Below are 111,914 nucleotides of genomic sequence, written 5' to 3'. Positions count from 1 at the left end.
GGTCGGCCGGCGGGCCGGGCGGCGGACGGGGTCAGCGCGCGACGGGAGCGGTCTCGGTGATCCGGTCGCGGATCACGAAGCCGAGGCCGGGTCGCTGCTCGACCTGCACCCGGCCCTCGGCGATGGTGACCGGCCCGGGCGGGTCGATGGCGCCGATCGCGACGAAGCCCGCGTCCTCGACGTCCTCGACCTCGGTGACCTGCGCGAGGGTGAGGGCGAGCTGCCCGGAGAGGTCGGGGAGCAGGTGCGGCGCGAGCGTCAGCTGGGCGTCGTCGACGAGCGCGGCGATCGCGAGGAAGGGGGTGATGCCGCCGACGCGGACCACGTTCGGCTGCAGGACGTCGGCGACGCCACGGTCGACGAGGTCGCGGAACCGGTGGATCGTGTGCACGTTCTCGCCCAGAGCGATCGGGATGTCGGTCGCCTGACGCAGCCGTTCGTATCCCGCGGTGTCGTCGGAGCGCAGCGGCTCCTCGATCCAGGCCGGGTCGACGACACCGAGCCGTTCCAGGGACGAGACCGCTTGGTCGACGTCCCAGCGCTGATTCGCGTCGATCATGAGCCGGCGGTCCGGTCCGAGCAGTTCGCGCACCATCGTCACCCGGTCGACGTCCTCGGCGAGGTCGGGCTTGCCGACCTTGATCTTGACGGCGTCGTAGCCCGCCGCGATCCACCGTTCGACCTGCGCGGCGAGCGAGGCGGCGTCGAGGTGGAGGTTCACCCCGCTGCCGTACGCCCGGACCGTGTCGCGTCGACGGCCGAGGAGGTCGGAGAGCCCGAGCCCGGCCCGTCGTCCACGGAGGTCCCAGAGCGCGGTGTCGAGCCCGGCAAGCGCGATCGTCGTGATCCCGCCGCCACCGGCCTCGTGCAGATGCGCCCACAACCGGGGCCACAGCGCTTCGGGGTCGGTCGTCGATCCGACGGCGGCGGCGGAGATGTCGTCGTCGAGCAACGCCCGGACGGCCGTGGCTCCGATGGTCGGCGTCCACGTGAAGCCCGACCCGGTCGCCCCCTCGTCGTCGACGACGTCCACGCGGATGAGATGCAGCCACGGGGCTTCGGGCACCCAGGGGCGCGGCATGGCGAACCGGCCGAGCGAGGTGGTGATGGAGGCGATCCGGGTCATCGTCAGCGCCCTGCGGCCAGCGTCGCGTGCTCGGCGACGAGGTCGGCACCGGTTGCGAGGAGTGCCTCCAGGCGGTCGGTCTGCTCGGGGGTCGGATCGACGAAGGGCGACCGCACGGAACCGACCGGCAGGCCGCCGAGCCGGACGCCGGCCTTGATGAGCGACACGGCGAAGCCGGGGGTCTCGTCGCGGAGGGCGACCAGCGGCCGGTAGAACTCGCGGAGCAGGCGCTCGCGCAGCGGTTCGTCGTGCTCGGTGTACGCGCGGTAGAACAGCGTCGCGAGCTCGGGCAGCATGGCGAAGACGGCCGAGGAGTAGAGCGGGATGCCGATGCCGCGGTAGGCGGCCTGCGTGAGCTCGGCGGTGAGGAGGCCGTTGAAGAAGGCGAAGTCATCGCGTCCCTCCTCGTGCACCGCCAGCACGATGTCCTGGGCGGCCGCGACGTCGCCGACGCCGTCCTTGAAACCGACGACCTGCGGGTTGCGGGCGAGGTGGCGCATCGTCGCCGTCGTGTACCGGGCGTTGTTCCGGTGGTAGACGATCGCCGGGAGGCTCGTCGCCGAGAGGACGTCCTCGACGTACGCCTGCAGACCGGCCGCCGGCCCGGAGACGAGGTATGGCGGCATGAGCAGGATCGCGTCGGCTCCCGCCTCTTCGGCCGCCACCGCGAGTTCCTTGGCGGTCGCCACGCCTCCTCCGGCGCCACCGATGACCGGGACGGCGCCGTCGACGACCTCGACGGTCCGTCGGACGACGCGGGCGGCCTCCGACGGCGACATCGCGTGCAGCTCGCCGGTGCCGCAGGCGGGGAACACCCCACCGGGCCGGTGTTCGAGTCGCGACTCGAGGTGGGTGCCGAGGAGCCCCAGGTCGACCTCGCCCGCGGCGTCGAAGGGGGTGATCGGGAAGTACAGGACGCCGTCGAAGGCGAGTGGTGCTGGCATGGTGGAGGTCCTCGTCATCGTGGGGCTGGGGCTGGAACAGGAGTGGTGGCCGGCTGGCCGGTGTCGGCGGCGAGCAGATCGGTGAGCCGGGCAGCCTCGGCGGGGCTGAGTGCGGATCGCCAGTCGTGCTCCGGGCGCCACCCGAGGTGGGCGGTGGCCTTCGCGCTGCTGAAGGCGGCGGCTCGGTCGACGAGTCCGTCGGCGAATCCGGCGGTGCTCGGGACCTGCGCGGGCAGCAGGGTGGACAGGGGTGCGAGGGCCAGGGCGTCGTCGGCGCCGACGAAGTACACCTCGCCGGAGTGTCGGGCTTCGGCACGATCGATCCAGGCGGCGACGAACCGGCCGGCGTCACGCGCGTCCACGTAGTTGTAGAGGGAGACGGCCGCGAGCGCGGGATCGGCGAGCCGGTCGGCGATGGTGTGCCCCTGCTGCGTCGGCGCGCCCTCCCATTCCTCCGGGGAGACGACGAAGCACGGCCGGAACGCACCGGTCACGACGGCGTCGCCGTGGGCTCGGGCCAGCATCGCGACCGTCGACTCGATCGCGACCTTCGACAGTGCGTAGGCGTTCCACGGGGCGACCCGGTGCTCCTCGGTGATGGGGAGCGCCTCGGGCGTCCACCCGTGCGGGGCGCCGTAGCCGATGACGGTCGGGCTGCTCGCGGCCAGCAGCCTGGTGGCTCCGGCGGCGATCCCGGCGGTGAGGGCGGTGAAGGCGAGCGTCTGGTTGGTCGCCAGGATGACGTGCTCCGGCGCGCTGAACGGCACCGCGATCGCCGCCAGGTGCACCACGGCTTCGGGCCGCAGGGTGGCGAAGAGCTCGTGGGTCGCATCGTGGTCGAGGAGGTCGGCGGTCCGGCCCTCGACGCCGGGGAGTCCGGGGTCGGTCCGATCGACGGAGACGACCTCGTGGCCTGCTTCGGCGAGGGTGCTCGCGACGCTCCGCCCGAGTCGTCCTGCGCCGCCGGTGACGATGATGCGCATCGGTGTCCTCTCTGACCACGTCCGGGTCGACCAGGTCGACCGCACCAACCGGGAAACCGGTTTCTCGGAGTCAGCCTATAGGATGATTGAGGACGGCACCACCCGTGACGAGTTGAACGAGGACGTATGAGCAACCGGTTCCCCAGTGCTGGCCCGACACCGACGATCTCCGACGTCGCCGAGCAGGCGGGCGTCTCGAAGGCCACCGTGTCCCGTGTGCTCAACGGCAAGGCGACCGTCGACGCGGCGATCGCCGACCGCGTCCTCGCCGCGGTGGACGCCCTCGGCTACCGGCCGAGCATGCTGGCCCGGAGTCTGTCCCTCGGCCGCACGAACACGATCGGTGTCGTCGTGCCCGACCTCGAGAACCCGATGTTCCAGGAGATCCTGCGCGGGGTCACCCGGGCCGCGGCGGCCGACGGCTACCGCGTCCTCGTGACCGACACCGAGGAGGACCCGACCGACGAGGCGGCGGCGGCCCGCGAGGCCCGCCGTCGCTGCGACGCGATCGTCCTCTGCTCACCCCGTCTGGCCGAGCCGGAGCTTCGAGCGCTGCTCGCCGAACTCCACCCGGTCGTGCTCGTCAACCGCGAGCTCGCCGACTCGCCCGTGCCGTCGGTGTCCATCGACTACGCCAGCGGCATGGAGCAGGTGCTCGCCGAGCTGCACGCGCTCGGGCACCGGCGCATCCTGTACCTCGCGGGTCCCACCGCGAGTCAGGGCGATCGCCTCCGACGGGTCGGCATCGCCCGCGCGTGCTCGGACCACGACGACCTCTCCGTCGACATCGTGACGGCCGGATCAGCGCTGGTGGACGGCGCGACGGTCGTCGACACGGTGGTGCAGCACGATGCGACCGCCGTCGTCGCCTTCAACGACCTCGTCGCCCTCGGGCTCGTCTCGGCGCTCCGCGGTGCCGGTGTGTCCGTCCCCTCGGCGCTCAGTGTGGTCGGCTTCGACGACATCCCGTTCGCGGCGTTCGCGGTGCCGGCGCTCAGTACGGTGTCCGTCCCGCGACGCGAGCTCGGTGCCGAGGCGTGGACCAGACTGCGCGACACCATCGGCGGCGCAGAGGGTGGACACCCGCTCGTCTTCCGACCCCGGTTCGTCGCCCGGGAGAGCGCCGCCGCCCGCCCGGCCGCGAGTCCGCCCGTCTGGCGTGGAACCGACCACCCCATTTCACCGGAGCTGACCGCCCGGCTCGGCGACCGCGAGGTCCTCGTCCTCCACGACGGCAGCGGCCTCGAACCGACAGACGCCCCGCGACCGTTCGCACACCCCGTCACGTCGCTCGGCGGGACCGTCGTCACGGAATCCGCTCCCGAGGACCACCCCCACCATGTCGGACTCTCGATGGCCGTCGCCGACGTCGACGGCGTCTCCTACTGGGGCGGTCGCACCTACGTCGCCGGGCAGGGGTCGACGATGCTCGACAACCACGGTGTCCAGCGCGTCACCGAGACCGAGGTGGACGCCGGTGTGCTGCGTCAGTCGCTCGACTGGATCGGACGCGACGGGACGACGCAGCTGAGGGAGTCGCGCCGCACGGTCGTCGAGGAGTTCGCCGTGCCTGGCGTCGGGAGCGGGAGGTCGGCGCTCCGCGTCGCCGTCTCCAGTGTCTTCCGGACGACGGGATCGACGGTGACGATCGGATCGCCGGCCACCAACGGCCGCGAAGGTGCCGGCTACGGCGGATGGTTCTGGCGGTTGCCCGCGGACGCCCACCGGTCCGTCCTCAGCGCTGACGGACCGGGGGAGTCGACCGCGCACGGCTCGCGTGCGGCCTGGGTCGCCTTCGTCCTCGACGCCGACGGGAGCGCTGACACACAGACGGACGACACCACCGAGCCCGCCCCGACGCCGCCTCGACGCCCCACCACGGTCCTGTTCCGACAGCCCGCAGCGAACGCCTTCCCCTGGTTCGTCCGTGCGGCCGAGTACCCGGGTATCGGGGTCTCGCTCGCCGCCACCAGCCGCACCACCATCACCGCCGACACCCCGCTCATCACCGGTCTGGAGGCGGTCGTCGTCGACGGCGCTCTGGACGCGCAGCAGGCGGACGCCATCCACCGCGCGCTCCTCACCGCCGAGGAACGCAGCACCGAACCGCGCAGTATTGAACCGCGCAGCACAGGGAGTGACGCATGACCAGCACCGACCACGCCACCGCCACCACCGCCCCGACCGTCGTGGTCGTCGGGATCCACGGCCATGGCGCCAGTCACGTGGCGGCAGCCAGGGCGCTCGCCGCGACCGGCGCGATCCGCCTCGTCGGACTCGTCGACCGGACCTTCACCGAGGAGGACCGCGCTGCCGGGGACGCGCCGCTCCGCGACTCGCTCGAGGAGTGCTTCGCCGCCGGGCGGGTGGACGTGGTCATCCTCTCGACCCCGATCCACACGCACCTGGACCTCGCCGTCGCCGCTCTCGAGCACGGCGCCGACGTCCTGCTCGAGAAGCCGCCGGTCACCTCGAACGACGAACTCGACCGGCTGCAGGCCACCGCCGCCCGGACCGGCGGGCTCGTCCAGGTCGGGTTCCAGAGCCTCGGATCGCACGCAATCGGTGAGATCGCCGACGTCGTCGCCGGCGCGGAGATCGGGGCCGTGAGAGCACTCGAGGCGAGGGGCACCTGGGTCCGCACCGTCGGGTACTGGACGCGTGCCGCCTGGTCTGGCAGGCGCACGCTCGACGGCACACCCGTCGTGGACGGCGTCGTCACCAACCCCTTCGCGCACGCGGTCCAGACCATGCTCCGGCTCGGCGGCACGACCGACCGCGCGGCGATCGCCACCATCGACCTCGACCAGTACCGGGCGAACGACATCGAGGCCGATGACACCTCGGTCGTCCGCATCACCCCACAGCGCGGTCCGATCATGACCGCGGCGCTCACCCTGTGCGCACAGGAGACGACCGACCCGGTGGTCACGGTCCACGGAGAGCTCGGCTCGATCCGGTTCCACTACACACGCGACGAGGTCGAGCTGGTCGTCGACGGCGTCACCCTGCGACGCTGGACGACGGGCCGGACCGACCTGCTCCCCGACCTCCTCCGCGCGCGCGAGGCGGTCCGGGCTGGTGAGGATGCCGCACTCGTCAGCTCCCTGGCCGACGCGTCCGCCTTCACCGCCGTCCTCGACGCGGTCCGGTCGGCCCCAGCGCCACACCGCATCCCCGCTGATCTCGTCGAGTGGCTCGGGGCGGGCGACGAGCGCCGCCCCGTCATTCCGAGGATCGAGGAGCTCGTCGCGGAAGCGGCCGCCTCCGGCAGCACCTTCGCCGAGCTCGGGACCGATTGGGCCCGGCGATGAACCACGAGCGGCCCGGTCCGGACGAGGACGACCGCCGTCGCAAACACGCCCGACTCGTGTCGCTCCTGGAGGCCCGCGGAGCAGGCACGATCGTGCTGCGGTCCGCCGCAGCGGTCAGCTGGTACCTCGACGGCTCGCGCGTCCACGTGAGCCTCGCGGCCGACCCGATCGTCGCGGTCGTGGTCTCGCCGGGCGACGCGTGGCTCGTCGCGACCTCCAACGAGGTAGACCGGCTGCAGGCCGAGGAGCTGCCCGACATCCGCGTTCGGACGGTGCCGTGGCACACGCCGATCGACGCGGTGCTGCCGAGTGGGGACGGGGTGCTGCAGGAGGCGGACGTCGCCGCCGAGCTGCGCGCCGCACGTGCGTCGCTCCTCCCGGCCGAACTCGCGCGCTTCCGTTCGCTCGGGCGGGAGACGACGTCGGCGCTCGAGACGCTCGTCGACGAGCTCGACCCCGCCCGGACGGAACGCGCGGTCGCTGCGGACCTCGCCGGGCGCCTCGTCGCAGCCGGTATCGACCCGCTCGTCCTCCTCGTCGCCGGGGAGGGCAGACTCGCCCACCGGCACCCGCTGCCGACCGAGGGGCGACTCGGTTCCCGGGCGATGCTCGTCGCCTGCGGCCGCCGCGACGGGCTCATCGTGAACCTCACGCGGTGGTTCGACGAGGGCGGCACCCCGGCGGAGCCGTTCGCCACGGACATGCAGCGCATCCGCGCCGTCGAACGCGCCTATCTCGACGCCACCGTGCCGGGTGCCTCGCTCGCCGACATCCTCCGCACGGGGAGTGCGGCGTACGCCGAGCAGGGCTTCGACGCCGACGAGTGGATGAGGCACCATCAGGGCGGTGCGGCCGGCTACGCGGGACGCGATCCGCGCGCCACGCCTGAGGCGACCGACGTCGTCCAGCTCTGGCAAGCCTTCGCCTGGAACCCGACCGCCCCCGGCGTGAAGGTCGAGGACACCGTCGTGGTCACGCCGGACGGTGTCGAGGTGCTGACGACGAGCACGGCCTCGACCCACCCGACCCCGTCCGCCGTGGGAGGCTGAAGACATGACCCGGCACATCGTGATCGCACCGGACTCGTTCAAGGGCACGGCGACCGCCGCGGAGGTCGCCGAGGCGATCGCCGACGGGTGGCGGACCATTCGGCCCGACGATCTCCTGCACTCGCTCCCCATGGCCGACGGCGGCGAGGGCACGCTCGACGCCTTCGCGGCCGCCGTGCCCGGGGCGCGTCGGCACCCGATCACGGTCACCGGCCCGGTCGGCGGCCCGGTGGACGCCGAGTGGCTCGAGCTGCCCGACGGTTCGGCGGTCGTGGAGCTCGCGCAGACGAGCGGGCTGACCCTGCTCGACCCCCTGCAGCCGTTCGCGGCGCACACCGTCGGCTTCGGTGAGGCCATCGCGGCCGCCCTGGACCACGGTGCGCGACGCCTCCTGCTCGCGATCGGCGGAAGCTCCAGCACGGACGGTGGAGCCGGGCTGCTCACCGCGCTCGGAGCGCGGCTGGTGGACGCCGACGGTGGACCGGTGGCGCCCGGCAACGCCGGACTCTCGACGCTCCGCGACATCGACACCGCCGGACTCCGCGCGCTGCCGCCGGACGGCGCGGTCATCCTCAGCGACGTGACCAACCCGCTGCTCGGCGACCGCGGTGCCGCTGCGGTCTTCGGCCCGCAGAAGGGCGCGACCACCGCCGACGTCGCGGTCCTCGACACCAACCTGGCCCGGTTCGTGAGCCGCGCTGCGGAGGTTTTCGGGACGGACCGTGCGGAACGCGCCGCGGCCGAACCCGGTGCCGGTGCCGCGGGCGGTGCGGGCTACGGCCTCCTGCTGTGGGGCGCCACCGCCACTTCGGGCGCGCGCGGTGTCGGCGAGGCGATCGCCCTCCCGGAAGCGGCCGCGACGGCGTCGATCGTGATCACGGGCGAGGGCCGCTTCGACGACCAGACGGCCGACGGCAAGGTCGCCTCCTGGGTCGCCGGGCTCGCGGCGGACCGGACCATGCTCGTCGCCGGGGCGATCCAGGCGCCCACCGAGGGGATCTTCCTCGCGGCGGCATCGCTCACGGCGCTGGCCGGCGGTGTCGAGGCGGCGATGGCCGAACCGCTCGTCCACCTGCGTGCGGCAGGGGCGGCACTGGCCACCCAGTACCGCCCCTGATCACCTCACCTGGCGGTGACGTACGTCATGCGGTGACGTCGATGAGGATCTTCCCGACCGTGTCGTCTTCGACGGCGGCGTGGGCCGCAGCCGTCTCGGCGAGGGGGAACACCGTCAGCGCCAGACCGTGGTCTTCGCCGACGTCGAGCGCGCCGTCCTCGATCGCGGCGGTGATGTCCTCGGCTGCGGCGTGGAGCGCGGCGTCGCCGACCGTGTAGAGCAGCATGAACTGCAGCCGCGTGTTGAGCCCCATGTGCGGACGGATGTCGAGCGTGATCGAGTCACCGCCGTTGTTGGCGTAGCTGACGACCGTGCCGCGCGGGGCGAGGACCGCCTGGTCGAGGGGGAGGTTCTGCGCGATCGCGACCTCCACGACGAGGTCGACGCCCTCGGGTGCCACCTCGCGGATCGCCGCGGCGGTGTCGTCCTCGCGGTAGTTCACGACGTGGTGTGCTCCCGCGGCGGTCGCGAGGCGGGCCTTCTCGTCGCTGCTGATGGTGCTGATCACCGTCGCGCCCGCCCAGCGCGCGAGCTGGATCGCGGCGTTGCCGACGGCCCCGGCGCCGCCCTGGACGAGGACCGTCCGGCCGTCGAGGGCTCCGGGGGCGAGCCGGGTCGGGCCGTCCTGCGCGACGGTGAGGGCGCGGTGCGCGGTCATCGCGGGGACGCCGAGGCTGGCGCCGAGTTCGAATGACGCGGCGTCGGGCAGGGGGACCACACGGGAGACGGGCTGCACCGTGAACTCCTGGGCCGTGCCCAGCGGGCTCTCGTGCGCGGCGAGGAACACCCAGACGCGGTCGCCGACGGCGAAGGTGGTCGTGGTCGCCGCGTCGCCGACGGCCGGGCCGACCGCGTCGATCAGGCCGGCACCGTCGAGGTTCGGGACGACCTCGGGGAAGGGCATGCCACCCGAGGGGCCGCCGCCGCGCCTGGTCTTCCAGTCGGTCGGGTTGACGCCGGAGAACGCGAGCTTGACGCGGACCTCGCCGGGGCCGGGCTCGGGGAGCTCGCGCTCGACGAGGTGGAGGACGGACGGGTCACCGTTGGTGGAGTAGACGATCGATCGCATACCGGGGCCAACGTCTCCGCCCCGCGGAAGATTCCGCGGAGGCACTTCGACAGGCTCAGTGACCGGGAGGGGTCGGCTCAGTGACCGGGAGGGTTCGGCCCACCGACCGGGGAGGGGATACCCGTTCCCTGAGCTTGTCGAAGGGCCCCCGGGGTGACGTTGCGTCTCGGGAGGCTTCTGCGTGTGGCACTTCGACAGGCTCAGTGACCGGAGGATGTTCGCTCAGTGACCGGAGGATGTTCGCTCAGTGACCGGGTGGTGCTCGGTGACCGGGGAGGGGATACCCGTTCCCTGAGCTTGTCGAAGGGCCACCGGGTGGCGTTGCGGTTCGGGGGTTTTGGTGTGTGGCACTTCGACAGGCTCAGTGACCGGCGACCGGTGCCGCCTCAGGCTCGGGCGGCGTACTGCTCCCGCGCGATCCCGGACGCGTCCGCAGCGAGAGCGTCCGCATGGTCGGTGCCGTCGCCGGCCCCCACTGCAGCCCACGGCGGGCGAGTGCCGCTGAGCGCCCAGGCCGCCTGGACGGCTGCGCCGTCCGCCACATACTCCCCGGGTGCCGGCACGACGACCGGCACGCCGAAGACCTCGCGAGCGATCGCCTGCACCGCCGGGTTCTGCGCCGCACCACCGATGAGGAGGACCCGTTCCGCCGTGACGCCCTGCGCGAGCACCGCGTCGAGGCCGTCGGCGAGTCCGCAGAGCAGCCCCTCGATCGCCGCCCGGGCGAGGCCCTCGCGCGTCGTCGACTCCAGGGTCATGCCGAAGAGGGTCGCCGTCGCGTCCGGCCGGTTCGGGGTGCGCTCGCCCTCGAAGTACGGCTGGAGCACGAGACCCCGTGCCCCGGCCGGGGCCTCGAGCGCGAGTCGACCGAGTTCCGTGTGGTCGACGCCGAGCAGCGCGGCCACCGCGTCGAGGATCCGGGCGGCGTTGAGCGTCGCGATGAGCGGGAGGAACGCGCCGTCGGCCGAGGCGAACCCGGCGACGGTGCCCGAGCTGTCGCGGACCACGGCCGGCGTCACGGCGAACACCGTCCCGCTCGTGCCGATCGACACGACGACATCGCCGGCCGTCGCCCCGAGCCCGAGGGCGGCTCCCGCGTTGTCGCCGGCACCCGCCCCGATGACGGTGTCCGGCCCGATGAGGCCGCCGTCGACACCGGTCCCGGCGGACTCCTCCGGCGCGAGCACGCGCGGGAGGATCGCATCGTGGCCGAGCGCCGCCACGAGCAGCTCGCGGTCGTACTCGCCGTCGGCGGGGGACCAGTACCCGGTACCGGAGGCGTCGGAGCGGTCGGTCGTCAGTTCGGCGAGGTCCGCGCCCAGTGGGCTCTCGTCGGCCGGACCGAAGCCGCGCAGACGCCAGCTCAGCCAGTCGTGGGGGAGCGCGACGGCGGCGACCTCGGCGGCGTTCGCGGGTTCGGCGTCGCGCAGCCAGCGCAGCTTCGTGATCGTGAAGGAGGCGACGGGGACGCACCCGGTCCGCTGGGCGAGCTCCGCAGCGCCGAACTCGGCGATGAGGTCCGTCGCGGCCTGCGCGCTCCGGGTGTCGTTCCAGAGGAGTGCCGGACGGATGACGCGTCCGTCGACGTCGAGCGCGACCATGCCGTGCTGCTGGGCCGCGACCGACACCGCGGCGACATCGGCCAACCCGCCGGCGGCGGCGGCCGCCTCCTGCAACGCCTGCCACCACGCGGTCGGGTCGACCTCGGTGCCGGCGGGATGCGCCGCGCGTCCTTCGCGGACGAGCGCTCCGGTCTCGGCGTCGCGGATGACGACCTTGCAGCTCTGGGTGGACGAATCGATGCCGGCGACGAGCGTCATCGCTCTCCCTGTTCTCGGTGGTGGGCGGTCGGGTGACCGCCGGGTCTGCTGTGGGGTGGAACGCGGAACGGCGTTCCGCCCCCGATCCTCTCGGATCAGGAGACGGAACGCCAGGTTCGCGGGTGTCGGCTAGCGCGCGCCCATGAGGTGGTCGACGGCCAGCTGCTGCAGGCGGACGAACCCGAAGCCCTTGCCGCCGAAGTAGGCGTCGGCGTCGAAGTCCTCGTACGACGAGCGGTCGGCGAGCAGCTGCTCGACGGTCTCGCCAGGGTTGAGCGTCGGCTCGCGCAGCTCGGGCACGCGGGCGGCGGCCAGCGCTTCCTGCACCTCGGGGTCGGCGCGGAACGCCTCGGCGCGCTCCTTGAGCAGCAGGTACATGCGCATGTTGGCGGCTGCGGAGTCCCACACGCCCGTGATGTCCTCGGTGCGGCTCGGCTTGTAGTCGAAGTGACGCGGGCCGTCGTACGCGGGGCCGCCGTTCACGCCACCGTGCTCGAGGAGGTCGACGAGCGAGAACGCGTTCTGCAGGTCGCCGTGACCGAAGACGAGGTCCTGGTCGTACTTGATGCCCCGCTGGCCGTTGAGGTCGATGTGGTAGAGCTTGCCCTGGTAGAGCGCCTGGGCGATACCGGCGGTGAAGTTGAGGCCCGCCATCTGCTCGTGGCCGACCTCGGGGTTGATGCCGACGAGCTCCGGGCGCTCGAGGGTCTCGATGAACGCCATCGCGTGGCCGAGCGTCGGGAGCAGGATGTCGCCGCGGGGCTCGTTGGGCTTCGGCTCGATCGCGAAGCGGATGTCGTAGCCCTTGTCGGTGACGTAGTCGCCGAGGAAGTTGACGGCCTCGCGGTAGCGCTCGAGCGCCGCCTGCACGTCCTTCGCGGAGTCGTACTCGGCGCCCTCGCGGCCGCCCCACATGACGAAGGTCTTGGCGCCCAGCTCGGCGGCGAGGTCGAGGTTGCGGAGCACCTTGCGGAGGGCGAAGCGTCGGACGGCGCGGTCGTTCGAGGTGAAGCCGCCGTCCTTGAAGACGGGCGCGCTGAACAGGTTGGTGGTCACCATCGGCACGATGACGCCGGTGTCGGCGAGCGCCTGCTTGAGGCGGTCGATCTGCTTCTGGCGTTCGGCGTCGGTCGAGCCGAAGGCGAAGAGGTCGTCGTCGTGGAAGGTGAGGCCGTAGGCGCCGAGGTCGTTCAGGCGGGTGACGGCCTCGACCACGTCGAGGTCGGGGCGGGTGGGGCCACCGAACGGGTCGGTCCCGTTGTAGCCGATCGTCCAGAGGCCGAAGGAGAACCGGTCGGCTTTGGTGGGGGTGAGGCTCATGCGTGCAAGTCCTTCAACGTCGTTGGTGAGCGGATGATTTGTTGTTAACAACAACTTATAGTCGAGACTAGCAGATCGTCGGCCTCGCGTCACCGGTCGGGTGTCGCGAAATATTTCGTTAGCATGGGCAGAACTTCTCGCTGCAGAGACGGCCGTCCGGCCCGACGGAGAGGGATCGGAGGACTCGGATGAGCGACGACCTCGCGGTGCAGGCCGCCGGATCCGGCGGCGTCGGCGGGCGGGCCACCCTGTCGCGCATCGCCAGAGAGGCCTCCGTGTCGGTCTCGACCGCCTCGAAGGTGCTCAACGGGCGACCGGGGGTGTCGCCGGACACCCGGGAGATCGTCGAGCGACTGCTGGACCGCCACGGCTACAGTCGCCGCGGTGCCGAGCTCGCGCAGGGCTCGCTCATCGAGCTCGTCTTCGAATACATCGACAGCTCCTGGTCGCTCGAGATCATCCGCGGTGTCGAGAAGGTCGCGCGCCAGCACGGCATGAGCGTCACCCTCACCGAGACGGGCGCCCGGCGTTCGACCGGCGAGGGCTGGGTCGAGAGCATCATCTCGCGGAAGCCGGTCGGGGTCATCCTCGTTTTCTCGGACATCGACCCGGCGTACCGGCGCCAGCTCCACACGCGCAACATCCCGGTCGTCGTGGTCGACCCGGCGGGGGATCCTGGCCCGGAGGTCGCCGCCATCGGCTCCACGAACTGGTCCGGTGGGATGGCCGCGACGCGCCACCTCATCGAGCTCGGGCACCGCAGGATCGGCCTGATCTCGGGCCCGCAGGACCTCATGTGCTCGCGGGCGCGGGTCTCGGGCTACCGGTCCGCGCTCGAGGAGGCCGGGATCCCGCTCGACGAGACGATCCTGCGCCGCGGGGAGTTCATCCCGGAGGCCGGACGCGTCCTGGCGCTCGAACTGCTGCAGCTCGAGGACCGGCCGACCGCGATCTTCGCCGGCAACGACATGCAGGCGTTCGGTGTCTACGAGGCGGCGCGCTCGCTCGGGATATCGATCCCGGAGCAGCTGTCGGTCGTCGGGTACGACGACGTCCCGCCGGCCAAGTGGGTCGGCCCGGCCCTCACGACCATCCGGCAGCCGCTCATCGAGATGGCTGAGGAGGCCACCCGCCTGGTGCTGAAACTCCGGTCCGAGACGGTCGACAACATCCGCCTCGACCTCGCCACCTCCCTCGTCGTCCGGGGTTCGACCGCAGCCCCGCCCACCCCGTAGCCCGCGAACTGTCACTCGCCGCTCGTCCCGGCGGCCGGGACTGTGTCGGAGTGACAGTTCGCGGGCAGCGGTGGGGATGGGCGGGTGCGAAAAGTTTCCAATGCTGGATGGGGAAGTTGCGGGCAGACAGGCGGCGGGGCTAGCTTCAGGGCACCGCAGCGAAGCGATCCGGAACCCCGGGGCCGCAGCTGCGCGAGCAGCTCGGGAGCGTTGCACATGGCGGGAAGCGGACGGCCGGAACTCCGGGTCGCGATGATCGGATACGGCTTCATGGGAGCCGCGCACTCGCAGGCCTGGCGCACCGCACCGCGCTTCTTCGACCTCGACGCGGAACCGGTCATGGCCACGATCGTCGGCCGCAATCCCGAGGCACTCGAAGCGGCCCGCGTGAAGTTCGGCTGGGAGTCGGCCTCGACCGACTGGCGGAGCGTCATCGCCGACCCGTCCATCGACATCGTCGACGTCTGCACGCCCGGCTCATCGCACGTCGAGATCGCGATCGCCGCCCTCGAAGCCGGCAAGCACGTCCTCTGCGAGAAGCCGCTCGCCAACAGCGTCGAGGAGGCGGAGCTGATGGTCGCCGCGGCTGAGGCGGCGAGGGCTCGCGGCGTCCGCTCCATGGTCGGCTTCAGCTACCGTCGCGTGCCCGCCATCGGGTACGCCCGCCAGCTCATCGCGGAGGGCGCGCTCGGCGACGTCCGTCAGATCCGCGCCCTCTACCTCCAGGACTGGCTGAGTGATGCCGAGGGGCCGATGACCTGGCGCCTCGACAAGGACCAGGCCGGCTCCGGCTCGCTCGGCGACATCGGCGCGCACGCCATCGACCTCGTGCAGCACCTGACCGGTGCCCGACTCGACGCCGTCAGCGGGACGCTCGCCACCTTCGTCACCGAGCGACCACTCCTCGGCGAGACCGTCGGCCTGAGCGGGACCGCCTCGGAGGAACGCGGCGCGGTCACCGTCGACGACGCCGCCTGGTTCACCGCGAAGCTCACGGGCGGACTCGCGGACGGCGCGATCGGTGCCTTCGAGGCCACCCGCTACGCGACCGGCCGGAAGAACGCGCTCCGCATCGAGCTGAGCGGCTCGCGCGGAGCCATCGCCTTCGACCTCGAGCGGATGAACGAGCTCGAGGTCTACGACGCCACCGCTCCCGCCGGCAAGCAGGGCTTCACGCGCATCGTCGTCACCGAGCCGGAGCACCCGTACATGGCCGCCTGGTGGCCGACCGGCCACGGTATCGGCTACGAGCACCCGTTCTCGCACCAGGTGCGGGACCTCGTCCAGGCCATCACCGGCGGCACCGATCCCGAGCCGTCCTTCGCCGACGGTCTGCAGGTCCAGCGGGTCCTGCGCGCCGTCGAGTCGAGCGCCGCGAACGGCAGCGCCTGGACGCCCACCGACTGATCCGTCCCCATCGCACCATCAGCAGCAGCACCCACCAAGGAGAGAACGCAATGACGCTTCGTACTTCATCCCGCCGTCGGACCCGACTGGCCGCAGTCGCCCTCGGCGTCTCAGCCCTCATGCTCGGCGCGACCGCCTGCTCCAGCGGCGGTGGCGCGCCGAGTGGCAGCGCCACCCTCTGGGGCCTCACCGGCACCGACGAGGACACCGTCCTCGGCCCGTCGCTCAAGGAGTGGAACGGCGCCAACGCCGATGGCCAGATCGCCGCGACCTACTTCCAGAACGACGCCTACAAGACCAAGATCCGCACCGCAGTCGGCGCAGGCAGCGCTCCGACCATCATCTACAGCTGGGCCGGCGGAACCCTGAACTCCTACGTGGACGCGGGCAAGGTCGCCGACATCACCTCGGAGACCGCGGACGCCAAGGGCAAGTTCCTCGAGTCCGTCTGGAACCAGGGCGTCATCGACGACAAGGTCTACGCGGTGCCGATGAACGCCACCACGCCGATCATGTTCTATTACAACAAGGACGTCCTGAAGGCCGCCGGCGTCGAGGTCCCGACGAACTTCGACGAGATCGTCGACGCCATCCCCAAGCTCAAGGCCGCAGGCGTGGCCCCGTTCTCACTCGCCGGTGCCTCCAAGTGGCCGTCGCTCATGTGGGAGGAGTACCTCGTCGACCGCGTCGCCGGACCCGAGGCCTTCAACAAGATCATGGCCGGTGAAGCCGACGCGTGGAGCGATCCCGGCATCATCGAGGCGAACGAGAAGATCCAGGAGCTCGTGAAGGCCGGCGCGTTCGTCGACGGCTACGCCTCGGTCACGGCCGACAGCAACGCCGACGTGGCCCTGCTCTACACGGGCAAGGCCGCGATGATGCTCCAGGGCGCCTGGGTCATGACGACTTTCAAGCAGCAAGCGGCCGAGTTCGCCGAGAAGGGTCTCGGCTACACGACCTTCCCCGCCGTCACCGGTGGCAAGGGCGACCCGTCGAACATCGTCGGCAACCCGTCCGGGTACTTCTCCATCTCCGCCTCGGCGACGAAGGAGCAGAAGGCCAGCGCGCTGAAGTACCTCACCGAGGGTGTGTTCGACAAGGGCTACATCGACCGCATGGTGAAGGCCGGCCAGGTGCCGCCCATCACCGACATCGACGCGGAGATCGCGGATGCCGGCGGCGACTTCGGCACGACCGTCTACGACCTCACGAAGAACGCCAAGAACTTCCAGATGTCGTGGGACCAGGCGCTCCCGCCCGCACAGGCGACCGCGCTGCTGACGAACCTCGACCAGCTGTTCAACCTGCAGATCACCCCGCAGGAGTTCTCCGACAACATGAACAAGACGATCGGACAGTGATCTCCCGATGACCGTCACCCGTCCATTGAACGGGGCCCGAGGGGCCGGTGCGGCAGCGATGCGCCGCCGCACCGGCCCCAGCGGCTGGATGGTCGCGCCGGCGCTGGGGTTCTTCCTCGTCTTCGCGATCATCCCGCTCATCGTCGCCCTGTACCTGAGCTTCACCCGCTGGGACGCGATCACCGACCCCGCGTGGGTCGGCCTCGACAACTGGGCTTCCGTCCTCGTCGACCCGGTCGCGATCGACGCCCTCGTCTTGACCCTCAAGGTCATCGTGATCTCCTGGATCGTCCAGACCCCGATCAGCCTGCTGCTCGGGACCTGGACCGCCGGCAAGCAGCGCAACCGGGCCGTCCTCGGCGCGATCTTCTTCCTGCCGCTGCTGCTGTCGTCGGCGGCGACGGCCATCGCGTTCAAGGCGATCCTCGACCCGAACTTCGGCCTGTCGGCGTCACTCGGCATCCCGTTCCTCAAGCAGGACTGGCTCGGCAACCAGCAGCTCGTGCTCTTCGTCGTGATCTTCATCATCGCGTGGCAGTTCGTGCCCTTCCACACGCTCCTGTTCCAGGGCGGCGTGCGGCAGATCCCGGCGTCACTCTACGAGGCGGCCGAGATCGACGGGGCCGGGACGGTCAAGCAGTTCTTCCACATCACGCTCCCGCAGCTGCGGTACACGCTCGTGACGTCGTCCACGCTCATGATCATCGGTTCGCTCACCTACTTCGACGTGATCTTCGTGCTCACCGGCGGCGTTCCGAGCGCCGGTACCCGCATCCTCCCGATCCTCATGTACGTGACGGGCTTCTCCGCGAGTCAGTTCGGGCAGGCGAGCGTCATGGCGATCATCCTGGCCGTCATCGGTCTCGCCATCGCCCTGCTGCTCACCAAGCTGAGCGGCTTCGCCAAGATGGACAGCCAGCAGGAGGGCCTCTGATGTCAGCGACGAACCCACTCACGAAGCCCGGCGCGCTCCCGACGGGCAGCCTCGACACGGTCAGCGTCTCGACCGCCGGGTCCAAGCGCGGACGCCCCGGCGAGCACGAGACGCGAGGCAAGCGCCCCCGCGGTGCCCGCCGCAAACCGAACATCCTCGGCGGGATCGGCGCCTGGATCTGGCTGCTCATCATCGTGCTGCCGATCTACTACATCGTCATCACGAGCGTGCGCCCGCAGGCCGGGTTCTTCTCGAGCAACCAGCTCATCCCGCCCACCGACCCGACCCTCGACGGCTACGCCCTCGTGCTGCAGAGCGACTTCTTCCTCTACCTCGGTAACAGCGTCATCATCACCGTCGCGAGCGTCGCCGTCACCGTGTTCGTCTGCCTCATGGCGTCGTACGCGATCGTGCGCACCAACTCCCGGTTCACGCGGGGAGCGTTCTCGTTCTTCCTGCTCGGCCTCGCGATCCCGCTGCAGGCGACGATCATCCCGCTGTTCTACATGCTCAGCAAGGCGGGGCTCTACGACACCCTCCTGGCGCTGATCCTGCCGTCGATCGGCTTCGCGGTGCCCGTCACCGTGCTCATCCTGTCGAACTTCATCCGCGACATCCCCAAGGAGCTGTTCGAGTCGATGACCGTGGACGGGGCGTCGAGCTGGCGGACCCTCGTCTCCCTCGTCCTCCCGCTCGCCCGGCCGGCGATCGTCACCGTCGCGCTCTACAACGCGCTCAACGTGTGGAACGGCTTCCTGTTCCCACTCGTGCTCACGCAGTCGCCGAGCAACCGGGTGCTGCCGTTGTCGCTGTGGACGTTCCAAGGGTCGTTCAGCGTGAACGTGCCGGCCGTGCTCGCCGCCGTGGTGCTGTCGACCCTGCCGATCTTCATCCTGTACCTGTTCGGCCGACGCCAGCTGATCAGCGGCATGACCGCCGGCTTCAGCAAGTAGTGCCGGTCGCGACCCGACCGGACACCCGACCATCCCCTGAGAGGAACACATGACTGACAAGCAGGCGCTCGTGGTGCGAGGCGGCTGGGACGGGCACATGCCCGTCGAGACGACCGCGGCCTTCATCCCCTTCCTGGAGGCGAACGGGTTCACCGTCCGCGTCGAGGACGGGACCACCGTCTACACGGACACCGACTACCTCGACACGGTCGACCTCATCGTGCAGATCAACACGATGAACACCATCGAGCCGGAGGAGTTCGCCGGCCTGCAACGCGCCGTCCTGAACGGGACGGGCATGGCCGGTTGGCACGGCGGGATCGCGGACTCCTACCGCAACAACGCCGACTACCTCCACATGATCGGTGGCCAGTTCGCGCACCACGCCGGCAAGGACCCGGCCGAGCGGACGGGGGAGCAGTCCGACAACTACATCCCCTACACCGTCCACATCACCGAGTACGGCCGGACGCACCCCATCACCGAGGGCATCGAGGACTTCGACCTCGTCACCGAGCAGTACTGGGTGCTGAGCGACGAGTACAACGACGTCCTCGCGACGACGACGCAGGAGGTACGGCCCTGGGACGCATGGAACCGTCCCGTCACGGCGCCTGCCATCTGGACGCGGCAGTGGGGGAAGGGTCGGATCTTCGTGTCCGCTCCAGGTCACCGCATCGAGATCGTCGAGGACCCGAACGTCCGCACCATCATCGAAAGGGGCCTGCTGTGGGCAGCACGCTGAACGGGATCGTCGAAGACGGGTGCCAGAACGCCGGCCGCACCATCATCGAAAGGGGCCTGCTGTGGGCAGCACGCTGAACGGAGTGTCCGAGACCACCGGAGGGTCCGTCCTCCGGGTCGGCGTCATCGGCGTCGGCAACATCTCGAAGCAGTACTTCGCCGAGTTCCCGAAGCTGCCGAACCTCGAGCTCGTCGTCGTCGCGGACCTCGACCTCGCCCGCGCCGCTGAGGTCGCCGCCGAACAGGGCGTGCGGTCGTCGAGCGTCGACGAGCTGCTCGCCGACCCCGAGGTCGACGTCGTCCTGAACCTGACCATCCCGGCCGCGCACGCCGAGGTTGCGCTCCGAGCCCTCGAGGCCGGCAAGCACGTCTACGGGGAGAAGCCGCTCGCGCTGTCGACCGCCGAGGCGCGACCGGTGCTCGAGCTCGCGGCGGCGAAGGGCCTCCGCGTCGGCAGCGCGCCGGACACCGTCCTCGGGTCGGGCGTCCAGACGGCGCTCGCCGTGCTCGACGGCGGCGCCATCGGTCGGCCGATCGCCGCGGCGGTCGCCTGGAGCGCCCCGGGACACGAGCTGTGGCACCCGGCCCCCGCGTTCTACTATCAGCCCGGTGGCGGGCCGCTCCTCGACATGGGACCGTACTACCTGACGAGCCTCGTGTCGTTCTTCGGTCCCGTCGTGCGGGTGTCGGGGGCGGTCGCGCGGTCGGATCGCGAGCGCTCTGTGGCGACGGGCGCGCTGGCCGGGACGCCGATCCCGGTGCACGAGGAGGTCGACACGCACGTCACCGCGATCCTCGAGCACGCGAACGGGGTGGTCTCGACCGTGACGGTCTCGTTCGAGGTGTGGGCGAGCCGCGTGCCGCTCTTCGAGGTCTACGGTACGGGCGGGACGGTCGCCGTGCCCGACCCGAACCGGTTCTCGGACCCGGTGGAGATCGCGACGGCCGACGACCGCACCTGGCGTGCCGTCCCCGACAGCGCAGGCTTCGTCGACGCCGGGCGCGGGGTGGGCCTGTCGGACCTGGCCGAGGCGATCGAGCAGGACCGACCGCATCGGGCCTCGGGCGACCTCGCGTTCCACGTGTTGGAGATCATGGAGGCGATCATCGTCGCCGGTCGTGAGCACCGCGTCGTGGAGCTGACCAGTACCGTCCCCCGCCCTGCACCGGTGCTGCAGCCCGCGACCGTCGCCTGAGTTCCTCCCCTGCCCGCGAACTGTCACTCGGCGCTGGTCCGGGCGGCTGGAACTGTGCCGAAGTGACAGTTCGCGGGCAGGGGTGGGACCGGTCGGTGTGCGAGGATGGGCTGATCCGAGCACACATTTGGGGGAATGATGTCGTTCACACGAGCACACCGACGTCCGGTCGTCACCGTCCTGGCGATCGCAGCAGCACTGGCGTTGGCCGGATGCTCGGGCGGCGCTGGGGCATCGACGCCCGCACCGACCGAGACCGCGACCACGACGGCCACGCCGACACCGTCGCCGACGCCGACGCCCACCGGTCCCGACCTCGCCGATCCCGCGTCCTGGATCGTGTCGTTCACCGGGCTCGGCCCGATCGAGGTCGGCGCGCCGATCGAAGGCACGGCGTCGTTCATGACCGCCTTCACCGTCGCGACGCAGGAGGCCTGCCCGTGGGTGACCGCCTACGCCGCCGATGGGCTGCCCTCGGTCTGGCTCCCCGATCCGCAGAGCACCGGGGTCGTGAACCAGATCGTCCTGCAGGCGTGGGGCGGGCCCGCGTCTGCGGCGGTCGCAGCCTCGCCGACGACCGCTGAGGGCGTGGGCGTCGGATCGACCCTCGAGGAACTCCGGGCCGCCTACCCGGCGCTCACCGAGCAGCAGGGCAAGTACGCCGTCTTCTACGCCGTCACCGACGACGCCGGACACTGGATCAACTTCTCCGTGACCGACGACCTCGTCGACGGCATCGTCGTCCGCGACGAAGCGAAGATCGACAGCGAGTACTGCGGCTGATCCGCCTCAGCGGGCGACCGGGACGACCCGGACGTCCCTGAGCCCACCGTCTTCAACCCGAGCGGTCATCATCGTGCACTCCGGTTGACGACGGCGGTCCGTCGGCGACCCGGGGTTGAGCAGACGCAGACCGGCGGGGGAGACCGAGTCCCACGGGATGTGGCTGTGCCCGAAGACCAGGACGTCGGTGTCGGGGAAGGCCTCGTCGGCACGTCGCTCGCGACCGGTCGCCGCCCCCGTCTCATGGACGACGGCGAACCGCAGCCCGTCGAGCTCGAAGCGCGCGACCTCGGGAAGACGCGCGCGGAGGCCGGGGCCGTCGTTGTTGCCGAAGACGCCGACGAGGCGGGCGGCGCGCGCATCGAGGGCGTCGAGGGTCGCCTCGTCGACCCAGTCACCCGCGTGGACGACGACGTCCGCTGCGTCGACGGCGGCCCAGACCGCGTCAGGCAGGACCTTCGCCCGCTTCGGCAGGTGGGTGTCGGCGAGCAGGAGCAGCGAGGTCGGCATGTTCCCACGGAAGCGGATCGCGCCGACGCCGTCAACCGGGTGGTGCTCCCGCGCCGGTCGACCGGCTCGGCGGCCGGGCCGCGGACCGCTGTTCACGGACACTCCCGCAGGAGGGGCGACTAGGGTGATCCCATGCCCGCAACCGACCTTCGTTTCTCCGGGAGGATCGCCGGCTACGGCACCACGGGCGGCGTCCGCATCGTCCTCGGGCTCTGGTCGACGTCCCCGTTCGGCTCCTTCGCCGACGCGATGATCGAGGACTCCCGCGGCAAACGCCTGCTGCTCGCGCCGACGCAGGAGATCGCCGACTTCATCTCCACCACGTACACCTTCGACGACGTCGAGATCGGCACCGTCGGCTGGACGCGCCTGCCGACGGGGCTCCGCTTCGTGGGCGGTCCGCTCGACACGACCCTCCGCATCGGCGGGAGCCCGCCGCCCGGTCGTGCGCTCCGGGTCGTCCCCAAACCCGTGGCCGTGAACCCCGTCTGGCTGCAGACCATCGACCCCCTCGCCCGCGTGCTCCAACCCGGCGCCCGGACGGCGGGCTCCGCCGGCAACGGTCGACGCGAGTACTACGGCGTGACCGGCGCTCGCCGCATCACCGCCGCCACCGCGAGCTGGTCCGGTGCTGACCTCGGCGCCCTTGCTCGACTCGACCCGCCCGTGCGTTTCGGCTTCGGCTCCGCGCCGGCCGACCCGCACCTCGTCGACATCGTCACCACGGTCCGCCAGCCGGCGTGAGCGGCGTCGCGGTCGCGCGGCTCACCCGCTAGCCGGTGCCGGCGTCGTGGCAGGAGGAGATCCGCTCGGTGGCAGGACGTTCCTCAGCCGGACGTCCTGCTGCGGTGCCGATCTCCTGCTGCCGTGCCGCTGGGTGTTCAGCCTCGGCGGACCATCCAGACGTCGACCTCGTCCTCGTTTTCGAGCGTGAAGCCGTGGCGCTCGTAGAGGCGGCGGGCCGGGCTGCCCTGCAGCACGTTGAGACGGAACGGGCGCGGATCGCCGTCATCGGACAGGAGCCGTGAGAGCACCGCGGTGCCGAGGCCAGCGCCCTGGTGCTCGGGCGCCAGATAGAAGTGCTCCACCCACCGCTCGCCGGCTTCCGGACGGAGGGCGACCAGCCCGGCCGTGACGCCGTCGACCTCGATCACCGAGGTGTGCTCCGGGCGATATCCGTCGAGGAAGCGACGGCGGACGCGGGTCTCGTCGTAGCGACCGAGGCGCTCGAGGTCGGGCCGCATGACGACGGCGCGCAGCTCGGCCATCCAGGTCGAGTCGTCGATGGTGGCGGGGCGGAGTGTCCAGGCGGCGGGCATCCGTCCAGTCAACCATCCACGGCCGGTGGCGGGTGAACCGGCGCGTGCCCGGATAGGGAACACTGGAGGGATCGAGCAGAGGGTGTGCGTGTGAGCGAGTCGACAGCGGTCGGGGCGGGTCCGGCGGGCGGATCCGGCATGGGGAGCGGACTCGACTCGGTGCGCCGTCGCAACCTCGGGCGGATCGTCGAGCTCGTGCACCAGGGCGGGGTGCAGTCGCGGTCGGCGCTCACGAGGACGACCGGCCTCAACCGGTCCACGGTCGCCGCGCTCGTCACGGAACTCGCCTCGATCGGCATCGTCACGGAGTCGGTCCCGGTGGGCGGGCAGGGTGTCGGCCGGCCGTCGCCACTCGTCTCGGCTGGCCCGCGAGCCGTCGCCTTCGCGGCGAACCCGGAACTCGACGCGATCACGGTGGCGGCCGTGCGACTCGGCGGCGAGGTCCTCGAGCGCGTGCGTCGCGAGGTCGACACGACACCGACGGCGGCCGAGGCGACGGCGATCATCGCGGAGTTGGTCGAGGAACTCGCCGATCGACTGCCCGACGAAGCGCGCGGTGGCGGCGGGATCGGGCTCGCGATCCCCGGTCTCGTCCGGGACGCCGACGGGGTCGTCCGGCTCGCACCGCACCTCGGGTGGGTGGACGAGCCCTTGGTCGAACGGCTGCGTGCCGCGACCGGTCGAGCGGTGTTCGCGGCCAACGACGCGAGTCTCGGCGCTCGGGCGGAGCGGACCTTCGGGGCGGGCCGCGGTATCGACGACCTCGTCTACCTGAACGGTGGCGCGAGCGGTATCGGTGGTGGCATCATCGCCGGTGGCCGACCCGTCGGTGGAGCGCGCGGGTACGCGGGGGAGTTCGGTCACACCTCGGCGACGGCCGCCGGCAACGCGCTCGAAGACGCCGTGCGACGCAGCGAGCTGCTGCACGTCGCCGGCCTCGCCGCCGGGGACGACGCGGTCCTCGAAGCGGCGCTCGCCGAGGGCATCGCGGCCGATCCGGCTGGGGCGATGCGGGAGGAGGTCGTCCGGCAGGCCAGGACGCTCGGGCGGGCGCTCGCCGGGACGGTGAACATCCTCGACCCCGAACTCGTCGTCCTCGGTGGGCATCTCGGGATCGTGCTCGAACTGGCATCGGAGGAGTTGCACGACGCGGTCCGTGAGCGGGCGCTCGTCCCGCCGTTCGAGGACGTCGCGATCGTGCGTGCGGCACTCGGCCAGGACCTCCTGCTCATCGGTGCCGCGGAACTCGCCTTCGATCGACTCATCGCGGACCCCGCCGCCTGGTGATCGTCGCCTCGGGTGCTGTCGGCTTGGTCGTCAGCGCACCGCGCTGGCGTGAGACGTGGTCACCCGGCGTCGGCGCGGTGCGCTGACGCGAGATCGCCCGAATCGGCGTGGGCGCGGGGCATGGACGTGAGCGCGGGTCTCCAGAGGGGCGCGCTCACGCGTGTGACCCGCGCTCGCGTCAGCGCACCGCGCTGGCGCCACCACCACACACCGCCACGAGGGGTCAGAAGGCCGGGCGACCCGTCGACTTCCGCACGATCAGCTCCGGCTCGATCGTTCCGCGGTATCCGACGGCGTCGACCTCGAGGTTGCCGAGCAACCGCGCGACACAACGACGCCCCAGCTCGTCGAAGTCCTGCCGCACCGTCGTGAGCGGCGGCCAGAAGTGCGGTGCCTCCGGGATGTCGTCGAACCCCACGATCGAGACGTCCCGGGGCACGTCGTACCCCTCGTCGCGGATCGCATGGATGAGGCCGAGCGCCATCTGGTCGTTCGACGAGAAGATCGCCGTGAAGTCGCGCACCCGCATGAGTTCGATCCCGGCGCGATAGCCGAAGTCGGCGGTCCAGTCACCGAGGATCGGCGCGGTCGTCGGCACGTCCTGCGCACTCATCTCGGCGAGGAACCCGTGCATGCGCGCCTCAGCCTCGATCCAGTCCTGCGGGCCGGCGAGGTGGTAGATGTTCCGATGCCCGAGCTCGATGAGGTGCCGCGTCGCCAAGCGTCCACCGGCGACCTGGTCGACACCGATCGAGTGGTCGTCGAGGTCGCCGCCGGACTGCACCGCGATGAACGGCACCCGCACCTGCAACTCCTCGATCGCCCGGAACACCCGGACCTGCGGTGCGATGACCACGATGCCGTCGACCGACTGTGCAAGCAGATGCTCGACGGCGGCGACGATCGACGCGTCCGAGACGTCGGGCAGGTTCGCCGTGCTCACGAGGTACCCGGCGTCCTTGCTCGCGTTCTCGATGGCCTGGATCATGCTCGCCGGACCGTACTGCGACCGCTGGCTCGCAAGCACGCCGATGGTCCGTGACCGACTCGTCACGAGCGCCCTGGCAGCCCGGTTCGGACGGTAGTTGACCTCGTCCATGACGGCGAGGACCCGGTCGCGGGTGGAGTCGCGGATGCTCGGGTGGTTGTTGAGCACTCGTGAGACCGTCTGGTGGGAGACCCCGGCCAGGCGCGCGACATCACGGATATTGGGGGCTCGCCCCCGTTCGGCGTCGTCGCTCACGGATTCCTCGGACCTCGATGTGCACGGTCACATTTCGTGCTGCACCCATTATGCACACGCCTCAGGCCCCCGGCGGATCGGGTCCCCCAGGGCGCGTGGAGCCACAGAGGGGTCCGCGACGGTACCGTTGGGGGATGGATACCGAAAGCGTCGCCCGCGTCATCGAAGCCACCGACTTCTCGGGCGTCGTGCTCGTCAAGCGCGGTGACGAGACGCTCTTCGAGGCCGCCCGAGGCCTCGCCTCGCGGGAGCGCGACGAGCCCATCACGCTCGAAACCCGCTTCGACACGGCGTCCATCACGAAGCTCTTCACCGCCGCCGCCGTGCTCCAGCAGGTCGACGCCGGACACATCGACCTCGACGAGTCGATCCACGAGTACGTCGACCTCGACGGCACCACCATCCGCCGCGACGTCCAGCTGCTCCACCTGCTCACCCACACCTCGGGCATCGCCGACGACGCCGACGAGACCGCCGGCGAGAGCTACGACGACCTCTGGGCCGAGCGCCCGGCCTCGTCGATCCGCGAGACCGCCGACCTCCTGCCGCTCTTCGCTGACAAGGAGCCGCTCGCAGCCCCTGGCGAGGAGGCGAACTACGTCAACGCGGGCTACGTCCTGCTCGGGCTCGCGCTCGAGGGCGTGACGGGGTTGCCCTACCGCCAGCTCATCGAGCAGCAGGTGTTCGCGCTACTCGGCATGGACCACTCGGGCTTCGTCGACCGCCGGACGGGCGAGCCCGGCCTGGCCGAGGGCGGCGACGTCGACGACGACGGCGTCTGGCACTCGAACGCCGACGCCTTCCCGCCGCTCGGCGGCCCGGACGCCGGTGCACAGTCCACTGCGGCCGACCTCATCACCTTCCTGCGCGCCGCCCGCGACGCGAAGATCCTCACCGCCGAGCTGACCGAGGAGTTCACCTCTCCGCAGATCGAGGTCGACGAGGAGATCTCCTACGGCTTCGGCTTCGAGTTCGACGTCGACGAGGACGGCCAGGTGCGATCGATGTACCTCGACGGTGTCAACCCCGGCGCGAGCGGCATCGTGCGCACCTACTTCGGCCCGACCGCCGCCGACGCCATCGACGTCGTCGTGCTGTCGAACTCCGAGGACGGTGCGTGGGACGTCATCCGCGCGATCGACGCCGAACTCTAGGCGTCCACTGGGATCGCCCGGGCACGTCCCCGGGTTCCGGCCACGCCGATCGAGGCGTACCCGCGCCCCCGGCGCGTGCCCGCACGGGCCCACTGAGAGCGCGACCATGCCCCGACGGTCGCCGGTTATGAAAATGAGACCCATCCCGACTTGACATCAGGTGGAGGTCTGGGGCTATCGTGTGACACACAATGTGAACGGTCACATTCGGAGTGACGAGGAAGTCGACGTGGGAACGAAGCGCAATGGAGCGAGCAGGTCGGCGATGAGCCGCCTCCCGATCCACGGCACCGATCGATCCGACCACAGCTCCCTCTCGGCCCGGCTCTCCGCCGGCCACCTCTCCCTGCACCCTCGCCGGCACCACGACGAGGCGTCCGCACCCGCACCCGCGAACGCCACGTAGCCGACGAGCGGCCTCGATGAGCTGGACACATCGAAGCCGACAGACCTGCGCATGACAATGACGTCCAAGCAACTCCCTAGGGAAGGAACCACACAGTGAAGAAGAGAATGCTCCTCGCCACGCTGGCCGCAGGCACGATGGTCGTGTCGCTCGCCGGCTGCTCCGGCGGCGCAAGCGGCGGATCGGGCGGCGGCGAAGGCGACGGCAAGCTCGTCGGCGTCGCGATGCCCACCAAGAGCTCCGAGCGCTGGATCCAGGACGGCAACGCCGTCAAGGAGCAGCTGGAGAAGGAGGGCTTCAAGGTCGACCTGCAGTACGCCGAGGACGACATCCCCACCCAGGTCTCGCAGATCGAGAACATGATCACCAAGGGCGCCTCCGTCCTGATCATCGCCTCGATCGACGGCACCACGCTCACGAGCGTGCTCCAGGAGGCCAAGGACGGCGACATCCCCGTCATCGCCTACGACCGCCTGATCCGCGACAGCGAGAACGTCGACTACTACGCGTCGTTCGACAACTACAAGGTCGGCGTGCAGCAGGCCAACTCGGTCCTCAACGGCCTCGGCCTCGTCGACCTCGAGGGCAAGCCCACCGAGGGCGCACCCGCCGGTCCGTTCAACATCGAGATGTTCGCCGGCTCGCCCGACGACAACAACGCCACGTTCTTCTGGGACGGCGCTCAGGACACCCTGAAGCCGTTCATCGACGCGGGCACCCTCAAGGTCGCCAGCGGCCAGACCTCCTTCGAGCAGGCTGCAACGCTCCGTTGGGACGGTGAGACCGCGCAGAAGCGTATGGAGAACATCCTCACGTCGACCTACTCCGACGGCAGCAAGGTCAACGCGGTCCTGTCGCCCTACGACGGCATCTCGCGAGGCATCATCTCGGCGCTGACCGACGCCGGCTACTCGGTGGGCGACGGCTGGCCCGTCATCTCCGGCCAGGACGCCGAGCTCGACTCGGTCAAGGCCATCGAGTCCGGCGAGCAGTACGCGACCATCTTCAAGGACACCCGCCAGCTGGCGAGCGAAGCCGTCAAGATGGCCGTCGCCGTGCTGAACGGTGAGAAGCCCGAGGTCAACAACACCGAGGACTACGACAACGGCAAGAAGGTCGTCCCGTCCTTCCTCCTCGAGTCGCAGATCGTCGTCAAGGACAACATCCAGGAGGTCCTCGTGGACTCCGGTTACTGGACCGAAGACGAGATCAAGGGCTAGTCAGTCCTGCAACACCCCTTTCGACAGGCTCAGGGAACGGAATCACTTCCGATCCCTGAGCCTGTCGGAGGGCCCGGTTCAACGACGATCACCTGTAAGGAGACACGGTGTCAGGCGAGACCACGAGCATCCTCGAGATGCGCAACATCATCAAGACCTTCCCCGGCGTCAAGGCCCTCTCGAACGTCACGCTCGATGTGCAGCGCGGTACCGTGCACGCCATCTGCGGTGAGAACGGCGCCGGCAAGTCGACGCTCATGAAGGTGTTGTCCGGCGTCTACCCGTTCGGCACCTACGAGGGCGACATCGTCTTCGAGGGCGAGACGATGGAGTTCAAGGACATCCGCGACTCGGAGTCCAAGGGCATCGTCATCATCCACCAGGAGCTGGCCCTCAGCCCCTACCTCTCCATCGCGGAGAACATCTTCCTCAACAACGAGCTGAAGGGGCCGCTCGGCCTCATCGACTGGAACCGCACCAACCAGGAGGCGGCAGCACTGCTCGCCCGGGTCGGCCTGCGGGAGAACCCGACGACCAAGATCCTCGAGATCGGCGTCGGCAAGCAGCAGCTCGTCGAGATCGCGAAGGCCCTCTCGAAGCGCGTGAAGCTCCTCATCCTCGACGAGCCGACCGCCGCACTGAACGACGAGGACTCCGACCACCTGCTCGACCTGATCCTGCACCTCAAGGAGCAGGGCATCACGTCGATCATCATCAGCCACAAGCTCAACGAGATCAAGAAGGTCGCCGACACCGTCACGGTCATCCGCGACGGCAAGACCATCGAGACGATCGTGAAGAACGACGTCACCGAAGAGCGCATCATCAAGGACATGGTCGGCCGCGACCTCGAGCACCGCTACCCGGACCACACGCCGAACATCGGCGAGGAGATCCTGCGCGTCGAGGACTGGACCGCCCACCACCCGCAGGACCCGACCCGCGTGATGGTGGACGCCGTCAACCTCAACGTCCGCGCCGGTGAGATCGTCGGCATCGCCGGCCTCATGGGCGCCGGGCGCACCGAGTTCGCGATGAGCCTGTTCGGTCAGTCGTACGGTAGCCGCATCAGCGGCAAGGTCTTCAAGAACGGCACCGAGATCCGCACCCGCACGGTGTCGGAGGCGATCGACAACGGCCTCGCGTACGCCACGGAGGACCGCAAGTACTACGGCCTCAACCTCATCGAGGACATCAAGCGGAACATCTCGATGGCCTCGCTGAAGAAGCTCGAACGCGGCGGACTCGTCAACGACAACGAGGAGTACAAGGTCGCCGAGGAGTACCGGAAGAGCATGAACATCAAGGCTCCGAACGTGCTCGCGAAGACCGGGAAGCTCTCGGGCGGCAACCAGCAGAAGGTCGTCCTCTCGAAGTGGATCTACTCCGACCCCGACGTCCTCATCCTCGATGAGCCCACCCGCGGTATCGACGTCGGTGCGAAGTACGAGATCTACACGATCATCAACCGCCTCGCCGCCGAGGGGAAGGGCGTCATCGTCATCTCCTCCGAGCTCCCCGAGCTCATCGGCATCTGCGACCGCATCTACGCCCTCAGTGAGGGCCGCATCACCGGCGAACTGCCGATCGAGGAAGCGAACCCCGAAGCGCTCCTCAAACTCATGACCATGGAGAAGCCCCGCTGACGCGGGCGCGGACGGATCGAAGGAGAACCGCAATGTCCGATCTGGACACCAAACCCACCGTCCCGGCAGGCGACGGCACCGCCGCCGGCGGCCTCGTCAACCCGGCCACCAACCGCTTCACGAGCTGGCTGACCCACATCCTCAGCGACCTCGGCAAGAACGGCATCTTCATCGCCCTCCTGCTCGTCGTCGTGTTCTTCGCCGTCATCACCGACGGCATCCTGCTGCGGCCGCAGAACATCTCCAACCTGATCGTGCAGAACGGGTACATCCTCGTCCTCGCGATCGGCATGGTGATGGTCATCATCGCCGGCCACATCGACCTGTCGGTCGGTTCCGTCGCTGCCTTCGTCGGTGCGGTCTCCGGTGTGTTCGCCGTGCAGATGCAGATGCCGTGGTGGATCGCGATCATCCTGTCGCTCGCCATCGGCGCGCTCGTCGGTGTCTGGCAGGGCTTCTGGATCGCCTACGTCGGGATCCCGGCGTTCATCGTGACGCTGGCCGGCATGCTCATCTTCCGCGGCCTCGCGCTCGTGGTGCTCGGCAACGCCAACATCGGTTCCTTCCCGGCGGAGTACCGCGCGCTCGGCAACGGCTTCCTGAACGACGTGTTCGGCGACTTCCCGATCGACCCGCTGACGCTCGGCATCGGCGTCATCGCCGTCGTCGGCCTCGTCGTGCAGCAGGTCCGCACGCGCCTCGGCCGTCAGAAGTACGGCCAGGACACCGAGCCGTTCCCGTGGTTCGTCGCCAAGCTCGTGCTCATCATCGCGGGCATCGGCTTCTTCGTGTACGCCCTCGCCGCGTACAAGGGCATCCCGGTCACGCTCATCGTGCTGGCCGTCCTCGTGCTCGTCTACGGCATCGTCATGAACCGCTCGGTCTTCGGCCGCCACATCTACGCGATCGGTGGCAACCGTCACGCCGCGGAGCTGTCCGGCATCAAGACCCGCAAGGTCGACTTCTTCCTGTTCGTCAACATGGGCTTCCTCGCGGCGCTCGCCGGCCTCATCTTCACGGCCCGCCTGAACCTCGCCGGTCCGAAGGCCGGTGACGGCTTCGAACTCGAGGCGATCTCCGCGGCCTTCATCGGTGGAGCCGCGGTGCAGGGTGGCGTCGGTACCATCGGCGGCGCGATCATCGGTGGTCTCATCATCGGTGTGCTGAACAACGGTATGTCGATCATCGGCCTCGGCATCGAGTGGCAGCAGGCCGTCAAGGGCCTCGTGCTGCTGCTGGCCGTCGCGTTCGACGTCTACAACAAGCGCCGCAGCGGCGGACGCTGATCCCGAGGTCCGCGACCGCGGAACCCGGATCGATCCGACGCATGGACATCCACCACGGAGGCGAGAGCACCGGCGACCTGGCCGGTGCCCTCGCCTCCGTGCGTGGTGGCGAAGCGACCGCTGAGCCCGACTCCTCGTCGGTCCCGCCGACGGCGCTCGCGATCCGGCGGGACGGCCGGCCGCTGCTCGAGGTGCCCTTCGGTACGGTGCACGCCGTGCTCGGACCGGTGCCGGTCCTCCGGCACCTGATCGCGCGGTTGTCCGGGACGTCCACCGGACCGCGCGGCGCGGCCAGGGTGTCCGGTTCCGAGACGGTGCTCGTCGACGGCAGGCCGGCGCGGTTGTCGTCCCGTGCCGCGTCGAGTGCCTCCGGGGTGGCCGTCGTGACGGCCGGGCAGGCCATCAGCTGGTCGCAGACCATCGGTGAGAACGTGCTGCTCGGGTCCGAGCGTGGGGTGGGACTGCGGGAGGCGGTCATGCGGCTCCTCCGAGGACGGGTCGCCGACCGGATGTCCTTGAGGCAGAGCGATGCCGAGCGGATCCACCGCGCCCTGGGCGTCGTCGGGCTCGACCGGTCACCCACGGACTCCGCCGGTGCCCTGTCGGTCGTGGAGCGTCGGCTCGTGGAGCTCGCCAGGGCGGTCGCCGCGGAGGCGTCGCTCATCGTGATCGACGACAGTGGCCCCGCACTCCGAGCGGACGAGGCCGAGCGTTGGCGGCAGGCGATGGTCGAGGTGGCCCGAGCTCCTCGAACCGCCGACCCCGCACCCGGTGTCCTGCTCGCGACCGGGGCCGTGACCGGGCTGGCGAGCGTCGCATCGGCCGCGACCGTGATCGCCGTCGGTGGTGACCCGTCGCCCCCGATCCAGCTGTCGGCCGTGGACGGTGAACGCGAGGTGGTCGCCGCGTTGGCGGCCGGGGTGGGCGGCGTCGACGCGTTCCGTCCGCTTGCCGCCGGTTCATCGACGTCGGAGCGTGCCTCGTCGATCGCGTCCTCGGTGACGGCTGCCGGCCTCGCCGTCGAACACTGGACCGCGAGCCACCCGGCGGACCCCGAGCGGAACGTCGTCGACGACCTGTCCTTCACCTGCGCGCCGGGGGAGGTGCTCGGGCTGTTCGGTCCGCCCGACTCCGGTGCCGGGGAGGTGCTGTTGAGCGTCTTCGGCCGGTCGTACGGCGCACGGACCTGTGGTTCGGTGGTGCTCGACGGTGCGGTGGTCGACGTCTCGACGACGGATCTGGCGCGCGCCGCGGGGGTCCTGTACACGACCGAGCACCCGATCCGCTTCGACCTCTCCTTCCTCGGCGGGGTGCCGTCGAGCGTCTCCCCGGACGCCCTCACGAGGATGGTCAGGCTCGGTGTGGCCGACCCGCGCCGCGACTACCGGGCGACCACCGTGCCGAGCGGCCTGGTCGCCGCGCTCCCCGGCGTGCACCGCGGACCGGACGCCGACCAGTTCACCGAGTCACTCCGGATCATCGCGGACACCGGGGCGCGCGCCGTGCTGCTCGCCGAACCGTTCGGTCCGGCGGGCGCCCCCGGCTCCGAGGACGGACGCCGGCGGGCTGAGCGGTGCGCCCTGATCCGATCACTCGGGGCGTCCGGCCGGGCGGTCGTCGTCTCGAGCGAGGACCCGGCGGCGCTCGCGGCCGTCTGCGACCGGGTCGTCGCCGTCCGCGCGGGCCGGATCGTGGGGACCGTCGGCGCTGCTGACGCGCCGGATTCCGAGCCGCTCGACACCCGCGCCGTCATCGAGGCGATGGGCGGTCTCGCATGAGTCGAGATCGCATCGCCCTGTCCATGGCCACGGCAATATACAACGTTGTACACTGGAGCGCGGCCCAGCCCTGATCCACCCGGCCGAGCATCGGCCCCCACCCGCTTGCACCACAGCATCGCGAATCAACCGAGCACCAGATCGACGAAGGAGTCCCACCGGTGAACACCGAGCAGAACCCGGCCGCCAGCGCCCCCGAGCAGGCGACAGCCACGCACGCAGAGACCTACACGATCGGTGTCGACTTCGGCACGCTGTCCGGCCGAGCCGTCGTCGTGCGTGTGTCCGACGGCGCCGAACTCGGGTCGGCGGTACTCGACTACCCGCACGCCGTCATGGATCGCGAGCTCGCCTCGACCGGCGCCGCGCTGCCGCCCGACTGGGCGCTGCAGGTGCCGGCCGACTACGTCGCCGTCATGCAGTCCGCCGTGCCGCGCGCCGTCGAGGCCGCCGGGATCGACCCCGCCGCCGTCATCGGCATCGGCACCGACTTCACCGCCTGCACGATGGTCCCCGTCATCGCCGACGGGACGCCGCTCAACGAGCTGCCCGAGTACGCCGACCGCCCGCACGCCTATGTGAAGCTGTGGAAGCACCACTCCGCGCAGCCGCAGGCGGACCGCATCAACGAGCTCGCCGCCGAGCGAGGCGAGTCCTGGCTGCCGCGGTACGGCGGCCTCATCTCGAGCGAGTGGGAGTTCGCCAAGGGACTCCAGCTCCTCGAGGAGGACCCCGAACTCTACGAGCGCATGGACCACTGGGTCGAGGCGGCCGACTGGATCATCTGGCAGCTCACCGGCACCTACGTGCGGAACGCCTGCACCGCCGGCTACAAGGGCATCTACCAGGACGGTGCCTACCCGAGCCACGAGTTCCTCGCGGCGCTCAACCCCGCGTTCGAGCGGTTCGCCGACGACAAGGTCGCGCACGAGATCGGTGAACTGGGCGCCGCCGCCGGCACCCTGTCGGCCGAGGCCGCAGCGTGGACCGGTCTCCGCGAGGGCATCGCGGTCGCGGTCGGGAACGTCGACGCGCACGTCGCAGCACCCGCGGCGCAGGCCGTCTCGCCCGGCCAGATGGTCGCGATCATGGGCACCTCCACCTGCCACGTCATGAACGGCGACGTCCTCCGCGAGGTCCCGGGCATGTGCGGCGTCGTCGACGGCGGTATCATCGCCGGCCTCTACGGCTACGAGGCCGGGCAGTCGGGCGTCGGCGACATCTTCGCCTGGTACGTCGCGAACCAGGTCCCCGCCCGGTACACCGAGGAGGCTGCGGCGCGTGGTGTCAGCATCCACGAGTACCTCACCTCGCTCATCCAGGACCAGCCCGTCGGCGCGCACGGGCTCGTCGCCCTCGACTGGCACTCGGGCAACCGCTCGGTCCTCGTCGACCACGAGCTCTCCGGCACGGTCCTCGGCCTGACACTCACGACCCGCACCGAGGAGGTCTACCGCGCATTGTTCGAGGCGACCGCGTTCGGCACCCGGAAGATCGTCGAGACGTTCAACGCCTCGGGCGTACCCGTCACCGAGTTCATCGTCGCCGGCGGTCTGCAGCGGAACCCCTTCCTCATGCAGACGTACTCCGACATCCTGCGCCTGCCGATCTCGATCACCGCGAGCGACCAGGGGCCGGCGCTCGGCTCGGCCATCCACGCCGCCGTCGCCGCGGGTGCCTACCCGGACGTCCCGGCCGCCAGTGCCGCGATGGGCAAGGTGAACCGCGCCGTCTACACGCCGAACGAGGCCGCGGCCGACGCGTATGACCTGCTCTACGCGGAGTACGCGACGCTCCACGACTACTTCGGTCGTGGCGCCAACGACGTCATGAAGCGCCTGAAGCGCATCCGCCGAGCCGCCCTCGGTGGCGGCGTCGACAGCCTGCCGACCGACACCGAGACCACCGCCCTCGAAGGAGCAACCGCGTGAACACCTACTCGCCCGAGATCGAGGTCGCGATCGCGCGCGTCCGGTCCGACGTCGCCAAGCTGCACGGGGAGCTCGTCCGGTACGGGCTCGTCATCTGGACCGGCGGCAACGTCTCCGGTCGGGTGCCGGGAGCCGACCTCTTCGTCATCAAGCCCTCCGGCGTCGACTACGACGACCTCGCGCCCGAGAACATGATCCTCTGCGACCTCGACGGCAACGTCATCCCGGGCACGCCCGGTGCTGAGCGGTCGCCGTCGAGCGACACCGCGGCACACGCATACGTCTACCGGCATATGCCCGAGGTCGGCGGCGTCGTTCACACCCACTCCACCTACGCGGTGGCCTGGGCGGCACGCGCCGAGCCCATCCCGTGCGTCATCACGGCGATGGCCGACGAGTTCGGCGGGGAGGTCCCGATCGGTCCGTTCTCGATCATCGGCGACGACTCGATCGGACGCGGCATCGTCGAGACGCTCACCGGTCACCGGTCGCGCGCGGTGCTCATGCAGAACCACGGCCCGTTCACGATCGGGAAGGACGCCCGCGACGCCGTGAAGGCCGCGGTCATGGTCGAGGACGTCGCCCGCACCGTGCACATCTCGCGTCAGCTCGGCGAGCCGAAGCCCATGCCGACCGAGGCGATCGACGCCCTCTTCGACCGCTACCAGAACGTCTACGGCCAGGCGCCGCAGGGCGCGCTCTAACCCGACTGACCTCCGGTCCGATCCCGGTCCCTGCGCTTGTCGCAGGGCCACCCCACCACGGTCCCGCCCTTCGACAGGCTCAGGGACCGAAACGACCTCAAGAAAGAACCCACCCATGCCGAAGCCCACCACCACGCTCGACCACTACACCGTCTGGTTCCTCACCGGCAGCCAGAACCTCTACGGCGAGGAGACCCTCCGTCAGGTCGCCGAGCAGTCCCAGGCCATCGCCGCCGAGCTCGGCGCCGCCGCCGACGTCCCCGTGCGGATCGAGTGGAAGCCCGTCCTCAAGGACTCCGAGTCGATCCGTCGCGCGATGCTCGACGCGAACGCCGACGACAGCGTCATCGGTCTCGTCACCTGGATGCACACCTTCAGCCCGGCCAAGATGTGGATCGCCGGGCTTGACGCGCTGCAGAAGCCGCTGCTCCACCTCCACACGCAGGCGAACGTCGAGCTGCCGTGGTCGGAGATCGACTTCGACTTCATGAACCTCAACCAGGCCGCGCACGGCGACCGCGAGTTCGGGTACATCCAGACGCGTCTGGGCGTCGCCCGCAAGACGGTCGTCGGCCACGTCTCCGACCCGCGCGTTCAGCGTGAGGTCGGCACCTGGCAGCGCGCCGCTGCGGGTTGGGCGGCCACGCACGAGCTCAAGCTCGCGCGCTTCGGCGACAACATGCGCTACGTCGCCGTCACCGAGGGCGACAAGACCGAGGCCGAGCTGCGCTTCGGAGTGCAGGTCAACACGTGGAGCGTCAACGAGCTGGCCGAGGCCGTGCACGCGTCGACGGACGCCGACATCGACGCGCTCGTCGCCGAGTACGAGGAGCTGTACGACGTCGTCCCCGAGCTGCGCAAGGGTGGCGAGCGGCACGAGTCGCTCCGCTACGGTGCCGCGATCGAGCTGGGCCTGCGCTCCTTCCTCGAGGCCGGCGACTTCGCCGCGTTCACGACGAGCTTCGAAGACCTCGGTGAGCTGCGTCAGCTGCCGGGCCTCGCCGTCCAGCGCCTCATGGCCGACGGCTACGGCTTCGGTGCGGAAGGCGACTGGAAGACCGCCGTCCTCGTGCGCGCCGCGTCCGTCATGGGTGCCGGCCTCCCCGGTGGCGCGTCGCTCATGGAGGACTACACGTACCACATGGAGCCCGGCAACGAGCTCATCCTCGGGGCGCACATGCTCGAGGTCAGCCCGACGCTCTCTTCGGCTCGTGCCACCCTCGAGGTGCACCCGCTCGGCATCGGCGGCAAGGAGGACCCGGTGCGCCTGGTCTTCACGGCCGACTCCGGCCCCGCCGTGGTCGTCGCGATGAGTGACATGCGCGACCGCTTCCGGCTGACGGCGAACGTCGTCGAGGTCGTCCAGCCCATCGAGGCCCTGCCGAAGCTGCCCGTCGGGCGCGCCGTGTGGAAGCCGGCTCCGGACTTCGCGACGTCTGCCGCCGCTTGGCTGACCGCCGGCGCCGCGCACCACACCGTCATGTCGACCGCCGTGGGGGTCGAGGTGTTCGCCGACTTCGCGGAGATCGCCAAGACCGAGCTCCTCGTGATCGACGAGTCGACCACGACGCGCGACTTCCAGCGCGAGGTGCGCTGGAACAACGCGTACTACCGACTCGCCCAGGGGTTCTAGCCCCGGGACGATCCGATCGAGACGGCCTCCCGCCCACCGGCGGGAGGCCGTCTCGCGTCGTGGTGTCGTCGATCGTGCGGTGCGACGACGGCGCTTGCTAGCCTGGGGCGACGTGCCGGGGGTGGTGCGCTGAGCGACGGGGGTCGACCGATGACGGATGTGTTCACGCAGACGGAGCAGCACGAGCCGGGCGACGAGGGGACGGCCGAGCCGACGAGGCTCGGGTGGAAGCTCGCGATCGGTGGGACCGTCCTCGTCGCCGGCGTCGGAGCGGTCCTCGCGATCGTCGCAGCGACCGGCGGGTTCACCGCCGCCGACCCAGCGGCCGCCGAGCGGGCGATGGAACGGTGCATCGAGGAGCAGTCGAGCCGCATCGTCGACGCCGGCGACCGCACCCCGGCCGAGGCCGCCGCCGAGGGATGTGCGCTCGATGCCGAGTCGGACACCTTCCTCGACGAGTACGGCGACTGACCAGGATCGGTTCGGGAGCGTTCGAGCGCGCTACCGGAGCCCGATGATCGTGCCGACGACGAACAGCCCGAGCGCGCTCCACATGAGGATGTCGTCGACGCTCATCCGGACGCTGAGGCGCCGACCACGGGTGCTGACGCGGCCGGCCGCCGCGGTCGAGGCCGACTCGTCCGTCTTGGCGCTTCGCCGGTCACCTCGGGTCTCCCGCCACCGTGCCCAGCGTTCGACGCGGTCGTCCACAGCGTCGACAGCGGCGGCGATGTCCTGCCAATCGTCGACCTTCGTCGTGACGAGATCGTCGCTGGTCACGAGCAGGAGCCAGTCGTCGACGATCTCCACGTCGAAGCCGCGCACGTGGTCGAGCAGTCGCGCCATCACGTCGGGCGTGAACAGATAGAGGGCATCGGCCTCGTAGCCGACCGGGCAGTACAGCTGGAAGTGGCGGTCGAACCCGCCCTCGAGGCTGAGCCGCTGCGCATCGGCCGGGGCGCCGGCGCCAGTCATCCCTCGGCGGCGGCCGTCCTGGGCGCGGAGCAGGATGTGGGGGAGGGCGACGGGCATCCGGAGTGCGCAGTAGCCACCGAAGGGGGCCGCGAGGTTCTTGCGGTTGCCGATGACCTCGTAGTCGGCGATCTCGATGCCGCGCGGCTCCCGGCTCCGGAGGACTCGATGGAGGTTCACCGACCCGCGGCTCCGCCAGGGCATGTCGCGCTGGAGGGCGATGGGACCGACGCGGTAGTCGAACCCGTTGGCCTCGGCGAAGCTGGCGAGGCGGAGGTGTGTGCGCCGCAGGGTCCTACGCGACCAGACCCGGATCGTCATGCGGACGAGGATCACGGCGAGGAGGATCATGACCACCACGAGCGTGCCCATGCCGAAGGCGATCCCTCCCGCGTTCCTGCCGCCTTGAGCGTAGGCGAGCAGGCCGACCAGGCCGAAGAAGAAGATGCCGAACAGTCCGCCGATCGCGCCGAGGGTGGTGGTGAGCCGTCGGACTCGCCCGATGCGATCGCGGGCGCCGGGGTCCTCCCTGGCGAAGGCTCGCCACTGCTCGTGAACCTCGTGTCGGGGAAGCGGCCGGGTGAGCGCACTCATGTCGAGTGGTTCGGGAAGCGCCTGCACGCCCTCCAGCCTAGTTCCGCGTCGAGGCGCGGCCGGCTCAGTCGGGGGCCTCCGTCGGAGCCTCGTACCCGACCGGCAGCTCGGGGACGGTGCTCGAGCCAGTGTGGAACGCGGTGACCGCGAGGAGCATCGGTGTCGGCGCTTCCGCAGAGCGGCCCGCCTCATCGACGACGTCGGGGACGAGCCCGATCGTCAGCCGATCGGTCGTGACCGGTTCGAACACGTGCACCCTCGAGACGCCGACGGAACCGGCTTCGACGAGCGTGCGGCCGTCCGGTGTCCGGACCTCGTGGCGGTTGATCAGCTGCCCGGCGGTGAGGTCCTCGTGCAGCCGGAGGTGATCGATGGTGACCGGCTCCGCGAACGTGACGGTGACCGTCGACCCGTCGGCGGTCAGGGTTCCCGGGATCGGCCGCGCGAAGCGGCGGTCGCGCTCCGCGGCCCAGGCGGTCACGCGTTCCACATCGGCGTCGGGGAGGAGCCCGCGGGTGTCGGGTGGGAGGTTGAGGAGCAGGTTCGCGCCGAGTCCGACGGACCGGTAGAAGATCGCGAGCAGATGCTCCATCGACTTCGGCTCGTCGTCCGGGTGCCAGAACCAGCCGCGGCGGATCGAGACGTCGCACTCCGGCGGCAGGTACAGGGCCTCCTCGAACCGGCTGGTGACGACGGTGTAGTTGCTGAAGTCGGTGTGGTCGACGACGTACCGCACCGGGTCTTCGGCGAGACCGTTCTCGTTACCCACCCAGCGGATCGTCGGGGCGCCCATGTTGAACACCATCGCCTGCGGCTGGAGTCGTTCGATGATGGCGGTGATGCCGGGCCAGTCGTAGGTGTACCCCTCGGACCCGGCGCCGTCGAACCACAGCTCGACGAGCTCGCCGTAGTTCGTGCACAGTTCGGTGAGCTGCCGGGCGTACACCTCGGCGTAGCGCGCCTCGTCGGCGTACTCGGGAGCGTGGCGATCCCACGGCGAGAGGTACAGCCCCAGTCCGAGACCCGCTTCGCGACAGGCTGCTGCGAGCTCGGCCACGATGTCGCCGTGGCCGTCCCGCCACGGTGAGGATGCGACGCTGTAGTCGGTCGTCGTGGTCGGCCAGAGACAGAACCCGTCGTGATGCTTCGCGGTGAGGATGACGTATCCGGCGCCGATCGAGGCCGCGACGCGCACCCACTGCCGCACATCGAGGTCGCTCGGATCGAAGCTCGAGGCGGGCAGGGTGCCGTCGCTCCATTCCTTGCCGGCGAAGGTGTTGACCCCGAAGTGGAAGAACACGCCGAAGCCGTCCTGTTGCCAACGCAACTGGCCCTCGGTCGGGACGGGACGATGCTCGTGGTGGTGCGGCTGTCGACTCACTTGACTCCTCCTGCTGCGACGCCTCGGTGGAACCATCGTTGCAGCACGATGAACACCACGAGGACGGGGACGACGGCGATGATGGATCCGGCCATCACGACCCTGGGGTCGAACCCGAACGACGACGCCGAAAGTCGTGCGAGTCCGAGCGAGACGGTGAACGACGACTCGCTCCGCAGGACGAGGAGCGGCCAGAGGAAGTCGTCCCACGCGGTGATGAACGAGTTGACGACGACGACCAGCATCGCGCCGATGGACGACGGCAGGAACAGGGCGGTGAACCGCTGCCACTCCGAGGCTCCGTCGAGGAACGCGGCGTCTTCGATCTCGTCGGGCACCGCCGTGAATGAGGCCCGCATGATGAGGACGTTCATCGCGGAGACCGCACCGGGGAGCCACGCGCCGACGAGGGTGTCGAGCAGACCGAGCTCCTGGGTCATGAGGAAGAGCGGCACCATGATCGACTCGAACGGCACGACCATCGACACGATCAGCACGGTGAAGGTGACCCGCCGCCCGCGCCAGCCGCGTCGGGAGAGCATGTACCCGGCCGCGGTCGGCAGCACCACCTGGGAGGCGATGGTGAGCGCGCAGACGATCGCGCTGTTCGTCAGGTAGGCGTCCATCGGGATCTGCCGGAAGATCGTGACGTAGGCGTCGAACGTCGGCAGCTGTGGGAACAGGGTGGCGTCGCGCCCGAAGAGTGCTTCGCCGGAGCCCTTGAGCGACGACAGGAACTGCCACAGCAGCGGGCCGACGGAGATGACGAGGACGAGGAGCAGGAGCGCGTACCGCACCGGTGTCGTCCTCGACCAGCGCCGACGCCGACGCCGCAGGAGCGGTCGTGCGGGCGACTGCTCGATGCGCGCGCTCATGCGTCCCGCTCCCCGCCGAAGCGCTGCGCCAGCACGGCGAACACCGCGGTGAGGGCGAAGAGTGCCACGCTCGCGGCCGCACCGTAGCCCGCGTTCCCGGTGATCGGGTCGAGCGCTGCGTCGCGGATGAAGAAGGGGAGTGTCCGTGCCTCGCCTCCCGGACCACCGGTGGCGCCGCCGAGCAGGTAGACCTCGCTGAACACGCGGAGCGACCCGATGCCGGCGAGGAGCCCGACGAGGAGCATCGTGAGGCGGGTGCCCGGCACCGTGATGGTGAGGAACCGTCGCGTCGGGCCGGCGCCGTCGAGCTCGGCCGCCTCGTACAACTCGCGAGGGATGTTCGAGAGCGCCGCCAGGTAGAAGATCAGGTACCACCCGAGCCCACGCCACACCGTGAGGGCGATGGCGCTGAGCAGGATGAGCGACCCCTCGGAGAGGAACGGCACCGCCTGCTGGATGAGACCGACCCGCTGGAGCACCGTGTTGACGGGCCCTTGTTCACCGAGGAGGTTCTGCCAGACCAGCCCGACCGCGACCACGGACGCCACGATCGGAGCCGCGTAGGCGGAGCGGAAGAACCCCATCCCGGGGAGTCGGGTGTGGACGAGCTGCGCGAGCAGCAACGGGAGGACGACCAGCAGGGGGACGGCGATGATCGCGTACAGCACACTGTTGCCGGTCGCGGACCAGAACGCGGGGTCCTGCAGGATCGAGCGGTAGTTGTCGAGGCCGACGAACGCTCCACCCATGCCGAGCGGGGAGGTGTCGGTGAACGACAGCGCGATGGTCCCGACGAAGGGCCCGACGCTCCAGATCGTGATCATGAGCAGCGCGGGTGCGCACCACAGCAGCGGCACCCAGGGCGGTCGATAGCGCGCCGCGCCGTTCAGGTGGATCGCGGTCGTCATCGAGCGTCGGCTCCGATGACCCGGTTGGCCGCGTCCTGGGCGGCCTGGAGTGCCTCACGCGGCGCCTTCTTCCCGGTGAGCGCCAGCTGGAGCTCGGCGTTGACCGCGTTCGCGACCGCGTCGCTCCACTGCACGATGGTGACGATCTCCGCTTCGTCGGCGAGGTCGACGGCGAGACGGTTCGCCTCGTCGATGGGTGCGGTACCGGTGATGTCCGTGAGCTTCGGGATGCCGAGCGACTCGGTGGTGCTCGGGAAGTTCTGGATGCGTGGGTCGCTGATGAAGCGGCTCTGTTGCTCGGCGGCGAGGAGGAACCGCGCGAAAGCTATGGCGGTGGCCGGGTTGGTGCTCGTGCTCGGGACACCGATGGTCTGCACCTCGGCGATCGCGGTGCCGCGGCGGTCGAGGAGGGACGAGACGCCCACGTGCTCGTACACGCCCGGGTTGCCCTCCTGCACGTACCGGAGCGACGAGGCGTTCGGTGAGCCCCAGACGGTCGCGCCCTGGGTGAACAGGGCGGTGGGCTCGTCGTCGGACGCGATCGAGTCCTTCGGGATGCCGCCGGCCAGCGCGAGTCGCGTCATGCGCTCGGTCCACTCCTGCACGGCCGGATCGTCGGCGAAGACGAACGCCGAACCGTCGTCGGCGATGACCTCGGCCTCCTGCAGCTGCCACTCGAGCGGGAGTCGCAGACCGAGACTCGCGGAGAAGGCACTGAACTCGCCGTTCGACCGTTCGGCGACCTGATCGGCCGCGTCGAAGAGTTCCTCGAAGGTGGTCGGCGGCTGCTCCGGGTCGAGCCCGGCGCGCTGCATGAGCTCGGTGTTGTACGTCTGGAGGCCGATGAGGCCCCAGTACCAGGGGAGCACGTAGTGGTGGTCGTCGCCGGGGAGGACCAGGCTGTCCCACAGGCTCGGGATGAAGTCGTCGCCGATGCCCGGTGACGCGGCGTCGAGGTCGGCGAGGAAGCCCTGTTCGCGGAGCCCGCCGGCGGTGGCGAGCGGCATGTTCACGACGTCTGCCAGCGAGCACGCCTGCGCGTCCGCGACGAGCCGGGTGGCGAAGCTGCCGTCGCCAGGGTCGTCCTCCCAGGTGACGGTCGTGCCGGGGTAGGCGGCCTCGAAGTCCTCGATGAGTTCGGTGAAGTACTCGGAGAACGAGGCCTTCAGTGCGGTGGTCTGGAAGGTGATCTCGCCGGACGGCGTCGCGTCGACCGGCGTGCCAGCGGCGAACTCGTCTGCGATCGCGCAGCGACCGACACGCTCGCCCCCGGCGTCGCTCGTGCACGCGGAGAGCACGGCCAGCGTGGCGGCTGCAGCGGCGATCGACAGGGTTCGTTGGTGCTTCATGGGGGCTCTCCTCGTCCGCGGACGGGTTCGTCAACCGTCCTTGCATATCGAGGATAGGCATGAGGTATGTGATATGCAAGCCCTGTGTACAAAAGCCTCATGAGGGCTGCTTGTGGAGTGCACTCAGCCGTCCAGTCGACGGAACCCCATGGTCATGGCCGGATATCGGTGGCCCATGGCCGGGAATCCCTCGGCAGGGTTCGCAGCACCCGTCAGAATGAGGGCATGACCGAACAACGCGCCGTCCTCGATGCCGCCGTCAACTTCCTGAACGGCGGCGGTCTCGCCGTCGAGGACTTCCGTCTCGACCTGCCGCCCGCCATCGCGCAGGCGAAGGGGAAGGCGCAGCAGCAGGAGGTCGGTCGGCTGCTCGTCACGCACCTCGGTCTCGCGATGGTCGGCGAGATCCGCATCACCAAGCTCGAGATCGTGCGCGAGCAGCACAAGGGCTCCCGCGGGATCCTGGCGGCGGCAGCGGCGGCCGGACTCGAGATCCCGGACGCCGCAGCGCATGCGGACACCGTGCGCCCCCGTCCGGAGGGCGCGCTCGTCGAACTCAGCCACCCGATCCGTGCCGGCCTCCGCACCTACCCGGGGCTGCCGGAGCCGGTGATCCGTCCGTTCCTCACGCGTGAGGACTCGCGCCCGAAGTACGCCGAGGGCACCGAGTTCGCGATGGACATCATCGAGATGGTGGGCAACACCGGCACCTACCTCGACAGCCCGTACCACCGCTACGCTGGCGGCGGCGACCTCGCGAGCCTGACGCTCGAGCAGCTCGTCGACCTCCCGGCCGAGGTGTTCCACCTCCAGGACTCCACCGAACGCGGCATCGGCGCGAACGTCTTCCTCGAGCGCGAGCTGCGCGGGACCGCCGTCCTCCTGCACACCGGTTGGGACCGCCACTTCGCGACCGAGGCCTACACGAAGGACGCTCCCTACCTCGCCGAGGACGGGGTGCGGTACCTCGTCGAGCAGGGCGTGGTGCTGGTCGGCATCGACTCCATCAACATCGACGACACCGAGCCGGGATCCGGTGGCGCGCGTCCGGCCCACTCGCTGCTCCTCGAAGCCGGGATCCAGGTGGTCGAGCACCTCACCGGCCTCGAGCAGCTCCCCGCGAGCGGCGCTGCCTTCACCGCGACGCCGCCGCTCGTCGAGGACTTCGCGACCTTCCCCGTCCGCGCCTTCGCGCGACTGCCCTAGGCGCGGTCGGAAGACCGTCCTCGCGGTGCCGTCGGCGCGCTGAGGACGGTCCCGATCACTCCTCGATCTCGGCCCGCAGCAGTGCCGCATCGGTGTGCTGCTCCAAGCGCTCGTGCGCGTCCGCGAGTTCGGCCGTGACCGTCGTCCAGTCGGGCGAGCCGGCAGGCAGGCGTCCGCGAGCCGAACGGAACAGGTCGACGGCACCGGCGTGGTCGTCGACGGCGACCCGCGACCTCGCCGCGAACACCTCGGCCACCGCCGCGCCGTTCTCGTCGCCGGCGGCCACGAACCCCGCCGCGGCGAGCCGAGCCGTCGCCGTCGCGTCGTCGGCGCGTCCGAGCGCACCGAGCGAGCGGGCCTCCGAATCGGTGATGTCGGCCACGAGCCACGCGGCCTCGTGCGCCGAGGCGATGTCACGAGCCTCCGAGTAGAGCGGCAGCCCGGTGTCGTCGCCGAAGGCCGCCCGTGCGCTCGCCGCACGCTGGAGTGCCTGGACGAGGAGCTGCGGGTCGCCCAGCCGGCGAGCGGCGGCGAGGGCCTGGTCGATGACCTCGATCGCGTCGTCGTCCTCGAACTGGACGAGGAGCGTGCTCAACCCGAAGCCGGAGCGGATGACCACCTGGTCGTTCCCGACGGACGCGGCGTCGTCGATCGCTGCGCGCCACACGCCGTACGCCATGCCGTGTTCGCCGATCATGCGCGCGGCCTCGCCCATGTTGGCGAGCAGGTCCGCGAGCTCACCCGGCGCGGCGTGCTCGCGCTTCGCCTGGTAGACCTCGTCGTAGTGCTCGAGCGCCGTGGCGGCATCGCCCGCGAACTGGAGGTACTGCGCGAGTTGGAGGGTGAGCGAGTCGAGGTCGTCGTACTCCGCCCGCTTCGCGTGGGTGATCGCCAGCTGCATGCGGGCCGCGGCCTCGCGGTCACGGTCGGCGTCGCTCAGGAGGGCCGCCGAGAGGGAGCACGCCTGGATGATGCCGAGCCGGTTGCCGAGGAGTGTCTGGAGGGCGACGAGTTCGTCGGCGAGCGCGACCCCTTCGGCGAAGGCCCCGGCCCCGCCGAGCATCCGGGTGCGGAGCGTCAGTGCGGGGAGGCGGACCGACGCCCGCTGCCCGGGCTCGAGGAGTGGGTCGAGAAGCTCTGCCGCCTCCTCGATCCGGCCGGTCACGGCGAAGAGGTGCGCGTGCAGGAGACGGGCCGGCGGGCCTGCCTCGCCCGGGTCGTCGACCGCGGCGGCGAGCACGGCCTCACCGGCGAGCCGGTCGGCGATCCCCATGAACCGTTCCGCGGACTCCTGCTCGGTCTGCGCTCCCGCCAGCTCGAACGCATGGCGTGCGGTGACGACGAGCGTGTGGATGAGCCGGTCCGCGTCGACGGGGACGAGACGGGCGTCGTCGAGCTCGGCGAGCAGGAGGGTGAGCCGGTCCTCGGTCGCCGTGCCGAGGAGGGCCACACCGAAGCGTGCCTCGACGTCGGCGACCGCGATGCGTCCTGCCGCACGGAGCGCGGTGTCGCGGTCGGCCCAGGCCCCGCTCGTGCGGTCGTCGTCACCCTCGATGACCGCTGCCTGCGCGATCGCGCCGAGGAGCCCGGCGCGGAGGTTCTCGTCGGGATCCGCGTCGTCCGCGAGGAGCGCGAGGCCCTGCTCGGCGGCGACGATCGCACCGCGTGGGTCGGCGCTCTGCAGGAGCGCGGAGGTCCGTTCGCGCCACTCGGCGGCCGTGGTCGCCGGTTCCGGCTCGGCGACCGGGGCTGCGAACCCCTCGACCGACAGCGGGAGGTCCCAGTGTTCCGTCGCGAGTGCCCGCGCGGCCTCGAGCCGCTCGGTGCGGAAGCCGTTGCCGTTGCGTTCGTCGAAGGCGCGGGTCAGATGCTCGGCTGCTGCCCAGGCGCGCGCCGCGACCGCGCTGACGGTCCAGTCGGCGGCGTCGGTCGACTCGGTGCCGAGGTACCGGGCAAGGTCCGGGGCGTTGGCACCGCGGACGGGCAGATCACCGTGACCGGCTCGGGCGACGGCATCCAGCAGGACGCCGACCGCGATGAGCCCGTCGGCGTGCCCGGACAGGTTGATGGGGTCGTTGACGAGGGCCGGCAGGTGGCGTTCGAGCATCGCCAGGCCGCGCGCCTCGTTGCCCGTGACGGCGCAGAACACGAGGTGGTCGGCGATGATGCCGAACCCGTCGGCGTTGGAACGGGCGACCCGGTAGCTGCGCTGGTGCGCCGCCTTGGCATCGTCGAACCGGCCGGCGCGGAGGTAGGGGAGGAGCGCCTGTGCCTCGCTCGTCTCCGGCTCCTCGCCACAGCTCATGCGGTTCTCGAACATCTCGTCGTAGATCCGGATCGCGTCGTCGTCGTGCCCGCGGAGCTGGTGGAACCAGGCGTCCTCATTGCGCACGCACGCTTCGCAGTGGCTGTAGCGGTCGCCCTCGATGGTCGAGCGGCGTTCCAGGAACGCGGCGGCCTCGTCGAGGCGACCGGTCACCGTCGCGATGTGGAACTGCGACTGCACCACGCCGCTCATCGTGGCGCCCGCTGCCGCGTACCTCGCCCGCATGTCCTCGTGCATCGCCTCGATCTGCGCGAGCGAGAACGTCGGGTTCGTCGACAGCCGGCCGGCCATCCACTTGTACTGGAACAGCAGGTCGCAGCCGTCGACCGTGATCGGGAAGCGCTCCGGGTCCGCGTCGTGCTTGCCGACGCACCAGCCGAAGGAGCTGAACATGGCGTCGGTGTCGCCCGTCATGTGTGCCGACTGGGTCAACCGCATGCGGGTCGCGTACGCGGCCTCCTCGTCGCCGGCGGCCTCAGCTCGCCGGAGTGCCTCGTCGAGCAGGGCGCGCTCGGCGGGACCACACGGCAGGGTGTCGGCCTCCTCGAGGAGGTCCTGGACGCTCGCGTCGGGGTCGATGTCGTTCACAGGGGTGGCGGTGGTGTCGGTCATCGGAGTTCCTTGTCGTCGAGACCGACACTGAGGCCGATCAGGTCGGTCATGGCTGCGTCGAGCATGCGGCGGTCGCGTGCTTCGAGGGGGCGGTGCCCGGCGAGGAGCGCCTGGACGTAGAGCAGTTGGATGCTGCGCTCGAACACGAGGTCGTCGTCGAGGGTCGCCAAGCGGCGGACGAGCGCCGCGTTCCAGTTGAGGCAGAGCCGGGCTGCAGTGTCGGCCTCAGTGCCTCCCGGGCCGGCGTCGGCGAGGAAGGAGTCGACGGCCCCGACGACCTGCGACCAGATACCCGGCGCGACCGAGGCGGCCCGGTGCCGCTCGAGCCGTCGGAGTACGGACGGGTCGGCGACGTACAGCGCGGCGAGATCGTCCGGCCGGTACCGGCGCACCGAGACCCGGCATTCGACCTCGGCGAGCACGCGGCTGGCGCGGTCCTCGAGTGCCGTCGTCGCGGCGAGGTCGTCCAGGTGCGGCGGCTCGAGGTTGTCGAGCTCGTCGGCGACCGTCACCCGTTCGACCCGCACGCCGTCGATCAGGTGGGGTAGTCGCTCCAGGATCTCCTGGTCGTACACGTACCCGCCGTTGACGATCGGTGAGGCCGGATCGACGACCGCGGCGATCTGACGGAACTCGTCGCGGGATGCCGTGTACCGGATGACGCCGGTCTGCGACAGATGTTCGTCGATGGTCATCGTGCCGGCGGAGGTCTCGATCGGGAGCCACCGGACGACGGCGCTCGCGAGGTCGTCGTCGTGAGCGGCGATCGCCTTGATGCCGAGCTGGTGGACGCCGATGAACTCCTGGAGTCGGTGCGGCCGCTGGCGGGCGAGGTCGAGGATCCACCGTCGCAGGGTTGCTCCGATGGCCTCGCGGGTGAACTCCAACGCGTCGTCCTGCACGAGCTGCTCGCGCGACGCCGTCGGGCGGAGCCCCGTCGTGTCGACGATGCAGCGGACGAAGAACGCCCACTCGGGCAGCAGGTCGTCGATCTGTTCGCTCAGCAGCATGCCGCCGAGGTAGACCCGACTCGCCTGCCGGGCGCCCGGCGGAGGCGGTGAGGGGAGGACGAAGGCGGTGCCCCGGGTGCCGGTGCCGGGCACCACGATCTCGACGGCGTCGAACGGGCGCGTCCCGAGGAGGTCCTCCCCGAACGCTAGAAGTGCCTCGCGAGTGGTCGCATCAGCCGTCCGGAACACCGGGTCGACGTTGATGCGCACCGGGTGGTCGGGTGCGGAGGGGTCGACCACCTCGACGTCGAGGTCGAGGAACCGTCCGAAGGTGGTGGCGAGGCCGAGCACCGTGCCGTGCCCGAGCAGACTGCCGTCGTGCAGTGGACCGTCGATGCGTGGGTCGAGTACGACCTCCGAGCCGATCGGCATGGCGGTGGTCGTGGCATCGTCGAGTTCGCGGATCGTGAAGGTGCCGTCGGCGTCGCCGATCCACTCGATGGCCGGACCGCCACGAGCCGAGCGGCTGCGGACGGTGATGGTGTCGGCGACCATGAAGCAGCTCAGCAGCCCGATGCCGAACCGGCCGAGGTAGTCGCCGCGCTGGAGTTCGTCGAGGTCGCCGCGCTTGGAGCTGCGGCCGACCGTCGCCAGCAGCTCGGCGGCCTCGTCGCGGGTGAGCCCGACACCGTCGTCGCGGAACCGGAACGGCGTACCCGCCTCCGAGCCGGACGGTGGCACGTGCGGGGTGATGATGAGTCTGCCGGGAGGCGCCGTCGGGTCGTCGGCGCGACGGGCTGCGACGGCGTCGCGTCCGTTCTGCAGGAGCTCGCGGAGGTAGACGCGCGGTCCCGAGTAGATGTGGCGGCTGAGCAGATCGACGACTCCGCGGAGATCGACCTGGAACGGCAGCGGGGCTCGGGAGTGGTCTGGCATGGCTCTCTTCCGTCGGCGGCTACGGGGCCTGCATCGGGGGTGCATGCAGGGTGGATCGGGCTCCAGGCAGACGGACCGCGACCGGTTCGTCTGCAGCCGGATCAGCCTAGCGAACGTCGTGAAACGGATGCTGGGCGGTCGCCTGGGGGTCGTCGGGGCGACGCTGCTCCCCAGGGGCTGTGGAGCGAGGTCGACGCCGATCGGTCGTCCGGGGGTGTCGCGAAAACGCGTCCCCGGCTGCTAGCCTTGACGCCGCCTCTCGAATCGATTCGACATCGGTTCGAACCACCCCTCCCACCCCGCACCTCGCTAGGAATCCGTTCACCAGTGCACACCGCAGGAATCACCGTCGTCCACCCAGGGGACTCGCTCTCGGGCAGGCAGCGTCTCGTCTACATCCTCGTGCTCGGCGCGCTCACCGCGCTCGGGCCGTTCACCATCGACCTCTACCTGCCGGCGTTCCCGATCCTCGAACAGGACCTCGACGTCCCGGTCAGCCTCATCCAGCTCACCCTCACCGGGACCACGATCGGCTTCGCGGTGGGTCAGCTCTTCATGGGGCCCTGGAGCGACAAGGTCGGCAGGCGTCTCCCGCTCATCCTCGCGACGAGCATCCACATCCTGGCCTCGGTCGGCGCCGCGTTCGCGCCCGACATCGGGTGGCTCATGGTGTTCCGCGTGCTGCAGGGTGCCGGTGCGGCGGCCGGTGGTGTCGTCGCGATGGCGATGGTCCGCGACCTCTTCGGTGGGAAGCCGCTCGTGCGGATGCTGTCGCGACTCGCGCTCGTGAACGGGCTCGCGCCGATCGCCGCCCCCGTCATCGGGTCGCAGCTCCTCCTCGTCCTCGACTGGCGCGGACTCTTCGTGTTCCTCGCCGCCTACGGGCTGTTCGTCGTCATCGCGGTGTCGCTCTGGATCGTCGAGACCCTGCCGCCCGCGCGGCGTCGCGACGCCGGGCACAGCACCGTCCGCGACCGCTACCGCTCGGTGTTCAGCGACCGCGTGTTCGTCGGTGTCGCCCTCATCGGTGGCATGAGCTTCTCGGGCCTGTTCGCCTACCTCTCGAGCTCGTCGTTCCTCTTCCAGGAGGTCTACGACTTCGACGCACAGGAGTACGGTCTCCTGTTCGCGGTGAACTCGCTCGGCATCGTCGCCGGGGTGCAGATCTCGTCGCGCCTCATGCGCTGGTACGGGCCGCAGTGGATCCTCGCGTGCACGACCATCGTGCAGCTCATCTCCGCAGTGACGATCGTCGCGCTGACGATGGCCGACGTCGGGCTGTTCGGTGTGCTGGTGCCGCTGTTCTTCTTCATCCTGTCGTGCGGCTTCGGCTTCCCGGCGGTGCAGGTGCTCGCCCTGGCGAACCACGGGCACGAGGCCGGGACGGCGGCGTCGCTCCTCGGGGCGCTCAACTTCGGGCTTGCGGGACTCATCTCGCCCATCGTCGGTGTGCTCGGGATCGGTACCGCGATCCCCATGGGTGCCGTGATGGCCGCGACCTCGGTCGTGTCGGTGTGTGCGCTCTGGTTCATCGTGCAGCCGAAGAAGGTCCCGGCCCTCGCCGGCTGACCTGGTGGCTCGCGCCGTCAGGTCACCGGTCCACGCCGTCGAGGTACGTCCACGCGCCGGTGTCCTTCGAGAACCGACTCCGTTCGTGCTGGCTCCCCGCCGAGCCCCGCACGCCGGGAACCTTGTGGTGCGCGACGAACTCGACCATCCCCTCGGTGTCGAGCACCCCACCGCGGGAGGTCTCGACGATGTCGAGCCGGTACCAGCGGAGGGAGTCGTCCAACTCGAGCGACGCCGGCCTGGTCGACGGATGCCAGGTGCGCAGCAGGTACTCCGCGTCACCGACCGCGAAGGCCGAGAACCGCGACCGCATGAGCGCCTCCGCGGTCGCCGCCGACGACTCACCTCGGTGCAGGCGCCCGCAGCAGGCGCCGTAGGTCTCACCGGACAGGCAGGGGCACCGCGCGTCGTCGGCGAGGGGAGCGGTGCGGGCGTCGTGGGTCACTGCTCCAGTATCGCCCGCCAGGCCCGAAGCTCGTGCTCGTCGGCCGTCGGTCGCCAGCGCATATCCGGCGGCGTATCGGCGCGGCGATCAACGCGTCATCCTCCTGGCGCAAGCCCACGCGTGAGGCATACCCGACACGGCATGATGGGACGATGACGGCACCCGACGACCACGACGACCCAGCAGCTGCACCGGCTCCCGAGGTGCACGAGGCGGTCTCGCCAGCTCTCGACGAGTCGGGTGCGCTCGCGATGGATCCGGACCCGGCGTCGATCCGGCCCGATCCGAAGCTCGCTGCGAAGGTCTCCCGGCGGTGGCCGTTGATCAGCGGCGCGATCGCCGTGGTCCTCGTCCTCCTGCTCGGCGTGCTGCTCTTCCAGCGCGGCCCGAACGCCCCGTTCGGGTTCGACGAGGAGTGGATGCAGGAGGTCCTCGAGGAGCGGTCGCCGTGGCTCGTCCAGGCTGCGCTCGTGATGAACTGGCTCGGCGGCGGGGTCGTCGCGATCTTCGTCGTACCGCTGCTCGGGATCGCCGTCCTGCTGTTGTTGCGCCGTCCATGGGCCGCCCTGTACTTCGCGATCGTCTCCGCCCTGAGCGCCGGAGCGGTGCAGATCATCAAGAACATCGTCGGTCGATCGCGGCCCGAGGACATCCTGGTCCACGCGGACTTCGGTTCCTTCCCCTCGGGGCACAGTGCGAACGCGGCGACCATCGCCGTCGCGTTCGGGATCATCTTCCCGCGGGTCTGGGTGTGGTTGATCGGTGTCGCCTACACGCTGCTGATGATGCTGTCGCGGACCTATCTCGGTGCCCACTGGGTGAGTGACACGATCGGTGGGCTGCTGCTCGGTGCCGGTGTCGCGCTCATCATCGCGGTGCCGTTGCTGCACCGGATGTCGACCGAACCGAAGAAACGGGTCCCGCTGACCGACGGCTGACCGAGTGGACGCCCGGCGCTTGATGCCGGTCGTCCAGCGCTCGTCGTTCGTGTTCCGTCCTGACGCCAGCGCGGTGCGCTGATCCCAGACCGCCCGGATCGGCGTGAGCGCGGGTCCACCGCGTGAGCGCGCCCCTCCGGAGGCCCGCGCTCACGCCAAAGACCCGCGCTCGCGTCAGCGCACCGCGCTGGCGGCCACGACACCCCGTGCCGGCGGAGCGGTAGTCTGCTGACAGCCGGGAGCCGGCCGGGGGAGGAGACGCGTGTCGATCACGATGCACGACGTCGCCGCACGCGCGGGCGTCTCGATCAAGACCGTCTCGAACGTCGTCAACGACTACCCGCACGTGAGCGACGCGACCCGCTCCAAGGTTGAGCGCGCGATCGCCGAGCTCGGCTACCGCCCCAACCTCTCGGCCCGGAGTCTCCGCTCAGGCCGGTCCGGCGTGATCAGCCTCATCATCCCCGACCTCCGCAACGCCTACTTCGCGGAGCTCGCGGACGCGGTCATGCGTCAGGCTCGTGCGCGCGGGCTCTCGGTGCTCATCGAGCAGGTGGCCGGCGGTCGCGACGTCGAGCTCGAGATCCTCCGCGGGCCGCGCATGCAGCTCGTCGACGGTATCCTCTACAGCCCGCTCAGCCTCGACCGCGACGACAGCGCGTTGCTCCCGGACGGGCCCATGGTGATCCTCGGTGAGCAACTGTTCGACGGCGACCGCGACCACGTGACGATGGCCAACGTCGACGGCGCCCGCGCGGCGACCGAACACCTGCTCGCGCAGGGTCGGCGGCGCATCGTCGCGCTCGGCACCGACCCGCACGACACCCTGGGGCCGGCCGCCCTCCGTCTCCAGGGGTATCGCGAGGCGCTCGAAGCCGCGGGCATCCCGGCCGATCCCGCCTACGTCAGCACCGTCGTCAGCTGGCACCGCAGCGACGGGGCGAACGCGATGCGCGAGGTCATCGCCGCGGGCCTGCCGTTCGACGGCGTCGTCGCCTTCAACGATGCGATGGCCCTCGGCGCCATGCGCGTCCTCCAGGACGCCGGGCTCCGCATCCCCGACGACGTCGCGATCATCGGCTTCGACGACCTGGACGAGACGCGCTATGCCCTCCCGACCCTGTCCACGGTCGACATCGGCCGGGAGGAGATCGCCGAGCGCGCCGTCGAGCTCCTCATCGAGCGGATCGCCGCACCCGGGCTGTCGGAGGCACCGCGCGCGATCGTCAGCGGCTTCCGCGTCGTCCCGAGGGAGTCCACCGGTTCCTTGACCGCCCGGGGGCAAGGCCCTGGGGGCGCTCCTTCAACGTTGTAGAGTGCGTACAGGGCGGCCGGGCATGCCGCCGCCGAGGAGGATCATGGCGACCACCCTGCACGACGTGGCGAAGCTCGCCGGGGTGTCCGCCAAGACCGTCTCGAACGTCGTCAACGACTACCCCCACATCAAGCAGGCCACCAAGGAGCGGGTGCTCGCGGCGATCGCCGAGCTCGGCTACCGCCCGAACCTCTCCGCACGCGGGCTCCGCTCCGGTCGTTCCGGCGTCATCAGCCTGATCATCCCCGACCTCCGGAACTCCTACTTCGCCGAGCTCGCCGACGCCGTCATGCACGCCGCCGACCAGCTCGGCCTGTCGGTGCTGATCGAGCTGAGCGGCGGCGACCGGGCACGCGAGGCCGAGCTCTTGCGCGGCGCACGACTCCGTGCGGTCGACGGTGTCCTCTACAGCGCGCTCCACCTCGGCGACGAGGACCTCGCCGTCGTGGAGGAGGTCACCATCCCGATGGTGCTCCTCGGTGAGCGCATCTTCAACGCCCCGAACGACCACGTGACCATGCGCAACACCGAGGGAGCGCGTGCCGCGACGGAGCATCTGATCGCGCTCGGTCGGACGCGGATCGTCGCCTTCGGAGCGCACCGCGCCGACATCGTCGGTTCGGCCAGTCTGCGTCTCGCCGGGTATCGAGCCGCGCTGGAGGCTGCCGGCATGGTGTTCGATCCGGCGCTCGTCCGCGAGGTCCCGGTCTGGGGTCGCTTCGACGGAGCGGTCGCGATGCGCGCGATGCTCGATGAGGGTGTCGCGTTCGACGGCATCGTCGCGTTCAACGACGCCCTGGCGCTCGGAGCCATGCGCGTCCTGAGCGAACGAGGCGTCGCCATGCCCGATGAGGTCGCGGTCATCGGCTTCGACGACATCGACGAGGGTCGGTACTCCCTGCCGTCGCTGTCGACGATCGCGCCGGGGCGGGAGCAGATCGCCCGGACCGCCGTGTCGCTGCTCGTCGAGCGGATCGCCGGGGGAGTCGATGATGTGCCACCCCGTCGCGTCTACGCGGACTTCGAACTGGTGCGACGTGAGTCGACCGCGTCCTCGCCCGTCGGCGCCGATTCCCCATCTCCAGACGTGTCTTGACAGCCGCCGATCGGCGCACGAGACTGCTTCTACAACGTTTACCTTCAACGTTGTAGAAACCTGGATGACGACGTCCCCGAGAGGACCCAATGACCACCGCACGCATCGCCATCGACCCGAACGTCACGGTCGCACCCGTCAACCGCCGGATCTTCGGCTCGTTCGTGGAACACCTGGGCCGCTGCGTCTACGACGGCATCTACGAGCCCGGCCACCCCACCGCCGACGCCGACGGCTTCCGCGGCGATGTGGTGGACCTCGTCACGGAGCTCGGTACGAGCACCATCCGCTACCCCGGCGGCAACTTCGTCTCCGGCTACCGCTGGGAGGACGGCGTCGGGCCGCGCGAGCACCGCCCCGTGCGCCGCGACCTGGCCTGGCACTCGCTCGAGACCAACCAGGTCGGCGTCGACGAGTTCGCCAAGTGGTGCAAGCTCACCGGCAGCGAGATGATGATGGCCGTCAACCTCGGCACGCGCGGGGTGCTCGAAGCGCTCGACCTCCTCGAGTACACGAACCACCCGAGCGGCACCGCGCTGTCCGACCAGCGGATCGCGAACGGCGCACCAGAGCCCTACGGCATCAGCATGTGGTGTCTCGGCAACGAGATGGACGGGCCGTGGCAGGTCGGCGCCATGTCGGCCGACGACTACGGCAAGCTGGCCGCCCGGACCGCGTCGGCGATGAAGATGGTCGACCCGAAGCTCGAACTCGTCGTCTGCGGATCGTCGAGCTCCTCGATGCCGACCTTCGGCGACTGGGAGCGCACCGTCCTCGAGCACAGCTTCGACTCGGTGGACTACATCTCCTGCCACGCGTACTACCAGGAGCGCGACGGCGACCTCGGGTCGTTCCTCGCGTCGTCCCTCAACATGGAGTACTTCATCCGGACGGTCGTCGCGGCCGCCGACCACGTCCAGCACAAGCGTCACTCCGACAAGCAGATCCAGCTCTCGTTCGACGAGTGGAACGTCTGGTACCTCGACGAGTGGAACGCGATCGAGGGCACGATCGAGGAGTGGGCCTACGCCCCCCGCCTCATCGAGGACGTCTACTCGGTCGCCGACGCGGTCGTGTTCGGCAACCTGCTGATGACGCTCCTCAAGCACAGCGACCGCGTCGGGTCGGCGAGCCTCGCGCAGCTCGTGAACGTCATCGCCCCGATCATGACCGAGCCGGGTGGCGGCGCCTGGCGGCAGACCACGTTCTTCCCGTTCTCGGTCACCAGCCGGCTCGCCTCGGGTGTCGTGCTCTCGCCGCGCATCGAGGTCGGCAGCTACACCACGAAGGTGCACGGCGACGCGCCGCTCGTCGACTCGGTCGCGACGTACGACGCCGAGGCCGGGACCGCGGCCGTGTTCCTCGTGAACCGCCACCAGGACGAGGCGATCACAGTGACCGTCGACGTCTCGGCGCTCGGTGTCGGTTCGATCGTCGAGGCGAGCGGTATCCACGACGAGGACGTCTACGCGAAGAACACGATCGACGACCGCGAGCGCGTCGGCCTCGTCGCGAACGAGAGCGCGTCGCTCGCCGACGGCACCCTCACGATCACGCTCCCGCCCGTGTCGTGGACGGCGGTCGCACTCGGCGCCTGAGTCGGGAAGCGGGCTGCGGTCTGCGGGCTCCGGTCTGCGAGTCAGGGGTCTCGGCGTTCGCAACTCAGGACGATCACGGCGGGTCTGCCGCGCTCGCGGCGATCGCGGGACGGCGCGCCGGACCCGTCCTGAGTTGTGCACGACTCGGCGTCGGCGGTGGGTGGGGGAATCCCACGCACCGCCGACATCGTGCGGCCCTACAATCGGCACATGACGGCACGGGGCTCCTACGCGAAAGGCGTTGCGCGCCGCGAGGAGATCCTGCGCGTCGCGCTCGCGGTGTTCGCGCGCGAGGGGTATCGCGGCACGTCGCTCCGTGAGGTCGCGCGTGAGGTCGGCGTCAGCCTGCCGGGGCTCATGCACTACTTCGAATCCAAGGAGCACCTGTTCGCGGCGATCCTGCGGGAGCGCGACGCCGTCGACTACGAGGAGTTCGCCGCGGCCGGGTCGCAGGACGCGATCGAGGGTCTGGTCGCCGTCATGCGGCACAACAGCGATGTCCCTGGGCTCGTCGAGCTGTACCTGACGATGGCGGCCGCCGCCGGTGACGCGGAACACCCGGTGCGAGGGTTCTTCGTCGATCACGTCACGGCGGTGCGCCGGAGCATCGCCGACGTCGTCCGTGATCGCCAGGCTTCCGGGCGGGTCGCCGCGGGCATCGATCCCGAGCACGTGGCGCGCGTCATGGTCGCCCTCGCCGACGGGCTGCAAGTGCAGTGGACGCTCGACCCCTCCGTCGACATGGCCGGTGACCTCGAGCGCGCCTGGGCTCTCCTCGTCGGCGACGCCGGCGCGGTGCGCTGACCCGAGCGCGGGTCCGTGGGGCCCGGCGCGGTGCGATGACGCGAGCGCTGGGGATTCGGCGTGGGCGCGCCCCGGGCGCGTGAGCGCGACCCTCCGGAGACCCGCGCTCACGCGGCTGGGCCGCGCTCGCGTCAGCGCACCGCGCTGGCAGCAGCCACACCGACAGGTTTCGTGAAAACCTATTGACCACTCGGGTTTCGCGCTTATACTCAAAGCCGTGCAGTGATCGGTTTCCCGGTCCTGCCAGGACAGCACCACCCGCGGGCCAGAGCCGGTCCGCAGCTCAGCGTTGAGAGGAACTCGGATGTCCAAGCCACCCCGCCGCCCCAAACCCACCGGCCAGCGTGCCTCGAGCGGCCCATACGTCAGCCTCGTCACCGGCCCGTCGGGACCGACGGAACGAGCATCGAAACGGGTCGTCACCACCATGGCGCTCGCCCAGTTCGGCCTGTTCGTGGCCCTGCTCGCCCCGGTCACCGTGAGCCTGGCCCTCAAGACGCAGCAGCTCGTCCCCGGTGACCAGGCGGCGGTCGTCAACGGCAACGTCCTCTCCATCGCCGCCCTGTTCGCCCTCGTCGCGAACCCGGTGATCGGCCGCCTGTCCGACATCACGCTCTCGCGCTTCGGTCGCCGCCGCCCGTGGATGTTCCTCGGCGCCATCGGCTTCGTCGCCTCGCTCACGATCGTCGCGTTCGCTCCGAACGTCCCGGTCCTCATCGCCGGTTGGTGCCTCGCACAACTCACCGGCAACGCCATCCTCGGCCCGCTGCTCGCGACCATCGCCGACCAGGTCCCGCCGGAACAGCGCGGGAGTGTCTCCGCGAACGTCGGCGTCATGCAGAACGTCGGCATCCTCGCTGCGGCCTTCGTGGCCAGCTGGTTCGTCACCGACATGCTGCTCCTCTTCGTCGCTCCGGCCGTCTTCGCACTCATCACCGTGTGGCTGTACTGCTTCGTCCTGCCCGACCGCGCGATCACCACCCGTCCGGACGTCGGCGGATGGAAGGGTCTGCTCTTCACCTTCTGGGTGAACCCGCTCAAGCACCCGGACTTCGGTTGGGTCTGGCTCTCACGGTTCCTGCTGACGCTCGCCTCGTTCCTCTTCGTCGCGTTCCGCCTGTTCTTCCTGCAGGAGGAGGTCGGGCTCTCGCAGCAGGGCGCCGTCGACACCCTGACCTTGGGTGTGCTGATCTACACGATCGCGCTCGTCATCACCGCGAAGCTCGGCGGTTGGCTGTCGGACCGGATGCTCAACCGCAAGGTGTTCGTCATCGGGTCGACGGCGGTGTTCGCGGTCGGACTCATCCTGCTCGCCCACACCACGACGGTGCCCATGTTCTACGTCGTCGAGGCGATCATGGGGGCGGCGTACGGCGTGTACGTCGCGGTGGACACCGCTCTCGTCGTGGACGTCCTGCCGAACCCGGACGACGCGGCGAAGGACCTCGGCGTCCTCAACATCGCGAACGCCCTGCCGCAGTCGCTCGCCGGCGCGGTGGGCGCGTTCCTCCTCGGACTCGGCGCGGTCGGCAACAACTACACGGCCCTGTTCTGGGGCGCCGGGGTGATCGCCGTGCTCGGCGCGCTGACGATCCTGCCGGTCCGACACCGCATGACCCGGAACGCCGACGGGACGATCACCGGATCGATCGCGACCCGTGGGTGACCCCGGTCACGCCTCTCGCACCCCGATCACCAGCTCCACTCCATCACCCAGCGACGCCAAGGACGGCGTCAGAACGGACGGCAACACCATGACCGCACCAGCGCTCTCCGTGCAGCTCTACAGCATCAAGGAGCACCTCGACCAGGGCCTCGACGACGCCCTCGCCCGGCTCGCCGGCATGGGCCTGCGCGAGGTCGAAGCCTTCGACTTCGTCTCCCGCGCGCCCGAGCTCCGCGAGGCCTTCGACCGCCACGGTCTCGCCGCCCGCACCGGCCACGCGACCCTCCTCTCCGACGAGATCCGCTTCGGCGACCAGGTCATGCCGGTCGCCCCACAGGAGGAGGTGTTCGCGGCAGCGAAGGCCCTCGGCCTCGAGATCGTCATCGACGCGTTCGTGAGCCCCGACCGCTGGCTCGACGAAGCCGCCGTCGCCGACACGGCCGCCCGCCTGAACGCCGCAGCGGAGCGCGCCGCCGACCACGGTCTCCGCGTCGGCTACCACAACCACTCCCAGGAGTTCGTCGCATCGTTCGGCGGACGCAGCGCGTTCGAGGTCTTCGCCGACCAGCTGCGTGACGACGTCGCGCTCGAGGTCGACCTGTTCTGGGCGGCGACCGCCGGTCAGGACGTCCCCGCGCTGCTCGGCCGCCTCGGCGACCGCGTCCAGGCGCTCCACGTCAAGGACGGCCTGCTGCCCGCCGACCCGTTCGCACCGGGCGCCGCCCCCTTCGTGCCGACGGGTCTCGACCAGCGACCGTTCGGGCAGGGCGAGGTCCCGCTGCGTGAGTCCCTCGCCGCAGCGCCCTCGGCGCGGTTCGCGATCATCGAGTTCGACCACTACGGCGCCGGCGACATCTTCGACGGTATCCAGGCGAGCGTCGACGCGCTCGTCGCCGAACAGCTCGTCTCGACCGAAGCGGTGGTCCGCTGATGCCCGCGGCCGCGCAGGGCACGACGGCACGCGCACCGCAGGGCAGCGGCCCGGTCGGCGTCGGGTTCATCGGCACCGGCATGATCAGCGACACCTACCTCGAGCACCTCACCTCGTTCCCCGACGTCCGCGTCGTGATCCTCGGCGACCTCGACGTCGACCGCGCGAAGGCCCAGGCCGAGAAGTGGGGCGTCGGCGAGTGGGGGACCGCCGACGACGTCCTCGCGCACCCGGACGTCGAGCTCGTCGTGAACCTCACGATCCCCGCCGTCCACGCGCAGGTCGCCTCGCAGGTGCTCGCCGCCGGGAAGCACGTGTGGACGGAGAAGCCGATCAGCGTCGACCGTGCGAGCGGGCTCGCGCTCCTCGAGCAGGCCGACGCCGCAGGACTCCTCGTGGGCATCGCGCCTGACACGGTGCTCGGCCCGGGCGTCCAGTCCGCGCGTCGCGCCATCGCCCGCGGAGACATCGGTCAGCCGCTCACCGCCCAGACCGTCATGCAGTACGCCGGCCCGGACATCTTCCACCCGAACCCGGAGTTCCTGTTCGCGAAGGGTGGCGGGCCGCTGTTCGACATGGGGCCGTACTACCTGACGACGCTCGTGCAGGTGTTCGGTTCGGTCGCCTCGGTGTCGGCGGCCGGCTCCCGTGGGCGTGCGACGCGGACGATCCAGCAGGGCGACCGCGTCGGCACCGAGTTCGCCGTCGAGGTGCCGACGCACGTCAGCGCCATCGCCCGCTTCGTGGACGGCGGCGTGAGCCAGAGCGTCTTCAGCTTCGAGTCACCGCTCGCGAAGATGGGCGTCGTCGAGATCACCGGCACCGAGGGGACACTCGTGATCCCCGACCCGAACATGTTCACGGGCGAGGTGCGGATCACCCGCGCCGCTCCCATCGAGCGGATGCAGCAGGACCCGGAGTGGGAGGTCGTGCCGACCGAGGGTGTCCTCGCCGGCCGTGGGACCGGGGTCCTCGACCTCGCCCGGGCGATCCGTTCCGGCGGCACACCGCTCGCCTCGGGCGCCCTCGGCTACCACGTGCTCGACACGCTCGTCTCGATCGACGAGTCCGTGGTGTCCGGCCAGACCGTCGACGTGGCGAGCCGGGTCGCGTCGGTCCCGCTCGTCGCGGAGGACTGGGACCCGTTCGCCGCGACGCTCTGAGCGTTGTGAGCCGAGCGGGGCACCGGAGTACAGAACCGAGCAGCATCGGAGCAGGCTGAGCAAGCCCCCGGTGGTGTCCGTCGCCCCACGTACGCTGAGGCGATGGACACCACCGGCCGGAGCGCCGCCGAGCACCCCGATGACGCGGCCCCTCGCCGGCGATGGATTCTCACCGGCCAGCTCGGCCCGGCGTTCGACGACGGCGGACCGATCCTGCTCATCGAATCGAAGTCCACCTTCACGAAGCGCCCGATGCACCGGGCGAAGGCGCACCTCTTCCTCTCGGCCATCCGACATCGAGCGGCGGAACTCGGCGACCGGGCGGAGTTCCACCAGGTCGACCGCTACGAGGAGGTCGTCGAGGTCGGCGCCGAACTCGAGGTGATCGACCCACCCTCGTGGACGGCTCGACGTTTCGTCCGTGAGCGCGGCCTCCGGGTGCTCCCGAGCCGCGGCTTCGTGACGTCGGAGCCGGACTTCGCGGCCTGGGCGTCGACGCGGGACGGCAAGCGGCTCCTCCTGGAGGACTTCTACCGCACGGTGCGGGGGCGGACCGGGATCCTCATGCGCGGCGACCAGCCGGAGGGTGGCCGCTGGAACTTCGACCACGACAACCGGAACCCGCCGCCGAAGGGTGCCGCCCGGCTCGGTCTGCCTGAGCCGCTCTGGCCCGAGGAGGACGACATCGACGCGGAGGTCCGGGAGGACCTCGACCGGTGGCAGCGCGACGGACTGGTCCAGCTGGTCGGTGATGACGGGCCCCGACGCTTCGCGGCCACGGCGGCCGAGGCGGAGGCGGCGCTCGCGGACTTCATCGAGACGAGGCTCGGCGACTTCGGCCCGTTCGAGGACGCCATGCTCGGCGGTGACTGGACGATGGCGCACTCCCTGCTGAGCGCGCCGCTCAACCTCGGCCTGCTCGACCCGCGCGACGCCGTCGAGACCGTGGTCGCCGAGTACCACGCCGGTCGCGCACCGCTGTCGAGTGTCGAGGGCTTCACCCGCCAGATCATCGGCTGGCGCGACTACGTCTGGCATCTCTACTGGCACCTCGGCGAGCCGTACCGGACGAGTCACAACGCCCTCGGAGCACACGAGCCGCTCCCGCTCCAGTTCCGCGAACTCGACGCCACCGCCATCCAGTCCAACTGCCTCCGCGAGACGATCGACGGGATGCGTCGCCACGGTTGGGCGCATCACATCCAGCGGCTCATGGTGCTCGGCAACTGGGCCCTGCAGCACGGGTACGACCCGGTCGCACTCAACGACTGGTTCATCGACATGTTCGTCGACGGCACCCCCTGGGTGATGCCCGCGAACGTCATCGGCATGTCGCAGCACGCGGACGGCGGCATCGTCGCGACGAAGCCCTATGCCTCGGGCGGTGCGTACATCGACAAGATGTCCGACTACTGCGGTGGGTGCGTCTTCAATCCCAAGGTGCGGCTGGGCGAGGACGCCTGCCCGTTCACCGCCGGGTACTGGGCCTTCCTCGACCGCGTGGAACCGCGCATCCGGCACAACACCCGTATGGCGCAACCGCTGGCCGGGATGCGCCGACTGTCCGACCTGCGCGCCGTCGTCGACCAGGAGCACACCCGCGAACAGTGGTGATCGGAGCAGTCGTCCAGCCCTCGCGCGACCCCTCGACCGGTGGGGAACGCGTCGCTAGGCTCGGGACATGACGCCCAGTGATGCAGCATCCGACCCGCAGATCGCCGCACTCCAGGCTGCCGCCGCCCAAGCCCAGGCCGAGCTCGAAGCCGCCCAGGCGCAGGCGGCACTCGCCGCAGCCAAAGTGAAGGCGGCCGAGGCGGCAGCGGCGCTCGCCGGGGCCGGGATCACGGCGTCGGGCGGGGCCACGGCGTCGGCGTCACCGGTCGAGTCGGCGGCGTCCGGTTCCGCGAGTGACGCGCCGGCCGCCGAGGCCCCAGCCGATGTGCCGGCCGATGTCCCAACCGGCGTCGCGGTCGGTGCCGACACCAGCAGCACCGCCCCCAGCAGCAGCGGCGACGGCGCCAGCAGCACTGATGACCTCAGCGCCGACACCATCGGTCCGGGCCCGCTCGGCCTCGACGACGTGCTGAAGATCCGCGACGGCTACCTCGTGCACGGCCCGGCGCTCGAGATGGGTGCCCTGGTCAACGGGGAACCGCTGCCGGGGGTGCAGGTCCGCATCCCGCTCAGTGTCATGAACCGGCACGGACTCGTCGCCGGCGCCACCGGAACCGGGAAGACCCGCACGCTCCAGGGCCTCGTCGAGCAGCTCTCGGCCGCCGGCGTCCCCGTGTTCGCCGCGGACATCAAGGGTGACCTCTCGGGCATCGCGACCCCGGGGGAGTCGAACGAGAAGCTCCTCGACCGCACCCGCGGCATCGGTCAGGACTGGACGCCGGCCGCCACCCCGACGGAGTACTTCGCGCTCGGCGGCGTCGGCAAGGGCGTCCCGATCCGAGCCACCATCGCCGCCTTCGGCCCGTTGCTGCTGAGCAAGGTCCTCGGCCTCAACGCCACGCAGGAGTCCAGCCTCGGTCTCGTCTTCCACTACGCCGACAAGGCGGGCCTGCCGCTCCTCGACCTGAGCGACCTGCGCGCGGTCCTCACCTACCTCGCGAGCGACGACGGCAAGGGTGAGCTCCAGGAGCTCGGCGGGCTGTCGGGCGCCACCGTCGGGGTGATCCTGCGGGAGCTCATCACCTTCGCCGACCAGGGCGCCGACGTCTTCTTCGGCGAACCCGAGATCGACACCGCCGACTTCATCCGCCTCGACCCGAGCGGCAAGGGCATCGTCAGCCTGCTCGAGGTGCCGGGCGTCCAGAACCAGCCGGCCCTCTACTCGACGTTCCTCATGTGGTTGCTCGCCGACCTCTTCAACACCCTCCCCGAGGTGGGCGACCCCGAGAAGCCGAAGCTCGTGTTCTTCTTCGACGAGGCGCACCTGCTGTTCCGCGACGCGTCGAAGGACTTCCTCGCGCAGATCACGCAGACGGTCCGGCTCATCCGGTCGAAGGGTGTCGGCATCTTCTTCGTCACGCAGACGCCGAAGGACGTCCCGGGCGAGGTGCTCGCGCAGCTCGGGTCGCGCGTCCAGCACGCCCTCCGCGCCTTCACCCCGGACGACGCGAAGGCGCTCAAAGCGACGGTGTCGACCTACCCGACCTCCGGTTACGAGCTCGGCGAGGTCCTCACCTCACTCGGCACCGGTGAAGCGGTCGTCACCGTGATGAACGAGAAAGGGGCGCCGTCGCCGGTCGCGTGGACGAGACTGCGGGCACCGCAGGGACTCATGTCGCCCAGTGCCGACACCGCGATCGACGCGGCGATCGCGGCGTCACCGTTACTCGCGCGGTACGGAACGCCCGTCGACCGTGAGTCGGCGAGGGAGATCCTGACGGCGAAGCTCGAGGAGGCCAACCAGGCCGCGCTCGCCGCCGAGGCCGAACTCGAGCGGCAGCGCATCGCGGCGGAACTCGCGAAGCAGCAGGCCGCCGCCGACAAGGCCCAGGCCGCAGCACAGAAGCAGGCCGACGCCGAGTACGAACGGTTGCTCCGGAAGACCGCGGGCACGACCCGCCGGACGTCGACGAGATCGTCGTCGACGTTGTCGAAGAGTCCGCTCGAGGAGATCCTCGGGTCGAAGGCGACACGTTCGATCCTCACCGGTGTCGTCGAGGGCATATTCGGGACGCGTCGCCGCCGCTGAGCTGCTGCGCCGGTCTTCAAGCGGTGTCCCGTTCCCCTGAGCGGTTCCCCGTTCCCTTGAGCGGTTTCCCGGTCCCTTGAGCGGTTTCCCGGTCCCTTGAGCGGTTTCCCGGTCCCTGAGCTTGTCGAAGGGCGCGAACCTACCGGAGGCCGTCCTCGGCGAGGCGACCGAGCTCGACGGTGGCCCGGGCGTCGTCGAGCAGCCCGTCCTGCAGCGACCACACGGCGGACAGCGCGGAGCGCGCGACCACCCACTTGAGGAGCGCGGTTCGCGACAGGCCGAGCGATCGACTCACGAGCTCGACGCGCTCGGCGAACAGCCGCGGGTCCTGCGCTGTCGCGGGATCGGGGTTGCTGAACAGCGCTGCGGCGTCGAAGGCGCGGTGGCCGATGATCCCTTTGGGGTCGATCGCCCGCCAGTCACCGGGTGCGAACTCGAGCACGTTCATGTGGTGGAGGTCCCCGTGGAGCACGACGACGTCGGCGGGGGTCGTGGTGTCGAGCAGTCGACCGGCGAGCTCCCGCCCACGCTCGAGGAACGCGGCGCTCGCCGGATCGCTGAGGAGGGCGCCCATGGCGGATGCATCGTCGGCGAGTAGCTCGCTGAACCACCGGCGGAGCGTCGGGAGCTCGGCGATGACACCGTCGGCATCGGTCGGCGCCGGGGTGGGGATCGCCGCGTGCAGGGTGTCGAGCACGGAGCACAGGATCGCGACGGCTCCGAGGTCGTCACCTGCGCGGGTCAGTGAGGCGAGATCACGGCCGCCCGTCGCGCGTTCCAGGACGATCGCGTGGTCATCGCCAGCGAACACCGCTGCACACCCGGCGCCGTCCCACGCCGCGAGCAGCTGACCGCCGAGCGCCTCCTCGTGGACGAGCGGCGCCTTGAGCATCGCCGGTCGACCGTGGTGCGTCACGGGGAGCAGCCGGCTCGACGGCGTCACGATGAGCTCGCCGTCGGGCACGAGCCGCCACTGCTCGACGGCCGCGTCGATGCCCCCTGGTCGCCATGTCACGGGACTCAGCCTAGGCAACCCGGTCAGACCGGTGCCTCGGTCGCGCCTCGGCGGTCCCTCGGTCGGTCCCCGGGGCGGTTGCTGGGTCGCGCCTCGATCGGTCCCTGAGCTTGTCGAAGGGCCCACGGGTGGACACCGCCCTTCGACAGGCTCAGGGACCGGGGAGGGCGGGCTTCAGGCCGGGGAGGATGGGCTTCAGGGACTTGGAGGGTGGGGCTCTGGGACCGGGGAACGCCGGTTAGGCTGGCGCGGTGACCGAGATCCGCGCGTACCGACCGTCCGACCGCGCCGCCGTGGCGGCGATCTGCACCCGGACGGGTGACTCGGGCGCGGACGCGACCGGGCAATTCAGCACGGACGACCTCCTGCCCGACATCTACGCCTTGCCCTACGTCGAGCACGAGCCCGAGTTGGCGCTGCTCGTCGACGCCGGCACGGGCCCGATCGGGTACATCCTGGGCACGGCGGACACGACCGCCTTCGACCGCTGGTTCGTCGAGCGCTGGTGGCCGACCGTCGAGGGGAAGTACGCGGCGGCCGCGGCCTCTGGTGCCGCGTCGGAGGGCGAACGCGGCATCGTCCGATCCGCGACCGACCGTGGCGGTCTGGCCCCGGAACTCCTGGCGCAGTACCCGGCGCATCTGCACATCGACCTGCTGCCGGAGACGCAGGGGATGGGTGTCGGCAGACGGCTCATCGACGCGTTCTGCGAGCTCCTCGCGGAGCGCGGTGTCCCGGGCGTGCACCTCGGCGTCGGCGTCTCGAACACCGGGGCGCAGCAGTTCTACCAGCGGACGGGCTTCACCCGGGTGGACGGCGACCCCGGGGCCCACTGGTACGCGAAGGCGCTCTGACCCGGCCGGTATCCGACCCGAGCCGGATCCCGCTCGGAACGCCGGTACCCTCGCGCTCCATCGCGGTGGCCGGGGCAGTCAGACTCAGCGAGAACAGTTCGGCTAGAGCAGTTCGGCGCGCGCCCAGCGCAGACGCTCGAGCGGGGTGAGCAGGTCGGGGTGGTCCTCGCGGAGGTCGTCGAGCGAGACCGGCTGGCGAGGTCGCTCCACCGGGCCGTCGTAAGCGGCGACGACGGCCGCGATGCTGTCCGTGCTCCATCGGTTGCTCCGCATGCGCAGGAGTGGGCGGTTCTCCGAGTCACAGACGAAGAACTGCGAGCTCGCTTGCAGCCCCCGACCTCGGAACTCGAAGAGCAGGCTGCGGCCGATCGCCGCCCGCGGAACGAACCGTTGCCGCCCGACGATGGGCTGCTCGATGAACCCGTCACGACACACGACGATCCGTTGGCGTCGAGACAGGACGGCGACGCCGATCAGCACGACCATGCCGATGATGCCGAGCGTGATGACCCACGTGCGCTCGATGCTCTGGGTCGGGCCGACGAGCCAGAGTGAGACGCCCCACACGGGGAGGACGACGATTGCGGCGCTCAGAACGGCGCTCCAGAGCACGCGCGGATGCGGTCTGACCGTCACCGGTTCATCACCCCGTCGCACCACGCACTCACCCCCGCAGATCATCGTGGCCTGCTTTCAGTGGGTGGACAATCCGCCATCTGGGGGACAAGTAGGACGAATACCCCACTCTTCGAGCCGGTCCGACCGGTTGCGCCGATACGCTTGACTTCTCCGTCCCGCGATGTGCAATATATTGCATGCCCGCTCCCGCTCAAGCCAACCCGCAGCGCCGAGCGCTCCTCCGCGACGACGTCTATCAGTCGCTCCGCAACGCGATCGTCGACGGGACGTTCACCCCGGGCGAGAAACTCGTCGACACCGAACTCGAACGCTGGCTCGGCGTGAGCCGCACGCCCATCCGCGAGGCCGTCCTGCGTCTCGCCCGGAGTGGGCTCGTCATTGCGAAACCCGGACGGTCGACCGTCGTCGCCCCGCTCGACAGCCGGGCGACGTTGCAGGCTCAGGCGGTCGCCGCCGCCATGCACGAACTCGCCGTCCGTGAGGCGGTGCCGCACCTGAGCGCGGCCGACCTCGATCGCATGCGCGCGGCGAACCGTGACTTCGCAGCCGCGCTGCAACGTGACGACGCCGATGCCGCGCTCGCAGCGGACGACGCCTTCCATGCCGTGGCCGTGGAGGTCGCCGGGAATCCGTTCATCCGTGATGCGCTCGAGGCGGTCACGCCGTTGCTGCGCCGGATCGAACGGCTGCGGTTCTCCTCGGTCGCCGCACGCGGGTCGATCGCGCAGCACGACGCCGTCATCGAGCGCTGTGCGGAGGGGGACGTCGACGCGGCGGCCACGCTCGTCCGAGGCAACTGGACGACCCTCGCCGACCTCGTCCTCGCCCACCTCGACGAGGACTGAGCAGCGCCCACCACCCGACCCGTTCCCCGGCACCGATCGCCACCACTCAGCCGCACCACCGAGACCCAGGAGCCACCACATGTCCCTCAGCGACTTCTCCCGCTACCCGCTCACCTTCGGACCGAGTCCCGTCCACGAACTCAACCGCCTCACCGCCCACCTCGGTGGCGCGACGATCTGGGCCAAGCGCGAGGACGTCAACAGCGGTCTCGCCTATGGCGGCAACAAGACCCGCAAGCTGGAGTACCTCATCCCCGACGCGATCGCGCAGGGTGCCGACACGCTCGTGTCGATCGGCGGCTACCAGTCCAACCACACGCGTCAGGTCGCGGCGGTCGCGGCGAAGCTCGGGATGCAGGCCGTCCTCGTGCAGGAGAACTGGGTGGACTGGCCCGACTCCGTGAACGACCGGGTCGGCAACATCATGCTGTCGCGGATCATGGGGGCCGAGGTCCGTCTCGATCCAGCGGGCTTCGGCATCGGCTTCAAGTCGAGCTGGGAACGTGCCCTCGACGACGTGCGCGAACGCGGCGGCACCCCGTACGCGATCCCGGCCGGGGCGTCGGACCACCGGCTCGGTGGTCTCGGCTTCGCGAACTGGGCCGCCGAGGTCGAGCAGCAGGAGCGTGAACTCGGCGTGTTCTTCGACACGATCGTCGTCTGCAGCGTCACCGGGTCCACGCACGCCGGCATGATCGCCGGGTTCGCCGGCCAGGACCGACCGCGCCGGGTGATCGGCATCGACGCGTCGGCGAAGATCCAGGAGACCCGCGACCAGGTCGCGCGCATCGCCCGCAACACGGCGGAGCTCATCGGCCTCGAACGCGAGCTCCGCGACGACGAGATCACGGTGTTGGAGGGGTGGGCCGGCGACCTCTACGGGATCCCGGTCGAGTCGACGATGGAGGCGATCCGACTGACCGGTCGGCTCGAGGGCGTCATCATCGACCCGGTCTACGAGGGGAAGTCGATGGCGGGACTCATCGACCTCGTGACGAGCGGTGACATCCCGGCGTCCAGCAACGTCCTCTATGCACACCTCGGTGGGCAGCCGGCGATCAACGCGTACAGCGCCCTCTTCCGCGACTGAGTCCGTGCCCGGTGTCCCGCCCGAGCGGGGTGCCGGCGCGGTGCGCTGAGCTGAGGTGTCGGAAACCGGCGCCAGCGCGGTGCGCTGACGCGAACCCGAGGGAACCGGTGTGAGCGCGGGTCAGTCGACCGAGCGCGCCCCTCCGGAGACCCGCGCCCACGTCGCTGACCCGCGCTCGCGCCAGCGCACCGCGCTGACGCACTACCAGGGTCGATGGTCGTGGTCCAGGGGCGGGCGGTCGCGAGCTGCGGTGCGAGACTTGGACCTCCACGACGCGAGGAGGTCGCATGCGCGCACCGATGGAACCCCGACACCAGACGCGGATCGCATGATCCGTCTGCAGTCCACCGCCTGGCCCACCAGCGGCAACTCCCTCGACCTCGGCGCCCTGCACGACGCGGCGTCAGGTGCGTTGGCGAGTATCGAGTCGCGTCTGGCGTTCACCTCCACAGCCGTGCGACTCGTCGGTCCGCTCGAGCAGCACACCGCCGGGCGGGTCTTCGCGGGACTCGGCGCGATCGCCGCGGTCGACGTCACACTCGCACGGGTCGTCGAACCGCACCTCGACGCACTCGCCATCCTGCATCAGGCCGACCTCGAACCGCCGGCCGTCTCCACCTGGGGGGTGTTCGCGGCCGAGGCGCCCGGGCTGCGTCTCGACGCGACCCTGGTCGACGACGCCTGGCAGCTGACCGGTACCAAGCCGTGGTGCTCCCTCGCGTCCCACCTGAGCGACGCCCTCGTCACCGCCCACACCGCGCCGGGGGAGCGGCGACTGTTCGCCGTCGCACTCACCGACCCCGGGGTCGCGACCGACGACAGCGCGTGGCTCGCCCGCGGACTTCCGCTCGTCCCAAGTGGCCCGGTCGGCTTCGACGGGGTCCCCGCTTCACCGGTCGGCGACGACGGGTGGTATCTGCGACGCCCCGGCTTCTCCTGGGGCGGGATCGGCGTCGCCGCCTGCTGGTGGGGCGGCGCGGTCACGCTCGTCGACCGCTTGCTCGCCGCGGCGCGCACCCGACCCGACGCCGATCTCCTCCTCCGCACGCTCGGCGCTGCGGCCATCGACCTCTCGATCGCCGAGCAGGCGATCGCCGATGCGGCACAGGCCATCGAGCACGGCCACGCTGACGACGCGGCAGGCCCGCGCCTCGCCCAGCGTGTGCGGTCGACGGTCCGCGGCCGGGTCGACGCCATCCGCGCCGGGGTGCTCGGAGCGCTCGGCCCCGGCCCACTCACCTCCGAACCCGCCTACCTCGCGCGGATGTCCGACCTCGAGCTCTACGTCCAGCAGGACCACGGCGACCGCGACCTCGCGCGCTACGGCCGCATGCTGGTGGAGGCTGACTGATGCCCGCCTTCGACCACCGCGACCCCGGCACGTCGGCAGCCGCCTGGGCGACCCGCTTGCACGAGCTCGACCTGCCCGTCTGGGACGGCTGGCGGCACGCCACGGGCGTCGTCGTCCTGTCGCCGCACCCCGACGACGAGTCACTCGGAGCCGGCGGGCTGATCGCGGCCGCCGCAGCCGCCGGGATCCCGGTCGAGGTCCTCCTCGTGACCCTCGGCGAGGGATCGCACCCCGACTCACCGACCACCACGCCCGAGGAACTCGCCCCGCGCCGGGAGGCCGAGTTCATCGATGCCGTCGGTCGTCTCCACCCGACGGTCGGGTACGAGGTCCTGCACATCCCGGACGGCGGCCTCGACGCCGAACGCGCGGGCATCGCGGGGCGACTGCGTGCAGCCGTCGCCACCGCCGGATCGCGACCGCTCATCGTCGCCCCCTGGCGCGGCGATGGGCACCGCGACCACCGGATCGCGGGCGAACTCGCCACGGCCCTCGCGACCGAGCTCGACCTCGCGCTCGTGGAGTTCCCCATCTGGCTCTGGCACTGGGCCGACACCGACGACGCGACCCTGCCGTGGGCCGAGGCGCGGATCGTCCCGCTCGACGCGGCGGCGCACGGGGCGAAGATCGCCGCGATGGACGCCTACCCCTCGCAGACGGAGCCCCTCTCGGACGCACCGGGCGACGAGGCGATCGTCGACCACCACCACCTGCAGCACTACGCGCGGCGGTTCGAGGTGCTGTTCCCGAACGGGCGTGCGCTGGACCTCGCGGCGGGATCCGACACGGATGCAGGTGCGGCGGCGGACACCGACGCCGACCCCGCCGGCACCGATGCCGTGACGGCTGCGACGGCCGATGCGACCTCGCGGTCGAAGGAGTCGTTCGAGGACCACTACCGCGATCACCCCGACGGCTGGGACTTCGGTTCCTGGTACGAGGAGCGCAAACGTCGGGTCCTCCTCGCCGCCCTGCCGCGCCAGCGTTACGGCTCGGTGCTCGAACTCGGCTGCGCGACGGGCGTGCTCACGGAGCGGCTCGCGGACCGCAGCGACGACGTGCTCGGTGTCGACATCGCCGAAGCGCCCCTCGAGATCGCCCGTCGCCGGGTGCCTGCCGCCCGGTTCGAACGCGGCACGCTCCCGGACGACTGGCCGAGTGGTGCCTTCGACCTCGTGGTGATGTCGGAGGTCGGCTACTACCTGTCGGCGACCGACCTCGACCGGGTGATCGACCGCCTCGTCGGCTCGCTCACGCCCGGCGGGAGCATCGTCGCGTGTCACTGGCGGCACCCGGACGACCACGCCACGACCTCGGCCGAGTTCGTCCATCGCCGCCTGCTCGAACGCTGGCCCGGCCGTCGGTCGATCCAGCACGTCGAGGACGACTTCCTGCTCGACGTCCTCGTGCCTGCCGATGAGGCGAGCATCGCTGCGGTGGACGGTCTGACGGGCTGATGCTGCGACGGATCGATGCCGTCGTGCCCGCGCACGACGAGGAGGAGCTGATCGGGGCATGCCTCGACGCGCTACTCGTCGCGCGTGCCGCCGTGCTGCGTCGTCGTCCCGAGCTGCAGGTGGGGATCGTCGTGGTGCTCGACGACTGCCGCGACGACACGGCGCGGATCGTGCGGGAGCGGTTGGCGGGCTTTGATCCTGACGAGATGGTCACCGTCGTCATCGACGAGCGCAGTGTCGGGGCGGCCCGACGGGCGGGTGTCGCGGCCGCACTGGGATCGGGTATTGGGGGATCGGGCGCTGCCGACGTCTCCGCGCGGTGGATCGCCAACACCGACGCCGACTCGCGCGTTCCGGAGGACTGGTTCTCCGTGCACGCCGATGCCTTCGACGACAGTGTCGACGTCCTCCTCGGGACCGTCCGTCCCGACTTCACGGACTTCTCCGAGGACGACGTGGAGCGGTGGTCGCTGACCCACCCGCCCGGACATCTGCCGGGCAACGTGCATGGGGCCAATCTGGGTGTCCGGGCCGATCGGCTCGACGAACTCGGCGGCTTCCGTGAGCTGCCCGAGCACGAGGACGTCGAGCTCGTCGAGCGCGCCCGGGCGGCGGGTCTCCGGGTCGTGCCGACGCTGGATGCGCCCGTCGAGACCTCGGGTCGGCGACGTGGCCGGACCCCGGGTGGCTACGCCGCGTTCCTCGCCGAGACCTACCCGCGATCCTGACGGTCCAGCGCGTCTGAACCCCCGGCCTGTGTCGACGGGTCGCGTGCATCCGTCTGTGGATCGACGATGACCTCGGTGACCTCGCCGAGGTCGAGCACCGGGTACCGGGAGACGGCACCGACCTTCTCCTCGCTCGCGAGGACGTAGACGTCGGTGCTGCGCTCGGCGAGGGCGCGCTTCGTCGCGGCGTCGTCGAGGTCGCCGGTGGTGAGGCCGTGTTCGGGATGGAAGCCCGTGACGCCGAGGAAGCAGGCGTCGGCACTCAGACGGTGGATGGCCTCCGCGGCGAGGGCGCCGCCCGAGACCATCGAGTGACGTCCGAGTTCGCCGCCGATCATGATCACGCGTGCCGGCGAGTGCTCCGCCACGGCGAGTGCGACCGCCGGGCTCGGGGTGATGACGGTGAGGGTCGGATCGTCCGGGAGCAGTCGCGCGAGCGCGAGCGCGGTGGTGCCGGCGTCGATGATGATGGTGCTGCCCGGTCGGATCCGCTCGGCGGCGATGCGGGCGACGCGCTCCTTGCTCGCCGTTCCGAGGGACAGCCGATCCCGGAACGGGCGGTCGGCCGCGGGGACCGGGAGTGCGCCGCCGTAGACGCGGACGCAGAGGCCGGCTTCGGCCAGCTCGCGGAGGTCTCGGCGGATCGAGTCCTCCGAGAGTCCGAGCGCAGCGGCGGCGTCCTTCGCGACGATGCGGCCGTCTCGGTCGAGGAGGTCGAGCAGGTGTGATCGTCGTTGTGCGCTCAACATGCGTGCTCCTTCATGATCTTGCACGATCGTGCACGCTTAACGCTACAGTGCTGGACATGACAACGCCACTCCTCATCCTCATCGCCGGCCCCTACCGCTCCGGGACCGGCGGTGATCCCGACGCCATCGCCCGCAACCTGGAACGACTCGAAGCCGCAGCGGCGCCCATCTTCGCGCTCGGTCACGTCCCGATGATCGGGGAGTGGGTCGCGCTGCCGATCCTGCGTGGGATCGACACCGCGTCGGGCGACGGCGACGTCATGTATGAGACGGCGAGGCGGTTGCTCCAGCACTGCGACGCCGTGCTCCGGTTGCCGGGGGAGTCGTCCGGTGCCGACGCCGACGTCGCGATCGCCCGTGAGCGCGGGATCCCCGTGTACACCGACCTCTCGGAGATCCCGGCCCTCGAGGGCTGAGGTCAGTTGTCCGCGGCATCCCGGCGCTCCGGCTAGGCTGACGCGCGTGCTCGACGACGCCCGGATCCGCCGCTACCGCGACACCGATGCGCGGGTGACCAGGTCGATCTTCGAGCGCGCGGTGCGGGTGACCGCTGCCGCCGACTACACGGCCGAGCAGCTCGCGGCCTGGGTGCCGGAGGACCGGGCAGACACCGTGCTGGACGACTGGGCCGCCCGACGCGCCGCGGTCACGACGTGGGTGGCCGAGCTCGACGACTCGGTGGTCGGATTCACCGACCTGGACGTCAAGATCGGCTACCTCGACATGCTGTTCGTCGATCCGGACGCGGGACGACGCGGCGTCGGGTCCGCGCTCATCCGTCACGTGCTCGACGAAGCCCGAGCGGTGGGGCTCCGGGAGGTGACCGTGCAGGCGAGTCGGACGGCGCAGCCGGTGTTCGCGCGCCACGGCTTCGTCGTGGTCCGCGAGCAGCGGGTCGAGCGTCGCGGGGTGCTCATCGAGAACGCAGTGATGCGGATACCCCTGGACGCCCCTGCGGGATGATGCTCCCGGGACGGTCTGCGCACCAGGCGGGGTCTCGCCAGCGCGGTGCGCCGACGTGAGATCGCTGCAATCGGCGTGAGCGCGGGGCATGGACGTGGGCGCGGCCCTCTGGAGAGCCGCGCTCACGCGTGTGACCCGCGCTCACGCCAGCGCACCGCGCTGGCAGTCCGTCAGGCGTCGGCGAGTTGGGCGTCGGCACGCTCCGGGGAACCGGCTGCGAGGCCACGGTCGATGGCACGTCGCGAGCCGAACCAGAGCAGGACCCCGACCAGGAAGACGACGACCTCCGTCACGGTGAGCGACCAGACGATTCCACCGAGTCCGAACCACAGGTTGCCGAGGAGGACGATCGGGACGAACAGCACGCCCTGGGTGACGGCCATGACCGCCGCGGGGAGTGCTCGCCCGGTCGCTTGGAAGAGCGAGGTGATGAGCCCGGTGAACCCGTTGGCGATCATCGCGGTGAGCTGGGCGACGAGGATCGTGACGCCGAGACCGAGGACGGCGGGATCGGCGATGAACGCGGAGACGATCGGCTCACGCAGGACGAAGACGACGCCGGCGAAGAGGACCGAGATCCCACCGACCGTGAGTGCCGAGGCGCGGAGAGCCGACCGGAGGCGTGCGCCGTCGCCCTTGCCGAACGCGTAGGCGAGGAGGGGGAGCACGCCGAAGGTGACGCCCATGACCAGGAACTCGGGCACCTGGGCGATCCGGACCGCGACGCCCATGGCCGCGAGTGGGGCGTCTCCGTAGGCCGCGGCCAACGTGTTCAACACGAGCGCGGTGACGATGAGGAACCCCGACTGCAGGAGCGTGCTCACGCCGACACCGAGGACCGGCTTGAGGATGGTCGGCGACAGCGTGAACCAGCGCGGTGCCAGGCTGACGTGCTCGCTGTTGCGCTGCAACCACGCCACGAAGTAGACGAGGACACCGAGGTTCGCCAGACCCATCGCGAGCGCTGCACCGGCGACGCCCCAGCCGAACCCGAGGATGAAGACGAGATCGAGGACGAGGTTCGCCACCGCCGACGCGATGAGGGCGATCATCACCTGACGGGCGGCACCCTCGGCCCGCACGAGCTGTTCCAGACAGAACGCGGTCGCCATGACGGGGACGAACGCGAGCATGACACCGATGAACGCCGAGGTCGCCGGGGCGGTGACCGCGTCCGCCCCGAGCAGTGACACGAGTGGGCCGAGGAACACGAGGCCGATCCCGCCCAGGACGGCGCCCGTCAGGAACGCGCCCCAGGCGGAGAAGGAAGCGGCCCGTTTGATGTCCCCGGCCTGTGCCGGGTCGTGTTCGGAGGCGCCCAGGAGTCTGGAGATGAGCGCGCCGCCGCCGACGCCGAACAGGTCGCCGATGGCCATGATCAGTCCGAGGATCGGGGCTCCGAGCGTGATCGCGGCGAGCAGGGTGGTGTCGTGCAGCGAGCCGACGACGCCCGCGTTGATGAGGTTGTAGACGGCGCTGACGACCAGGGCCGCTGCCATCGGGACGCACAGGTGGATCAGCGCCCGGATGATCGGGGCGGTCGCGAGGTACCAGCGGTTGCTGCCGATCGTGTCCGCGGCGGTCGGGGGTGCGGTGTCGGTCGATGGCGCGGTGGCCGTCGATGGTGCGGTGCCGCTGGGGACGGGCGTTCCGGTTGTGGGATCGATGTGGTCTTCGGGGTGCATGGCAGGCTCCGTTTCGGGCAGGTTCCGGGCGCGACGATGAGCGCCGGCGCGGCGAAGGTTCGGTGATGGGGGACGTCCGGCGCGGCCTGAGCGGACGGGCTCAGCAGGCGTTCGGGCGCGACGGACAGCGCCGTCGTGGCGTTCGCGGTCGCCATCGTGTTCGGCGGTCGGTGAGTGACGCGGCGAGTGGTCTCGGCGCGTGGTCAGGGAGCCCGGGTTCCCCGAGCGGTGATCAGCGGGTCGGCTGTGGCAGGTGCGCCGTGAGCTTCGTGAGCAGAGCGTGCAGGGTGTCGCGTTCGCTCCGGTCCAACGGGGTGAGGATGACGTCGTCGGCCTCGGCCATCGCGGTCTCGAACCCGGCGATGAGGTCGGTACCGAGCGGGGTGGCGTGGACGCGCTTGGTGCGTGCGTTGCCGTCCTCCGTGCGGCGTTCGACGAGGTCCCGACGTTCGAGTCCCTGCAGGAGGCTCGAGACGCTGGCTGCGCTCGTCCGGCTCACCTCGGCGATGTCGCGTTGGCTCGATCCTGGATGCCGGACGAGGTGGCCGAGGACGAAGGCTTGTTCGTGACTGAGCTCGCGGGCTCGGATCCAGTCCTCGCCGGCCTTGCGCTGTGCCCACCCGATCCAGCGGACCAGCTCGAGTGTGCTGCTGAGGGTGGGTGTCTCGTCGTCCATGGTTAGAACACTAACGCTTTGAGTTCTAACTGTCAACCATCGAATGATCGATCCGCTCAGCGCGGTGCGCTGACGTGAGATGTGCGGACTCGGTGCCAGCGCGGTGCGCTGGCACGAAACCGACCAGTTCGGCGTGGGCGCGGGTCGTAGCCCTGAGCGCGCCCCTCCGGAGACCCGCGCTCACGCGTGTGACCCGCGCTCACGTCAGCGCACCGCGCTGGCACTACGGGAATACGTCACTTGGGTTGACCCTGGAAACGCAGAACGCCCCTCGCGGTGGGCGAAGGGCGTTCTGTGAAGCTGGCGGAGAATGGGGGATTCGAACCCCCGAGGGCGTTAACCCAACACGCTTTCCAAGCGTGCGCCATAGGCCACTAGGCGAATTCTCCATGGCTGTTTGTGAAAAACGGCCAGATAGCAGCATACCTGGTTCCCGGACCGCCGCGCGCCACCCGGCCCCGCCGCCGCGCTCCGAGCCAGCCCGAGCACGAACGCCCACGGTCGGAGACACCGGCACGGAGCGCCACTCGCGTCAGCTCGCAGCAGGCGGCCGCCAGTCCACCCGTTGATCACGCCGCAGCACGAGCGACCGCGGGAGGACTGCCGCGAGGACGCGTTCGAGCGGCTGACTCGACGACCGCAGGGCCGCCTTCGCCTCAGCCAACGCCGCGTCGACGGAACCGGCGCTCGCCGCACCACCAGCCGAGGAATCGATCCGGGGATCGCCCTCGGTGTCGCGTCGCTCCGTAGCGCTCGGCGCATAGCTCTCCCGCTCGACCGCCGCCACGAGTCGGTCGACGGCCGGCGACTCGATCCGGAACTGTCCGCGCAGTCTCGATGCGAACCCGCGTGGTGACTCCGCCGACGTCACGGGGAAGCCGAGGTCGCGGGCGGTGTCGAGGAACTCCGCCCAGGCCCAGCCCGCCGAGGTCCCCGCGGCGAGGGCACGCCGACGCCCGGCCGAACGCCGGAGTCCCCGGGCGATCGACGGGGTGGCGAGCAGCACGAGCACGCCGAGCAGGATCGCGAGCGGGACGAGAGCGGCGGTGAAGGCCCCGCCGGACTGGGTCGAGGTCGGTCCGCCGAGCGCGTCCGCAGTGGGGGTGGGCGTCGACGCCGCGGTCGGAGCCGGACGGCTGTCGGGACTCACCGATCCGCTGCCGGGCGTCGCCGTGCTCGCGTCGCTGAACTGCGTCACGACCCCACGGCTGGCCGTCGGCTCGAACGGCACCCAGCCCACACCCTCGAAGTACAGCTCCGGCCAGGCGTGCAACTGGTCCGAGGTGACGATGTAGGTGTCTCGGTTCGCCGGGGTGTTGTCGATCGTCGTGCCCGGCAGGTACCCGATGGCGATGCGCGCGGGGATGCCGAGGACGCGCGACATCACGGCCATCGCGGACGAGAAGTGGATGCAGTAGCCGGCCTTGCGCTCCAGGAACGTCGCGATGACCTCGGCTCCGCTGCCGTCGAAGCCCTCCTCGACGGGTGCCGACTCCGAGTACTCGAAGGTGCTGCGGAAGTAGCGCTGCAAGGCGATCGCGCGGTCGTAGTCGGTGGAGGCGGTCGCCGTGACGTCGGCGGCCGTGTCACGGATGATCTGCGGCAGGTCGTCGGGCAGCTCGAGATACGGGGCTGCTGACGCCGGGTCGGCGACCGGCGGGACGTCGCGCATCTGCTGCGCCGTCGGCAGGATCGCGGTGCTCGTCGCCGTGTACGTCTGCCCGCGGGTGGATCCACGCTCCGCCATCGCCGTCAGCCCGGCGGCCTCGAACCGCCAGTCACCGCGGAGCCCGTCGACCTTCTGCGTCGGGTACGGCAGCGGGAGCCACGGGCTCGACAGCGAGTCCACCGTGACCGTCGTCTCGAAGGTCTCCACCGGGATCGCCTCGCTGAGCCCGGCCGGCGCGGGGAAGGCGTCGAGCGTGTTGCCGTCGTTGTAGCCGGAGTTGTCCGGTCCCCAGACCGTGCCCGTGAAGTCGCGGAGGTCGGTGACCTTGAGGTAGGGGGCGTCGTCGGCGGTGGTCGTGTATTCGAGTGCGGTCGTGTTCGCGGGGCGCCGCAGACTCTGGCCGAGCGAGATGAGCGGGTTGATGCCGTTCACGAACGGACCGCTGCCACGGGCACCGGCGGTGACATCTCGGACGGCGAGGTCGGGGAGCACGGCCGGTGTGAGGAGGGCGACGACCACGGCCACGGCACTGACCAGGACGGCCGGGCCGAGGCCTCCGAAGCGACCGGCACCGGTCATCGCCGACGGGCCGGCGCCGCGTCCATCGCCGGCGGCCCGAGCCGAGGCGAGGGCTCGCAGCAACTCGCGGCGCCGGACGTCCTCACGGAGCAGCCAGAGGAAGGAGAGTGCGACGAACGCGAACACCCACGGATCGAGGGGGAACGACACGGCGACGGTCGGCCCGGCGTACACGGCGAAGACCAGGACGGCCGCGAGCACCGGTGCGTGGCGGCCGAGCACGAGCCAGGCGACCGCCAGCGCGACGAGGCCGCCGCCGGCGGCCATGACGAAGACCACGCCAGCGTCGGTGTCGAGCGGGGCCGAGCCGTCGTGGAAGGTCTGGAACCCGGCGTCACGCAACCGTTCGAAGGCGCCGAGCGTCGTCGGGGTCGGGACGATGCCGATGATCGCCGTCTCACTGGCGAAGAACAGCGTGATCGTCAGCACCCATGCGATGCCGGCGCCGAGCCACACGAACACCGCCGGCAGTCTCGTGCGCCGGAGGAGGATCGCCGTGGCGAGGACGATCGCGATGACGAGGTTCGTGACGAACCACCAGTCGAGCGCGTCGAGCACCCGCCCGAATCCGAGGCCACCCGTCGCGAGGAGGAGGAAGGCGGCGAGGCCCAGACGCAGGTCGCCGACGTTCGCGGTGTCGCGTGGGTCGTCCCGGCGCCCGCCGGCGCTTCCCGACCACGACCCGCCGCTGGTTCCGCCACGGGTCGGGCGTCGGGGGTTCGACGAGCCGGCACCAGGACGGACGTCCAAGGGCACCCCTCCGCGAGACGGCACACGGCCACGGGCGGCGGCCGCCGCGCGGCGTTCCTCAGCGACGGACATTCGCACCTCCGGCACCCCGGCGGCCGCCCTGGCCGCCCCGACCACCACGGCCGGCCGACTGCGGAGCCAGCGTGGTGGTCGCCGGACCGCTCGTGCCGGACCACAGCGCCTGGAACGATGCGCCGCGCTCGCCGACGTGGCAGCGCCAGCCGGCCGACTCCAGGAGCTCGATGGACCGACGCCGGGCGCCGGCTGGGAGGAGTGCGACGGGGAGCGGCGAGAGGTGCGCGACGGCGGTCAGCTCGCCGAGGTCGCCCTCCTCCACATCGCCGAGGATCGCGATGACCGGTTGCGACCGGCGCGCGGCGATGACGGGTGAGAGGTCGAGGAACCGATCGGGCCGGACCGACGGACGCAGGAGGGCCAGGTCGAGCAGGGCGGCGTCCAGGTCGTCCTCCTCGAGGTGCTGCCCGCCGCGGGCGAGCGCGTCGCCCATGTCGCCGACGGGGCTGGACCGCAGGCCACCGGCCGCGGATCTCGCACTGATCTCCCGGGAGAGCTCCTCGGTGCCGGCACCGACCAGGTTGACCCGGTAGTCGGCGTCGACGAGGTGGGCGGTGATCGAGGCTGCCAGCGACACAGCCTGCTCGAACGCCGGCAGGTACGACGGATCGTCGTCGGGCCAGGCCCAGTGGGCTGCGGCGGTGTCGAGGAGGACGGTCGTCTCGGGGTCGTTGCGCTGCTCCTCCTGCCGCACCATCAGCTCACCGTGGTGCGCGCTCGCCCGCCAGTGCAGTCGGCGGATCGCGTCCCCCGGCAGGTAGGGACGGGCGATGATGTCGTCCTCGCCGGCGCCGACGTGCAGCGACGACGGGCGCGTGGAACCGTCGCGGCTGGCCGTGAGTGCGGGGATCTCCGGCAGGACCACGACCTCCGGCAGGACGACGACCGCATGCGTCCCGCCCACGTCGCGACGACGGACGACGAGTCCGAACGGGTCGCTCACGGTCAGCCCGAGCGGGCCGAGGTCGTGTTGTCCTCGACGCAGCGCCGTCACGGTGTACTCGGCCGTCCGACGGCGCGATCCGATGCCCGCGACGCCGGTACTCGGCAGGGTCCCCTCGGCGCTGCCGGCGAGCCCGGCCGGCACGCGGTCCTTCCACTCCGTGTGGACGTGGGGGAGCGCGCTCGTCTCGGCGATCGTGACCTCGACGGAGATCCGGCCGCCGACCGCGACGAGGTCGGGCCGGGTGGTGCGATCGACCCGGAGCGACGGTCGCTCGAGGTAGACCGCGCCGAAGCTGGCGGCGACGAGCGCGACGAGCAGGCCGGCCGCTGCGAGCAACTCCGGCGAGCCGATCCCGCGCGCGAAGATCAGGCACACGCCGGCCGCGATGAGCACGCCGACCGCGCGTCTCGTCAACGGCACGCGACGCTTCATGGGCTCAGGACCTCCGGTGCCGGATCACGGCGATCCGGCGGTCGCGGTGCGGGGCCATCGGATCAGGACCTCAGCTCGGTGCGTCCGGAGTGCGGCACGGGTGTCCGCTCCAGCAGCTCGACGAGCACCTCGGAGACCGCCTGGACGCCTGAGCGGTCGTGGGCGCTCACCGCGCGGCGGGTGGGGATGAGCCGGTGGGCGAGGACCGGTGCGAGCAGCTGGTCGATGTCGTCGGGGAGGACGAACTCGCGGCCGTCGAGCGCTGCGAGCACCTTGGCCGCGCGGACGAGCTGCAGGGTGGCGCGCGGGCTCGCGCCGAGCCGGAGTTCGGGGTGCACGCGGGTCGCCTGCACGAGCGAGACGCAGTACTGCTCGACGATCGGCGACACGAAGACACCGCGGGCCCAGGCGATGAGGCGTTCGACGTCGCCGCGTGAGGCGACCGGACCGATCGTGTCGAGCGGGTTGACCGTGTCGCGCTGGCGGAGCATCGCGAGCTCCGCGGAAGCGTCGGGGTACCCCATCGAGATACGCGCCATGAAGCGGTCGCGTTGGGCCTCCGGCAGGGCGTAGGTGCCCTCCATCTCGAGCGGGTTCTGCGTGGCGACGACGGTGAACGGCGACGGCAGGGCGTGCGTCTCGCCGTCGACCGTGACCTGACGCTCCTCCATCGACTCGAGCAGCGCCGACTGGGTCTTCGGCGAGGAGCGGTTGATCTCGTCGGCGATGACGATGTTGGCGAACACCGCGCCGGGCTTGAACTCGAACTCGCGGTCGACCTGGTTGAAGATCGAGACGCCGGTGACGTCGGACGGGAGCAGGTCGGGCGTGAACTGGATACGGCGGACGGTGCTGCCGACGGACGCGGCGAGGGCCTTCGCGAGGACCGTCTTGCCGACGCCGGGGACATCCTCGATGAGCAGGTGACCCTCGGCGAGCATCACGATGAGGGCCATCCGGGCAGCGAACGGCTTGCCGTCGAGGACGCGCTCGACGTTGTCGAGGATGCGCTCGGCCAGTACCTGGAACTCCTCGGCGTTCAGTGCTGGCTTCAGTTCGGCGACGGTGTCCCGTGGGGCGCGGCTGGTGTTGCTCTGCTCGGTCATGGTCGGCTCCTGCGGTCGTGGTCGAGCATGCGCTTGAACAGCAGCGCGACGATGGTGGCGAGGCCGATCGTGATGAGGGTCGGGGCGAGCGCTCCGAGGAACTGCATCCAGAGGTAGTTGTCGGTCGGGCCGCTGTCGCCGACGAACCCGCGGTAGAGCAGGGTGAACGACTGCCACAGCCCCACACCGCCGCCGAGCGTGAGGACGACACCGACGATCCAGAGGACCCGTTCCCAGACCACGGCGCGGACGCGGTGGGCGTCGGCGGCGTCGAGGTACTCGTCGTACCGCTCCTGGTCGAACTCGGTCCGCTGCGCGTCGGGACCTGCCGCGCCAGGCTGATCGGCGACCGCCGCGGTGCCGCCGGTCCGGGCTTCGAACGGGTGGATGCGGCGATCGGTCTGTGAGGGCATGCCTCGGGACGGCTGGGCGCGCGGGCCGTCGTCGAACCGGTCGTCGGTCGGCGGGCGGACGGGGCGACCGTCGGTGGGCGGCTGGATGAGCTGCGGGGCGATCTCCTCGAGTGAGGCGAGGTGGCTGCGGCGGCCGGTGTCGGAGGCGTTCGGGCGCGTGCGCTCGTCGGTGTGTCCGCGCTGGAACGCGGGGTCGTAGCGTTGGTCCATCATCGGCCTCCGTCGCGCTGCGTACATCGTCCGGGCCGGAACCCGTTGCCCGATCCTAGGACTGATAACGAACAGGTAACACCCCTGGACGTGTCGCCCACAGGAACTCCATATGTGCGCCAGGTCGCGCGCATACGGTGCCGGTACGGGTCAGGGAACTCTTCGGAGCCGTCGTGCCCATCGGTTGTGTGGACCCGAGCACTGAGCACGTACCCGGTCGGTGAGACGTTTTCCGGTCCCTGAAACCCTCTCCGGTCCCTGAGGCCCTCTCCGGTCCCTGAGGCCCTCTCCGGTCCCTGAGCTTGTCGAAGGGTGGGGTGTCCCGTGTGCACTTCGACAGGCTCAGTGACCGGTGTTCGTTGCCCGTCCCCGCTCAGGGACCGGACTGACTTACAGCGCCGAGAGCGCCTCGCGGATCGGGGTCTCGCCGCCGATGACCTCGAACTGCGTGCGGGACGCCGCGCCCGACTCGATGAGCGCGAACAGCACGGCGGCGACGTCGGCGCGCGGGATCGAGCCGCGGTCGGTGGTCGTCGCAGCGGTGATCGTGCCGGTCGGGGCGTCGTCCGTCAGGCCGCCCGGACGGACGATCGTCCAGTCGAGGTCGCGCCCGCGGAGGTCGGCGTCGGCCTCGGACTTCGCCCGCAGGTAGACCTGGAACACGTCGTCCGACTCCGGGTCGAAGTCATCGGTGCTCATCGCCGACACCATGAGGTAGCGGGGGACCTTGGCGAGCTCGGCCGCCTCGGCGAGGAGGATGGCGCCGTCGCGGTCGAGGGTGAGCTTGCGGTCGGCGCCGCTGTTCGGGCCGGCTCCCGCCGCGAACACGACGACGTCGGCTCCGGCGAGTTCGTCGGCCAGTTCGGCTGCCGAGGAGTGCTCGAGGTCGAGGACGATGGCTCGGGAGCCGATGCCCTGGAGTTCGCCGACCTGTTCGGGGTTGCGGATGATGCCGGCGGGGGAGTGTCCTGCTTCGGCGAGCAGTCGCTGCAGGTGCAGGGCGATCTGTCCGTGTCCTCCGGCGATGACGACGTCGGTCATGTGAGTCCTCTCGTTCGATGCGGTCCCGATCGGTGCGCCGTCCGTTCGTGGGGACGGCGGTCGATCGGTGGTCCGGGGCCAGTGGTCCCGGATCCGCCAGTCAACGCCTCAACCGGGGCGTACGCAACCCGGTCGCGGCTCGGGTACACTAGGTCACGGCTCCCCGCGTGGCGCCATCCAGGCCAACTCCCCCAGGGCGGAAACGCAGCAAGGGTAACCGGGCTCTGGCGGGTGCGCGGGGAGTCTTTTCGTGCCCGCGGTGCCTGCGGTGCCGTCTCCGGCCCGGCACGATCAGGCCGCCCGCACCGCAGCAGGACATTCGCCCCACAGCAGGACATCCGGCGCCGCTTCCTCCTGCTCTCGCGCCGATCTCCTGCGCTCGCGTCCGTCCGCCAGAGCACCACGACATTGTGCGCTTACCCAGCCCCCGCCGAGCCCGCCCCCGTAGGCTGGAAACCGTGGCGCGAAGCATTTACATCATCTCTGCCGAAGGACACTCCGGGAAGTCGACGGTGGCCCTCGGGGTCCTCGACACCCTGAGCCATCAGATCGAGCGGATCGGGGTGTTCCGCCCCATCGCACGGTCCACGACGAAACCCGACTACGTGCTCCAGCTGCTGCTCGAGCACGACGGCGTCGACCTCGCCTACGAGGACTGCATCGGCGTCAGCTACGACGACGTGCACACCGATCCCGAGGCGGCACTCTCGCGCATCGTCCAGCGGTACAAGCACATCGAGGCGCAGTGCGACGCGGTCGTCATCCTCGGCTCCGACTACACCGACGTCGGCAGCCCGACGGAGCTCGGCTACAACGCGCGGATCGCCACCAACCTCGGTGCGCCCGTCCTCCTCGTGCTCGGCGGCCGCGCCGGTCAGGGTGCGGGGGAGCAGCTCGGCCAGTCCGTCGCCCGCACACCCGACGACATGCGCAACATCGCCGAACTCGCCCTGGGTGAGCTCGCCGACGCCCACGCCCAGCTGCTCGCGGTCGTCGCGAACCGCGCCGATCCCGACAAGCTCCTCGAGATCACCGCCGCGATCAGCGACGCCATCCACCCGAACGGTTCCGCGAACGGTTCCGTCGTCGCCCCGGCCGGCCACGCCGCCGGTGCCGCGATGGTCCCCGTCTGGGCGATCCCCGAAGACACCTTCCTCATCGCGCCGACCATGGACAGCATCCTCGAGGCGGTCGACGGCACCCTCGTGAAGGGCAGCGAGGAACTGCTCACCCGCGAGGCGCTCGGCGTCGTCGTGGCGGGCATGTCCATGGTGAACGTGCTCCCGCGCATCACCGAGGGATCCGTCATCGTGATCCCGGCAGACCGCACCGAAGTGCTTCTCGCCGCGCTTATGGCCAACGCCTCCGGCACGTTCCCGTCGATCGCGGGCATCGTGCTCAACGGTGGGTTCCCGCTGCCCGAAGTCGTGGAGGAACTCATCTCCGGTCTCGGCGAGATCCCGCCGATCGTCAGCACCGACCTCGGCACCTACGACACCGCGGTCCGCGTCATGAACACCCGTGGCCGTCTCGCCGCCGACTCGCAGCGCAAGTACGACACCGCTCTCGCGCTGTTCGAGCAGAACGTCGACGCACCGCTCCTGCTCGAGCTGCTCAACGTGGCGCGCGCCGACGTCGTCACGCCACTCATGTTCGAGTACGGCCTGCTGGAGCGTGCGCGGTCGAACCGCAAGCACATCGTCCTGCCGGAGGGCGACGACGACCGCATCCTCCGCGCGGCCGGCACCCTGCTCGCCCGCGAGGTCGCCGACCTCACCATCCTCGGTGAGGAGATCGAGGTGCGGTCGCGGGCCATCGAGCTCGGCATCGACCTCAGCAAGGCGACCATCGTCAGCCCCTTCGACGCGGTGCTGCGCCTGAAGTTCGCGGAGGAGTACGCCAGGTTGCGGGCCCACAAGGGTGTCACGATCGACATGGCGAGCGACGCCGTCACCGACGTCTCCTACTTCGGCACGATGATGGTGCACCTCGGGCTCGCCGACGGCATGGTCTCGGGCGCCGCCCACACGACGGCGCACACCATCCGGCCGTCGTTCGAGATCATCAAGACGAAGCCCGGTGTCTCCGTGGTGTCGAGCGTGTTCCTCATGGCGCTCGCCGACCGCGTGCTCGTCTACGGCGACTGCGCGGTGAACCCCGACCCGACCGACGCCCAGCTCGCCGACATCGCGATCTCCTCGGCCGAGACAGCGGAGCAGTTCGGGATCGAGCAGCGCATCGCGATGCTGTCGTACTCCACCGGTGACTCCGGTGCCGGTGCCGACGTCGAGAAGGTCCGCTCAGCGACCCGACAGGTGCGCGAGCGTCGGCCCGACCTCCTCGTCGAGGGGCCGATCCAGTACGACGCCGCCGCCGATGCCGCGGTGGCCGCGACGAAGATGCCCGACTCGCAGGTCGCCGGCCGCGCGACGGTGTTCATCTTCCCCGACCTCAACACCGGCAACAACACGTACAAGGCGGTGCAGCGTTCCGCGGGTGCCGTCGCGATCGGTCCGGTGTTGCAGGGCCTCAACAAGCCGATCAACGACCTGTCGCGCGGCGCGCTCGTGCAGGACATCGTCAACACCGTCGCGATCACCGCCATCCAGGCGCAGGAACAGGAATAGGTCCAGACACACATGCCCACCGTCCTCGTGGTGAACTCCGGTTCCTCGTCGTTCAAGTACCAGCTCATCGATGTCGAGACGGAGCGGACGCTCGCCAGCGGGCTCGTCGAACGCATCGGCGACGCGACGGGTGCCGCCGAGCACCGGTCCTACCTGCCGGACGCCGCCGGGAGCACGACGCCGCCCATCGAGGAGCGTTGGGTCATCGAGCGTGAGATCCCCGACCACACGGCCGGGTTCCGGGTGATGCTCGACGCGTTCGCCGAGCACGGGCCGTCACTCGACGAGCACGCGCCGATCGCGGTCGGCCACCGGGTGGTGCACGGTGGGAAACGCTTCTTCGAGCCGACCGTGGTCACGGACCTCGTGAAGATCAACATCGAGGACATCTCCGAGCTGGCGCCGCTGCACAACCCGGCGAACCTGCAGGGCATCAACGCGGCGCAGGTCGCGTTCCCCGACGTCCCGCACGTGGCGGTGTTCGACACGGCGTTCCACCAGACCATCCCGGCCGCGGCGTACACCTACGCGATCGACGCGGAGCTCGCCGCGAAGCACCGCGTGCGTCGGTACGGCTTCCACGGCACCTCGCACAAGTTCGTGTCGGAGGCGGCTGCGGCCTTCCTCGACCGCCCGCTCGGTGAGCTGAAGCAGATCGTCTTCCACCTCGGCAACGGAGCGTCGGCGTGCGCGATCGACGGCGGCCGCTCGGTCGACACCTCGATGGGCATGACGCCGCTCGAAGGACTCGTCATGGGCACGCGTTCCGGCGACCTCGACCCCGCGGTGCTGTTCCACCTGCATCGCAAGGCGGGGCTCGGGTTCGACGAGCTCGACACGCTGCTCAACCGCCGCAGCGGTCTGCTGGGGCTGTCGGGTACCGGAGACATGCGCGACGTCACCGAGTCCGCGTCAAAGGGCGACGAAGCGGCGCAGCTCGCACTCGACGTGACCGTCCACCGCCTGCGGCACTACCTCGGGGCGTACCTCGCGGTCCTCGGCGGTCTCGACGTTGTCGTGTTCACGGCGGGCGTCGGCGAGAACGCGCCGCTCATCCGCGCGGGTGCGGTGCAGGGCCTCGAGGGGCTCGGCATCATCCTTGACGAGGACCGCAACGCCGAGCGTGCGCGTGGCATCCGGGTGATCTCGACGGACGACTCCCCGGTGACCGTCCTCGTCGTCCCGACGAACGAGGAACTCGAGATCGCCCGCCAGACGGTCGCCGCCCTGGCGTAGCTGCGAGTCGCCGACCCTTCCGGTCCCTGAGCACCTCTGCCGGTCCCTGAGCACCTCTGCCGGTCCCTGAGCTTGTCGAAGGGTCCACGGGCGACCTGTTCGATCGGCGGATTTCGCGCGCGCACTTCGACAGGCTCAGTGACCGAAGTCGTCCTGAGCACCTCTGCCGGTCCCTGAGCACCCCTTCCGGTCCCTGAGCACCCCTTCCGGTCCCTGAGCTTGTCGAAGGGCACCACGGGTGACTTTTGCTCCGATGTCCCCTGTGCGGAGGACAAAAGAATCAGTGGTTCCCCCTATTAACTTTCCCTGAGAATCCGCTTAGTCTCAGAAAACCAACAGGTACGTCGCGCCTGTCGGACCCCTAGACGAAAGTACTCACCTCAGTGAATTTGAAGACGTCACGCCGCACTGCGGCTCTCGCCACCGGCCTCGCAGTTGTCGCCGGATCCACCCTCCTCATCGCCGGACCCGCGTCCGCAGCTGAGATCCAGGTCACCGCAGATCAGATCGCTCCGGATGAGACGAACTACGCCGGCTGGCACGAGGGTGTCGCCACGCCTGGTGCCCCGGCCGTCCTGAGCGACGCCGGTCTCACCATGACCGGTGACTCGCAGATCATCTACGGCTTCAACAACGACGGCGGTGTCCCGGTCGCTGCTGGCGGCTTCCTCGAGGCAGCGGCGAGCATCAGCTACGCGTCTGTCGAAGACGACCTGTACTTCCAGATCCCCGTTTTCGCCGACGGCACTTCCGACACCTTCACAACCCTGCGTCCTGTGGCGCCGGGCGTCGAGAACCTCGGTGGCGACTGGGTCGTCAGCCAGGACGTTCCGGGTCTCGCGACCGACGCGACCTACACGCCTGCAGAGCTCAGCGAAGCGCTCGGCGACTTCAACCTGCTCGCGTTCGGTGTCTTCGCCAACGCCGGCACGGTCGACACGCTGCAGTCGGTGACCTTCGGTGCTGACACGTACAACTTCGCTGCTCCGGTCGTCGCTCCGGTCTTCGACCCGAAGGTCCTCGTCGACCCCGACACGATCTACTTCTCCGACGTCCGCCCCGGCGGCGCCGGCTTCAGTGTGACCGTCACGGGCTTCACCCCGGGCGACACCCTGTCGTTCAAGGTGACCGACCCGAACGGTGAGATCTTCGGTTCCGCCGACGGCGCCAACACGGTCATCGCCGACGAGAACGGTGGCTTCGCAGCCGAGGGCCTCACGCTGCAGGGCGAAGGCATCCAGGTCGGTACCTACACGTTCACCGTGACGGACACTGCGGGTAACCCCGCCGCCGACTCCATCGCCGTCATCGCCGACCCGGTCGCCGCTGGCGCTCCGGTCCCGACGCTGGCTGACACCGGCTCGGACTCGGGTGTCCTCGTCGGTGGCGCTGCCGCGCTGCTGCTCCTCGGTGCTGCCGGCATGCTGTTCGCCACTGCTCGCCGCAAGGGCGCGCAGGTCACGGCCTAGTCTCACCCTGCGAAGCCCCGTCTCCGACTCCGGTCGAGGGCGGGGCTTCGTGCTGTCGTAGGGGTGCTGACATGTCGACAGGCTCAGTGGCCGACAGCCCCCGTTCCCTGAGCTTGTCGAGGGGAGAGGTTTCTCGTGTGCATTTCGACAGGCTCAATGACCGGGTCTCCGTTCCGGATCACTTCCCCTCGGTCCCCTGAGTGCTTCCCCCGGTCCCTGAGTGCTTCCCCCGGTCCCTGAGCGCTCCCTCGGTCCCTGAGCGTGTCGAAGGGTCGTCCGTGGTGCATTTCGACAGGCTCAATGACCGGGTCTCCGTTCACTGAGCCTGTCGAACCCGGTTCGAGCCCCGCGGGGGAGAAGGCGGAGCGGCAGCCCCATTGCTGCACTCCGCCCGGTCGCACGTGCCGGGACCGCTTGGCCCAGGCCATGAGCGCCGGCCATTTGCGCGTTCGGGTAACGAAAATGACCGGGACACATACTTCGGAGCACTCCGCAGACCGGTTTGGGTCGGAATCGACGCCCGGGTCCGCCCCCGGAGTGCGATGGTGTTGTCAGGCAGCGCGCAACCTCGGCTTGCCGCCGCGGCGTGGAATGCGATGCGGATCGATATGCGCGGGCGGGATGAACCAGGGCACGTGGTCGCGCACGATGACCTCCCATCCGTCGTTGTGGATGCGATGGTGATGGAAACTGCAGAGCAGGATGCCGTTGGACAGGTCGGTCGGCCCGCCTCGTGACCACCAGACGAGGTGATGAGCCTCGGTATACGACGGTGGATGGGTACAGCCGGTCCAGGCGCAGCCGCCATCACGCTCGGCGAGGGCCATCTTCTGCCCTTTGGTGAACAACCGTGTGCCGACTCCGAGGTCGAGCACCTGGGACGGGCCGCCGAGCACCATCGGGATGATCCGGCCATCGGCCGCCATGCACCGTGCGGTGCCGGCGGAGATCGGTTCGGAGACGCCGTCGATGTAGGCCTTGCCGTCGGACCACTGGCCGTCGTCGGCCAGATCGGGTTCGTCCATGCGGATGATGAGGGAGACGGGCGCGAGTTCCATGACCGCCGACTCGCAACCTGCGGCGTGACGGAAGACCCCGACGAGGGCTTCCACCCGGCGTTCGTCCATCGTGCGGGTGTCTGGCATCTCTGCGGCCGGAACGTAGGCGTCGTCGAGGGGATCCGCGGAGGGCAGCTCACTGCTGGTTGCTGCCGCCGCGGCCGTTTCATCGGAGGGATCGATGAACCGGACCTGTCGCAGCTGCTTGCCGACGACGGCGTCCATCGTCGCGCGGACCCATCCCGCCGCCTCGGGCGCGAGGAAGGCGCGGAGCTCGGTCATGCCGTCGGGAAGTTCGCGGAGGGTGCAGCGCTGCTGCTTCCGGAGCGCGATCTCCCGTGGCACAGGGCCGTCTTGGTCGAGGCTGGTGCGGACGAGCTTGGCGAGGCTGCTGACCTCGGCGAGCGGCGCACCGTCGCAGTGCTCGATGCCGGCGCTGACGGCACGGTGGATGCGTTCGTCGTCGACACCGGAGCCCACCAACCGCAGCTCGCGCAGCAGGATGCCCGCGCCCTCGACGCTGAGCGCGGACCGGACGAAGCCGGATGGGGTGGTCGCCTCGTCGTGGTCGACCGTGCACGTCGGGTTGTCGCCCTCGGACAGCGGCACGCAGGGGGCGTCAGTGGCGAGCCGGGGTTCGATGGCGGCGGCGATCTCGGGGCGGTCGCACTCGATGACGTCACCGGTGAGGGCGCGCTTGGGGGTGATCGCCTGGGCGACCGAGGTGATCGCGGCGGCGCGTCCGCGCGGGATGCGCCACCGTTCCGAGAGCATGACGGCCGGCGTCGCATACCCGTGGCTGCGGGCCAACGGGTCGTGGCCGACGATGCCGCCGCGGGAACGCTCCGACACCGAGCCCATGACGCGCGCGGCCAGGACCTCGACCACGTGCTGCACGGCACCCAGCTGGTCGAGGACGCGGACCACGCCCGCGTCGTTCATGCCGGCGAGCTGCTCGATGGCGTCGTCGCCTGGCCGGATCGGGTCGAGCGCGCCCGACCACGTGCGGAGGAGCTCGGACACCGTCTCGCTCAGCGTGCCCAAGGGGTCGGTGGAGACCGGACCGAGGGGAACGCGTGGGCTGCTGGACATGGGACCATCCAAACATGAGCCACTGACATTTGAACCTGGACCGATTCTGCCGCTGATCTGGGATCTTTAGCCAACATCTGTTGCGCGCGAGTGCCTCTCCGGGCCCTGCGAGCGGTGCGGGACTTCTCGCCTGGCCCGCGTACACTCGCCATATGCGCCCCCTCTCCGTCCGCGAGCGCGACCTCCTGGTCGCCATGGTCGCCCGTGGTACGGAGGACGGTGTTGATCGGGTGATCGCCGCCTCCGATCGGGAACGGTGGGCGGGACAACTCGCAGACATCTCGGTCCACGGGACGTGCGGTTGCGGCACCTGTCCCTCGATCGACCTTGTCCCTGAGAGCGACGACCGGCCCTCCACGGCGCGACAGACCGTCCTCGAAGCGAGTACCTCGACCGCGAGCCTGCTCCTCTATATCGAGGGTGACCGTCCGACGTACCTGGAACTCGCCCCGTGGGGCGATGAGCCGATCACCGAGTTCCCGCTGGTGGCAGACGTCGAGTTCTGAGGTCGCACCTCGACGGGGGTCGCCACCCTTCGACAAGCTCAGGGACCGGGAAAGGTACTCAGAGACCGGGTGGGGTGCGCCGGGATCGGGATGGGTGCTCGGGGACCGGGTGGGGTGCGCCGGGACCGGGAGGGGTGCTCGGGGACCGGGTGGGGTGCGCCGGGATCGGGAGGGGTGCTCGGGGACCGGGTGGGGTGCGCAGGGAATCGGGAGGGGTGCTCGGGGACCGGGAAAGGTACTCAGAGACCGGGTGGGGTGCGCAGGGCTCGGGAGGGGTGCTCGGGGACCGGGAAGGGTGCGCCGCGACTGGGTGGGGTGCGCCGGGATCGGGAGGGGTGCTCGCGGCCGGGGAGGCGCTCGCGGCCGGGAGCGGTCCGTGGGGCCGGAGCGTTCGCATCCGTCTCGATCCGGTTCGGTCCCTGAGCTTGTCGAAGGGCAGCCCGCCCGATCAGTCGCGCGTGCCGAACAGCCCTTCGCCGTGCTTCGTCAGCACGTCGTACGCGTCGGCGTAGTTGTCCGGCAGCGGTGCTCCGGGCTCGTACTTCGCGAGGAGGATCCCGATGAGTCCGAGGGCCGGCGGCGTGAGTGGTCGCTTGCGGTCCTTGTCCTTGTCAGCCCGCGCGTTCGCCTCGGGGTTCGGCGGCACGTAGGCGGGCGTCACCGTCGGCCACAGCACCGGCTGCCTCGGTGAGGTGAGGTTCACGGCGTTGAAGATGCTCGTGGCGGTGCGGTCGCGTTCGGTCAGCGGGTCGAGTCCGTGCAGTTCGGCGAGGGTCTTCATGAGTGAGCCGTGATGCATCTCCTCGTTGATGACGCTGCCGGCCTTCGTGTACGCAGAGATGACGATCGTCGGCACCCGCAGACCGAGGCGGTCGAAGGTGAAGCCCATCTCGCCCGCCTCCGGCTCGCCCGACGGCGGGGTCGCCTTGGGCGGTGCGACGTGGTCGTAGATGCCGCCGTGTTCGTCGAAGGTGACGAGCATGACCGTGTTCATCGCGTTCGAGCCGGTGGTCGACGCCCCGTGCTTGATCGACGTGTAGACCTCGCCGAGGAGTTGCTCGCCGGCGCGCATGTCGGAGTAGGCGGAGTCGAGCTCCGGGTCGACGTCGTCCCGGCTCGGGTTGTCGGGACGGACGACCGGCGGGTGCATGTCGTTGTGGTCGAACACCATGCGTGGTTCGACGAAGGCGTAGTCGGGCAGGTCGCCGTTCGCCGCGTCCTCATGGAACTGCTCCATGCTGCGGAAGTTGCTCTTCCAGAATCGCTCGATCGACGGTGCGCTCAGGAGACCGGTGAGGGACACGACCTGCTGGGCGTCGTAGTAGACGCGCCAGGTCTTGCCGGCCTCCTCGAGCCGGTTGAACACGGTGGGGACGGCCGGTGCGCTCAGCCACTTGCCGATCCCGTCGCCCTCGATGTTGGTGACGTAACCGTGGGAGGTGCTCGCGTGGAAGAAGGAGCGGTTGCAGAAGGTCTGGGAGGGGACCGCCGCGTACCAGTGGTCGTAGACGCCGAAGTTCTTGGCGAGCGTGGACAGCACCGGCAGCATCTCGGGGGAGAAGCCTCCCATCACGGTGGAGTACTCCTCGGGCGTCGGCTTGCGTCCGCGGGCGAGCGTCGAGTTGACGATGTAGTCCTTGACGAAGCCGTCGTTCTTGGGGGGGGAGGTGTCGGCCGGGAGGTTCCACGGGGGCTGCAGCGGATTGCGGAGGTCGCCGTTGCTCTCGGGGTCGATGGTGCCGAAGAGCTGCGTGTTGACGTGCGGGTAGAACTCGCCGGGGTCCGGGTCGGGCTGGGCCATGATCTGGTCGGTGGGGCCCGTGTACACGTGGGCGGGGACGGCTTCGCCGGACTCGCCGGGGTTGCTGTAGTCGCCCTGGGCGAGGCCGTCGAAGGTCTGGCCGGCCGGTTCGCCACCCGCCGGGTAGAGCCATCCGAGCATGTGGTCGAAGGAGCGGTTCTCGAACATCACGACGACGACGTGGTCGAAGCCCGGTTCGCTGCGCTTGGGGAGCGGCGTGAAGCCATAGTCCTCCTGCGGGTTGGCTGCGGTGGCGGCTGCGATCCCGCCCGCGACCGCTCCGCCCGCTGCCAGCCCGGCGACGCCGAAGCCTGCCGCGCGGAAGAAGTCGCGGCGGGAGGCGGGGCGTTTGGGGCGTGCCTCGGGCTGGGACTCCTGGCCGGGATCCGGACCCGGTTCCTCGTCGTGTGCCACTCGAGCCTCCCCCTGATCGGCGGCGACACCTGGTCGAGGGTCGCCGCTGTGCTGCCTAGCGTAGACGCGCGACGGATGTCGTGCTGTGGGCGAGTGGGGGATTGCTCCTGCCTCGCCGTGCTGCGCTGGGCGAGCTGCACCGGTGTGCGGGACCCCCGTAAACGACGAAGCCGGCGGGCTGCTCCGAGTGGAGCGAGCCCGCCGGCAGCGGTCGTGATGGTGACTAGGCGCGCGGTGCGGCGGTGCTCGCTGCGGCGCGAGCCGTGCGGACCGAGCGCGTGCGGACGAGCATCAGCAGGATGCCGGCAGCGGCGAGCAGGCCTGCAGCACCGATGAGGGACGGCGACTCGACGCCCGTCTCGGCGAGGCGACTCGTGCCGTTGCTCGGGCCGTTCGACGTGGTGCCGGAGTCGACGGTGGTCGCCGCGGCGGTGACGGTGAACTCGACCGGGTCGGAGATCGGCGACAGCGCGCTGAACTCTGCAGCGGTGCTGTCGACGATGACGGACAGGACGACCCACGTGCCGGCGTCGAGGTCCATCAGGACCTCCCAGTCGCCGTTGTTGTCGACACGGACGGGGGCGAGCGGGTACACGGGAGCAGGAACGGCTGCAGCGGCTGCGATCCCAGCGTCGGCGACGCGGGCTTCAGCCGTGGCTTCCGGCTCGACGAGGTCGGTCTGAGCGGTGCGCGTCACCGATGCCTCGTAGAGCTCCTTCGGCACAGCCACGAGGTACACGTCGGTACCGGGCTGAGCAGTGCCGCGGATGATCAGCATGTCCGTGACGGGAACCTGCTGACCGTTGGTCGGGCTGGTCACGATCGGGGCGTCGTAGAACACGGGCTGGGAGTCCGGGACCGTGAGCTTGAGCTCGGTGCTGCCGAGCTGTTCGGAACCGAGCTGCTGGTAGACGTAGAAGGTACGCTCGCCGGAGTATGCAGCGAGTGACACCTCAGCGGACCATTCGCCGTTGATCACGGTCACGTTGTTCTTGCCGACGACCGGGCGGCCGAGGGAGTCGTTGACGGTGACGGTGGCGCCGTTGGTGCCGTTTCCGGAGAACGTGACGTTGCTGCTGGTGAGCACCTGGCCGTTGGTCGGCGTCTTGACGACGAACTTCGTCGGCGGCAGCGTGATGGTGCGGTAGATGGTCTGGACGAGCTGGTCGTTCAGCGTCTCGTAGACGATGAACTCCCGCTCACCGGCGAAGATCGCGAAGTCCAGTGCAGCCGTCCAGGTGCCATCGACGACCGTGACGTTGTTGGTGCCCGCGACGGGGCGACCGAGGGAATCGTTGACGGTGACGATCGCGCCGTCGGTGCCGGTGCCGCTGAAGGTGATGTCGCTCGTGTCGAAGACCTGTCCCTGGGTGGGCGAGACGACGTCGAAGGCGTCCGCCGGGGTGATCGGGAGGTTGAAGTTCACCGGGACGGCGGCTTCGGAGCCGTCTTCGACGGTGACGAAGATGGACTGCGCGACGGTGTCGTTGTCGTCGTAGGGCGTGAGCGTGATGTCGAAGGTGCCCTGTGCGGCCTCGGCTTCGGCGGTGACGGCACCGCGGCCGAGCTCTTCCGTCTGCGCTGCGTTGAGCACGACGACCGTGGCGTCTGCCGGTGCGAGACCGGTGACCTCGACGGTGCGTGAGGCGACGGTCGAGCCATCAGCCGGCGCGGTGACGGTCAGCAGGCTCGCGGCGTTCGCGGCCGGAGCGGTGAGCACCGACCCGCCGACGACGAGCGCAAGCAGGGCGGGCGTGGCGAGCAGCGCGCGCCAACGAGAGCGGATCATGTGGTTCCCCCAGAAAGAAATTCGCAGCGACCGGACTCGGTCGGCTCCTCAACTTAGCATTCAGGTGATTCCCAAACAGGCATGCAGGGGTGGGGCCGGGGAGGTTTGTCCTAGGCCACCGAATCGCGCAGCGGAGGTCGCTTCAGGAGGAAAAGGCAGAACGCCTGCACCGCGATACCGACGAGCTCCGCGCAGAGGCCTCCGAGCTGTGCGCCTGGGGCGCCGAGCGGGCCCGTGAGCGCGAACGTGGTCGCCACACCGGCGATGGCCGCGAGGACGTTCGCCAGGGCGATCCAGTTGGCCCGGCCTTCAGCGACGAGCGACAGTCCGAACCCTCGCGAGGCACAGATCGCGAACAGGATCGCGCCACCGAGGACGGCGACCTGCCAGACGATGTCGATCGTTCCCGAGAAGACCAGGTTCGCGACGAACGGGACGAGGACAGCGAACCCGACGCCGGAGATGGCACCGAGAGCAGCATTCATGAGGAGTGACTGTCGGCTTCGTTTGACGCGTCCATCCTCGGGAGCGCTACCGACCCAGCTCTGCAGACGGCTGGGAACGCCGCCGAGGATCGCGAGGGCCATCCGCATGAGTCGGTCGACGGCGGCGAACACCGCCACGGCGGACGGGTTGACGAGACCGACGATCGCGATCGGCAGCGAGGTGTAGACCACGCTCACGGCGCGTCCCCCGGTGAGCGGGAGCTGCTGCTTGATGATCGCCCCGCCGCTGGTGAATGCCGAGAGCCGCGGCAGGAGTCGCTGACCGAACCGCAGCGACACCGCGACCTGCGTGAAGATGACCGCGACGAGCGTGCCGATCCCGTAGACGAGCAACGGCGCTCCGGCGAGCAGGAGCCCGGCGACCCCGGCCATGATGAGCAACCGAGGGATGCCTTCGAACGCCAGGATGGCGAGGGGCCGGTTCGCCCCTACGAGGAACCAACCCGGGCTGAGGCAGGTCGCCACGGATGCGGCAGCCAGGACCGCGGCGGCAGGCTTGTAGTCGGTGGCGATGACTGCGGCAGCGACCGCTGCGACAGGAGCGCCGACCAGCGTTGCAAGGAGCTTGGTCGCCAATGCTGACTGATACAGCGAGGCACGCTCAGCAGTTTGCGCTCTCGCAACCCGTTGTGGGCCGAGGACGCTCCACCCGAGCTCGCAGATGGTCGCACCGGCCAGGCCGAGCGACTGCGCGACGGCGACCGCAGCGAAGCCGGTGCTGCCGTACTGGGCGGTCAACGCCGGGTAGACCAGCAGCGGAGTGGCCGCTCCGAGGCCTGGGATGAGCAGGTACAGGAGGAGGTTCGAGGCTTGGCGCAGTCTTCTCATCAGATATGGGTACGCATTCTGATCAAGCGACGAGCGCGCTGGCGTGCTTCACGACGTCGGTCAGCGGTGCGCCGAGTTTCGTGATGAACGTGGAGTCGAACCCGGCAGGTTCGCTCGATCGTGCCATCTCGATGGCGTCATTCAGACGCTGTCCGAGGAGTGTGGGATCAGGTTCGGCGGTGAGCAGTCGCGGATGCAGCGCAGATCTGGTGCCGGCCAACTCGTTCGTCACGGTGATGCCACCGGAGACGACCGAATCGAGGGGCGGGTGAGACGGGTGGGGGCTGTGCTGCAGTGAGAACATCACATCCGTGTTCGAGAGCAGCTCGAAGTATCCCTGCCAGGACAACTTCCCGCGCGACGCAAGCGTGGTGGTGCCTGACAGCGCGACGGTCGCGTGCGATTCTCCGACGGACGAATAGGAGACTCCACTACCCGCCGACGACGCGGCGGAGAGCTTCAAGGCGGAGATTCCGATCGCGAAGAGGTTGCGAGGCTTGTTCGGTCTTCCGTAGAACATCACGGACGGCTGCGCGGACTTCCGCCGATTCGCAGCTGATTCCTCGAGGCGTCCGAGATCGAGGCTCGGTGCGAACACCAGCGCTGGATCAACATCGAGACGCTCTGCATCCCGGAGGTACGCAGCGAGTGGTTCGGAGTTCACCACCATGCGGAAACCGGCGTGATAGGTGGCTCGAGCGAGCGCAAACTCCGCCGACCAAGGGTAGAAGCCAGGCTCGTAATCCTGAGCCAGGTAGATGACGCGGTCCGGTCGGATCACGTTGAGTCGAGCAGCGACGTCCAAGGGGTGGACCGTGGTCCAATGCGTACCGATCCACAGCTCGTCCGCGCTGACGGCCAGACCGGTGAGTGCCGATACGTGGAGGACCTCGACCTCGGCCCAACGTGACAGACCGAACTCGTCCCTCAGGAATTCCCGGATGCTGGCGGACGCCCGCGGGTTGGGCTCATCCCACAGCGCGAAGATGCGGAGTGGCAGCTCGAGCGAGTTCGCCACACCGACACTGACCTCCAGAGCCGTGCGGATCCCGGCGAAGATGGCTTCGGCCTTGATCTCGGGCACGATCAGCGAGACACGGGGCCGGACCTGATCGCTCGATTGGGCCGATGCGACCGCAAGGCTCATCGGGTTGAGGCCGGCGAAGGCGTTGGCTCCCGGCACCCGTGCGGATGCTTCGATGAAGCCCCGCTCGACCCGGTCCCGCTTCGCCTTGCGTCTGGCACGCATCGCGAGGGTCCGCACTTGGTTGAGAGCAGCGTTCACTTGGTACCCGTCTCCTGCGAGAACCGACGAACGGCGCCCTCGCATATCGCCCGAAATGCGTCTTGGTGTGCTTCGACCGTGAACAACGCGAGGGCACGTTCCCGCGCCTGCGCCCCCAACGACGTCCGTGTGTCCGGCGACGCCACCTCGCCGAGCGCCGAAGCGAGCGCCGAGACAGACGACGGTTCCACCGTCAAACCGCCGGATCCCACTGCCCACGTCATGGGTTCGATGTCGCTCACGATGACCGCGCGACCGGCGAGCATGGCGTCCATCAACTTCGCCGGGAGCTGGCCATGGGCGTATCCGTCGTCTTTGCTCGGGATCACCACGATGTCCGCGTTCTCGACCAGTGCGAGGCCCTCGTCGAAGGAGGTCATTCCGACCCACTGCTCCCAGGGCCGAGCGTCCTCAGGCGCGTCGTCGGTGAGCTTGAGCGTGATGCCAAGATCCTGACGGTCCGCGACCGCCTCCCGCAGGATGTCGACGCCCTTGTGCTTCCGATTCGTTCCGACGAAGGCAATGGAGGGCTTGGAACTGGTGTGCGGTGCCCCGAAGCCCCGGTCGTCGCGAACATGGGGAACGACAGGCCCGCCGTAAATGGCTTGGAGGACCGGATTGCTCACGATGGTGTCCGCCTGCAAAGCGAGCCGCTTCAGCTCCCTGTTCTTGCGCACGGCGCTGAACTTCAGGATGCCCTTCGCGAAGCGGCGCAGCGGGCGCCGCCACGACAACGCGGCCTCGAGATCCGGGTCGTCGACATCGAGGAGGAGTGGGCGATGGGCTGTGCGCGCGAGCCGTCTTGCGCGCCCGAAAGACGTCTCCACCGGCTTGACTGCGAGGACCAGGTCGGCAGCTTCGACCGCCGCAAGGAGTTTGGGATCGTCTTCGTCGACCGTGCGACAGTTCGCGGCGAAGTCTCCACCGCGCAGCGGACCCCAGATCTCGCCTCCACGTGGAGCGAACACCTCGGTCTCCCAGCCGTTGGCCCGCATCAGCAGCCACAGGCAGTAGGTACGACCAAGCGAGTTCGATGAGATGTCCGGGGTGAAGATCGCGATTCTCATCTTCTGCTCCGCTCATGGTTGACCATGCGCAGGCCGTGCCGGTACATGGGAGACCTTTCGAAGTGAACGATGTCGACCGCTCTGGAGCTTGAGTCACGCTCGAACCTGACGGCGAGGTCATCCTGACGATAGTTCTCGAATCGTAGCAAGATCGCAGGCGGTCCATCGATCGTGAAACATGATGTTCACCGACGTAGCATCGAACGCCACCGGCGGGGCGATCGTTTGTCGTTAGGATCGGTCCATGGGGATCGAGCGAACTGCCAGCGCGCGTCCGTCCCCGGCCTTCCGCATGGCGCTCTTCGTTCTAGGGGTCGTGTTTTTCTCGGGGTTCATCAATTTGATCCCGTCGCCTGGACCAGCGTTGGCAACGCTCCTCATTGATGGCGCGCTCGTGATCATGTTCGGCGCGTTCGTCGTACGTGTTGGCATCGCTCAGGGACGCATGCCCGTCAGCATCTGGATGGCCGCCTGGCTACTGCTGGTCCTCGCGTACGCTGCCTTGCTACTTCAGGGTGGTGCGCCATTTGCAGAGCAATTGGCAACGGTGCGCAGTCACGCTCTATACGTGTTTCTTGCTATCTATATCGCGACTTGTGTTGAGGAAACTGCCGAGCTTCGGCGACTGCTCGAGATGATCATGCGGTTGGGCGTGGCGTTTTCGGTCTTTGGGATCCTGCAATACCTGCTTCGAGCTCAACTTCCGACCTGGCTCCTGGCGAGCTCTGATACGCGTGTCTTCAGCTATTTCGGAACTGACATCACCCGCTCGAACGGCCTCATGGGCAATACCATCGTCTACTCCGCTGTGTTGCTTCTGTTCCTATCTCTCTGGGCGTTCAAATTCGCTCAGAGACCGACATGGCGGAGTGGCCTGGCAAGCGTGGTCGTGATCGTGGCCCTCATGACGACCTTCTCGCGCATCGCGATCGCTGGCGCCGTCGTCATCGCTCTTTTGGCGCTTCTGCGAATGCTTGGTAAAGAGGGCATCTCCAAACTGGTGCCGGGGTTGGTCGCATTCTCGCTCCTGGGAAGCGTTGTTGTTGTGGCTCTCCTCGCAGATTCGACGACCTCACGGGCGATCGCGGACTCTTTCATCGTGAAGGAGCTGTTCGGAGGGCAGAACGAGTCTGTTCAAGGATCGACGGCCGGTCACGACGCATTCACACAGTTTGCGCTCAACAGCTTCGGATCAAATCCTTGGACCGGGGTCGGGATCGGTAGCCAGAGCGTGGTGGGAACTACCGCCGTTCAGATCACAGACGGAGCCAATCTCGCCGTGGCTGTGGAAGGTGGATTGGCGCTCTTCATTCCCTGGATGTTGCTCATTGTGACCGCTGGCCTTGCGGCATTCGCCGCGCGCAAGATCGTCGACGCTGACTACCGGTTCCTTGCATACGGTCTCGTTGTCTTCATTGCTTACCAGTTCGGCGCCGCATCGTTCGTGAACTCAGCGATTATCGGGAAGACGCCCTTCCTGTTGTTCTGGGGGGCATTCGGCATACTCATGGGCCTTGGCAGAGCAAGCAGGAGGAGTGCGGGTTCCGTGAGCGTCGCAGTAGGAAGCGACAGCGAACGTCACGATCCAGCGGCCATCCGGTAGGTACTCGTGGCAGAGTTGCGCCGGCTAGGTGCACTCAGGACCCTGTCTTTTCGTGCATGTCGCCGGTGAACAGCCACCTGTCAGCATCTAAGCGACCATCAACAGGAGGTAGCTCTGCCCGGATCTCTTCTCGCGTCCGGCGGTGCTCCAAAGCGCCGGCGATTGCGCTTGCAAGCTCTGCGCGCTTGATTGTGGGTGAGAGCACTTTATGGCCCTGCTTCTGCAGCCACTCTGCAATGCCGGTTTCCGTGCTCGCGACGATCTCGGTTCCGACGCTGAGGCCCTCGACGATCGGGAGACCGATCTGCTCCTTCCAGTTGGTGAAGGGTTGCGACAGTAGGACGGCGACGTCAGCATGACGCTGCGCCTCGAAGATGACGTCTCGGGCGGGGTCGATGATGACCGTCGTGCGCGGTGCCGTCTGCGCCCAGCGGAGGACCTCCGCCTCGAGCGGCCCCTTGCCGAGGATCTGGAGTTCGGCGTTCGGCGACGACGCCAACACGTTCGACCAGCTGTCCATGAGCTGGCGAATGCCCTTCCGCTCGTCGAGTGCACCCACGAACAGCACTTTCGAGGCCGGCTCGTCGCTGTCGACGGTGAGCGCGGACGGGTGGGCTGTCGGCAGGCCCCAGATCAAGGTCGTCTCCGGTGGACGACGCTTCATCCGGGCGCCGAGCAAAGCTTCGTAGTTCGTCTCCGCGTCGGCGGTGCCGAAGACAATGCGAGTCAGCGACCGGTAGCAGAATCCAACCGTCAGACGCAGCAGGGCCCGGGTGACGGCGACTGGCAGATGCGTGCTCGCAGCGACCTTGCGCGGCAGGTCTGCGTTCTCGATCGCGTAGGTCACGAGCTGGGTCGGCTGCCGACGAAGCAGTCGGCCTACGCGCGCTGCCACCGAGAGAACCAGGTTCTGCGGCAGTGCGCTGGGAGCGTAGGGTTCGACGATCTCCAACCTCGAGTAGGTGCCCTTGAGGACCAATGCCGCGATGTGCACGAAGGACGTCTGTTCGACCCGGACACCTGCAGGAGCTCGCGTCACATCGAAGTCGTACATCGGCTTCTGATAGAAGAAGTCGCCCGGGGCGCTGTCGTGCAGCCGCTCGAGGTGCGTCGTTCGCGCGCCGCGGTAATACCGGGCGATGGGTTTCTGGGTCATCGGGGCCAAGCGTCCTTCGTCACGCGTTCGAAAGCAGGCTGTTCCGTCTGGCGCAGACCGTCTCGGTACGCCAACCAGAGGTCACCAGCGAAGTGGAATCGGCCTGCGGCGACGCGTTTGCCCACACGTAGCGTCGCGCGGATGACGGAGGCAAGGAGGAAGTGCCGCTGACGCGCAGCGACACGGCCGAGTCCATACGCCGAGTAGAGCTGGACCCGGTCGCCGGCGATGCTGTGCGACGACGAGACCGCATGAGCGACGGTCGCCTCGGGTGCGATCGCAACCTTGAAACCCGCGGAACGGGCGCGGTAGCCGAACTCCACGTCTTCCCAGTACATGAAGAAGGTCTCGTCCAGCAGGCCGATCGCCTCCAGAAGTCGTCGGGAGACCAGGACACACGCCCAGGTCACGAAGTCGGGGCTCGTCGACCCCGCCGTCTCGTCGATCCGCAATGGGAACCCGATGGCCGGGCCGAGCGCCTGGAGTGACCCGTCCTCGTTGAGGATTGCCGGACCGACGATCCCCACACTCGCATCGCGTTCGAACGCCGCCAGCATCACGGACAACGCTCCCTCGTGCAGCCGAGCGTCGTTGTTGATGACGAGCACGAAGTCTGCGTCGGCCTCGAGGGCGTAGCGCAGACCGACATTGACTCCGGCGGAGAAGCCGCCGTTCTCCGACCGTTCGAGCAGGACGTGCGCGGGAGCGTCCGACGTGTCGAGCGCTTGCCGAAGCGTGCCGTCAGCCTCGTTGTCGACGATGATGATCTGGTTCAGACCGCCGTCCTGTGCGAGCGAGGCGATGCAAGCGGTCGTGTTCGCGGCGTCGCGCCAGTTCAGGACGACCGCGGCAATCGAAGGTTGGGGTGAGGAGACCGCTTCAGGACGATCCATCAACGCTCTCGCAACACGTTCGAGACGATCTCGGCCGTCCGGTCCCAGCTGTACGTCGCCGCCGGCGCTGTGGCATGGGGTCGGTCAGCCAGGGCCGTACGCATCGCTTCGGCCCAGGCCAGGTCGTCGTGTGCGTCACCGACCGGGAACCCCTGGCCGCTCGAAATCTCGGCGATCGACTCGCAGCCCTCCCAGAAGATCACCGGGGTTCCGCACGCGATGCTCTCGACCGCAGGAAGGCCGAACCCTTCGACCAACGACGGGAAGACTGTGGCGGCTGCGCCGCGGTAGAGCTCAGCGAGCTCCGGGTCGGAGAGTCCGCTCCGCACTTCGACGCGATCGGCGACACCGAGTTCCGCTGCACGGCGCTCGGCGCCCTCGCGGTCGTTCATGACGACGACGAGTCGGGCGTCGGGCACGCGGGCCAGCGCTCGGAAGACGACGTCGACGTTCTTGTGCGCGCGCAGGTTGCCGACGTACAGGAAGTAGGGGAGAGCATCCGCAGCGTCGGTCGGGGCCTCGCCCGGGTGGAATGCGTCCGACAGTCCGTTGCCGGCGTTGACGACACGGACGCGGTCGTCGTCGACCCACTCCTCGATCGCATGCTTCGACGTCTCCGACACGGTCAGCACCAGTCGGTTCCGGCGGATGATCGGGCGCAGCACAGCCGAATAGTGCGCGAGGTACACGGCACGACGGTTGGTCGTCGGGTGCAGATGAATCAGGTCGTGGACGGTCACCACTTGTGGCGAGCGGGCGAGGAACCCGTTGTAGCCGGGGGAGTAGATCGTCTCACCGCCGGGTGTCCGGCGCACGCGGAGGAAGTCCTGCGGATCGGACGGCTTGCCGCCGACCTCGAGCGCCGACCACTCGACGCTCAACCGCGGGAGCACTTCGGACGCATAGCGACCGATGCCGTGGACGCCGCTCCACCTGGTGTCGGCAAGGATCATGAGGCGAGGGTCCGATCGGTTCCGTCGGTGCGGGCGGATTGACCGACCCAGCCGGTGAGCTTGGTGGCGAAGGCGGCGGATCCGAACAGGGCGTTGACGCGCTCCTGAGCCGGAGCCATGTCGACGAGCAGGGCGCGCTCGACCGCCTCGCGAAGCGTCGCGTCATCGAGCGCATCGACGACGACACCGCCGTCGATGGCGAGGACACTCTCGGACGCACCACCTTCGGAGAGCACGAGCGCGGGCGTACCGAGGGCCATCGCCTCGACGGGCATGATGCCGAAGTCCTCCACCGCTGCGAACACCAGGAGCGATGCCGCCTGGTACAGCGCGAAGAGCAACTCGTCGCTCGGCCTCGTCATGATGATGACCGGCACCGTCGCGGCATCCGCGAGCGCCTGCAGTTCGGCGTGCTGCGGCCCCGCGCCCGCGAGCACGACCGGCAAGCCGGCGAGTTCGCCGGCGCGGATGGCGACGTCGAGTCGCTTGTAGTCGACGAAGCGGGAGGCACCGAGGATGTACTCGGACGGCAGCGTCGAGAACAGGTACGCGTCCTCAGCGCTGAGTCGGTCCGCCCAGGACGGCACGCTCTGGAGGTACTCGACGCGGACCGGCGGGTGGATGACCTCGGCCTCGACGCCCCACGAACGCTCCATCCGCTGACGGATGTAGTCGCTGTTGGCGGCGAACGTCGCGCCGTCCTGCGCGCGCTTGCGGTCGACGCGACGGAGGGCGGGGGCGAGTGCGCGGGCAGCGAGGTTCCCGCCACGGACGTCCAGCTCGGGGGCCCAGAGGTATCGGGCAGGCGTGTGGACGTAGACGAACCGCTGCGGGCCGTTCGCTCCCTGCCGTCCGCCGGCGTGATGCGCGAACGCGTGCGAGCTGATGAGGACGAAGTCGGCGGCGGAGACGTCGGTCCTGGCCCAGGTGGCCGGCATGAACGGCAGCGCGGCCGCTTTGCTCTTCCGCAGGGGTGTGCGGGCGATCCAGGATTCACTCACGGTGTGGCCGGCGAAGCGGTCGGGCGCGTTGCTCCACAGGCAGTGGATGTCGGCGTCGGGATAGGCGGCGGCCATCGCATCGACGACGTTCTCGGAACCACCGTGACGCTCGATCCACTCGTGGATGATCAGCCCCGCCATCAGTGGGCTTCCTTGCCCGGAGCCACGACGGCCCGGATGGTGCGCCAGAGGATGACGACGTCGCCCATGAGTGACCAGTTCTCGACGTAGTACAAGTCCAGTCGGATCGCGTCCTCCCAGCTGAGGGCCGAGCGGCCGCTGACCTGCCAGAGGCCCGTCATGCCGGGCTGCACGATGAGGCGGCGCTTCGCCGCGGAGTCATAGAGCGCGACCTCGCCCTCGCGCTGCGGGCGCGGGCCGACCAGGCTCATGTCGCCGCGGAACACGTTGATGAGCTGGGGGAACTCGTCGAGCGAGAACTTCCGGAGGGTGGCGCCGACGCGGGTCAAGCGTGGGTCGTTTTGCACCTTGAACAGCGGGCGATCGCTCGTGCCCTGCTGGGCGAGCAACGCGGCCAGCTCGGCGTCGGCGTTGACGCGCATGGAGCGGAACTTGAGCATGTTGAACGGCTCACCGTTGAGCCCGACCCGCTCCTGGCGGTACAGCACCGGTCCGGGGCTGGTGAACTTCACGAGGAGAGCGACGACAAGGAGGATCGGCGACGCGACGAGCAGGATCGCGCCGGAACCGAGGATGTCGAAGAACCGCTTCGAGAACCGCTTCCGTCCCTCATAACGCGGTGTCTCCACGTGGATGAGCGGCAGGCCGGCGACGGGGCGCGTGTGGATGCGAGGGCCACCGATGTCGGTGAGGCTCGGCGCGACGATGAGGTGCTGGCGGCCCGGCTCGAGACTCCAGCTGAGCTGTCGGACCCGCACTGGCGTGAGTTCATCGGAACTCGTGATGATGACCGTGTCTGCACCTGTCGCTTCGAGTGCCTGCAGCACGGTGTCGACGGTGCCGGAGACCGGGATCGTCGTGGACCCGAGCGTGCCGCCGACCTTGCCCGTCGGAATGCAGGCACCGACGACGCGGTAGCCCGAGTCCGTCGAACGGCCCAACTCCCCGGCGATGTGCTCCGCGGAGTCGGCTGACCCGACGAGGAGGACGCGCGAGGAGTAGTTACCCCGCGCGCGCTGCACTGACAGCCACTGCCGCCACATCCAGCGCGACAGCAGGAGGACGAGGATGCCGAGGGGGAACGCGAGGAGGAAGTACCCACGGGCGAGGTCGAGCTTGAAGAGGAACGCGACGATCGCGACGAGTCCGAAGAGTCGGATACTGGCATCGGCGATGAGCTTGTACTCGGTGTTGCCGCTCCCGACGATGCGGGCCTCGCGGGTGCCGAACACCCTGAGGACGATCATCCATGCACCGATCAGGACCAATGAGATGACCGTGTAGTTCACTGCCACCCGCGCGGCGTCGAACCCCACCGAGGTCGTCTCCTGGTCGAAGTCGAACCACACGAGCTGCGTCCCGAAGACCACCCAGATGAGCACCAGCGCATCGGTCAAGGCGAGACGGTTCGCATACACACGCCGCCAATCACGCACGACGACGGGCTTGGGGGCGGGGGAAGTGCTCGCGGGCGTCGTTGGCAGCGGCACGGAAGGCTGCGACAACATGCGGTCTCCGTGGTGGAACACGTAATTACTACTGATGACGAGAGAGGAAAGCGGCGTTTCGATACGCGAATGTATCGGTGTTGTTGACATTAGCGGTCTGGATGGCCGACATCTGTCCCCTTTTTGGCGGTTGTGCCCCAGTTGGGCCACAATCGCGACAACTGTAGGGGAAACCCTACTGGGCGTCAGGTGTCGTTCGACGTTCTCAGGACCCGACCGAGGCCCATGAGACGCCGCCGTCGGACGAGCTGAAGAGCGTTTCGCCTACCCAGAGCCAGCTCACACCGTCCGCCGACGTGAGTGCAGCCGGTGCTGCGAGATCGGCGTCAGCGATGCACGAGACCTCCTCTGGCGCGGACGTGGCGGTCAGGGTCGCGCCGGGCACGCGGAGCACTCCGAGGCCCGTGCAACCGGTGACTCCACGGGCGGCGAACAGGATCTGATCGGGCTGCAGCTCAACGGCATGGATGCCGGCGAACGGAATAGCTGTCCATGAGCCGTTCGACGCATCCCATTCGGCGAGGACCGCAGAGCAGGCCGTCACGGTGCGGGTTTCGTCTGCCGCGAGCACCTCGACGACCGGGCACGGTGCCGCGACCGGCTGACCCGCCATGACGACGGCGGTGGAGCCGTCCGGCGCCAGCGGTGTCTGGTACGCGACGGTCGAGAGCAGTTCGGGCGAGGAGTCCCAGGTGTCGCCGGCGTCGGTCGACGAGAATCCGCCCACCGCGCACTCCGACCCGGCTGATCCGACGAGTTGCACCTCGTCCTCGCTCGTCGCCGTGAGGGCGTAGACGACGCGGAGGTCGAACGCCTGGGCGGTCGGGATCACTGCCCAGGTGACCCCCGCGTCCTCGCTGCGCTCGACGACGGCGGGAACTTCGCAGGTGCCCTGTGTCGCACGCCAGAGGACCGTGGCGTTCCCAGCAGCCATGAACCGCTCGGTCGACTCAGCGGCAACGGGCTCCTCGGTGACCTCCGGTGAGGCGGTGGCCGACGGTGTCCCGCCGAACGTCGGAATCGGGCGCTGCGTCGGCTCCTCAGTGCTGCGGCCGTTGGCCGTGAGGGCGAGCCCCACGAGGACGACGTCGGCGATGAGGAACAGCACCAGCCCGATGATCGCCAGCGTCCGACGTTTGGAGCCGAGCCGATCCCAGAAGGTCTCCTTGCGATCGCCCGCGCGATATGTGGACCTGCTCTGCTTGGGCGTCACGCTCGGTCGCCCGCCTGAGCGAGTCGATCCGCGATGACGGAGACGTGGTCGTGGATCTGGTCGCCGACCCGCGCGTAGGTGGACGCGCTCCGGCGGTAGGGGTCTTCGATGTCGTCGTCCTCCGCGTCCTCGGGCGGCGGGACGGAGCCACGCTGCGCGGCGACCTCCTCGACGAGCGTCCAGGGGTCGGAGACGACGTGGGTCTCTGCGACGAGCCTCGCGAACTGGGGCACGGTGAACGTGACGCGGGAGGCTCGGGGGAGGAGCCGTGCCACGACGCTGCGGTGTTCGCGGGTCGCCGTCAGGATCAAGTCGGCATCGGCCACGAGGTCGCGGTCGAGCGGTGTGGGGACGTGGCCTTCCGGTGATCCGCCGAACCGACGCGACTGCTCGACCACCTCGTGGGGCATCTCGAGGCCCTGGCCGACGCCCGTCCCCGCGCTCGACACGGCGATCGGCCGGCCACCCGCGGTGACGCCGGCGGCCGCGAGCCGCGCGGTGAGGATCTGCGCGCCCAGTGCGGAGCGGCAGATGTTGCCGGTGCAGACGAAGAGGACCGAGAACGGGCGAGAAGGGGTCCCAGAGGAACCGGTCACTTCTTCACATCCTCGGCGTAGCCGTACCCGGCTCCGTAGCCGTAGCGTGCGTACCCGTAGGCGTCAGGGCCCTTCGTCGGCACCATGGTCATGACGAGTCCGGCGACCGAGGCGTTCACATGCGCCAGTGATTCGAGTGCACCCTTGAGCTGGTTCTTGTGGGTCCGGCCGGCTGCGACGACGACGAGCGCCCCACCGGTGTGCCGCGCGAGCAGTGCACCGTCGGTGACCGGCAGGAGTGGCGGTGCGTCGATGATCACGTAGTCGAACTGCTGCTCCAGCCCACGGATCAGCTTCTGCATCACGACGGAACCGAGCAGCTCACTCGGGTTCGGCGGTACGGCACCGGCTGGGAGGATCTGCAGCAAGCCACGTCCCCACTGCTGCATCGTGTCGTCGAGGGTGGCCCGACGGATGAGGACGTCGCTCAGGCCGACTGCGCCCTCGATGTCGAAGTAGTTCGCGAGCTTCGGGCGGCGGAGGTCCGCGTCGATCAGGACGACCTTGTGGCCGGCATCCGACAGCGCGATCGCCAGGTTCGCCGCCGTCGTGCTCTTCCCCTCGCTCTGGATGGACGACGTGATGACGTAGCTGCGTGGCTGGTCGGTGACGTCGAGGAACTGCAGGTTCGTCCGGAGGCTGCGGAACGACTCGGCGCGCGGGCTCTTCGGGTCGGCCTGCACGATGAGCGGACGCTGCTTCGCCTTCGGGTCCCACGCGATGCCGCCCATGAGCGGGATGTCCGTGACACCTTCGACGTCGCGCTCGTTGCGGATGCGAGTGTCGAGCGTCTCCTTCAGCACGGCGAAACCGACACCGATCGCGAGGCCGACGAGCAGGCCGAGCGCGATGTTGAGGGGGACGTTCGGGCTCACCGGGGTGTTCGGGACGCCGGCCTGCTGCACCAAAGTCAGCTTGACCGGGCTGGACGCCCCGTCTTCCGGCGTCTCGATCTTCGACACGACAGCCGTGAGGCTCTCCGCCGTGGTGTTGGCGATCTCAGCGGCCAACACGGGGTCGGGGTTCATGGCCGTGATCTCGATGAGCGTCGTGTCGAGCGGCGCCGAAGCGGTGAGCTGCTGAGCGAGCTCGCCCGCCGTGATGTTGAGTTCCAGGGAGCCGACGACGGGGAGCAGCACGATCGGGGTGCTCACGAGGTCGGCGTAGGTCTTCACCCGCTGCTGTGTGAAGGCGTTGCCCTGGGCCAGTTCCTGCACGTTGTCGCTGGACTGCGTCGAGACGAACACCTTCGCCGATGAGCTGTACTCGGGCGTCTTGACGAGCGAGTAGGTCGCTGCGATCGCGACCCCGAGTAGCGCGAGCGCGACGATCAGCACCCAGTACTTGCGAAGGACACGGAGATAGTCACGAAGCTCCACGCGGTGGCATCCGATCAGTCAGAGGGGAGAGCATGGCACCTCGGTTGGAGGCGGCCCCGAAGAGGGGGTTGTGAGCCATGGTGCCACAAACCGTCAACTGTTCCCGAGCGTCGTGATCGAGCGAGTCGACGCGTGGCGTAGCTTTGCGACCGTGACGGACGACCTGGGAACCCCTTCGAGCACGGACGCGCGACGCGCCAGAATGCGGCTGACCATCGCGCTCATCGGGCTCGCGGCCGCGGCGCTCCTGGCCGCGACCATGCGAGCTGGCATGCAGCTCCCGCAGCCGTTCGACGCGCTCGGCGGCTACCTGCTCGTGTGGGTCCCGCTTGTCGGTGCGGTGCTGCTCGCCCGGTTCGCCGTCTCGGCTCCTCGTGGAAGCGCGCCGGTGATCGGCCTCGCCTTCCGACCGATCGACCTGCTCTGGGGGCTGGCCGCGGGGCTCCTCCTCCGCATCGTCGTCAGTGTCCTCGAGGTGGTCGTCTACGGCTCATTGCCGGCGACGGCCGGCGGCGGAGCGCCGACCGGGAGTGCGCTCATCGTGATCTCGTTCATCGTCGCGGTGCTTGCGGCCACGGTGATCGCCCCCGTCGTGGAGGAGCTGTTCTTCCGAGGACTGCTGTTGCGATCGGTGCGCGGCAGTATGCCCGGCCGGGCGGCTTGGATCGCCGTCGTGACCTCGGCAGCGCTGTTCGCTTCGCTCCACGTCGTGGTCGCCAGCGGGCCGTCGGAAGCACTCGTCACCGGTGTCGGGACGTTCCTCGTCGGCCTCGGCGCCGGCGCCGCCGCAGTCCTCACCGGGCGCCTCGGTCCGGCCATCGTGACGCACATCGTCTTCAATGCCTCGCTCCTCGTGCTCGGTGTGACCGCCGTGACCGGTGGAACAGGCGTCGTGATTGAATAGCGCCCATGCCGTCCCCATCCGACGACCGTCGTTCATCTTCCGGCGATCGCCCCGCCGCCCGACGGTCCGAGGGGTCGAGTCGCGCTGACGGCTCTCGCCGCAGATCGAGCGCCAGTTCGCGCGCCCGTCGCCGGGAGGGTGCGCGTGACGAGCGGCTGAAGGTGCGCCGTCGCAGGACGCTGCTCATCGTCGGTGGTCTCGTCCTCGTCGTCATCGCCGCCGTGGCTTGGATCGGCGTGCGCGCGTTCCTCGCCAAGGGCGAGCTCGAAGCGGCCGTTCCGCTGGCACAGACGGTTCGCGAGCAGGTCGTCGCCGACGACCCCGGTGCGGCCGGCAAGACCGCACGCGAGCTGGCTGCGCATGCGCGATCGGCCGCCGGCCTCACGAGCGATCCGATCTGGCGAGCCGCTGAGGTCGTCCCATGGGTCGGGCCGAACCTCACCGCCGTCCGCGAGTTGGCCGGGGCGACCGAAGACGTCGCGGTCGGCGCCATCACGCCGCTCGTGAACCTCGCCGGCCCGTTGCGCCCGGAACTGTTCAAGCCCGTCGACGGCGCGGTGCCGCTCCAGCCGATCGTCGACGCGCAAGAGGACGTGCGCAAGGCTGACGACGCTCTGGAAGGTGCTGCCAAGCGAGTGCGGACGATCGACGACGGCCTGCTCATCAGCCAGGTCCGAGGCGCGGTCGACCAGTTGCGGCCCGTCCTCACCGAGACCGCCGACACCGTGGACGCGGCGAGACGCGCGATCGACCTGATGCCGGCCATGCTCGGCGCCGACGGACCGCGCACGTACCTCGTGATGTTCC

Annotated in this window: 92 protein-coding genes, 1 tRNA gene and 1 other RNA gene (1 of these 94 only partly in view); 52 read left to right on the top strand and 42 right to left on the bottom strand. The window is 69.8% G+C overall.

What is annotated here, in order from left to right; translation table 11 throughout:
- Positions 1-31 precede the first annotated feature (31 nt).
- From EAO79_RS18975 to EAO79_RS18965, 3 genes are read right to left on the bottom strand one after another with little or no spacing between them, the layout of a single operon-like run.
- The gene (locus EAO79_RS18975; protein WP_124769999.1) at positions 32-1,126 is read right to left on the bottom strand and encodes a mandelate racemase/muconate lactonizing enzyme family protein; all 1,095 of its coding nucleotides are present in this window, start codon (positions 1,124-1,126) and stop codon (positions 32-34) included.
- Between the two features lie 2 nt (positions 1,127-1,128).
- Complete coding sequence (locus EAO79_RS18970; protein WP_124769998.1) at positions 1,129-2,070, bottom strand: 5-dehydro-4-deoxyglucarate dehydratase; 942 nt, start codon at positions 2,068-2,070, stop codon at positions 1,129-1,131.
- Positions 2,071-2,084: 14 nt separating this feature from the next.
- On the bottom strand, positions 2,085-3,053 hold the full coding sequence (locus EAO79_RS18965; protein ID WP_124769997.1) for an NAD(P)-dependent oxidoreductase: 969 nt from the start codon (positions 3,051-3,053) through the stop codon (positions 2,085-2,087).
- 126 nt (positions 3,054-3,179) lie between these two features.
- Here EAO79_RS18965 and EAO79_RS18960 point away from each other — a divergent pair, with 126 nt between their 5' ends.
- From EAO79_RS18960 to EAO79_RS18945, 4 genes are read left to right on the top strand one after another with little or no spacing between them, the layout of a single operon-like run.
- A complete protein-coding gene (locus EAO79_RS18960; RefSeq protein WP_124769996.1) occupies positions 3,180-5,201 on the top strand; it encodes a DUF6807 family protein in 2,022 nt (673 codons plus the stop codon).
- Entirely contained in the window at positions 5,198-6,367 is a 1,170-nt protein-coding gene (locus EAO79_RS18955; protein ID WP_124769995.1) for a Gfo/Idh/MocA family protein, read from the top strand. The genes EAO79_RS18960 and EAO79_RS18955 overlap by 4 nt, the downstream gene beginning before the upstream one ends.
- Positions 6,364-7,416, top strand: a complete 1,053-nt coding sequence (locus EAO79_RS18950; protein ID WP_241160938.1) for a Xaa-Pro peptidase family protein — start codon at positions 6,364-6,366, stop codon at positions 7,414-7,416. Before EAO79_RS18955 ends, EAO79_RS18950 begins: the two co-directional genes overlap by 4 nt.
- A gap of 4 nt (positions 7,417-7,420) precedes the next feature.
- Complete coding sequence (locus tag EAO79_RS18945; protein WP_124769994.1) at positions 7,421-8,533, top strand: glycerate kinase; 1,113 nt, start codon at positions 7,421-7,423, stop codon at positions 8,531-8,533.
- Positions 8,534-8,558: 25 nt separating this feature from the next.
- Here EAO79_RS18945 and EAO79_RS18940 read toward each other — a convergent pair whose 3' ends face one another.
- The 3 genes from EAO79_RS18940 to xylA all read right to left on the bottom strand — a co-directional run bounded on the left by EAO79_RS18940 (position 8,559) and on the right by xylA (position 12,742).
- Positions 8,559-9,602, bottom strand: a complete 1,044-nt coding sequence (locus tag EAO79_RS18940; protein ID WP_124769993.1) for an NADPH:quinone reductase — start codon at positions 9,600-9,602, stop codon at positions 8,559-8,561.
- Between the two features lie 386 nt (positions 9,603-9,988).
- Positions 9,989-11,422, bottom strand: a complete 1,434-nt coding sequence (gene xylB / locus EAO79_RS18935) for a xylulokinase (protein ID WP_124769992.1) — start codon at positions 11,420-11,422, stop codon at positions 9,989-9,991.
- A gap of 129 nt (positions 11,423-11,551) precedes the next feature.
- The gene (gene xylA, locus EAO79_RS18930) at positions 11,552-12,742 is read right to left on the bottom strand and encodes a xylose isomerase (protein ID WP_064295008.1); all 1,191 of its coding nucleotides are present in this window, start codon (positions 12,740-12,742) and stop codon (positions 11,552-11,554) included.
- A gap of 188 nt (positions 12,743-12,930) precedes the next feature.
- On the opposite strand from xylA, the gene EAO79_RS18925 reads away from it, so the two are divergent.
- The 8 genes from EAO79_RS18925 to EAO79_RS18890 all read left to right on the top strand — a co-directional run bounded on the left by EAO79_RS18925 (position 12,931) and on the right by EAO79_RS18890 (position 21,355).
- Positions 12,931-13,977, top strand: a complete 1,047-nt coding sequence (locus EAO79_RS18925; RefSeq protein WP_124769991.1) for a LacI family DNA-binding transcriptional regulator — start codon at positions 12,931-12,933, stop codon at positions 13,975-13,977.
- A gap of 216 nt (positions 13,978-14,193) precedes the next feature.
- On the top strand, positions 14,194-15,384 hold the full coding sequence (locus EAO79_RS18920; protein ID WP_124769990.1) for a Gfo/Idh/MocA family protein: 1,191 nt from the start codon (positions 14,194-14,196) through the stop codon (positions 15,382-15,384).
- 50 nt (positions 15,385-15,434) lie between these two features.
- Entirely contained in the window at positions 15,435-16,745 is a 1,311-nt protein-coding gene (locus EAO79_RS18915; RefSeq protein WP_124769989.1) for an extracellular solute-binding protein, read from the top strand.
- 7 nt (positions 16,746-16,752) lie between these two features.
- Positions 16,753-17,679 carry a carbohydrate ABC transporter permease gene (locus tag EAO79_RS18910; RefSeq protein WP_071258845.1) on the top strand — a complete coding sequence of 309 codons (927 nt, stop codon included), beginning with the start codon at positions 16,753-16,755 and terminating at the stop codon, positions 17,677-17,679.
- Complete coding sequence (locus EAO79_RS18905; RefSeq protein ID WP_079706768.1) at positions 17,679-18,632, top strand: carbohydrate ABC transporter permease; 954 nt, start codon at positions 17,679-17,681, stop codon at positions 18,630-18,632. The genes EAO79_RS18910 and EAO79_RS18905 overlap by 1 nt, the downstream gene beginning before the upstream one ends.
- Positions 18,633-18,681: 49 nt before the next feature.
- On the top strand, positions 18,682-19,377 hold the full coding sequence (locus EAO79_RS18900; RefSeq protein WP_064295003.1) for a ThuA domain-containing protein: 696 nt from the start codon (positions 18,682-18,684) through the stop codon (positions 19,375-19,377).
- A gap of 82 nt (positions 19,378-19,459) precedes the next feature.
- A complete protein-coding gene (locus tag EAO79_RS18895) occupies positions 19,460-20,572 on the top strand; it encodes a Gfo/Idh/MocA family protein (protein ID WP_124769988.1) in 1,113 nt (370 codons plus the stop codon).
- A gap of 138 nt (positions 20,573-20,710) precedes the next feature.
- A complete protein-coding gene (locus EAO79_RS18890) occupies positions 20,711-21,355 on the top strand; it encodes a hypothetical protein (RefSeq protein ID WP_124769987.1) in 645 nt (214 codons plus the stop codon).
- Positions 21,356-21,361: 6 nt separating this feature from the next.
- Here the strand turns inward: EAO79_RS18890 and EAO79_RS18885 are convergent, their stop codons facing one another.
- Positions 21,362-21,865: a metallophosphoesterase gene (locus EAO79_RS18885; protein WP_124769986.1), complete on the bottom strand. Its 504-nt coding sequence runs from the start codon at positions 21,863-21,865 to the stop codon at positions 21,362-21,364.
- 132 nt (positions 21,866-21,997) lie between these two features.
- Here EAO79_RS18885 and EAO79_RS18880 point away from each other — a divergent pair, with 132 nt between their 5' ends.
- Positions 21,998-22,609: a hypothetical protein gene (locus EAO79_RS18880; protein ID WP_124769985.1), complete on the top strand. Its 612-nt coding sequence runs from the start codon at positions 21,998-22,000 to the stop codon at positions 22,607-22,609.
- Between the two features lie 137 nt (positions 22,610-22,746).
- Here EAO79_RS18880 and EAO79_RS18875 read toward each other — a convergent pair whose 3' ends face one another.
- Complete coding sequence (locus EAO79_RS18875) at positions 22,747-23,184, bottom strand: GNAT family N-acetyltransferase (protein ID WP_124769984.1); 438 nt, start codon at positions 23,182-23,184, stop codon at positions 22,747-22,749.
- A 90-nt stretch (positions 23,185-23,274) separates the two neighbouring features.
- On the opposite strand from EAO79_RS18875, the gene EAO79_RS18870 reads away from it, so the two are divergent.
- Complete coding sequence (locus tag EAO79_RS18870) at positions 23,275-24,471, top strand: ROK family protein (RefSeq protein ID WP_241160937.1); 1,197 nt, start codon at positions 23,275-23,277, stop codon at positions 24,469-24,471.
- Positions 24,472-24,694: 223 nt separating this feature from the next.
- On the opposite strand, the gene EAO79_RS18865 is transcribed toward EAO79_RS18870, so the two are convergent.
- Complete coding sequence (locus tag EAO79_RS18865; RefSeq protein ID WP_064294998.1) at positions 24,695-25,714, bottom strand: LacI family DNA-binding transcriptional regulator; 1,020 nt, start codon at positions 25,712-25,714, stop codon at positions 24,695-24,697.
- A 134-nt stretch (positions 25,715-25,848) separates the two neighbouring features.
- On the opposite strand from EAO79_RS18865, the gene EAO79_RS18860 reads away from it, so the two are divergent.
- The 10 genes from EAO79_RS18860 to EAO79_RS18820 all read left to right on the top strand — a co-directional run bounded on the left by EAO79_RS18860 (position 25,849) and on the right by EAO79_RS18820 (position 37,943).
- Positions 25,849-26,868, top strand: a complete 1,020-nt coding sequence (locus EAO79_RS18860; RefSeq protein ID WP_124769983.1) for a serine hydrolase — start codon at positions 25,849-25,851, stop codon at positions 26,866-26,868.
- A 265-nt stretch (positions 26,869-27,133) separates the two neighbouring features.
- Positions 27,134-27,274: a hypothetical protein gene (locus EAO79_RS19140; RefSeq protein ID WP_158596666.1), complete on the top strand. Its 141-nt coding sequence runs from the start codon at positions 27,134-27,136 to the stop codon at positions 27,272-27,274.
- A gap of 107 nt (positions 27,275-27,381) precedes the next feature.
- Positions 27,382-28,494: a multiple monosaccharide ABC transporter substrate-binding protein gene (gene chvE, locus EAO79_RS18855; RefSeq protein WP_079706775.1), complete on the top strand. Its 1,113-nt coding sequence runs from the start codon at positions 27,382-27,384 to the stop codon at positions 28,492-28,494.
- A gap of 137 nt (positions 28,495-28,631) precedes the next feature.
- Positions 28,632-30,140 carry a multiple monosaccharide ABC transporter ATP-binding protein gene (mmsA, locus tag EAO79_RS18850; RefSeq protein ID WP_064295024.1) on the top strand — a complete coding sequence of 503 codons (1,509 nt, stop codon included), beginning with the start codon at positions 28,632-28,634 and terminating at the stop codon, positions 30,138-30,140.
- A gap of 32 nt (positions 30,141-30,172) precedes the next feature.
- Positions 30,173-31,426: a multiple monosaccharide ABC transporter permease gene (gene mmsB / locus EAO79_RS18845; RefSeq protein WP_085512640.1), complete on the top strand. Its 1,254-nt coding sequence runs from the start codon at positions 30,173-30,175 to the stop codon at positions 31,424-31,426.
- A 41-nt stretch (positions 31,427-31,467) separates the two neighbouring features.
- Positions 31,468-33,204, top strand: a complete 1,737-nt coding sequence (locus EAO79_RS18840; RefSeq protein WP_124769982.1) for a hypothetical protein — start codon at positions 31,468-31,470, stop codon at positions 33,202-33,204.
- A gap of 233 nt (positions 33,205-33,437) precedes the next feature.
- Complete coding sequence (gene araB / locus EAO79_RS18835; RefSeq protein ID WP_371413698.1) at positions 33,438-35,135, top strand: ribulokinase; 1,698 nt, start codon at positions 33,438-33,440, stop codon at positions 35,133-35,135.
- A complete protein-coding gene (locus EAO79_RS18830; RefSeq protein ID WP_071258853.1) occupies positions 35,132-35,839 on the top strand; it encodes an L-ribulose-5-phosphate 4-epimerase in 708 nt (235 codons plus the stop codon). Before araB ends, EAO79_RS18830 begins: the two co-directional genes overlap by 4 nt.
- Before the next feature lie 115 nt (positions 35,840-35,954).
- Entirely contained in the window at positions 35,955-37,472 is a 1,518-nt protein-coding gene (gene araA, locus EAO79_RS18825; RefSeq protein ID WP_056014267.1) for an L-arabinose isomerase, read from the top strand.
- 150 nt (positions 37,473-37,622) lie between these two features.
- On the top strand, positions 37,623-37,943 hold the full coding sequence (locus EAO79_RS18820) for a hypothetical protein (protein WP_124769981.1): 321 nt from the start codon (positions 37,623-37,625) through the stop codon (positions 37,941-37,943).
- A 30-nt stretch (positions 37,944-37,973) separates the two neighbouring features.
- On the opposite strand, the gene EAO79_RS18815 is transcribed toward EAO79_RS18820, so the two are convergent.
- The 5 genes from EAO79_RS18815 to EAO79_RS18795 form a co-directional block, all read right to left on the bottom strand.
- The gene (locus EAO79_RS18815; protein ID WP_124769980.1) at positions 37,974-39,038 is read right to left on the bottom strand and encodes a hypothetical protein; all 1,065 of its coding nucleotides are present in this window, start codon (positions 39,036-39,038) and stop codon (positions 37,974-37,976) included.
- Between the two features lie 64 nt (positions 39,039-39,102).
- On the bottom strand, positions 39,103-40,419 hold the full coding sequence (locus EAO79_RS18810) for an alpha-L-fucosidase (RefSeq protein WP_241160936.1): 1,317 nt from the start codon (positions 40,417-40,419) through the stop codon (positions 39,103-39,105).
- The gene (locus EAO79_RS18805; RefSeq protein WP_124769978.1) at positions 40,416-41,294 is read right to left on the bottom strand and encodes a carbohydrate ABC transporter permease; all 879 of its coding nucleotides are present in this window, start codon (positions 41,292-41,294) and stop codon (positions 40,416-40,418) included. Before EAO79_RS18805 ends, EAO79_RS18810 begins: the two co-directional genes overlap by 4 nt.
- The gene (locus EAO79_RS18800) at positions 41,291-42,202 is read right to left on the bottom strand and encodes a carbohydrate ABC transporter permease (RefSeq protein ID WP_124769977.1); all 912 of its coding nucleotides are present in this window, start codon (positions 42,200-42,202) and stop codon (positions 41,291-41,293) included. The genes EAO79_RS18805 and EAO79_RS18800 overlap by 4 nt, the downstream gene beginning before the upstream one ends.
- Entirely contained in the window at positions 42,199-43,551 is a 1,353-nt protein-coding gene (locus EAO79_RS18795) for an extracellular solute-binding protein (RefSeq protein WP_124769976.1), read from the bottom strand. Before EAO79_RS18795 ends, EAO79_RS18800 begins: the two co-directional genes overlap by 4 nt.
- A 225-nt stretch (positions 43,552-43,776) precedes the next feature.
- Between EAO79_RS18795 and EAO79_RS18790 the strand changes: the two genes are divergently transcribed.
- The gene (locus tag EAO79_RS18790) at positions 43,777-44,757 is read left to right on the top strand and encodes a cyclase family protein (protein ID WP_124769975.1); all 981 of its coding nucleotides are present in this window, start codon (positions 43,777-43,779) and stop codon (positions 44,755-44,757) included.
- Between the two features lie 55 nt (positions 44,758-44,812).
- On the opposite strand, the gene EAO79_RS18785 is transcribed toward EAO79_RS18790, so the two are convergent.
- Together EAO79_RS18785 and EAO79_RS18780 are read right to left on the bottom strand one after the other, a co-directional pair.
- On the bottom strand, positions 44,813-47,695 hold the full coding sequence (locus tag EAO79_RS18785; RefSeq protein ID WP_124769974.1) for a hypothetical protein: 2,883 nt from the start codon (positions 47,693-47,695) through the stop codon (positions 44,813-44,815).
- Positions 47,692-49,581 carry an HSP90 family protein gene (locus tag EAO79_RS18780; RefSeq protein ID WP_124769973.1) on the bottom strand — a complete coding sequence of 630 codons (1,890 nt, stop codon included), beginning with the start codon at positions 49,579-49,581 and terminating at the stop codon, positions 47,692-47,694. Before EAO79_RS18780 ends, EAO79_RS18785 begins: the two co-directional genes overlap by 4 nt.
- A gap of 327 nt (positions 49,582-49,908) precedes the next feature.
- Between EAO79_RS18780 and EAO79_RS18775 the strand changes: the two genes are divergently transcribed.
- On the top strand, positions 49,909-51,150 hold the full coding sequence (locus EAO79_RS18775; protein ID WP_205858686.1) for a multidrug effflux MFS transporter: 1,242 nt from the start codon (positions 49,909-49,911) through the stop codon (positions 51,148-51,150).
- Positions 51,151-51,172: 22 nt separating this feature from the next.
- Here the strand turns inward: EAO79_RS18775 and EAO79_RS18770 are convergent, their stop codons facing one another.
- On the bottom strand, positions 51,173-51,595 hold the full coding sequence (locus EAO79_RS18770; RefSeq protein WP_124769972.1) for a YchJ family protein: 423 nt from the start codon (positions 51,593-51,595) through the stop codon (positions 51,173-51,175).
- A 152-nt stretch (positions 51,596-51,747) separates the two neighbouring features.
- On the opposite strand from EAO79_RS18770, the gene EAO79_RS18765 reads away from it, so the two are divergent.
- From EAO79_RS18765 to EAO79_RS18720, 10 genes are all read left to right on the top strand, one after another.
- The gene (locus EAO79_RS18765) at positions 51,748-52,533 is read left to right on the top strand and encodes a phosphatase PAP2 family protein (protein WP_228501947.1); all 786 of its coding nucleotides are present in this window, start codon (positions 51,748-51,750) and stop codon (positions 52,531-52,533) included.
- 262 nt (positions 52,534-52,795) lie between these two features.
- Entirely contained in the window at positions 52,796-53,848 is a 1,053-nt protein-coding gene (locus EAO79_RS18760) for a LacI family DNA-binding transcriptional regulator (RefSeq protein WP_124769971.1), read from the top strand.
- A gap of 43 nt (positions 53,849-53,891) precedes the next feature.
- On the top strand, positions 53,892-54,944 hold the full coding sequence (locus tag EAO79_RS18755; RefSeq protein ID WP_124769970.1) for a LacI family DNA-binding transcriptional regulator: 1,053 nt from the start codon (positions 53,892-53,894) through the stop codon (positions 54,942-54,944).
- Positions 54,945-55,033: 89 nt separating this feature from the next.
- Positions 55,034-56,542 carry an alpha-N-arabinofuranosidase gene (locus EAO79_RS18750; RefSeq protein ID WP_124769969.1) on the top strand — a complete coding sequence of 503 codons (1,509 nt, stop codon included), beginning with the start codon at positions 55,034-55,036 and terminating at the stop codon, positions 56,540-56,542.
- A gap of 210 nt (positions 56,543-56,752) precedes the next feature.
- The gene (locus EAO79_RS18745; protein ID WP_124769968.1) at positions 56,753-57,346 is read left to right on the top strand and encodes a TetR/AcrR family transcriptional regulator; all 594 of its coding nucleotides are present in this window, start codon (positions 56,753-56,755) and stop codon (positions 57,344-57,346) included.
- A 304-nt stretch (positions 57,347-57,650) separates the two neighbouring features.
- Entirely contained in the window at positions 57,651-59,012 is a 1,362-nt protein-coding gene (locus tag EAO79_RS18740; RefSeq protein WP_124769967.1) for an MFS transporter, read from the top strand.
- 88 nt (positions 59,013-59,100) lie between these two features.
- Entirely contained in the window at positions 59,101-59,943 is an 843-nt protein-coding gene (locus tag EAO79_RS18735) for a sugar phosphate isomerase/epimerase (RefSeq protein ID WP_124769966.1), read from the top strand.
- Positions 59,943-61,106 carry a Gfo/Idh/MocA family protein gene (locus tag EAO79_RS18730; RefSeq protein WP_124769965.1) on the top strand — a complete coding sequence of 388 codons (1,164 nt, stop codon included), beginning with the start codon at positions 59,943-59,945 and terminating at the stop codon, positions 61,104-61,106. Before EAO79_RS18735 ends, EAO79_RS18730 begins: the two co-directional genes overlap by 1 nt.
- Positions 61,107-61,208: 102 nt before the next feature.
- The gene (locus EAO79_RS18725) at positions 61,209-62,720 is read left to right on the top strand and encodes a cryptochrome/photolyase family protein (protein WP_124769964.1); all 1,512 of its coding nucleotides are present in this window, start codon (positions 61,209-61,211) and stop codon (positions 62,718-62,720) included.
- A 67-nt stretch (positions 62,721-62,787) separates the two neighbouring features.
- Complete coding sequence (locus tag EAO79_RS18720; protein ID WP_124769963.1) at positions 62,788-64,809, top strand: helicase HerA-like domain-containing protein; 2,022 nt, start codon at positions 62,788-62,790, stop codon at positions 64,807-64,809.
- Between the two features lie 139 nt (positions 64,810-64,948).
- Here the strand turns inward: EAO79_RS18720 and EAO79_RS18715 are convergent, their stop codons facing one another.
- The gene (locus EAO79_RS18715) at positions 64,949-65,824 is read right to left on the bottom strand and encodes an aminoglycoside phosphotransferase family protein (RefSeq protein ID WP_206428258.1); all 876 of its coding nucleotides are present in this window, start codon (positions 65,822-65,824) and stop codon (positions 64,949-64,951) included.
- 251 nt (positions 65,825-66,075) lie between these two features.
- Between EAO79_RS18715 and EAO79_RS18710 the strand changes: the two genes are divergently transcribed.
- Positions 66,076-66,678, top strand: a complete 603-nt coding sequence (locus tag EAO79_RS18710; RefSeq protein ID WP_124769962.1) for an N-acetyltransferase — start codon at positions 66,076-66,078, stop codon at positions 66,676-66,678.
- 102 nt (positions 66,679-66,780) lie between these two features.
- On the opposite strand, the gene EAO79_RS18705 is transcribed toward EAO79_RS18710, so the two are convergent.
- Positions 66,781-67,314, bottom strand: coding sequence for a hypothetical protein (locus EAO79_RS18705; protein WP_124769961.1), 534 nt, complete (start codon positions 67,312-67,314; stop codon positions 66,781-66,783).
- A gap of 179 nt (positions 67,315-67,493) precedes the next feature.
- Here EAO79_RS18705 and EAO79_RS18700 point away from each other — a divergent pair, with 179 nt between their 5' ends.
- From EAO79_RS18700 to EAO79_RS18680, 5 genes are all read left to right on the top strand, one after another.
- Positions 67,494-68,162 (top strand): GntR family transcriptional regulator, encoded by a 669-nt coding sequence (locus EAO79_RS18700; RefSeq protein WP_124769960.1) that lies wholly within the window; start codon positions 67,494-67,496, stop codon positions 68,160-68,162.
- A 79-nt stretch (positions 68,163-68,241) separates the two neighbouring features.
- Complete coding sequence (locus EAO79_RS18695; RefSeq protein ID WP_079706802.1) at positions 68,242-69,252, top strand: 1-aminocyclopropane-1-carboxylate deaminase; 1,011 nt, start codon at positions 68,242-68,244, stop codon at positions 69,250-69,252.
- 328 nt (positions 69,253-69,580) lie between these two features.
- On the top strand, positions 69,581-70,603 hold the full coding sequence (locus EAO79_RS18690; RefSeq protein ID WP_124769959.1) for an acyl-CoA/acyl-ACP dehydrogenase: 1,023 nt from the start codon (positions 69,581-69,583) through the stop codon (positions 70,601-70,603).
- Positions 70,603-72,060 (top strand): bifunctional PIG-L family deacetylase/class I SAM-dependent methyltransferase, encoded by a 1,458-nt coding sequence (locus tag EAO79_RS18685; protein ID WP_124769958.1) that lies wholly within the window; start codon positions 70,603-70,605, stop codon positions 72,058-72,060. The genes EAO79_RS18690 and EAO79_RS18685 overlap by 1 nt, the downstream gene beginning before the upstream one ends.
- Before the next feature lie 23 nt (positions 72,061-72,083).
- Positions 72,084-72,788 (top strand): glycosyltransferase family 2 protein, encoded by a 705-nt coding sequence (locus tag EAO79_RS18680; protein ID WP_241160935.1) that lies wholly within the window; start codon positions 72,084-72,086, stop codon positions 72,786-72,788.
- Here the strand turns inward: EAO79_RS18680 and EAO79_RS18675 are convergent.
- On the bottom strand, positions 72,773-73,537 hold the full coding sequence (locus EAO79_RS18675; RefSeq protein WP_124769956.1) for a DeoR/GlpR family DNA-binding transcription regulator: 765 nt from the start codon (positions 73,535-73,537) through the stop codon (positions 72,773-72,775). The two genes, EAO79_RS18680 and EAO79_RS18675, sit on opposite strands and share 16 nt — an antisense overlap.
- Positions 73,538-73,593: 56 nt before the next feature.
- Between EAO79_RS18675 and EAO79_RS18670 the strand changes: the two genes are divergently transcribed.
- Together EAO79_RS18670 and EAO79_RS18665 are read left to right on the top strand one after the other, a co-directional pair.
- Positions 73,594-73,953, top strand: coding sequence for a DUF4406 domain-containing protein (locus EAO79_RS18670; RefSeq protein ID WP_124769955.1), 360 nt, complete (start codon positions 73,594-73,596; stop codon positions 73,951-73,953).
- Between the two features lie 46 nt (positions 73,954-73,999).
- Positions 74,000-74,500: a GNAT family N-acetyltransferase gene (locus EAO79_RS18665; RefSeq protein ID WP_164486982.1), complete on the top strand. Its 501-nt coding sequence runs from the start codon at positions 74,000-74,002 to the stop codon at positions 74,498-74,500.
- A 170-nt stretch (positions 74,501-74,670) separates the two neighbouring features.
- Here EAO79_RS18665 and EAO79_RS18660 read toward each other — a convergent pair whose 3' ends face one another.
- The 8 genes from EAO79_RS18660 to EAO79_RS18625 all read right to left on the bottom strand — a co-directional run bounded on the left by EAO79_RS18660 (position 74,671) and on the right by EAO79_RS18625 (position 84,082).
- A complete protein-coding gene (locus EAO79_RS18660; protein WP_124769953.1) occupies positions 74,671-76,185 on the bottom strand; it encodes an MATE family efflux transporter in 1,515 nt (504 codons plus the stop codon).
- Between the two features lie 232 nt (positions 76,186-76,417).
- Complete coding sequence (locus EAO79_RS18655) at positions 76,418-76,861, bottom strand: MarR family winged helix-turn-helix transcriptional regulator (protein ID WP_124769952.1); 444 nt, start codon at positions 76,859-76,861, stop codon at positions 76,418-76,420.
- A gap of 301 nt (positions 76,862-77,162) precedes the next feature.
- Positions 77,163-77,250, bottom strand: a tRNA-Ser gene (locus EAO79_RS18650).
- A gap of 143 nt (positions 77,251-77,393) precedes the next feature.
- Complete coding sequence (locus tag EAO79_RS18645; protein WP_124769951.1) at positions 77,394-79,931, bottom strand: DUF3488 and transglutaminase-like domain-containing protein; 2,538 nt, start codon at positions 79,929-79,931, stop codon at positions 77,394-77,396.
- Positions 79,918-81,312 carry a DUF58 domain-containing protein gene (locus EAO79_RS18640; protein WP_124769950.1) on the bottom strand — a complete coding sequence of 465 codons (1,395 nt, stop codon included), beginning with the start codon at positions 81,310-81,312 and terminating at the stop codon, positions 79,918-79,920. Before EAO79_RS18640 ends, EAO79_RS18645 begins: the two co-directional genes overlap by 14 nt.
- Before the next feature lie 62 nt (positions 81,313-81,374).
- Positions 81,375-82,418 (bottom strand): MoxR family ATPase, encoded by a 1,044-nt coding sequence (locus EAO79_RS18635; RefSeq protein ID WP_086475010.1) that lies wholly within the window; start codon positions 82,416-82,418, stop codon positions 81,375-81,377.
- Positions 82,415-83,044, bottom strand: coding sequence for a hypothetical protein (locus tag EAO79_RS18630; RefSeq protein ID WP_124769949.1), 630 nt, complete (start codon positions 83,042-83,044; stop codon positions 82,415-82,417). Before EAO79_RS18630 ends, EAO79_RS18635 begins: the two co-directional genes overlap by 4 nt.
- Before the next feature lie 387 nt (positions 83,045-83,431).
- Complete coding sequence (locus tag EAO79_RS18625) at positions 83,432-84,082, bottom strand: SDR family oxidoreductase (protein ID WP_124769948.1); 651 nt, start codon at positions 84,080-84,082, stop codon at positions 83,432-83,434.
- A gap of 154 nt (positions 84,083-84,236) precedes the next feature.
- Between EAO79_RS18625 and ffs the strand changes: the two genes are divergently transcribed.
- The 4 genes from ffs to EAO79_RS18605 all read left to right on the top strand — a co-directional run bounded on the left by ffs (position 84,237) and on the right by EAO79_RS18605 (position 89,414).
- An RNA gene (ffs, locus tag EAO79_RS18620) (signal recognition particle sRNA small type) lies at positions 84,237-84,333 on the top strand.
- A 207-nt stretch (positions 84,334-84,540) separates the two neighbouring features.
- The gene (pta, locus tag EAO79_RS18615) at positions 84,541-86,709 is read left to right on the top strand and encodes a phosphate acetyltransferase (RefSeq protein WP_064296374.1); all 2,169 of its coding nucleotides are present in this window, start codon (positions 84,541-84,543) and stop codon (positions 86,707-86,709) included.
- 12 nt (positions 86,710-86,721) lie between these two features.
- Positions 86,722-87,945 (top strand): acetate/propionate family kinase, encoded by a 1,224-nt coding sequence (locus EAO79_RS18610; RefSeq protein ID WP_124769947.1) that lies wholly within the window; start codon positions 86,722-86,724, stop codon positions 87,943-87,945.
- Between the two features lie 383 nt (positions 87,946-88,328).
- The gene (locus tag EAO79_RS18605) at positions 88,329-89,414 is read left to right on the top strand and encodes a hypothetical protein (protein ID WP_124769946.1); all 1,086 of its coding nucleotides are present in this window, start codon (positions 88,329-88,331) and stop codon (positions 89,412-89,414) included.
- A gap of 551 nt (positions 89,415-89,965) precedes the next feature.
- Here the strand turns inward: EAO79_RS18605 and EAO79_RS18600 are convergent.
- Complete coding sequence (locus tag EAO79_RS18600) at positions 89,966-91,564, bottom strand: HNH endonuclease signature motif containing protein (protein ID WP_124769945.1); 1,599 nt, start codon at positions 91,562-91,564, stop codon at positions 89,966-89,968.
- A 152-nt stretch (positions 91,565-91,716) separates the two neighbouring features.
- On the opposite strand from EAO79_RS18600, the gene EAO79_RS18595 reads away from it, so the two are divergent.
- A complete protein-coding gene (locus tag EAO79_RS18595) occupies positions 91,717-92,070 on the top strand; it encodes a hypothetical protein (protein ID WP_124769944.1) in 354 nt (117 codons plus the stop codon).
- Positions 92,071-92,518: 448 nt separating this feature from the next.
- On the opposite strand, the gene EAO79_RS18590 is transcribed toward EAO79_RS18595, so the two are convergent.
- The 5 genes from EAO79_RS18590 to EAO79_RS18570 form a co-directional block, all read right to left on the bottom strand.
- Positions 92,519-94,285, bottom strand: a complete 1,767-nt coding sequence (locus tag EAO79_RS18590) for an alkaline phosphatase family protein (RefSeq protein WP_124769943.1) — start codon at positions 94,283-94,285, stop codon at positions 92,519-92,521.
- 223 nt (positions 94,286-94,508) lie between these two features.
- Positions 94,509-96,074, bottom strand: coding sequence for a hypothetical protein (locus EAO79_RS18585; RefSeq protein WP_124769942.1), 1,566 nt, complete (start codon positions 96,072-96,074; stop codon positions 94,509-94,511).
- A gap of 110 nt (positions 96,075-96,184) precedes the next feature.
- On the bottom strand, positions 96,185-97,408 hold the full coding sequence (locus EAO79_RS18580) for a lipopolysaccharide biosynthesis protein (protein WP_124769941.1): 1,224 nt from the start codon (positions 97,406-97,408) through the stop codon (positions 96,185-96,187).
- 22 nt (positions 97,409-97,430) lie between these two features.
- Positions 97,431-98,693 carry a hypothetical protein gene (locus EAO79_RS18575; RefSeq protein ID WP_164486981.1) on the bottom strand — a complete coding sequence of 421 codons (1,263 nt, stop codon included), beginning with the start codon at positions 98,691-98,693 and terminating at the stop codon, positions 97,431-97,433.
- Positions 98,690-99,760 (bottom strand): glycosyltransferase family 4 protein, encoded by a 1,071-nt coding sequence (locus EAO79_RS18570; RefSeq protein WP_124769939.1) that lies wholly within the window; start codon positions 99,758-99,760, stop codon positions 98,690-98,692. The genes EAO79_RS18575 and EAO79_RS18570 overlap by 4 nt, the downstream gene beginning before the upstream one ends.
- Before the next feature lie 244 nt (positions 99,761-100,004).
- Between EAO79_RS18570 and EAO79_RS18565 the strand changes: the two genes are divergently transcribed.
- The gene (locus tag EAO79_RS18565) at positions 100,005-101,363 is read left to right on the top strand and encodes an O-antigen ligase (protein WP_124769938.1); all 1,359 of its coding nucleotides are present in this window, start codon (positions 100,005-100,007) and stop codon (positions 101,361-101,363) included.
- Between the two features lie 34 nt (positions 101,364-101,397).
- On the opposite strand, the gene EAO79_RS18560 is transcribed toward EAO79_RS18565, so the two are convergent.
- From EAO79_RS18560 to EAO79_RS18525, 8 genes are all read right to left on the bottom strand, one after another.
- Complete coding sequence (locus tag EAO79_RS18560; protein ID WP_124769937.1) at positions 101,398-102,519, bottom strand: glycosyltransferase; 1,122 nt, start codon at positions 102,517-102,519, stop codon at positions 101,398-101,400.
- Positions 102,516-103,412: a glycosyltransferase family 2 protein gene (locus tag EAO79_RS18555; RefSeq protein ID WP_124769936.1), complete on the bottom strand. Its 897-nt coding sequence runs from the start codon at positions 103,410-103,412 to the stop codon at positions 102,516-102,518. Before EAO79_RS18555 ends, EAO79_RS18560 begins: the two co-directional genes overlap by 4 nt.
- The gene (locus EAO79_RS18550) at positions 103,412-104,365 is read right to left on the bottom strand and encodes a glycosyltransferase family 1 protein (RefSeq protein ID WP_124769935.1); all 954 of its coding nucleotides are present in this window, start codon (positions 104,363-104,365) and stop codon (positions 103,412-103,414) included. The genes EAO79_RS18555 and EAO79_RS18550 overlap by 1 nt, the downstream gene beginning before the upstream one ends.
- Positions 104,362-105,507 (bottom strand): glycosyltransferase, encoded by a 1,146-nt coding sequence (locus EAO79_RS18545; RefSeq protein ID WP_124769934.1) that lies wholly within the window; start codon positions 105,505-105,507, stop codon positions 104,362-104,364. The genes EAO79_RS18550 and EAO79_RS18545 overlap by 4 nt, the downstream gene beginning before the upstream one ends.
- Positions 105,507-106,904: a sugar transferase gene (locus tag EAO79_RS18540; protein ID WP_241160934.1), complete on the bottom strand. Its 1,398-nt coding sequence runs from the start codon at positions 106,902-106,904 to the stop codon at positions 105,507-105,509. The genes EAO79_RS18545 and EAO79_RS18540 overlap by 1 nt, the downstream gene beginning before the upstream one ends.
- A 316-nt stretch (positions 106,905-107,220) precedes the next feature.
- Entirely contained in the window at positions 107,221-108,228 is a 1,008-nt protein-coding gene (locus tag EAO79_RS18535; RefSeq protein ID WP_124769932.1) for a hypothetical protein, read from the bottom strand.
- Positions 108,225-108,824: a low molecular weight phosphatase family protein gene (locus EAO79_RS18530; RefSeq protein ID WP_124769931.1), complete on the bottom strand. Its 600-nt coding sequence runs from the start codon at positions 108,822-108,824 to the stop codon at positions 108,225-108,227. Before EAO79_RS18530 ends, EAO79_RS18535 begins: the two co-directional genes overlap by 4 nt.
- Positions 108,821-110,203 (bottom strand): polysaccharide biosynthesis tyrosine autokinase, encoded by a 1,383-nt coding sequence (locus tag EAO79_RS18525; RefSeq protein ID WP_124769930.1) that lies wholly within the window; start codon positions 110,201-110,203, stop codon positions 108,821-108,823. Before EAO79_RS18525 ends, EAO79_RS18530 begins: the two co-directional genes overlap by 4 nt.
- 151 nt (positions 110,204-110,354) lie before the next feature.
- On the opposite strand from EAO79_RS18525, the gene EAO79_RS18520 reads away from it, so the two are divergent.
- Together EAO79_RS18520 and EAO79_RS18515 are read left to right on the top strand one after the other, a co-directional pair.
- Entirely contained in the window at positions 110,355-111,107 is a 753-nt protein-coding gene (locus EAO79_RS18520; RefSeq protein WP_124769929.1) for a CPBP family intramembrane glutamic endopeptidase, read from the top strand.
- A 161-nt stretch (positions 111,108-111,268) separates the two neighbouring features.
- A protein-coding gene (locus EAO79_RS18515) for a DUF4012 domain-containing protein (protein ID WP_124769928.1) crosses the window boundary here: on the top strand, positions 111,269-111,914 show its start. Its footprint extends 1,115 nt past the window's final position; 646 of the gene's 1,761 nt are visible here — the first part of the coding sequence; it begins with the start codon at positions 111,269-111,271; the stop codon falls past the right edge of the window.

The sequence above is a fragment of the Plantibacter sp. PA-3-X8 genome (assembly GCF_003856975.1).
Lineage (GTDB): Bacteria > Actinomycetota > Actinomycetes > Actinomycetales > Microbacteriaceae > Plantibacter > Plantibacter auratus.
This window is presented reverse-complemented; position numbering and strand designations above follow the sequence as displayed.

Coding starts and splice junctions, on each gene's coding strand:
- EAO79_RS18975 (WP_124769999.1), bottom strand. CDS start 1,126: ATGACCCGGATCGCCTCCATCACCACCTCGCTCGGCCGGTTCGCCATG.
- EAO79_RS18970 (WP_124769998.1), bottom strand. CDS start 2,070: ATGCCAGCACCACTCGCCTTCGACGGCGTCCTGTACTTCCCGATCACC.
- EAO79_RS18965 (WP_124769997.1), bottom strand. CDS start 3,053: ATGCGCATCATCGTCACCGGCGGCGCAGGACGACTCGGGCGGAGCGTC.
- EAO79_RS18960 (WP_124769996.1), top strand. CDS start 3,180: ATGAGCAACCGGTTCCCCAGTGCTGGCCCGACACCGACGATCTCCGAC.
- EAO79_RS18955 (WP_124769995.1), top strand. CDS start 5,198: ATGACCAGCACCGACCACGCCACCGCCACCACCGCCCCGACCGTCGTG.
- EAO79_RS18950 (WP_241160938.1), top strand. CDS start 6,364: ATGAACCACGAGCGGCCCGGTCCGGACGAGGACGACCGCCGTCGCAAA.
- EAO79_RS18945 (WP_124769994.1), top strand. CDS start 7,421: ATGACCCGGCACATCGTGATCGCACCGGACTCGTTCAAGGGCACGGCG.
- EAO79_RS18940 (WP_124769993.1), bottom strand. CDS start 9,602: ATGCGATCGATCGTCTACTCCACCAACGGTGACCCGTCCGTCCTCCAC.
- xylB (WP_124769992.1), bottom strand. CDS start 11,422: ATGACGCTCGTCGCCGGCATCGATTCGTCCACCCAGAGCTGCAAGGTC.
- xylA (WP_064295008.1), bottom strand. CDS start 12,742: ATGAGCCTCACCCCCACCAAAGCCGACCGGTTCTCCTTCGGCCTCTGG.
- EAO79_RS18925 (WP_124769991.1), top strand. CDS start 12,931: ATGAGCGACGACCTCGCGGTGCAGGCCGCCGGATCCGGCGGCGTCGGC.
- EAO79_RS18920 (WP_124769990.1), top strand. CDS start 14,194: ATGGCGGGAAGCGGACGGCCGGAACTCCGGGTCGCGATGATCGGATAC.
- EAO79_RS18915 (WP_124769989.1), top strand. CDS start 15,435: ATGACGCTTCGTACTTCATCCCGCCGTCGGACCCGACTGGCCGCAGTC.
- EAO79_RS18910 (WP_071258845.1), top strand. CDS start 16,753: ATGACCGTCACCCGTCCATTGAACGGGGCCCGAGGGGCCGGTGCGGCA.
- EAO79_RS18905 (WP_079706768.1), top strand. CDS start 17,679: ATGTCAGCGACGAACCCACTCACGAAGCCCGGCGCGCTCCCGACGGGC.
- EAO79_RS18900 (WP_064295003.1), top strand. CDS start 18,682: ATGACTGACAAGCAGGCGCTCGTGGTGCGAGGCGGCTGGGACGGGCAC.
- EAO79_RS18890 (WP_124769987.1), top strand. CDS start 20,711: ATGTCGTTCACACGAGCACACCGACGTCCGGTCGTCACCGTCCTGGCG.
- EAO79_RS18885 (WP_124769986.1), bottom strand. CDS start 21,865: ATGCCGACCTCGCTGCTCCTGCTCGCCGACACCCACCTGCCGAAGCGG.
- EAO79_RS18880 (WP_124769985.1), top strand. CDS start 21,998: ATGCCCGCAACCGACCTTCGTTTCTCCGGGAGGATCGCCGGCTACGGC.
- EAO79_RS18875 (WP_124769984.1), bottom strand. CDS start 23,184: ATGCCCGCCGCCTGGACACTCCGCCCCGCCACCATCGACGACTCGACC.
- EAO79_RS18860 (WP_124769983.1), top strand. CDS start 25,849: ATGGATACCGAAAGCGTCGCCCGCGTCATCGAAGCCACCGACTTCTCG.
- EAO79_RS19140 (WP_158596666.1), top strand. CDS start 27,134: ATGAGCCGCCTCCCGATCCACGGCACCGATCGATCCGACCACAGCTCC.
- chvE (WP_079706775.1), top strand. CDS start 27,382: ATGCTCCTCGCCACGCTGGCCGCAGGCACGATGGTCGTGTCGCTCGCC.
- mmsA (WP_064295024.1), top strand. CDS start 28,632: ATGCGCAACATCATCAAGACCTTCCCCGGCGTCAAGGCCCTCTCGAAC.
- mmsB (WP_085512640.1), top strand. CDS start 30,173: ATGTCCGATCTGGACACCAAACCCACCGTCCCGGCAGGCGACGGCACC.
- EAO79_RS18840 (WP_124769982.1), top strand. CDS start 31,468: ATGGACATCCACCACGGAGGCGAGAGCACCGGCGACCTGGCCGGTGCC.
- araA (WP_056014267.1), top strand. CDS start 35,955: ATGCCGAAGCCCACCACCACGCTCGACCACTACACCGTCTGGTTCCTC.
- EAO79_RS18820 (WP_124769981.1), top strand. CDS start 37,623: ATGACGGATGTGTTCACGCAGACGGAGCAGCACGAGCCGGGCGACGAG.
- EAO79_RS18815 (WP_124769980.1), bottom strand. CDS start 39,038: ATGAGTGCGCTCACCCGGCCGCTTCCCCGACACGAGGTTCACGAGCAG.
- EAO79_RS18805 (WP_124769978.1), bottom strand. CDS start 41,294: ATGAGCGCGCGCATCGAGCAGTCGCCCGCACGACCGCTCCTGCGGCGT.
- EAO79_RS18800 (WP_124769977.1), bottom strand. CDS start 42,202: ATGACGACCGCGATCCACCTGAACGGCGCGGCGCGCTATCGACCGCCC.
- EAO79_RS18795 (WP_124769976.1), bottom strand. CDS start 43,551: ATGAAGCACCAACGAACCCTGTCGATCGCCGCTGCAGCCGCCACGCTG.
- EAO79_RS18790 (WP_124769975.1), top strand. CDS start 43,777: ATGACCGAACAACGCGCCGTCCTCGATGCCGCCGTCAACTTCCTGAAC.
- EAO79_RS18785 (WP_124769974.1), bottom strand. CDS start 47,695: ATGACCGACACCACCGCCACCCCTGTGAACGACATCGACCCCGACGCG.
- EAO79_RS18780 (WP_124769973.1), bottom strand. CDS start 49,581: ATGCCAGACCACTCCCGAGCCCCGCTGCCGTTCCAGGTCGATCTCCGC.
- EAO79_RS18765 (WP_228501947.1), top strand. CDS start 51,748: ATGACGGCACCCGACGACCACGACGACCCAGCAGCTGCACCGGCTCCC.
- EAO79_RS18755 (WP_124769970.1), top strand. CDS start 53,892: ATGGCGACCACCCTGCACGACGTGGCGAAGCTCGCCGGGGTGTCCGCC.
- EAO79_RS18750 (WP_124769969.1), top strand. CDS start 55,034: ATGACCACCGCACGCATCGCCATCGACCCGAACGTCACGGTCGCACCC.
- EAO79_RS18745 (WP_124769968.1), top strand. CDS start 56,753: ATGACGGCACGGGGCTCCTACGCGAAAGGCGTTGCGCGCCGCGAGGAG.
- EAO79_RS18740 (WP_124769967.1), top strand. CDS start 57,651: ATGTCCAAGCCACCCCGCCGCCCCAAACCCACCGGCCAGCGTGCCTCG.
- EAO79_RS18735 (WP_124769966.1), top strand. CDS start 59,101: ATGACCGCACCAGCGCTCTCCGTGCAGCTCTACAGCATCAAGGAGCAC.
- EAO79_RS18730 (WP_124769965.1), top strand. CDS start 59,943: ATGCCCGCGGCCGCGCAGGGCACGACGGCACGCGCACCGCAGGGCAGC.
- EAO79_RS18725 (WP_124769964.1), top strand. CDS start 61,209: ATGGACACCACCGGCCGGAGCGCCGCCGAGCACCCCGATGACGCGGCC.
- EAO79_RS18720 (WP_124769963.1), top strand. CDS start 62,788: ATGACGCCCAGTGATGCAGCATCCGACCCGCAGATCGCCGCACTCCAG.
- EAO79_RS18700 (WP_124769960.1), top strand. CDS start 67,494: ATGCCCGCTCCCGCTCAAGCCAACCCGCAGCGCCGAGCGCTCCTCCGC.
- EAO79_RS18695 (WP_079706802.1), top strand. CDS start 68,242: ATGTCCCTCAGCGACTTCTCCCGCTACCCGCTCACCTTCGGACCGAGT.
- EAO79_RS18690 (WP_124769959.1), top strand. CDS start 69,581: ATGATCCGTCTGCAGTCCACCGCCTGGCCCACCAGCGGCAACTCCCTC.
- EAO79_RS18685 (WP_124769958.1), top strand. CDS start 70,603: ATGCCCGCCTTCGACCACCGCGACCCCGGCACGTCGGCAGCCGCCTGG.
- EAO79_RS18675 (WP_124769956.1), bottom strand. CDS start 73,537: ATGTTGAGCGCACAACGACGATCACACCTGCTCGACCTCCTCGACCGA.
- EAO79_RS18670 (WP_124769955.1), top strand. CDS start 73,594: ATGACAACGCCACTCCTCATCCTCATCGCCGGCCCCTACCGCTCCGGG.
- EAO79_RS18660 (WP_124769953.1), bottom strand. CDS start 76,185: ATGCACCCCGAAGACCACATCGATCCCACAACCGGAACGCCCGTCCCC.
- EAO79_RS18655 (WP_124769952.1), bottom strand. CDS start 76,861: ATGGACGACGAGACACCCACCCTCAGCAGCACACTCGAGCTGGTCCGC.
- EAO79_RS18645 (WP_124769951.1), bottom strand. CDS start 79,931: ATGTCCGTCGCTGAGGAACGCCGCGCGGCGGCCGCCGCCCGTGGCCGT.
- EAO79_RS18640 (WP_124769950.1), bottom strand. CDS start 81,312: ATGAAGCGTCGCGTGCCGTTGACGAGACGCGCGGTCGGCGTGCTCATC.
- EAO79_RS18635 (WP_086475010.1), bottom strand. CDS start 82,418: ATGACCGAGCAGAGCAACACCAGCCGCGCCCCACGGGACACCGTCGCC.
- EAO79_RS18630 (WP_124769949.1), bottom strand. CDS start 83,044: ATGATGGACCAACGCTACGACCCCGCGTTCCAGCGCGGACACACCGAC.
- EAO79_RS18625 (WP_124769948.1), bottom strand. CDS start 84,082: ATGACCGACGTCGTCATCGCCGGAGGACACGGACAGATCGCCCTGCAC.
- EAO79_RS18610 (WP_124769947.1), top strand. CDS start 86,722: ATGCCCACCGTCCTCGTGGTGAACTCCGGTTCCTCGTCGTTCAAGTAC.
- EAO79_RS18600 (WP_124769945.1), bottom strand. CDS start 91,564: ATGTCCAGCAGCCCACGCGTTCCCCTCGGTCCGGTCTCCACCGACCCC.
- EAO79_RS18595 (WP_124769944.1), top strand. CDS start 91,717: ATGCGCCCCCTCTCCGTCCGCGAGCGCGACCTCCTGGTCGCCATGGTC.
- EAO79_RS18585 (WP_124769942.1), bottom strand. CDS start 96,074: ATGATCCGCTCTCGTTGGCGCGCGCTGCTCGCCACGCCCGCCCTGCTT.
- EAO79_RS18580 (WP_124769941.1), bottom strand. CDS start 97,408: ATGAGAAGACTGCGCCAAGCCTCGAACCTCCTCCTGTACCTGCTCATC.
- EAO79_RS18570 (WP_124769939.1), bottom strand. CDS start 99,760: ATGAGAATCGCGATCTTCACCCCGGACATCTCATCGAACTCGCTTGGT.
- EAO79_RS18565 (WP_124769938.1), top strand. CDS start 100,005: ATGGGGATCGAGCGAACTGCCAGCGCGCGTCCGTCCCCGGCCTTCCGC.
- EAO79_RS18560 (WP_124769937.1), bottom strand. CDS start 102,519: ATGACCCAGAAACCCATCGCCCGGTATTACCGCGGCGCGCGAACGACG.
- EAO79_RS18555 (WP_124769936.1), bottom strand. CDS start 103,412: ATGGATCGTCCTGAAGCGGTCTCCTCACCCCAACCTTCGATTGCCGCG.
- EAO79_RS18550 (WP_124769935.1), bottom strand. CDS start 104,365: ATGATCCTTGCCGACACCAGGTGGAGCGGCGTCCACGGCATCGGTCGC.
- EAO79_RS18545 (WP_124769934.1), bottom strand. CDS start 105,507: ATGGCGGGGCTGATCATCCACGAGTGGATCGAGCGTCACGGTGGTTCC.